The following is a 112,786-nucleotide window of genomic DNA, read 5'->3' as shown; positions in this document are numbered from 1 at the left end:
GGAGCGTATCCTGCCGCCCCCCGATCGACACGGCTGAGGGGCGGGGCGATCATCCCGGCGGGCACGCCCGCCTCGGACGCCGCACCGGCTCGGCAGGGGTCCGGGTTCGGGAGATCGGGCCGGCCGGCGTCCCGAGTCGGGCGCCGGCCGCCGTGGATCGGGATGCCGCCGACGTCCTCCGAGCATCGCTAAGAAGCAGGTTCCGGCACATGCGGGTGGTGGCCCGGTCGGTGGGGTCATCCTCCGGGCCTCCCGATCCGGTGTCAAGGGAGGACGGGACGGGGCCGGCCTCGCCGTCTCGCCGACGTCGGCTGGGGCCAAGGACCGTCTGGCGCCGCTGAATCACGGCGGTTTGTGACGGCTCGGTCCCGACACCGTAACCTGACCCGCTCAATTGAAGGGGACTCGAACCGATGGATCATGGCAAGCTCGCCGCCGCATCGAGATATTGAACCTGCTGCAGGCCCGGGAGCGTGTGCGTGGGGTCTATCCCTGTCCCGAAGGGCGCACGTGCCGCAAGTACTTCCAGGTCAGTGAGTCCCCCCGTCTTGACGCGAAAATGCCGCGGCCCCGTAGTGACGGTCGTTTCACCCCCAGGTGGGCCCCGCTTACGCGATCATTTCCAGTCCTCGAGCCCCAAGGTCTCGCGGATGCCCCGGATCGTCGATGGCACCGGCAATCCGTGGTTTTTCGTCGACGTGGCGATCCGGGGCGATCGGATCGCCATGCCGGGGGGCACGCCCATCGCCGCGGCCCGGGGCGCCGGCTCATCTGGCCGGACGCGGCACGGGCGGCGGATAGGCGTCGAGCCTGGCTCTCAACCTCGTGACGATCTCGGGACGCTGCGAGGCGAGGTTCCTGGTCTCCAGCGGGTCGACGTCATAGTCGTAGAGCTCGAAGTCCGCGGCGTCATCGGGCTCCCCGGCTCGCCTCCACTCCACCAGGCGGTATCGCTCGGTCCGGATCGCTCGGCCAAGCCGGGCCTTGGGGTAGGCGTGATAGGCATGGTCGCGGACCCGGGCGCCGGGGTCCTCCAGCACCGGCACCAGACTCAGGCCGTCGATCGGCTGCGGGCCCTCCGGGGCGGGCAGCCCGGCCAGCTCCGCCAGCGTCGGGAAGAGGTCGACGCTCTCGGCCGGCTGGCGCGTCGACGAGCCCGGCCGGGTCACCCCCGGCGCGGCGATCAGCAGGGGGATCCGGTTGGCCTGCTCGTAGTTCGTGTGCTTGGTCCAGATGCCGAGGTCGCCGAGGTGGAAGCCGTGGTCGCCCCAGAGCACGACGATCGTGCTGTCGGCCAGGCCCAGCTCGTCGAGCGCGTCGAGCACCGTGCCGATCTGGGCGTCGACGAAGCTCGTGCTGGCGTAGTAGCCGTGGATCAGATCCCGCTTCAAGGCGTCCGGATAGGGCCCGCGGTGCCCCTCCGGGACCGGATGATAGGCCTCGATCTCCCCCCCGCGCTTGCCGGCGACCGCCGGGGCATCGCCGGGCAGCTCCTCGAAGCGGGGCATCGGCAGGCGCGCGGGGTCGTGCAGGTCCCAGTATTTTCTCGGCGCCGAGAACGGCAGGTGGGGACGCACGAACCCGGCCGCGATGAAGAACGGGGTCCCGTCCCGCTCGCGACGCTCCTTCGCCGCCCGCAGGCGTCTCGTCGTCTCGGCCGCGACCCGGCCGTCGGCGTAGGCGGTGTCCTGGACGTCCGGCGCCTCGAAGGCCGCCCCGCGCGGCAGCGAGGCGATCCGATCGAGCTGCCGGTTGGTGAACAGCGCCTCCTCCCGGGTGAGCCGCCCGCCGCCGGTGCTCTCGGGGTCGAGGTACTCGATCACTTTGTCGTGGAAGTGCGGGACGTCGAACGACTCGGGGTCCCCCTCGTTGCCGTGGCCGACGTGGAAGACCTTGCCGAGCGATTCGGTCCGATAGCCGCCGTGGCGAGCGAAGTGCTGGGGGAGGGTCACCGCGTCGGGGACGACCCGGCGCAGCGGGCTTCCCAGGCCGTACAGGCCGGTCGAGGTGGAATGGGAGCCGAGCATCAGCGTGAATCGCGACGGCGCACAGACGGCCTGGTTGCAGTAGGCCAGGTCGAAGCGCAGGCCTCGGGCCGCCAGGCGATCGATGTTCGGGGTCCTTGCGGCCTCGTCGCCGTAGCACCCCAGCGCCGGCTTGAGGTCGTCGACCAGGATCAGCAGGACGTTCGGCGGCCCGGTGTCCGCCATCCCGGCCGCGACGCCACGGCCGCCCGGCCACAACAGGCCGGCGAGCCCCAGCAGGGCGAGCGGGCGCAGCAGGGCGGGAGTCATCGATCCACCTTTCCGTCCGACGGTCCTTGAACGGACTTCACTCCCAGGGCGGGGCCGCGGTCGGGCGGCATCGCGGCGTGCCAATCGAGGACGGCGCGGGTCAAGGAGGCGACGACCTCGGGATGCTCATCGGCGAGGTCGTGCGCCTCGCCCGGGTCCGCCTCCAGGTCGTGCAGCCGGGCGCGGCCGCCGTCGTAGTCGCAGAGCAGTTTCCAGCGGCCGAGGCGGACCGCCAGGTCCGGCAGCTCTCCCAGGCCCGCGACGTCCTTGCGATCCGGCGGCCGCCGGAAGAACAGCGGCGCCGAGCGGGAGTCCCGGGACTTGCCGACCAGCGTCTCGCCCATGTCTTCCCCGTCGAAGTCCACGCCCTCGGGGGGGGCGATGCCCGCGATCGAGAGCACCGAGGGGACCAGGTCGATGGCCGAGAGGATCGACGAGTCGTTGACCTCCCCTCGGCTTTCCCTCGGGATCGGCCCCGGCCCCCAGACGATCAGGGGAGAGCGGATGCCCCCCTCGAACAGCGTTCCCTTCGAGCCCCGGAACGGGCCGGCCGAGCCGCAGCCCGGCTCCGGGCCGTTGTCCGAGCAGAGTACGATCAGGGTGTTGTCGCGCAGCTCGGGCGTCGCTCGGATGCGGTCGAACAGCGGGGCCAGCTGCGCGTCCATCGCCTCAAGAACCGCACGGTATTTCGCCCGCCGGGAGCCGTCGCCCCAGGCCTCCACGGGGGGCCAGAGCGGGGTGTGGACGTCGTCGGGCCAGAGGTTGACGTAGAACGGCCGCCCGGCCCGGGTCGCCTCCTCGATGAAGGCGAGGGCGGCATCGACGAATCCCCCCGTGATCTCGGAACGGGGCATCCACGTGACCGGCCCCCCCAGCCGCTCGGCATCGGCCCAGATCCGGCCCGGCTGCTGCTGGCCGGGCTCGAAGGTCAGCGGCAGGAGCTTGGCCCCCATCCCCTCGAAGTTGGTCAGGGATGCCTCGAACCCGTACGCCGAGATCGGCGGCGCGTCGTCTACGTTGCGCTGGCCGCCCATGTGCCATTTCCCGAAGTGGCCGGTCGCGTAGCCGTGCTCCTGGAGGATCCGGGCGAGCATCGGGGCCTCGGGGTCCAGCCAGTCGGCCATGCCCCGCCTCGCGTTGTCCCTGCGATTGTTGAGGAACGAGGTGATCCGATGCCGCTGCGGATACCGGCCCGTCGAGATGGCCACGCGAGACGGTGAGCAGATGGGCGAATTGACATAGAAGTTGGTGAACCGGATGCCTTCCTCGGCAAGCCGGTCGATCTGCGGCGTACGCGCGGTCCGGTTGCCGAAGCAAGACGGGTCCCCCCAGCCCATGTCGTCGATGAAGACCGTGATGACGTTCGGGCGTGAGGACGCATCGAGGAGCTTCGGCGTCCCGAAGATGGCTTGCGGATCGCCCGTCTGTTCGAGCCAGTCGTCGAGGGCCGAGCGAAGGATAGCCAGCCGTTCGGCGTGCTCCGGGGCGTCGATCAGGTTCTCCTGCTCGTAGGGGTCGGTGCGGACCCGGTAGAGTTCCTCGGCGGGTCGTCGCCGGTAGGCGTCCACCTTGTGTCGGGCGTCCTCGTCGGTCTCGGCCGATTCGAGCCATTTCGGCCAGTAGCCGCCGCGCCCGGGCCGGGTCGTCACGTGGCTGGTGAATCGGAATTCGGGGTGCAGATTGCGGATATACTTCCAGCCGTCGGACGTGCTGACCGCTCGGATCGGATAGACGTTGTTGTCGCCGTCGCCGCTGTGCGTGGTGAAGACCTGGTCGCGGTGCGCGTCGGCCTTGCCCTCCAGGACCGGGAGGAAGGAGCGGCCGTCGATCCCGGCGGGCGGCGATCCCCCGGCCGCCTCGATGAGCGTGGGAAGGATGTCGATCCAGGAGACCAGGGCGTCGGTGCGGGCCCCGGCCTCGACCCGGCCCGGCCAGCTGACGATCAGCGGGGTGCGGATGCCGTCGTCGTAGAGGTTCCACTTGCCGAACGGCCACTGGGCGCCGTGGTCGCTGGTGTGCAGGAAGAAGGTGTCCTCGCCGAGGACCTCCCGGGCCAGGTCGAAGACCTGGCCGAGTTCCTCGTCCATCGTGCGGACCGCGGCGACGTAGCGCGCCCGGCTCGCGCGGGTCGCCTCGTTGTCGACGTGGTTCGGGGGCACGATCAACCGGTCCGGATCGATGCCCGAGATGTCGTCGGGCCAGGGGACGTGCGGCCAGTTCGTGCCGACGAACAGGCAGAGCGGCCTCTCGGTGCTGGCCCCGCGATCTCGGAGCCAGTCCAGGGCCTCCGGGATGGCGATGTCCTCGTGATAACCGAAGTGGCGTGCCAGGTCGAACCCCTGCTCGGGCGTCTGTTGATAATGCCCGACCTTGCCGAAGGAGACGACCTCGTAGCCGAGCTCTTGCAGGTAGGCGGGCAGTCGCTTCAGGTCTTCCCCGGGCCGGGAATGGTTCGCCTCGGCCCCGTTCCGTGCCGGGTAGAGCCCCGTCAGCAGGGCCGCTCGGCTGGGGGCGCAGCTCGGCGAGACGACATAAGCGTTCTCGAAGGTCATGCCGGCCTCGGCCAGCCGATCCATGTGGGGCGTGGCGATGTCGGGCGAGCCGTACAGGGAGGAATCGCGCCAGGTGTGGTCGTCGGACAGGAACACGACGATGTCCGGGCGGCCCGGGTTCCGGCCGGCTCGGCCGGGGCGTGCCGCCGGCTCGGCCTGCGGCGCCTCGGCCGCCGGCTCGGCCAGGCCATGCTCCTCATGGATGGCACGTAGCTGCTCGGCGGCGACCTTGGGGACCCGGCGATCGTAGGTCAGCAGGCCGTTGATCTCCCCCTCGACGTCGGTCGTCTGGGTGTAGATCCCGGCGGCGATCCCCCGAGACCTCAACTCGGCGATCAGCCGCATCGATTCCCGGTAGCGGTCGAGCCATTCCTCCTTGTTCTTCGGCAGGCCGCCGTAGCCCCAGTTGCGCGTCGTGGCACTCCAGAGGTGCCCCGGCACCGGGAATCCATGCCCGCCGAACTCGCCCACGACCTTGACGAACTCGTCGAACCGCCCCCCCTCGCCCAGCCCGAACGGGAAGCCGGGATGGGGGTACTGGTGGTGATCGACGACGTGGCCGACCGGGTGGAAGTTCCCGCCGCTGGCGACGTTGATGGGCCGCGTGGGGTCGTACGCGACGACCCACTCGCCGACCTCCGTCGTCCGGTGCTGACCCCATGCCTCGTTGAACGGGACCCACATCACGATCGACGGATGGTGGCCCAGCGCATCGATCATGCCCTTCAGCTCGGCCATGAACTGGCGATGCGCCTCCTCGGGCCAGGTCCCCTCCTCGGGGTCGGGCTCCAGCCGCGTCCACTCCGGATCGTCCGGCCGGCGGGCGCTGACCTGGTCCTGCCAGACCAGCATTCCGAGCCGGTCGCAGTGGGAGTAATATCGCCTCGGCTCGACCTTGATGTGCTTGCGGATCGTGTTGAAGCCGGCGTCCTTGAGGAACCGGATGTCGAATTGCATGGCCTCGTCCGACGGCGGCGTCAGCAGCCCGTCGGGCCACCAGCCCTGATCGAGGGTGCCGAAGTGGAAGACATCCTCGCCGTTGAGCGTCAGTCGCCAGTGGCCATCGGCATCGCGCCGGCGTGAGACTTCCCGGAGGCCGACATACGAGGTGACCCGGTCGTCGCCGAAGGTGACTTCGAGGTCATACAGCGTGGGCGAGTCGGGCGACCACGGCCTCGGGTCGGGGATCTGGAGCACCAGCTGACCCGGCGGGCCTTCGGTCCGGGCGACGACGGCCCCATCGAGCGAGGCCTCGACGCGAGCGACCTCCGGCATCGGCCCATCCGAATGGGCCTCGATCTCGATCTCGACGCGGCCATCCAGCTGCGCCTTGACCCGCAACGCCTCGATGGACCGGGCCGGGACTTCCTCCAGCCAGACCGTCTGCCAGATGCCCGAGACCGGCGTGTACCAGATCCCCTCGGGCTTCAGGCGTTGCTTGCCGTGGAGCTGATAGGCGGTGTCGGTGCCGTCGGTCACGCGCAGAGTGAATCGGTTCTCGCCCTCGACCAGGGCGTCGGTGATGTCGAACGAGAAGGGAAGGTTGCCGCCGGTATGCGAGCCGACCTCCCGGCCGTTCACCCAGAGCGTCGATCGATAGTCGACGGCCTCGAAGTTGATGCGATACCGGCGATCTTCCCTCTTGCGGACCTCGAAGGTCCGGTGATACCAGAGGGCCTCGTCGGGGGTGAGCCGCCGCTCCACGCCCGAGAGCGGCGACTCGATCGCGAAGGGGACCCGGATCCGGCCGTCCCAGGATTCGGGTGCGGCCTCGGCCTCCCTGTCGGTGACCGCGTACTGCCAGGAGCCGTTGAGGTTCCACCAGGAGTCGCGTCGCAGGGCGGGCCGGGGGTACTCGGTCCAGGGGATGGCCCTCGGGTTCTGTTCGAGCTGCTCGCCCCAGGGGGATCGCATGGCGACCCCGGCGGCATCGACCTCGACCTCTCCGGAAAGGATCGCGCCGTTGAAGGCATTCGGGGCCTCGTAACGGCCGACCGGATCGCCGAAGTCGAGCCCCTCATAGAGACCGATCGCCGGCTGGCCCGTCAGGAGGCCGGGCGACTCCCGCTCGGCGACGATCTCGCCGTCGATGGCGATCGACATCGTCTGTTCGGTCAGCCTGGCCGTGATCTCGACCCTGCCCCGGACCGGGCGGTGGTCGGCGACCAGCTCGGTCAGCTCCCCCCGGCGGCGGATCGAGAAGGCGGGGCGCCCCTCGACGAAATGCAGGGCGTAGCCATGCCTCAAACCGCCGTGGGAGAGCACGACACCATGGGGCTTCGGGTCGCGGATCGTGGCGCTCACGGTGAATCCGCGCCCCTCGACCCGGGGCGGGTCCGGATCGGCCTGCGCCTGCCGCGCACCGGGTGCCCCTCCCGGTTTCGACCCGGATTCGGCCTTGGGATAGACGCCGACGCGGTGGGCCCACGCCTCCCAGAGCCCGGCCAGTTCGAGCACCTTCTCCGGCCTCGCATCCGCCAGGTCGTCCACCTCGGTGCGGTCGGCGGCCAGGTCGTACAGCTCCCAGCGGCTCGCGTCGGTGCCGCCGGGCGTCGCCACGCCTCGGCCGACGAGCTTCCAGTCCCCGACTCGGATCGCGGCGTTGCCCTCGTGCTCGAAGAACAGCGGGTCGGTGCGCGCCAGAGGGCGGCCATCGAAGGCCGGTCGGAGCGAGATCCCCTCCAGTGGCGGGATCAAGTGCCCCCGCGACTCGCCCGGGTACTCCGCCTCGGCGACGTCGATCAGTGTCGGCAGGATGTCGATCAGCTGGGCAGGCGACGCGTACCAGTCGTCCCGCGCGGGAATCCCCGAGGGCCAGTGCATGAAGAACGGCGTCGCCGCGCCCCCCTCGTGCAGGAAATGCTTGTAGAGGCGGAACGGGGTGCTCGACGCGTTCGCCCAGGCCTCGCCGTAGCTGTTGTTCGATTCCCGGTTCCGGCGCTCGACATCGTAGAACTCCCCACGCCCGAACATTCCCCCTTCCTGGCAGGCGCCGTTGTCCGACGGGAAGAGGATCAGGGTGTCATCCAGCAGGCCGGATTCCCGGAGATGGTCGGTGAGCTTGCCGATGTTCTGGTCGATGCGGTCGATCATCGCGGCGTAAACCGCCATCTTGAGGTCCATCTCATCCCGCTTCGACTCGTCGAGCGTCTCCCAGGGCGGGATGCCCTCGGTCCTCGGCGAGAGGGGCCAGGAGGGGTCGATCAGCCCGAGGTCGACCTGCCGCTCGTAGCGCCGCTCGCGGAGCTCATCCCAGCCGATCTTGTACCGGCCGCGATATCGGGCGATGTCCTCCTCGAAGGCCTGCAACGGCCAGTGCGGGGCGGTGTACGCCAGGTAGAGGAAGAACGGGTCTTCGCTCCGGTCGCCCCGCCGATGCTCGACGATGAACCGGATCGCGTGATCGGTGAACGCGTCGGTGGTGTAGAACGGCCGGTCGGTGGCGCTCTCCAAGGCCGTGACGCCGTCATTCCCGGACGTCAGCCCGCGAGGCAAGGCGGGGTGGAAATGCCGGGTCGCCCCGCTGATGCAGCCGAAGAAGCGGTCGAAGCCGCGTTGCAGCGGCCAGCACTCCCGCCGGTCGTTCCCGAGGTGCCACTTGCCGGTCATCAGCGTGGCGTAGCCCGCCGGCCGGAGGACCTCGGCGGCCGTGACGCAACGGTCGTTGAGGAAGCCTCGATAGCCGTCGACCCCCAGGTCGTGCTGCGACGAGCCGGGGGGGCTGGTCATGTGGCCGATGCCCGTCTGGTGCGGGTGCAGGCCGGTCATCAACGTCGCCCGCGTCGGGCAGCAGCGGCCGGTGTTGGTGAACTGCGAGAATCGGACCCCGCCCCGTGCCAGCGCATCGAGATTCGGCGTCTCGATCTCGCCGCCGTGATAGCCGAGGTCCGAGAACCCCAGGTCATCGACCATGATCAGCACGATGTTCGGCCGCTCCGCCGCCTGGCCGACGCCGGTCGAACCCGTCAGGCAGAGGAGGATGGCCACCAGGGTTCTCGATACGCGTTTCATCGCTTGTTCCACCCCCCAGGGTCGAGAATCAGGCCGGGCAAGCCGAGGGCGAAGCCGTCGGTCGGCACGCCCCGCGGACCGCGAGCCGATCCCATCGTGCCGGATGGATGGAGTGTACCGGATCGACCGGGCCTTCGCCGCAGTAGCCCTCCGGAATCCAGCCCCGTCCGAAGTTGACAGTTCAGCCGTGGGCAGGGGAGCACATCCCTTGGGCCAAGTGGACAGTGGACTTCCCCACGGATGGCGGGCGCCCGGTTAAGAGCGTAAGCTCGAACCCAGGAGTCCACCGATGCCGACGACACGACGTACATTCACACCCGAGTTTAAGGCCGAGGCCGTCAAGCTCGTCACCGAGCAGGGACGCAGCTTCGTCGAGGTCGCCCGCGACCTCGATATCGGCGGGAGCACACTGCGCGGTTGGCGGCAGGCCCTCGACAAGGACGGCCCCCACGCCTTCCCGGGTCGCGGGAATCCGCCCGCCCTGGAGGAGGAGCTGCGTCGCCTGAGGGCCGAGGTCAAGCGGCTGACGATGGAGCGTGACATCCTGAAAAAAGCGACGGCCTTCTTCGCCAGGGAGTCGTCATGAGATACGACTTCGTCGAACGCCACCGGGGTCGATGGCCGGTCCGGACGATGTGCCGGGTCCCGCGTGTCTCCCCGGTTGGTTACTACGACTGGCGGGGAAGGCCGCAGAGTCGCACGGCGGCCAGGCGCGTTGGGATACCTCTCGCCAAGCGAGTACGAACGAGCCGGATAAACCGTTAACCGGGCGCCCGCCATCCCTGGGGAAGTCCAGTTCGACCTGGAGATGACCAGGGGCGACTGCGAGGAGTACCTCAAGGGGCAGGAGGTCCCGCACGAGGTGCCCAGGAGCGCCTGCGTGTTCTGCCCGTACCGCCCGAACGCCGAGTGCCGCCTCTTGCGGGACACCGACTCGGCGGGCTGGGCCAGGGCCGTCGAGGTGGACGATCGCTGCGAAAGCCCGGAACGGTCGCCAACCGCAGCCTGGAGCAGGCGATCTACCTCCACCGGTCCTGCCTGCCGCTGGTCGAGGTGGATCTCGGCGGCAGGGGCGTGACCGGCGGGGTCGCCCACTCGGCGTGCGAAGGAATGGGCGGGGTTTGATCCGAATCCAGGGAGCCGGAAGGCGGGGCATTGTAGGCGACCCGTCCCTCCTTCGAGGCGATTGAATCGCTGGTCCATCAACGGAGGACGCCCTGGTCCCGAAGGTCCAAGCAGGGGAGACGATCCATGCCCGGATCGGTTAGGATGGACGGGATTCCGGGGGGCGACTCCGCGTCACCGGCACGAGGCCGGCCGTCGTGGGCGAGCGGCTCGCAAGCTCCCCGTCGTCTGTGGCACCGAATGCGGGCAGGGAACGAGGATGTCCCAGAGAGCGAGATTCGAGCCGCTCGGCCCGGAGCGCCAGGGTGACGGGCGACCGGAGGACGGGGATGGTCCCGTCGCCCAGGGCCGGGCGGATGGGGCCGTGCCGGCATCCAGCAGCGACTCGGCCCCGCCTGCGCCGCAGGGCTGGGCCGAGTCGCTGCTGGATGCCGAGGAGCCGATCCTGGCGATGATCGGCGCCGGACGGCCCCCGGCCGAGGTGCTCGACGCCCTCTGCCGCATGATCGAGGCGCTCTGCGCCGGGGCCACCTGCTCGGTCCTGCTGCTCGACGCCGACGGCAAGGCCCTCCGGTGGGCGGCCACGCCGAGCCTCCCTCGGGCGTATCGGGATGCGGTCGAGGCCGTGCCGGTCGGCCCCGGATGCGGCTCCTGCGGCACGGCGGCCCACTCCGGCGAGGTCGTCGTCGCCGAGGACATCGCCGCCGACCCGCTCTGGGAACGCTGCCGGGAGGGGCCGCTGGCGGTCGGCCTGCGGGCCTGCTGGTCGGTCCCCATCCGCTCGTCGGCCGGCGGCGTGCTGGGCACCTTCGGCACGTTCCTGCCCGAGCCCCGCCGACCCGCCGGCCACGAGCTGCGGGCCTGCCGTCGGGCGGCCCACCTGGCGGCCGGCGCCCTCGAGAGGGACCGGTCCGAGGGCATGTATCGCCGGATCGTCGAGGCGGCCAACGAGGGGATCTGGACCCTCGATGCCGACCAGCGGACGACCTTCGTCAACGCCCGCATGGCCCAGATGCTCGGCTACACGGCGGAGGAGATGCTCGGGCGGTCGGCCTGGGACTTCACCTTCGAGGAGGACCGCCCCGAGGGCCTGCGGCGCTGGGGGCGACGCCAGTCGGGCGAGGCGGGGCGGGGGGAGTTCCGGCTGAGGCGCAAGGACGGCACGGAACTCTGGGCCCAGACCTCGACCAGCCCGAGCTTCGACGCCGAAGGCCGCTTCGTCGGGGCGCTGGGGATGTTCGCCGACATCACCGGGCGCAAGGAGGCCGAGGAGGCGGCCCGTCGGCAGGCCCGGCTCACCGGCGTGATCGCCGAGAACGCCACCACGGCCATCTTCCTGATGGATGCCGAGGGCCGCACCACCTTCATGAACCCGGCCGCCGAGGCGATGACCGGCTACACCCTCCGGGAGGCCGAGGGCCGGGGGCTGCACGAGCTGGTCCATCACCACCGACCCGACGGGTCGCCCTTCCCGATGGACCAGTGCCCCATCGGCCGGCATGCCCTGGCTCGGCGGGAGCTGCGGGGCCACGAGGACGTGTTCATCCACAGGGACGGCACCGCCTTCCCCGTCCGCTGCGCCGCCCGGCCGATCGTCGAGGGCGGCTCGCTGGCCGGGATCGTCCTGGAGGTGCAGGACATCACCGAGCAGCGGCGGGCCGAGGAGGCGCTGCGGGCGGGCGAGGAGCGGTTCCGGGGGCTCATGGAGCAGGCCCCCTTCAGCATCCAGGTGTTGTCGCCGGACGGGCGGACCCTGCGGGTGAACCGGGCCTGGGAGGAGTTGTGGGGCCTCACCCTGGACACGCTCGCCGACTACAACATGCTCGGCGACCCCCAGCTCGAATCGAAGGGCATCCTGCCGTACCTCCGCCAGGCCTTCGCGGGCGAGCCGGCCGCGGTGCCGGCCATCGAGTATGACCCGAACGAGACCCTCCCCCGGCGGACTCGCCACGAAGACCCCCGACGTTGGGTCTCGGCCGTCGCCTACCCGCTCAGGGACGCCGCCGGTCGGGTCAGGGAGGTGGTCCTGGTCCATGAGGACATCACCGAGCGGAGGAGGGCCGAGGAGGCGCTGCGGGGGAGCGAGTTTCGATTCCGCCTGCTGGCCGACGCCATGCCGCAGATCGTCTGGGTGACGAGGCCCGACGGCTACCACGAGTACTACAACCGCCGCTGGTACGAGTACATCGGCTGCACCCCGGAGGAGTGCCTGGGGCACGGCTGGAACGCCCCGCTCCACCCCGACGACCGGCAGCGGAGCATCGACCGCTGGGAACTCGCCCTCCGCACCGGCGAGCCCTACGAGATCGAGTACCGCTTCCGGTCGAAGGAGGGCGAGTACCGCTGGTTCCTGGCCAGGGCGATGCCGGTGCGGGACGACGCCGGGCGGATCGAGCGGTGGTTCGGGACGTGTACCGACATCGAGGACATGAAGCGGTCCGAGGAGGCCATTCGGGAGGGAGACCGCCGCAAGGACGAGTTCCTCGCCACGCTGGCCCACGAGCTGCGAAACCCCCTGGCCCCGATCCGGACGGTCCTGCACCTGATGCGGGAGCCGGCCGAGGGCGGCCACGAGGCGGAGCGGGCGATGGCCGAGCGGCAGGTGGCCCACCTGGCGAGGCTGATCGACGACCTGATGGACGTGGCGAGGATCAGCAAGGGCAAGCTGGAGCTGCACACGGAGGTCGTGGACCTGCACACGGTCGTGCGGCAGGCCATCGAGACGGCACGCCCCCAGATCGAAGACCGCCGCCACCGGCTGAAGGCCTCGCTCCCCGAGGGGCCGATCCGGCTGGAGGCCGACCCGACGAGGCTGGAGCAGGTCTTCTGGAACCTGCTGAACAACGCCGCCAAGTACACCGAGCCGGGCGGGCGGATCGACCTCTCGGCGGAGGCCGTGGACGGCCGGGTCGTCGTGCGGGTGCGGGACACGGGCCTCGGCATCGCCCCCGAGATGCTGCCCCACGTGTTCCAGATGTTCGTCCAGGTCGGCGACCACAGGCAGTATGCCCAGGGCGGGCTGGGGATCGGCCTGGGCCTGGTGCGGACGCTGGTCGAGCTGCACGGCGGCTCGATCACGGCGCACAGCGAGGGGCCCGGCACGGGCAGCGAGTTCGTCGTCCGGCTGCCCGTGCCCCTGGCCTCGCCGCCGGAGCCGAGCCCTCCGGGAGGCGATCGGCGTCAGGACTCCGAGGGGGATTTGCCCCGACGCCGCATCCTGATCGTGGACGACAACGCCGATGCGGCCAATGTCCTGGCCAAGCTGCTGGGGTGGGTCTACGGTCAGGAAGTACGGGTCGCCCACGACGGCCCGGCGGGGCTGGAGGCGGCCGAGGCGCTCCGACCCGAGGTCATCCTGCTGGACATCGGGCTGCCGGGCATGGACGGTCATGAGGTGGCACGCCGGCTCCGGGGCCGCCCCGAAACCGGGCGGGCGACGCTGGTGGCCCTGACCGGCTGGGGCCAGGAGTCCGACCGTCGGCGGTCCAGGGAAGCCGGGTTCGACCACCACCTCGTCAAGCCGGTGGACCCCGACGACCTGATCGAACTGCTCCGCAACATCGGCCCCGGCCCCTCCCCGGCCGACGGCCGACCGTCCCCGTGACGGCCCCGATCCTCCTTCGAGCCCGACGGGCGGGGGACGCCGGACGGGCGTGCGTCCGTCGGAGCGACCGGATATAATTCCGTTGTTGAACTATTTGACTCTCGAATGGGCGACGCCTATCATGTCGGCGAGCGGCGAGAAGTGCGGGCCGGACTCCTGCGGGATCATGGCGAACCTCTGGCGGCTGATCCAGGCCGTCGTGGACGACTCGGAGCCGGCGCTGGAGGCGCTGGGCCTGTCGGCCAAGGCGTTCTTCCTGCTGGAGGCGGTCGGGGAGCACCCGTTCCCCGCCGTGCTCGCCCGCCGGATGCACCTGCCGCCGCCGACGGTGACGTACCTCGTCAAGCAGTTGGAGGAGCGGGGCTTCGTGATCCGCCAGCCCGAGCCGGGAGACCTGCGGAAGTTCCGCCTGGTCCAGACGGAGGCGGGGCGGGAGGCGCTGCGGCGGGGCAGGGAGGCGCTGAGCCTTGCCCTGGGCAAGCGGCTGGGGCGGCTGGACAGGGGCGAGGTCATCACCTTCGACCGGATCGTCGGGCGGCTCGTCGGCAACGGCGAGGCCCCCGAAGCCTGAGCTGATGGGAATCCGATCGCCGGGGAGAGGCCGCCACGGTCGTCGTGGGCGGCCCCGGAGATCGTCCGTACCTGACTGGGGGAGCGTCGTGATGGGTCTCCAAGGGAAAGTCGCCGTCGTGACCGGGGGATCGAGGGGCATCGGCCGGGCCATCGCCCTGCGGTTGGCTCAAGACGGGGCCTTGGTCTGCGTCAACTACCGGAGCAACGCCGAGGCGGCCCGAGCCGTCGTCGGGGAGGTCGAGGCGGCCGGCGGCGAGGCGTTCGCCCTCCCGGCCGACGTGGGATCGGTCGAGCAGGTCGGCCGGTTCTTCGAGGCGCTCGACGCCGAGCTGGACGCCCGCCGGGGCGACCGCCGGTTCGACATCCTGGTCAACAACGCCGGGATCGCCGAGATGCTCACGGTCGGCTCGACCGACGAGGAGGCGTTCGACCGGGTCTTCGCCACCAACGTCAAGGGGCCGTTCTTCGCCGTCCAGCACGCCCTCCCCCGCCTTCGGGACGGCGGCCGGGTCATCAACGTCTCGTCGAACCTCTCCCGCAACCCGGTGCCGATGGCGATGGCCTACTGCATGACCAAGGCGGCGATCGACAACTTCACCGTCGGCCTGGCGATCGAACTCGGCCGGCGGGGCATCACGGTCAACACGCTGGCCCCCGGCCTGACGGCCACCGACCTGAACGCCTCGATGCGGGACGACCCGAGGCTCGTCGAGATCTACTCGGCCAGGACGGCGCTGGGTCGGATCGGCGAGGTGAATGACATCGCCAGGGCGGCGGCGTTCCTGGCCTCCGACGACTCGGCCTGGGTGACCGGGCAATACCTCGAGGCCAGCGGCGGGCTCGGCCTGGTGGCACCCGGCCACGACTGAGCGACGAATCCCGACCGCCTCATCTCGATTGCAAGGACTTCATTCAGGACGGAGACCGGACCATGCGCTATCGGCTGCTCGGCAACTCGGGCCTTCGGGTCTCGGAGCTGTGCCTCGGGACGATGACCTTCAGCGAGGACTGGGGCTGGGGCTCGTCGAAGGACGAGAGCCGCACGATCCTCGACGCCTTCTTCGAGGCCGGCGGCAACTTCATCGACACGGCCAACGTCTACACCCAGGGCATGAGCGAGACGCTGCTGGGGGAGTTCCTCCAGGGCCGCCGGGACTCGGCCGTGCTGGCGACGAAGTACACCAACGCCGCCCCCGGCACCGACCCCAACGCCGCCGGCAACCACCGCAAGAACATGATGCGGGCGGTCGAGGCCAGCCTGAAGCGGCTGAAGACCGACTACATCGACCTGTACTGGCTCCACGTCTGGGATCGGATGACGCCGCTGGAGGAGGTGATGCGGGCCTTCGACGACCTCGTGCGGCAGGGCAAGATCCTGTACGCTGGCGTCTCCGACATGGCGGCCTGGGCGGTCGCCAGGGCGAACACGCTGGCCGAGCTGCGGGGCTGGTCCCCCTTCGTCGGCCTCCAGATCGAATACAGCCTGATGGAGCGGACGGTCGAGCGGGAGCTGCTGCCGATGGCCGAGGCGCTGGGGATCGGCGTGACCGCCTGGTCGCCGCTGGCCGGCGGCCTGCTGACCGGCAAGTACGTCGAGGGCCGGGCCGAGGCCGACGCCCGGATGAACAGCGAGATGATGAAGCAATTCGCCCAGGGCCGGGAGCGGCCCGAGGCGATCGCCGCCGAGGTCGTGGCCGTCGCCCGAGAGGTCGGCCGGTCGCCCGCCCAGGTCGCCCTGGCCTGGCTCCGCCAGCGTCCCGTGCCGGTCATCCCGATCATCGGGGCCCGGCGGCCGGAGCAGTTCCGGGACAACCTGGCCTGCCTCGACCTGACGATCGGCCCCGAGCATCTCGCCCGGCTCGACGAGGCCAGCCGGATCAGCCTGGGCTTCCCCCACGACTTCTACGACAACGAGATGGTGAAGTCGCTGGTCTATGGCGGGATGATCGACCGCATCGACGCCTGAGCCGGGCTCCGGGATGGGGGGCCGCCCCGATCGGCGACGTGGGGCGAACCTCCCCCCGGCTCGGGGTGTCACCCCCGTCGGGGCGAGGATCGTGCCCCGGTCGAACGGCGGGGCCTGGCCCGCCGTATCCGCCTGGGAGAGAATCGCTCCCGTGGGGGAGTGTGGCAGGGCGATTGATCCCGGCGAGGAGGCGAGTCATGGGCGAGGCAGGGGGATCGACCGGCGATCGGGTCGCCGTGGCGGAGGACTTCGTGGCCGAGGCCCGGACGGGCCTGGAGACGGCCGTCGCCCTGATCCGGCACGGCGTCGGCCAGCTCGACGACGAGCAGGTCTGGTGGCGGCCTCGTGAGGGGATGAACTCGGCCGGCAACCTGCTGCTGCACCTGGCCGGCAACCTCCGCCAGCGGTTCGGCTCGGTCATCGGCGGCGAGCCCGACGGCCGGGACCGCTTCGGCGAGTTCACCGAGCGGGGGCCGATCCCGAAGGAGGAACTGCTCCGCCGCTTCGAGGAGGCCGCCCGCCGGGCCGACGAGATCCTGGCCGGTCTCACGCCCGAGCGGCTCGCCGAGACCTGTCGCGATCAACTCCTCGCCGGGACGGCCGAGAAGACGGTGCTCGGCGTCGTCCTCCAGACCTTGACCCACCTGCACGGGCACGCCCAGGAGATCCTGCACCTGACCCGGTTGCAACTGGGCGAGGGCTACGCCTTCCGGCAGCCGTCGGGCGTGCCGCCCGAGCTGAGGGGCGGGGCCTGATCGGCCGCTGCGACGACGGGAGCGACGGCGTGATCGCCCCCTCCTGGATTGGATTGGAGTCCCCGATGGGCAAGGTGTATGACGGCATCGACGACCAACTGGCGGGATTCATCGGCCGGCAGCACGTCTTCTTCGTCGGGACCGCCCCGACCGGCCCGCAAGGCCACCTGAACGTCTCGCCCAAGGGGCTGGACACCTTCCGCATCCTCGGTCCGCACACGGTGGCTTACCTCGACCTGACCGGCAGCGGCATCGAGACGGTCGCCCACCTGCGGGACAACGGCCGGATCACGATCATGTTCTGCGCCTTCAAGGGCCGCCCGCTCATCGTGCGGCTCTACGGGCGGGGCCGGGTCGTCGAGCCTGGTGACGGCGAGTGGGATCATCTCATCGCCGGCTTCCCCGACTACCCCGGCGTCCGATCGGTGGTCGTCGTGGACGTGGAGCGGGTCGCCGACTCCTGCGGCTATGCCGTGCCGCTCTACGAGTTCAAGGGCGAGCGGTCCCAGCTGATCGCCTACGCCGAGAACAAGGGGCCGGAGGCGATGGAGGACTACAAGGCCCGCAAGAACCGGGAGAGCATCGACGGGCTGCCCGGACTCCGGGGCGTTCGGGACTGACGCCGATCCTCATGGAGTCGGCGGGGCGTCCGGGAGTCGGTCATCGCCGACCTCCCGGCCGGGAGCCCCCCGCTCCCCCGAGGCACGCCCGTCACGCATCGCCGCCGACGGTCACGGCGGGCGCCCGCCGCCGGGGGGACGTGGCGGCGAAAGCGATCAGGCCCGCCGTCGTCATCGCCAGGCCGACCACGCAGACCCCTCGCCAGCCGGCCAGGCCCCAGCCCCAGGCGCCGCAGTAGGAGCCGATCGCCCCGCCGACGAAGGCGGCGACCATGTAGGCGGTGTTCATCCGGCTGCGGGCCTCGGGCCGCACGGCGAAGATGCGGGACTGATTCGAGATGTGCGCCGACTGCGCCCCCAGGTCCATCAGGACCACGCCCCCCACCAGGCCCCACAGCGACTCGCCCAGGCCCAGGAACACGGCGAAGGCGAGCAGGACGCAGGCCAGCCCCGCCCCGATCGTCGTGCGGGGGCTGCGGCGGTCGGCCAGCCGGCCCGCCAGCGGGGCGGCCAACGCCCCGGCCACGCCCACCAGGCCGAACATCCCGACCACCCCGGCGTCGTAGCCAAAGGGGGGGCCGGTGAGGTGGAAGGCCAGGGTCGTCCAGAAGGCGCTGAAGGCCCCGAAGCCGGCCGCCCCGAACAGGCACGACTGCCGCAGTGCGGGCTCCTCCCGCAGCAGCCCGCCGAGCGACCGCAGCAGGCCGAGGTAGCTCATCGTCGAGTGCTCCGGCCGGGAACGGGGCAGCAGCGCCCGCAGCGCCAGGGCGAGGCCGACCATCAGGGCGGCGGCCAGGGCGTACATCGCCCGCCAGCCGAGGTGCTCTCCCACCACGCCGCTGACCGTCCGGGCGGCGAGGATGCCGATGAGCAGGCCGCTCATCACCGTGCCCACCACCCGGCCCCGCTCCTCCGGGGCGGCCAGGTGGGCGGCGAAGGGGACGAGCAGCTGCGGGGCGATGGTGGTGACGCCCACGGCCAGGCTGGCGGCGGCCAGCCAGGGGTAGCCCGGTGCGGCCGCCACGCCGAGCAGGGCGATCGTGACGGCCCCGAGCGTCGTGAGGATGAACGACCGCCGCTCCAGCCGGTCGCCCAGGGGGACGAACAGGAGCATGCCGGCGGCGTAGCCGACCTGCGAGAGCATGGCGACCGTCCCCATGCGCCGGTCGGGGACGCCGAGGTCGGCGGCCATGTCGGCCAGGAGCGGCTGGGCGTAGTAGAGGTTGGCGACGGACAGGCCGCTGCCGACGGCCAGGGCCCACAGGGTGCGTCGTCCGATCATGAGTGCTTATGTCCAGGAAGGCGTGTTTCCCGATCCGATCGTCCCGGCGTCGTGGCCTCCGCCACCGGGCCGGTCTCCGGGGTTCGTGGGCGGGCTGGCATCGGACTCGCCCGGGCGTGGTGGCGATCCCCGGCGTCGGCCCCGATGCCCGGCCAGGGGGTCTCCCGTGACCAGCCCTGCTCGGCCAGCGTGGGGTAGTCCGTGTAGCCGTGGTCGTCGCCGCCGTAGAACGTCCGCACGTCCCCGGCGGCCAGGGGGGCGTCGAGCCGGAATCGCTCCACGAGGTCCGGATTGGCGATGAACGGCCGGCCGTACACGATGAGGTCGGCCCGACCCGCCTCGATCGCCTCCCGCCCCGAGGCCCAGGTGAAGCCGCCCACCGCCAGCAGCGTGCCGGTGTAGGCCGACCGCAGGAGATCGACCGGGTTGAACGGCGGTGCGGTCCCCCGAGAGTAGCCGCTGTCGTAGCCGACGTGGAGGTAGGCCAGCCCGAGCGGGTCCAACTGCCGGGCGAGGTGGGTATAGGTCTCGGCCGGGTCGTCGTCGAAGGTGTCGTTGACGGTGAAGCCGGGGGCGACCTTGATGCCGACCCGATCGGCCCCCCGCACCTCGCACAGGGCCTCGATCACCTCCAGCGTGAAGCGGGTCCGCCCCTCCAGCGAGCCCCCGTAGGCGTCGGTGCGGCGGTTCGACCCGGTGACCTGGAACTGGTTCGGCAGGTAGCCGGTCGCCGCATGCAGTTCCACCCCGTCGAAGCCGGCGGCGACGGACAGCTCCGCCGCCCGTCGGTATTCCCCGACCACGGCGGGGATCTCCGCCGTCTCCAGCGGGCGGGGCGTCTCGAACGGCGCCTTCCCGGCGAAGGTGTGGATCTCCCCCGAGACGGCGACGGCCGACGGTGCGACCGGCAGCGCATTGCCCGGCAGCAGCGACGAGTGGGAGACCCGCCCGGCGTGCATCAGCTGGACGAAGATGCGGCCCCCGGCGTCGTGAACCGCATCGGTCACCCGTCGCCAGCCCGCCGCCTGCTCCTCGGTGTGCAGGCCGGGCGGGGAGGTGTACCCCCGGCCCATGGGGCTGGGGTGCGTCCCCTCGGTGATGATCAGCCCCGCCGAGGCCCGCTGGGCGTAGTACCGCACCATCCGCTCGCCGGGGACGCAGCCCTCGTCGGCCCGGATGCGGGTCATGGGCGACATGACGATCCGGTTCGGCAGCTCCAGCGGCCCGACCCGCACCGGCGTGAAGAGTCCCGGTTGTCCCCGCATGGCTCGGTCTCCCCGTCCCTTTCGTGAACTCGATCGCTTGCCACGACACCCGGACGACTTCGGCACGTCGTGGGCGTCCCGAGGCGCTCCCGACGTGCCTCCCGCCGATCCGGGCCCATGCCTCCGGCCTGGCGTGGGGGGGCGGAGGGGCGTCCGGCAGCGACCTGGTTCGCCTCGGCGGTCCCCGCTCCACCCCGGCCACGATGTCGTCGAAGGGGGGCAACCCCGCCTCGACGACCCACTCCTCCGCCGTGAGCGGTCAGAAGGCGAAGCACTCGCATCCGAGCCCGAAGGGGCGGTCCTGCCCGCCCCGGCGGGCCGTGTCGAGCAGGCGGTGGAGCAGCCCATGATGGCGGCACGCCTGGGCCGGGGCGACGACGGAGCGGGCCTCCGGGCGGTCGCCCAGGTGATCGCCGCCGTAGGCCCCCACCGGCGACCACTCGGGCAGCACCGGCGGCGGGGGCGGGGCCAGCCCGGCGAACTCCCCGGCCCCGTACACGACCCGGCCGCCGACCACCGTCAGCACCGACTCGATCGCCTTGATCTCCGCCTCCGGCACCGAGAAGTAGTCCGCCGAGAGGACCGCCAGGTCGGCGAGCTGGCCGGGGGCGATGCGACCCTTCGTGCCCTCCTCGCCCGAGAACCAGGCGCTCCCGGCGGTGTACCGGCGGAGGGCCTCGGTGCGGCCCAGCCGGTTGTCCTCGCCGTACAGCGGCGTGCCGCCGACGGTCCGGCCCGCCGTCATCCAGTACAGCGCCACCCACGGGTTGTAGCTGGCCACTCGGGTGGCGTCGGTGCCGGCCCCCACCGGGATGCCCATGCGGAGCATCGTGGCGATCGGTGGCGTCCGCCGGGCGGCATCGGCCCCGTACCGGTCGAGGAAGTACTCGCCCTGGTACGCCATGCGGTGCTGCACGGCGATCCCGCCCCCGAGCGCCCGGACCCGCTCCAGGTTCCGCTCGGTGACCGTCTCGGCGTGGTCGAAGAACCAGCGCAGTCCGTCGAAGGGGATGTCCCGGTCGACGGACTCGAACACGTCGAGGAACCGGCCGATCGACTCGTCGTAGGTGGCGTGCAGGCGGAACGGCCAGCGATTTTCGACCAGCAGGCGGACGACCCTGCCCAGATCCGCTTCCATCGAGGCGTCCAGATCCGGCCTCGGTTCCAGGAAGTCCTCGAAGTCGGCCGCCGAGAAGGCGAGCATCTCGCCCGCCCCGTTCATGCGGTAGAAGTCGTCCCCGTCGCCGGGCTTCGTCATCCCGACCCACTTCGAGAAGTCGTCGAACTCCTCCTTCGGGCGCTGGGTGAACAGGTTGTAGGCGACCCGGACGGTCGTCTCGCCCCGGCGGTGCAGCGCCTCGATGACCTGGTAGTCCTCCGGGTAGTTCTGGTAGCCGCCCCCGGCGTCGATGGCGCTGGTGACGCCCAGGCGGTTCAGCTCCCGCATGAACTGCCGGGTCGAGTTCTCCCTGTGCTCCGGCGGCAGCGCCGGCCCCTTGGCCAGCGTGGCGTAGAGGATCGTGGCGTTGGGGCGGGCGATCAGCATGCCGGTCGGGTTGCCGGCCCTGTCCCGCCGGATCTCGCCGCCGGGCGGGTCGGGCGTGTCTCTGGTATAGCCGACGGCCCGCAAGGCCGCCCGGTTGAGCAGGGCCCGGTCGTAGAGGTGCAGGACGAAGGCCGGGGTGTCGGGGGCGGCGGCGTTGATCTCGTCCAGGGTGGGCATGCGGCGCTCGGCGAACTGGAACTCGGTCCAGCCGCCTACGACCCGGACCCACTGCGGCGGCGGCGTGCGGCGGGCCTGCTCCCGGAGCATCCGCAGGGCGTCGGCGAGGCTCGGCACGCCGTCCCAGCGGAGTTCCAGGTTGAAGTTCAGCCCGCCCCGGATCAGGTGGATGTGCGAGTCGTTCAGGCCGGGGACCGCCGTGCGGCCCCGCAGGTCGAGCACCTGCGTCCGGTCGCCCCGGAGGGCGAGCACGTCCCGATCGTTGCCCACGGCGACGAACGTGCCGCCCCGCACGGCGGCGGCCTCGACGAAGGGGTGCTGATCGTCCAGGGTGGCGATCCGCCCATTGTGGAGGATCGCCTCGGCCGGCTCTCCGGCGAATTCGGATCGGTTCATGGCTCGCTCCTCGGGTTCCGGCGTCACCCGGCGACCCCGCCGAGGGGCCGCCGGAGACCTCACCAGGGATCGCTCACCGGCTGGATGCGGCCTGATAGCTCGTGATCAGGTTGCGATAGGCAGGCAGCCGGTCGCCCAGCAGCCGGGCGAGGCCCTCCATGTCCCGCCGCCAGTCCCGCTGGAGTTCGCCGGCCACGGCGAACCAGCTCGTCATCGACGCCCCGGCCTGCTGCATCCGCATCAGGGCGGCGTCCCGCACGGATTTGTTGAACGTCCCCGAGGCGTCGGCGACGACGAACACCTCGTACCCCTCCCGCAGCGCCGAGAGGGCCGGGAACGCCACGCACACGTCGGTCACCACGCCGGCCATGATCAGTTGCTTGCGGCCGGTCGCCTTCACGGCGGCGACGAACTCCTCGTTGTCCCAGGCGTTGATCTGGCCGGGGCGGGCGATGAACGGGGCGTCGGGGAAGAGTGCCTTCAGCTCGGGCATGATGACGCCGTTCGGCCCCTGCTCGAAGCTGGTGGTGAGGATCGTCGGCAGCTCGAAGAACTTCGCCGTCTCGGCCAGGGCCAGGACGTTGTTGCGGAACTCGTCGGGGCCGTAGTCCTGCACCAGCGAGAGCAGGCCCGACTGGTGGTCGATCAGCAGCACGGCGGCGTCGTCGACCGACAGCCGGGAGGGGATCGAAGGCGAGTTGGACATGGGATTCTCCGTCGGGTTCGAGGGATGCGTGGACTCGGGTTGCGGGGGCTCGGGGGACTCATTCACCGGACACGAGGCGTCGGGTGATCTCGGCGACGTGGCGACCCTGGAAGCGGGCGATCTCCAGCTCGATGGCGCTCGGCTGCCGCTTGCCGTCGGCCCCGGCCAGCGTGGTGGCCCCGTAGGGCGTCCCGCCGCCGATCTCGTCCATCTGCACGAGCTTCTGCTCGGAGTACGGCACGCCGACGATGATCATCCCGTGGTGCAGCAGCGTGGTGTGGAAGCTGGTGATCGTCGTCTCCTGGCCGCCGTGCTGGCTGGCCGTGGAGGCGAAGACGCTGCCCACCTTGCCGACGAGGGCGCCCGAGAGCCAGAGCCTCGTCGTGCGGTCGAGGAAGTTGCGCATCTGGGCGCACATGTTGCCGAAGCGGGTCGGCGTGCCGAAGAGGATGGCGTCGGCCTCGGCCAGCTGGTCCGGCTCCATGACCGGGACGTGGGCGAACGCCGCCCGTGCGGCCTTCGCCCCGCTCTTCTCCAGGGCCTCCTCGGGGACCAGCTCGGGCACCTGATAGAGCGCCACGTCCGCTCCCTCGACCCGCCGGGCGCCCTCGGCGACGGCCTCGGCCATCCGGTAGAGGTGGCCGTACATGCTGTAGAACACGACCTGGATCTTCACGACGAACGCTCCTGCTCTTGAGATACGGGATGATGGCCGCCGGTCTCCGATGACGGCGGACCCGGGATCTTCACTTCCTGAACGGTCCTCACGCCAGGTCGAACAGCAAGACCTCCGACGGCCCGTCGGCCCGGATCGCCAGGCCCGGCTCCTCGCCCATGGCGGCCCCGTCGCCGGCCTCCAGGCCGACGCCATTCAAGTCCACGCCGCCCCGCAGGACTTGCAGCCAGGCATGGCGGCCCGGTGCCAGCTCGTGGGAGACCACCCGGCCCCCGTCCAGCGTGGCGAGGTAGAGCCGGGCGTCCTGGCCGATCGTCAGCGAGCCGTTGCCCCCGTCGGGCGAGGCGACCAGCCGCAGCCGGTTCCGCCGCTCCTCTTCGGGGAAGGCCCGCTGTTCGTAGGACGGCTCCAGCCCCTCCCGCTCCGGCAGCAGCCAGATCTGGTAGAGGTGGACCGGCTCGGCGTCGGAGGGGTTGAACTCGCTGTGCGTGATCCCCGTGCCGGCGGTCATCCGCTGCAACTCGCCGGGGCGGATGACGCTCCCGGTGCCGAGGCTGTCCCGGTGCTCCAGCGCCCCGGAGAGGACGTAAGTGACGATCTCCATGTCGTTGTGCGGGTGCGTGCCGAAGCCCCGCCCCGGCGCCACCCGGTCCTCGTTGATGACCCGCAGGGCACGGAAGCCCATGTGGCGGCGGTCGATGTACCGGGCGAACGAGAAGGTGTGATACGTGTCGAGCCAGCCGTGGTCGAAGTGGCCCCGCTCGCCCGACTTGCGGACCCGGATCATGGATCGCTCCTTGGCTTTTACGCCGATAAATGACGTGTTAACTAACACCGCAAAAAAATTAAAGAAGGTCAGTCGGGCTCGGGGAGCGTCCGGCGGGCCTTCTCCAGCAGCCGGATCAGCTCCCCCAGCTCCGCCGGCGAGAGGTGGCCGACCAGCCGCCGGTGCAGGGCCGCCACGGGCTCGTCCAGCTTCGCCAGCAGGTCGATGCCCTTCGGGGTGATCGCCGCGAAGACGACCCGGCGGTCCTCGGTCGAGCGTTCCCGGCAGACCAGGCCCATGCCCTCCAGCCGGTCGATCAGGCCGGTGATGCCCGGGACGGCGGCGATCAGGCGGTCGGCGACCTCCAGGATCGGCAGCGGCTTGCCCTCTCCCCGGAGGATGCGCAGGACGTTGTACTGCGAGGGGGTCAGGCCGTGCTCCCGGAACAGCCGGGAGAAGCAGATGCCCAGGCGGTCGGCCGTGCGGGCGATGCTCAGCGTCGCCTCCTGCTCCAGCGAGTCGAACGGCCGTTTCTTCTTCAGCTCCTCCTGCAATCGACCCTCCGCCATGGCCTGTCTCCCGCCCGCAACTTGATCGTTATGTCGTTAGTTTACGCGCCAACGAAATGCGAGTCAAGGGGTCCACCGGTGGGGACCGGCTCCAAGTCGATGGTTACCGGCCCAGCCAGCGGGCCTGCTCGGGGTTGTAGCGGTCGCCAACGGCCACGCCGGGCCGGAAGGCGGTATCGAGACGGGCGAGCTCCTCGGCCGTCAGCTCGATGTCGACGGCCGCCACGTTCTCGTCGAGGTGATTCCGCCGCTTCATGCCGGGGATGGGGACGACCTGCTCCCCTCGGGACAGCACCCACGCCAGGGCGACCTGAGACGGCCTCGCCCCGTGGGCCAGGGCGACCTCCTCCAGGGGCCGCAGCAGGGCGAGGTTGCGGGCCAGGTTCCCCCCGGCGAAGCGGGCGTTCGTCGCCCGCCAGTCGCCCTGTGCGAGCCGCTGGGCATCGGTCAGCGTGCCGGTGAGGAAGCCCCGGCCCAGCGGGCTGAAGGGCACGAAGGCGATCCCCAGCTCCCGGCAGGCCGGCATCACCGTCGCCTCCGGCTCCCTCGTCCAGAGCGAGTATTCCGACTGGAGGGCGGCGATCGGGTGGGCGGCGTGCGCCCGCCGCAGCGTGGCCTCGGAGACCTCCGACAGGCCGATCGCCCGGACCTTGCCGGCGGCGACGAGATCGGCCATGGCCCCGACCGACTCCTCGATCGGCACATCCGGGTCGGCCCGGTGCAGGTAGTAGAGGTCGATCACGTCGGCCCGCAGCCGGGCCAGGCTCGCCTCGCAGGCCGATCGGATGCGGCCGGGCCGCCCATCGACCTCGACGACCGACTGACCCTCCGGCCCCGGTCGCCGGACGAAGCCGGTCTTGGTGGCGACGACCGCCTCGTGGCGTCGGCCCTCCAGGGCACGCCCGATCAGGGACTCGTTGTGGCCGTCGTCGCCGTAGGAGTCGGCGGTGTCGATGAGGGTGACGCCCAGGTCGAGGGCGAGGTTCAGCGTGGCGACCGACTCGGCCTCGTCGGCGGGTCCGTAGGAGCCGGACATCCCCCAGCAGCCCAGGCCGATCGCCGAGGCCCCGATCCCGCTGCGGCCCAGTTCTCTTCGCTTCATGCTCGTCTCCATCGTGACGGTCGGCAGTCGGCATGATACCCGACCCCGGCCGGATATCGGATGGACACGGCAGGCCGCATGACGTTCGCCAGGCCGTCGATCTCAGGCCGATGGAACGACTCCGTGGTCGGGCGACTGATGCGGCGGGCTCCACCGGGCAGGTGCGGCGGGTCTGATCCGGGCCTCCGTCATACGAGACACGAGGCCGCCCCGCCCTCCGGGCGTGCGTGGAGGACGACGATGACATCCGTGGTCGCCGTCGTTTCGATCCTCATCCTCTCCCCAACGGCCGGGGCCGACGAGCCCGCCCCCTTCCCGGGGGCCGTCAGCCGGTAAAACGGCCTCGCCCGCCATGACTTCCAGGTGGACGGGGCCGACGTGATCGTCGTCGAGCCCGAGAAACCCCTGCCGGGCAGGCCCTGGGCCTGGCGGGGAGCGTTCCTCGGGGCCCTCCCGAACGCCGACATCGAGTTGCTCAAGGCTCGTCATCGTTGGGCGAGGGTGTGGCGATCTGTGCCATTGTGCCGTCTCGCGCTTCGGAACGATGGTCGCCTCACTCTCTCGATCGTAACCCGCAAAATGGCCCGAGGGTCGAGTCGGGGCCAGTGCGGCAATCGGGGAATCCTGGAGCCTGCCATCTTTGCGCCTCGGTCGGCGTTGTCGTTTTTCCCGAAATTTGGTGCCCAAAACTCCAGGTGACGATTCTGTCGATTGTTCCCTCGCCAATCGCCGACTTGCATGCTTGCGATTGGCGAGCTACCGATCTCTCCTCGCGTGAGCCCCTCAAGGCGATGCTAGGGGATGATTCTGTGGCAGAAAAGGGACGCAGTCATCCACGCCACGTTGCAAGGTGGCACGCCAATTGGGCAATGCGGCTTTTCGGGACTTCTCGACTTGTACGGTATCGTGGACCCCGGGTTTCGGACCACGATCATGGGGATCGATCAGGCCGGCGTCGCTGGTGACGCTTTGGTCGATCAGCCAGGATCCCCGGACTGTCGGATGAACAGGGTGGAGTTCCCAGACTGATGCTTCGCGACGAAGCCCAAGCCTCGGAGACGCCCTCGGATGGCCTCCGCCGCGTCCTCGCCAATGATCTTGGTATGGGTCTCGAGCAGGAGCTTCCGGACCGAACTGAGGTCGGCGTACTCGAAGAGCTCGACCTCGCCGCCCTGGATGTCGACGATGAGCGTCGTCGGCCGGATCCTGGCCACCTCGTCGTTGAAGGAGAGGACCGGCACCTGGATGATCGTCGTGCCCCTCCCATCGGTGTCGAAGATCGAGGAGCGCGAGAAGCGGTCCGAGATGTGGAATTCGCGGTGGCCGGGCTCCGGGCCGAGCATGCAAGACTTCAACTCGGGCTCGACGCCGTTGAGGGCGTAGTTCTCCCGGATGAGCGACTCGAGCGTCGGGTTCGGCTCGTAGGAGAAGACGCGGCCAGGACCGGTCGCCTTCGCGCAGGCGATGGCCACCATGCCGATGCCGCCGCCGAGCTCCATGACGATGTCATCCGGCTCAAGGACCTCGGCCAGCAGGCGGCGCTCGTGCACGGTGTGCCGCCCGTCAAGGAGCTTGCGGATGTTGAACTCCGACATCCGGGGGTCGATCCGCATGGTGATGCCATCGATGGTGACCGTCGATCCATAGGGCGGCAACGGCCCGGGAGGCGGGGCGGGCTGGGGCTCGGGTCGACGGCGACCGAAGGTCTGTCGCAACCTCTCGTACCCCAACGGGCTGACAGAACCGATCACGACCCGGGCGAAGTACCGAGCCCCCGACATCAAGACGCTCATGGGAATACGAACCTCCGGCCTTCCTCAACCATCACTTGATGGCCAGGAACCCCTCGAAGCAAAGGTGCTTGAAGACGGTCATGATATCGCCGAAGCCGGCGCGACGCATCAGATCGATGTTGCCCTGGGTCGAGAACGGCTCGAGAACGCCCTTGAGGCTACGGCTCTTGTGGACGATCTCTCGTTCCTCGAACCCCTGTTCGAGCTTGAAGTCGACGTAGAGGGCGCTCATCATGTCCTGGAAGCGAGCATCCGGGGCCCGGACCTTCTCGAACATGATAAAGGCGCCCCCCCAGTTGAGGCTCGCATAGATCTTGTCGAAGAGCTGCTGGCGGCGAGCTGGGCGGATGAACTGGATCGTGTAGTAGGAGACGATCAGATCCGACGGCTCGAAGTCGACGTCGACCACGTCCGCCTCCCGGATCTCGACCGACCTCAGGCCGGCGCAGGAGGCCCGGGCGGCCTCGACCATCGCCTCCTCGACCTCGAGCCCGATGATCCGGACGTCCTTCGCCGCGTTCCGCTCGGCTAGCCGGCGGGACAGCGCGCCGGTCGAGCAGCCGAGCTCGTAGGCGACGGCGCCGTCGTAGAGGAAGAAATCCGAGAGGGCCGCGGCGATCTCATGGCCCTCGCGATAGCAAGGTACCGATCGTTCGATATGCTGCTCGAAGTGCTGGGCGACGTCACCGCCGAACGTCCAACGCGCGTTCGGGGCGGCGATCGTGTCGCCGACCTTCGGCACCGCGGGAGTCAGGGCGCCCGCCTCCTCTGGCTTCTCGTCGATCATGTGCGTGTCACTCCTCCGGCCTCGTCCCGGCCGGGGAGCATCCCCCCGGCGAGAGGGCCGGCATTGAGGTCCCACTCGTCGAATTGTTCCCCGACCAGCCGTGAGAGCACCTCCCGATCGGCCCGGAACGTCGATCGAAGCTCGTCGTCGATCCGTTGGGGCAGGGAGAAGGCCGGATCACTCGCCCTCGGGGCGAAGCGTGCAAACCTTGATCGTCCGTAAGACTTCACCGCCGACTTGACGCGATCCCGGGCGGCCGGGAACCGGGCGAAGTACCGGAGGATCGCCGGCGCGACTGTCCGTTCGGAGGTGACGTTGGCCCTCGGAAACCCCACGCCTGGGGCCTCCGAGATGCCGAGGAACTGGCAGATTCGCCGGAGCGACGGCAACGGCTCCGAGATGAGCTGCTCGAACCTCAGGATGAGGAACTGCTCGGGCCGGAAGAAGCGGCGGTACTGCTCCAGTTGATGACCATAGAGGCTTGCCGCCACGTAACTCGGGTCCTCCCGGATTGCCCGCTCCGGGCTCCGCCACTCGATCCCGGTCACGAGCCGGTGACGGTAGTGCGATTCGATTCGTTTGATTGGGTGCCGGATCACGTAAATCATCCGAACGTCTGGAAGCAGCTGATGGATGCGTTTTGGGGCCCCCCGGTAGACAGGGTCTCGCGTGTAGGAGTTGGAGGACTCACCGACAGCCCTCGCGTCGCCCGCCGCCGAGAATTGCGCCCGATACCATTCGGGGCCATTCCCCCAGGCGTGCTCCTCGGTGAAGAAGCGTAGCTCCTTCCGGGGATGCATGAACACCTCGGGGTGGTCGCTCAGCAAGCGGAAGAGGCTCTCCGTGCCGCACTTGGTGGCCCCAATGATCAGGAAGTTCGGGAGGCGACCGCCCGGGGATCGGCTCATCTTCTCGGTCTGCATCGCGACGGGCACCGTTGGGGTCTCCAGGGGGTCGTCGTCGGAGGCCTGACAGGGATCAAGGCGGATCGACCAGAGGGGCGAGGGCTGCGGGTTCAGGGGCTCTGGGCCTCGCCGACCTCCCAGCGCCTTGGCTGGAAGAAGGCCGACCGGCTCAGGACACGGCTCGCCTTGACGGTGAACCGGAACGAGTCGACCTGATCATAGGTGTCCAGGGCCTCACGAACGGCAATCTTGGCGCTGTAGCGGCCGGGGGCAATGCAGCAGTACGGGAGGTGGAGCCGCAGTTCTGAGCGGCCGGCCGGGATCGAGATGGACACGGAGTCGAGGTTCGTGCTCATGCTCAACAGCCGGTCCGACTCCCCGACCAGGGCGTTAACCATGACGGCCATGTCGCCCTCGGGGACGGGCCGATGGGCGAAGACGTCGACACAGAGGGTGGCGGGCTCGCCGCAGACCGGCCCGTCGATCGGCTCGCCATCGGGGCCACGGAAGCGGACCGATCGGATGTCCAGGCCGTAGCTCTCCTCGATCGGCCGCTCGGGGAGGTGCAGCACTCCTGCGTCGGAGATGTCGCCGCCGAGGCTCAGTTCCTCCTCATACTGCCTCAGCACCGATTCCGCGTCTCCGGAGGTCACGACCTCCCCCCGCTTCAGGTAGATCGCCGTCTCGCAGACGTTCAGCAGCGAGTAGGCGTTGTGCGAGACCATGATGAAGGACGTGCCCCGCGACCGGAGCTCGACCAGCCGACGTCGGCACTTCATGCGGAACCGGGTGTCGCCGACGGACAGGACCTCGTCGATCAGCAGGATGTCCGGCTCGATGTGGATGGCACAGGCGAAGCCCAGCCGGGCGGCCATCCCCGTACTGTACGTCTGAACCGGCGCGTCGAGCGCGTCGTCGACCTCGGCGAAGGCAATCACGTCCTCGAACCGGTCGTCGATCTCGGCCTTCGACAGGCCGAGGATGGACATGTTGGCGTAGATGTTCTCCCGCCCCGTCAGGATCGGGTTGAAGCCCGCCCCCAGGGCGATCAGCGGGGCGACGCGACCGACGAGCCGCGCGCTGCCGGCGTCGGGCTTGATCACGCCACTGAGAATCCGGAGCAGCGTGCTCTTGCCGGCGCCGTTGGCGCCGACGAGCCCGAGCGCCTCGCCCCGGCGCAGCTCCAGGGAAACGTCCCGCAGCGCCCAGAACTCGCCGCGACGCAGCGAGTGCCGCGCCCGACGCCGGCCGGTCAGCTCGCCGGCCACGTCCGCGACACCGTAGAAAAGCGAGCGTCGCAGGTCGCGGCAGAATCGCTTGTGAAGCCCCTCGGCGGAAATCACGACGTCGGGGTCGGGTCGAGTCGGTTCTGCTCCGACGTCGGGGGGTGGACTCGCCTGGGCGGCCATCGTCATGAGGTCATCCTCTCGATCGCGTGGGGCATGGCCAGTCGGAAGGCGACCCAGGAGCCGAGCAGGACGGCTGGGGTCAGTCCTGCCACGACGGCAAACGCCAAGGGATCGGAGACCGATCCGGTGGTCAGCAACTCCCGCGTGGTCATCAGCAGCGGCGTGACGGGGTTGAGCCGTACGATCGTGCCGAAGGTGCCGGGGCCGGGCATGGCGTAGATCACCGGGGTCAGCAGCAGCCAGGCCCGGGTGATCAGGCCGAACCCCTTCGAGACGTCCTGGTAGAGCAGCCCGATCGGGGCAAGCAGGGTCCCGATCGCCGCCCCGAACGCGACGAGCAACAGCAGCGACGCCGGCACCAGCAGGATCGTCGGTGGGGCAGCGATCCCGTACCACACCATGACCAGGACGACCGGGATGAGCTTCACCAGGAAGTCGAACAGCGCCTCACCCACCTTGGAGAGGATGACCGCCTCCCGGGGGAACTTGATCCGGGAGAGCATCTTCAACGCTCCGGACGCGCCGGTGATCGGGCCGTTGACCGAATCGACGAACGTCTGCCAGAAGACCATGCCGATGAGGACGTAGGCCGGATAGGGGATGTCCGTCTCTCCGAAGTCGACGACCCTGGTGCGGTTGGCAACGGTGCAGCCGATCGCCATCAGGATGGCCGGCAGGAAGGCCCAGGCGATCCCGAAGAACGACTGGCGATACCGGGCGCGGATGTCGCGGATCAGCAGCTGCCATGCCAGACCTCGGGAAGACGCGAGATCCTCGAACATCTCCCTCACCATTGCGCCGGGTCGCCTCAGGCCGCTATCGGCCGTGTAGAGGACAACCCGACGCCGATCGGGGTGAGCGCCAGGTGATTGCATCCGGGTGGTGCTCCTCGGGGAGGGACGTTGGGGGGCTCTCCAGGAGCCCCGGCTCACGAGGCCCGGACAGCGTTCGAAGAGACCGGCTGCGACAGCGTCGGGATCGACTCCCCCTTGAAGTGGCGCCGGGCGTAGCGGTCGGTCATCAGCCGATTGACCTTCCGGTCCGCGCGACGCATCCAGGCCTCCAGCTTGCGGGCGGCCTTGGGATACCTGCCGTGCCGGGTCACCTTCCTGACCATCGGCCGGATGATCGCCGAGAACCGGCGGGCCCCCATCATCGTCATGCGCTTCTCGAAGTAGGCGTCGTAGGTCAGATCCCACTTCGTCCGCAGCCTCTCAAGACTCGCGAGCATCCAGTGGTCGCTCCAGCGGAGGGTGTAGTACGGCACGTCGGACAGTTCCATCGGCGGCACGGTGACATACGTCATCAACGAGTCGGGCTCGAGGTAGACCGTTCCGCCGGCATTCTCGACCGTCAGGCAGAAATCCACGTGCTCCTTGTGGTTGAGCAACTGGCCGTCGAGCGGGCCGTGTTCCTCAAAGAAGGCGGTGCGGACCATCATGCAGTGGAACTCGGCCAGCCGTGTCGGCCCGCGTTCGATCTGGTCGCGCACGTCGGCCAGCTTCCGGCCCTGGAGGAAGATCCGCTCGACGAGGTGACGCCGCACCCCGTCTTCCGCCTGCTCCTCCTCGATGGCCGAGACTCCCCCGGCGCAATGCACTTCGGTATGGAGCGGGAACCCCTGGCAGATCAGGGGACTGACGACCGTGGCCCCGGTTTCCTCGGCACATTGGACCAACGGCCCGAGCCAGCCGGGCGTGACGACCACGTCGTTGTCCATGAACACGACGTATTTGGTCCGGACCTTCTCCAGGCCCAGGTTCCTCGCCCGGTTCGGCGACAGATAGTGCTCGGTGCGGATCAACTCGAAGTCCCGCTCCCTGGCCCGCTTCGCCAGGTAGCGTCGGACAGGTCCCGGCGACCCGCCATCGACGTAGACGATCCGGTGCGGGAGATCCGTGTGCTCCAGGACGCTCTCCAGGGAGTTCCGGGCGTAGCTGAATCGCTCGCGGGGTGCGACAACGATCGTGACGAGCGGCTCTTCCTGCATGGGTGTGACTCCTGGGTCGGGCCTGGGCGGCAGGGCTCAAGCAATAGGCGATTGATCGTGATCCATCATTCGAAGTATTCTGGCTCGACTTGCCATTGTGGCCACCGCAAGCCGGCCCGCTCCCGCCGATCATGCCGGCTCCGAGACCCGGGATGGACGCTGGCCCCGGACGGGGGGGAGGGCTCGCATCCGGTGATAGATCTCGACGAGCCGATCGTTCAGGAGGTGGAGGTTGTAGTGTGCTTCGACGAAGGACCGGCCGGCGTGCCCCATCTCGGGCCAACGTTCCGGGTGGTCGATCAGGTAGGAGAGCCGGTCGGCCAGGGCGTCCGCGTCGCGCTCCGCAACGAGGAAGCCACTGACCCCCTCCTGCACCAGTTCCGGGATTCCGCCGTGGCGCGTGCTGACCACCGGCAGGCCCGTGGCCATCGCTTCCTTCAGCACGTTGATCGGGGCGTCCTGGTTCCCGTCGGTGGCCGTGATGCTCGGGGCGACGAACAGGTGGGACCGCAGCAACTCCTCGACAATCTCTGGAGTCCGCTTGGGCCCGAGCAGGTGCACCGAGCCCCCGACGCCGAGTTCGTCGATCAGCCGCCGCAGGTCGTCCCTCAGTTCCCCATCACCCATGACCCGGAACTCGAGCGGCTTGCCCTCCCGGAGCAGCCGGGCAACCGCCCTAATCGCATATTCCGTGCCCTTCTTCTCGACCAGACGCCCCGTCATGGCGATCCGAACGGGCCCGCCGCCCGCCGGGCGGCGGGCCTCGAAGGGATAGATGTCCGGGTCGAGCCCCGATCGGAGCACCTCGAGCCGCTCCGGATCGCACCCCATCCCGACGAGCCGATCGCGGAAGAAGTCGCAGTTGGTGACGAAGTAATCGCAGTCGCTGAAGACCTCGTCGTAGACACCCGGTCCGTACCGCTGAACGTGGGCGCTGATGTCGTTGCCCCGGAAGGCGACGACCACCCGGGCCCCGGGTGAGCCGAAGCGCCGGAGCTCCATCGCCCGGGGGGCCCGCGTCCCGAACTGGCAATGGATGATATCGTAGGGCTCGCGGTCCATCATCGCCGACAGGTTGCCGATGAACACCTTCGCCGTGCCACGGGCCCCAGCCAGTGCAACGAGCCGGGGCAGGTTCCGGACGAAGCACGCCGGGTTCGACGCGAACCGCCGGGCCGCCAGCCCGAGGGCCTGTCGGGCGATGCCCACACGGCCGACGCCCGGGCGCGGCCTCGCCAGCAGTCGAGAGCGTTCCAGGAGCCCATACTCCTCGACCTGGGGGTGGTGCGCCGACGCGTCGCGGAAGAGCTGATCAATCGCGTAAATATGTACGTCGTGCCCGCGATCGATGAGGCCAGCGATCTGGTTCAGTACGAACGTCTCGGAGATGACCGGGAAGTTGCCGATGACGATGGCGACTCGCATCAGAGGTCGAAGACTCCAGGGATCGGGCGGTGGGCAGCCCTCCCCGGGGGAGGCGCCTGGGAGTCGTCCGGGCCGACGCCTGGCGCCGGGGCAGCTCTCCCAGGTGATCCAACCCAGGTCCCGGGGATCGCGGCATCAATCATCGCTCGCGTATATTTCATGAGCAACGGATTCTGGCGAGACTGATACGTCCTGGCATGGTCCACTCCCGGTGCGGAGTCAGATCTCCTAATATGGGGGTTGTTGGCTTGTCGACGCTAGCATTAAACCAACTCAGTGTATCGCCCCGCAACCTGTTTCCCGGATCCAACATCCCGACCTCGACAGCGGGTCCGAATCCGATGCGGATTTCAGGTTCCTCGTTGACAGGATCGCGCGAAACTGAGTTCATGGGGGCCATCGAACGAGCCACGGAGACGACCGACCATCGCGCGGCCCCGCCGACAGGATGGCCCCCAGCCCGGTCGGATCGCCCCGCGGGGATCGGCGGCCTCCGGGTGACCGGGTCCAGGGATTCGATCGGGAGATCGATGACAATAACGTCGAGACACCCCCCGATTGATGCCCCCTTCATGGCCGGGGGATGGCCCGGTCCCGAGGGCAAGATCGCAGGGGCCGCCCGCACAACGGGCCTGCCGATCGCCGGCGGAGGAGCGACCCGCCCCCCCGAGTTCTCCGATCCTCAAGCCGCACGTCCCACCAGCGAGGGTACGGCAGTGCAGTTGCGGGATCTCTACCGGGACCCAATCGAGGGGTCAGGTCCAGCCGGAGACATCCATGGCCTTGCGCATCGTCCACTTCTCCACGACCCGACTGGCAGGAGGCCCCTGGCGCCTCGTCAAGGCGACTCGTGAGCACTCGCCTCACGATGTCCGCCTCGTCGACCAGACCCGCTGGGGGGTCTACCCCCACGACGTCGTCCATGACGAGCAGCCGGAGCTCGCCCTGGAGCTGGCGGAACAGGCTGACATCATTCACTTCCACAACTACCTGGATTACCAGTCCGAAGCGTTTCGCCCCATCGATTTCGAGGCACTCCGCCGCAAGGGCAAGGCGTTCGTCCGCCAGTTCCGCAGCGACGCCCCGCTGATCGCCCGGAGGATGGGAATCCCCATCGAGCAGCTGATCTGGTCGCCGATTCCGAGCATCGTCATCGCCCAGTATCCCGAGAGGTTCTTCCCTCAGGCCCGGGTCGTCCCGAATGTCGTGCCGATCAATGATCACGACTACCTCCCCGCCGACGAGCCGGTGCAGCACGACCTCCTCTTCACGCCGACCAGGCGGTCGAGTGCCTGGGCCACCCGCTGGGCCACCAAAGGCTTCCCGGAGACGGTGGAGATGATGCAGCGGGTCGCGAGGCGCTCCGGGTGCTCGATGCGTGTCATCAACGGCCGGCCGCTCTCTGAAGTCCTCGCCGCCAAGAATCGCTGCCGGCTCGTCCTCGACGACATGATCACCGGCAGTTACCACGTCTCCGGCATCGAGGCGCTCTCGAAGGCCAAGCCGGTCCTTTGCTTCCTCGACCCCCGCATCGAGACGGTCCTTCGCCAGATCTCGGGGGCGTTCCAGTCCCCGTTCATCAACGCCCGGCTCGAAGAGGCCGAGGCGATCCTCGTCGAGCTGCTCCGCCACCCCGAAGCCCTCCGCGAGTTGGGACAGGAAGGTCGCACGTGGGTCGAGCGATACTGGTCCCCCGCCTCGACCATCGCTCACTACCTGGAGGTCTACGAGTCGCTGTTGCGCGACCCGACCTCGGTCCGTCGCCAGGAATCGCTCCGCATCGACGGCCCCGCCCGACGCTTCCTCGCCTTCGACATGCACGACCAGATCTACCAGGCTCGTGCAGAGCATCACCGCGAGTCGGTCTCACGGTCGTTCCGAGCCGCTCGGGCGATCCGATCCTCCTACCGACACTTCCGAGACATATTGCGTCGCTTGCGTCTCAGGCCGCAACGGAGCCTTGCCCTCGTCTCGACCCTGCCCGATGCAAAGCATTGAGCGGTCGCGGAAACCCGACCCGCTGCCCAGCCCTCGCACCACCGACACCGGACGGACGCCTCTGCTCATCAGGGGCCAAGCCAGCAGCGACAGCCTACTGGTCCGCCACTCTTGAGTTGTGGGGTAGAGTCAACGGAGTTTGATCCGGCCGGCGGCCGTGGTGAACTGCCCCCGGATCACGACCCCTCGGCCGTACCGCTCGTCCTCCCACGCCGATACCTCCTCCTTCGACTCGATCCGCCGGTCCAGGAATCGCCTCGCCAACACCAACAGCTCGATCTCGGCCATGCTCGGCCACGACCCGCGTCGACTCGACGACCTGCAGCTCGACGAGCGTGTCGGCCAGCGGTTTCATCGTCCACGCCTTGCGGCCGTCGGGCGGCTTTGAGCAGACCAGGGCGACCAGGCGGGCCTCGGCCCGTCCGTCGAGCTTCGTCAGCCGGCTGGGCCGGCCCTGCGGCTTGCGGACCAGGGCCGCCTCCAGCCCCTGCTCGACGAATCGGAGGCGGACCCGCTCGACGGCGGCGCTGCTGACCTCCACGGCCTCGGCGATCCGGTCGTCGATCCAGGCTGGTGAGCCGGTGACGGCGTCGGCCTTGAGCAGGATGCGGGAGTGGGCCAGCTTCTTGGCGGCGGCCTTGCCGGCGGCGGTCAGGTCGTGCAGCTCCCGGCGTTCCTCATCGGTCAGGGTAACTCGGTACTTCTTCATGGTGGCCCCCTGAGCTGTTTGCCGCTCCGGGAGAACCGATCCGAGGCCAGGCCGCAACTCAACCGCGGTCGACCACTCGAGGTTCACGATCCAGGACAAAACCGGCCAGATTGAGCCGGGTGAAGATCTGATCGAACGAAGGCCCACCCCGGATGCTCGGGGTGGGCCTTCGTGTGTGAGCCTGGATGCCGGATCGACGCTCGATCGGTGGGCGAAAAACTTCAAAGTCGGGTCGGTCTGTAACCCGACCTCGATGCAGCCCGGACCATCGCCATGATCCCAGCCCGAATCGCCCCAGGTAAAGTCGGCCAGGCGTCAATCATCGCTGCCAAATCGGGGGCATTTGGCATGGCGCGCTGCCCACGCGCCGCCTGCGAGGGAGAGCCGAGACGTAAACACTCTGCTCGATTAGAGTTTACGGAAGACCGGCAGCCGTCTTCGGAACCGAGGGTAGTCGGTTCGAGTCCTACCGGGTGGACTCCCTTCCAGGTCGACTCGGCGTTCGCAAGTCTTCGCGTCGAGCCTGCAGGCCAACGACGACGTGGCATCCAGGAGCACGGGATATCGGTCCACCTCGTCCCGGGGTGTTCCGCTCGCGGTGTTCCCTCATCAACCTGCCGGAGGTTGAATCGGGTGGCCGATCATTCGTGTCCACGACCTCGAAGGGGTCGTACGGAACGATCGTCTCGTGGTGATCGCCGGGTGACGCTGCCGTGGCGGAGGGGAGGAGCGGACGGAGTCGTCCCCGGGAGTTGGCGCATGGCCACAGTGTACAAAATTTCCAGAATCCTCTTGGCCGCGACAGGGCACAGATGTATGGTAAGGGCGATCGGCCCGGCTGCTCGGCGGCGGGCGGCCGGATCCGGGGGCGTCGCGGAGTGCCGGGATCATGGAGGAGTGCCTGGAGGATCGAGTCGGGCTTCGGGTTGATGAGGTCTACCGGGCCGAGTCGCGCAGGGTCTTCGCCACCCTGGTCCGCCTGATCGGCGACTTCGACCTCGCCGAGGAGGCGCTGCACGAGGCCTTCGCCGCGGCCATCGAGCGGTGGCCGAGGGACGGCGTCCCCGGCAACCCCCGGGCGTGGCTCGTCTCGGCCGGGCGATTCAAGGCGATCGACGCGATCCGCCGGCGCGGGCACTTCGCCGAGCTGCAGCCCGAGCTGGCCGGGCGGCTCTCGGAGATCGCCGAGGCGAACGCGGCCCGGGCCGCCGAGGAGGTCGAGGACGACCGGCTCCGGCTCATCTTCACCTGCTGCCACCCGGCGATCGACCGCAAGGTGCAGATCCCGCTCACCCTCCGCGAGGTCTGCGGGCTGACGACCGACGAGATCGCCAGCGCCTTCCTCACCACTCCGGCCACGATGGCCCAGCGACTCGTCCGGGGGAAGGCCAAGATCCGGGACGCCCGCATCCCGTTCGTCATCCCCTCGGCGGAGGAACTCCCCGAGCGGACCGAGTCGGTGCTTGCCGTCATCTACCTCGTCTTCAACGAGGGCTATTCGGCCTCGGCGGGCGACGCCCTGACCCGGGCCGACCTCTCGGGAGAGGCGATCCGGCTGGGACGGCTGGTCGCGGGCCTGCTGCCCGATCCCGAGGCAATCGGCCTGCTTGCGCTGATGCTCCTGCAGGAATCGCGTCGGGAGGCCCGGGCGACCCGGGCGGGTGACATCATCCTGCTCGAAGACCAGGACCGATCCCGCTGGGACGCCCGGCTCATCGCCGAGGGCCGCGCCCTGGTCGCCCGCGCGCTCGCCTCCCAGGCCGCCGGGCCCTATGCGATCCAGGCGGCCATCGCCGCCGTCCATGCCGAGGCCCCGACCCCCGGGGCGACCGACTGGCGGCAGATCGCGGCGCTTTACGACGTGCTGCTGGCGATCCACCCCTCGCCGGTCGTCGCCCTGAACCGGGCGGTCGCCGTGGCCATGCGAGACGGGCCGGACGTCGGCCTCGGGCTGATCGACGCCATCCTGGAGGGCGGCGACCTGGCCTCGTACCACCTGGCGCACGCCGCCCGGGCCGACCTGCTCCGCCGCCTGGGCAGGCGGGCCGAGGCGATCGCCGCCTATCACCGCGCGCTCGACCTTGCCCAGCAAGGCCCGGAACGCCGGTTCCTGCAAAAGCGACTGGCGAGCCTCTGACGGTTGCGAGGCCCCGGCGGCCGGCTGACCGGCCTGCGAAAAAAATCGAGGGGCCGTGTCGATTGGCGACCCTGCCGATCGACCAGGGGGAAACCGAACGGGCGGCGCCCCGATTCCCCGGAGGGTGGCCGCGAAACGTCCTGCGATCGCGAGGGTTTCCCAATGGTGCGACAGAAGGTCACGCCCTGCCTCTGGTTCGACGGCAAGGCGGAGGAGGCCGCGACGTTCTACACGTCGCTCTTCCCCGACTCCTCGATCACGAAGATCACCCCCGGGCCGTCCGGAGAGGCGCTCACCGTCGAGTTCCGGCTCGCCGGCCTCGAGTTCCTCGCCCTGAACGGCGGCCCGCACTTCACCTTCAACGAGGCCGTCTCGCTCTCGATCGACTGCCAATCGCAGGCCGAGGTCGACGAATTCTGGACACGGCTCTCCGAGGGCGGCTCGGAAGGCCGGTGCGGCTGGCTGAAGGACCGCTACGGCCTCTCCTGGCAGGTCGTCCCGGCGGCCCTCCCGAGACTCCTCGGGGACCCGGACCGTGCGAAGGCCGCCCGGGTCATGCAGGCCATGATGGGGATGACCCGGCTGGACATCCAGGCGCTCCAGGACGCCGCGAACGCGCGGTAGGTCGCGCGCCCAAGGGCGGGCTCGAAGGCACGAGACAACGGAGATCGCGATGAAGTACATCCTGCTCATGTATGGAGACGAGGGCCTCTGGACCGATCGGGAGCGGGAGGCCTGCATGGTCGATTCCATGGCCATCTGCGAGCGACTGAAGGCCGAGGGGAAGTACGTCGCCTCCTCGCCGCTCGAATCGGTCTCGACCGCCGCCACGGTCCGGGTCCGCGACGGTCAGGTGCTCGTCGTCGACGGCCCGTTCGCGGAGACGACCGAGCAACTCGGCGGATACTACATCCTGGAACTCGCCAACCTCGACGAGGCGATCGCGATCGCCGGCACCCTCCCCCCCGCGACGAAGGGGACCGTCGAGATCCGCCCCTTGCGCCCGCTGGAAGGCCTGCCGCCGTCCCGAGGTCTCCCCGAAGGGGCCGGCGACCGCCGGGGATCGACGCGGCCTTACATGCTGCTCTGCTATGACGACCCGGAGGCCTGGCGGGCGGCCGGGCCCGAGGCGCACAACGCCGCCATGGCCGAGGCCGCGGGGCTGGCAAGGCACCTGAGCGATGCCGGGCAATACGTGTCGGCGTCGCCGCTCCATCCCACCGAGGTCGCCACCTCCGTCCGGGTTCGATCCGGCAATCGCGTCATCACCGACGGCCCCTTCGCCGAGACGAACGAGGTCCTCGGGGGCTATTACGTCATCCTCGCCGGGTCGCGCGACGACGCCCTGGGCATCGCGGCCCGGCACCCGGGGGCCCGGGTCGGCGCGGTCGAGGTCCGTCCCCTGTTCGACGTGTCCGGGCTCCGGACGGTTTCGACTCAATCCTGAGCCGTTGTCGATTCCCGAGGGCGCCGATCGACCATCGGGGGGAGGCCAAAGCGACGGCAGCCGGGTTGCTGCCGGGCACGCGCCTCACCCCCTCATCCCATCGAAGGAAACCTTGATGTCAACCGCCGCCATCACCCCCTACCTGTTCTTCTCCGGCCGCTGCGAGGAGGCGATCGCGTTCTACCGCGAGGCGCTCGGGGCCGAGGTCGAGATGCTCATGCGGTTCGACGAGAGCCCCGAGCCGCCGCCCCCCGGCATGCTCCAGGACGGCTTCGAGCGTAAGGTCATGCACGCCTCCTTCCGCGTCTTCGGGGCCCCGATCATGGCCTCCGACGGGTGCGACGACGGGTCGGCGTTCGACGGATTCCGGCTCTCGATCACCCTGCCCACCGAGGACGCCGCCCGGAAGGCCTTCGACGCCCTGGCCGACGGCGGCACCGTCCAGATGCCCCTCTCGGCGACCTTCTGGTCCCCCTGCTACGGCATGGTCACCGACCGGTTCAACGTCGGCTGGATGGTCACGGTCGCCTCGCCCGCGAGCTGAGCCGTCCCGGAGCGTCCTCATCCCCCCCCCCGAAACGATCCGTCGAGGAATCGAAGCATGAAGGTCATGGTCATCGTCAAGGCGACCGATCAGTCCGAGGCCGGGGCGCCGCCGAGCCAGGAGCTGCTGGCGGCCATGGGCAAGTACAACGAGGAACTCGCCGAGGCCGGGATCCTGCTCTCGGGCGACGGCCTGAAGCCGAGCGCCCAGGGCGCCCGCGTCCGCTTCAGCGGCGATCGCCGCGAGGTGACCGACGGCCCCTTCGCCGAGACGAAGGAGCTGATCGCCGGCTTCTGGCTCTGGCGGGTGGAGTCGATGGACGAGGCGATCGCCTGGGTCAAACGCTGCCCGAACCCGATGCCGGGCGACTCCGAGATCGAGATCCGCCCCGTCTTCGAGGCCGACGACTTCGCCCCGAGCGACCCGACGGGCGAACTCCGGGCCGCCGAGGCCCGCCTCCAGGCCCGGCTGGATGCGCAATCAACCGTCTGAGGCGAGGCATCCGAACGGGGCCGCGTGGGGTACCGCGGCCCGTCCAGGGAGACATGAATGCGGGCATTCGCCGGAGGATGCCCGCGGCGACCGTCAAGGAGACGTCGATGAGCAGGGTGCGAGTGCTGGTCGGTACGCGCAAAGGGGCGTTCATCCTCACCTCGGATGGCACGCGGGACCGCTGGGAGGTCAGCGGCCCCCACTTCGCGGGCTGGGAGGTGTATCACCTCAAGGGGTCGCCGGCCGACCCGGATCGGCTCTACGCCTCGCAGTCGAGCGGCTGGTTCGGGCAGATCATCCAGCGCTCCGACGACGGCGGCCTGACCTGGGAGCCTCCCGGCGGCGGGCCGACGACCGGCCCCGACGGCATGCCCGTGGGCCAGAGCAACCGATTCGCCTACGACACGTCGGGCCCGAACGGCAAGCCCCTCACCACCCACCAGTGGTACGACGGCACCCAGCACCCCTGGGAGTTCAAGCGCGTCTGGCACCTGGAACCGTGCCCGAGCGGGCCGGACGTCGTCTACGCCGGGGTCGAGGACGCCGCTTTATTCCGCTCCGACGACGGCGGCCTGACCTGGCACGAGCTGTCGGGCCTCCGGGGGCACGAATCGGGGCCGCTCTGGCAGCCGGGGGCCGGCGGGATGGGCGCGCATACGGTCCTGCTCGACCCGAAGGCCCCGGGCCGGATCTTCGTCGCCATCTCGGCCGCGGGGGTCTTCCGGACCGACGACGGCGGCCTGACCTGGGCGCCGAAGAACCGCGGCCTCCGCTCGCAGTACATCCCCGACCCCGACGCCGACGTCGGACATTGCGTCCACCGGATCGCCCTGCACCCCGACCGTCCCCAGGTCCTTTACATGCAAAAACACTGGGACGTGATGCGGAGCGACGACGCCGGCGACTCGTGGCACGAGGTCAGCGGCAACCTGCCCAGCGACTTCGGCTTCCCGATCGACGTCCACGCCCACGAGCCGGAGACCGTCTACGTCGTGCCGCTCACCAGCGACGCCGAGCGTTACCCGCCCGAGGGGAAGCTCCGCGTCTACCGGAGCCGCACCGGCGGCGGCGAGTGGGAACCCCTGACCGAGGGCCTGCCCCAGTCCGATTGCTACGTGAACATCCTCCGAGACGCCATGGCCGTCGATCGGCTCGACCCGTGCGGCGTCTACTTCGGCACGACCGGCGGCCAGGTCTACGTCTCGCCCGACTCGGGAGACCGCTGGCGGCCGATCGTCCGCGACCTGCCCGCCGTGCTCTCGGTGGAGGTCCAGACCTTGCCATGATCCGGGTCGTCCTCCCCTACCACCTGCGACTCCTGGCGAGAGTCGGCGCCGAGGTCGAGCTGGAGGTCGTCGGTCCGGCGACCCTCCGCTCGGTCCTCGATGCGATCGAGGCCCGATACCCGACGCTCCGCGGGACGATCCGCGACCACAGCACCCAGCAACGGCGGGCCTTCCTCCGGTTCTTCGCCTGCGAGCAGGACCTCTCGCTCGCCCCGCCCGAGACCCCCTTGCCCGAGGCCGTCGCATCGGGCAGGGAGCCGTTCCTGATCGTCGGCGCCATCGCCGGCGGATAAGTTAACGCGCCTGGGATCGCGGGACTTCGTAGCGGAGTTCCGCGAATCCTTCCCCGTAGGAGGTGGCCGAGAACAGGCGGAGCGGGGGCGTCGTGATCGCCCTCGGGAACAAGGGGGCCCCGCCGCCCAAGGTCACCGGGGCGACCTGGATGATCAGCTCATCAAGCAATCCGTGGTCGTAGAACCGGCCCGCCAGTTCGCCGCCGCCGACGATCCAGACGTTCTTGCCCCCCGCCGCGTCGACCATCTCGCGGTGCACCGGGCGGACGTCTCCGCGGACGAACCGGATGTCCGCGCCGGGGATCCTGGGGAGCGTGCGGGAGGTGAACACCCAGGTCGGCTGGGTGTAGGGCCAGGGCTTCGGTTGGTCGGAATCCGGGCGGATCTCGTGCCGGAGCAGCCACCCGTAGGTGGTCGATCCCATCGCGATCGCGCCGACGTCCCGGATGAACGCCGGATAGCTGGTTTCCTCGACCGGGCCGAATTGCATGAGCCAGTCGAGGGAATGCGACGGATCCGCGATGAACCCGTCCAGGCTGGAAGCCGTGTAATACTGTGTCTTCATCTCAATCCCTTGTCATCCACCCGGCCTCGTGTGTCCCGGTTCGAGGAGGTCCGACGGGTTGCCGTCCGGGTCCCGGATTCACCGCGACGGTCCCCGAGCGCATCCCCCGAGGCGGCCGAACGGACCTCGCAGGCCGTCCGGCCCCGACCCTCGCCGCCGATCACGCCACCCGCGAATCCCGGGCGGCCGGCCACTTCCGCCGGAATTGCGCCGAGGCCCCCGACCGGATCGACTTCCCGTGACCGAAACAGGCCACCTCGAACTCCAGGGCGGCGAGCCTCGCCAGGCTCCGCCGCCCCTCGTCCACGTCTTCGTAGAGCGGACTCAGGGCCAGCCCGAAGGCGTTCGCCGCGGCATCGGCCGCGAACAGGACGCCGCCCTGCTTCGGCCAGAGGAAGGCCAGTTGCCCGGCCGAGTGGCCCGGGACGTGGATCGCCCGGAGCCCGCAGGGCAGCAACTCGCCGTCCCCGGCCTCGTGCTCGATCGCGGCCGGCTCGACCTCGATCGGCGCCTTCGGGAGCAGGAATCGGCAGACCAGGGCGTTGACCAGCCCCGGAGCCGGCCTGAGCGGCCGGAGGGCCCGGCCCTCCCTCACCATCGCGGCGTCGATCGGGTGCATCGTCGCCGGGGCGCCGGTCAGCCGCTTCAATTCCGCCAGGCTTCCCGCGTGGTCACTATGGCAGTGCGTCACCAGGATGTCGCGGATCTCCTCCGGGTCCCGGCCGATCGCCCGGACGGCATCGAGCAACCCCGCGGCGCGGCCGGCCAGGCCCGTATCAATGACGACCAGCCCGTCTCCCGTATCGAGCAGGAACGCGTTCACGAAGTCGATCGGGACTTCCCAGACACCGGGAATCACTGGCTTCGGGTTCATCGGACTTCCTCTCGTTTTCGGGATCGGCTCAGGAATTCGATCGGGGCGTGTCCGGGGCGTCTCGCTTCCGATCGCCCTGGGAGATCAACGCATCTGCGGAAACCTTACCCGAAGATTTTCGAGAACGCGGCCCGAATCGCCGATCGATCCCGCTCCTCGACCACCGCCGCGATCCGATCGCGCACCGACGGGTCGTCCTTGAAGACCCCGAGCGCCGCGATCGCCTCGGCCGCCTCCGAGTCCGACCCGGACGCGATCAACTCCGCCAGGAAGTCGAGCGCCGCGGGCCGCCTCAGAATCGCAATCGCGAGCAGGACATGCCGCCTCAGGTCAGTCGACAAGGCCCCTCGCCAGCATTCGACGAGCGGGTCGAGCGCCTCGGCCAGCCGCGAACGCCCCAGCGCCAGCGCCGCCGACTCGCAGGCGATCACGTTGCTCGGGTCAAGAAACATGACCACGATCGGCAGATACTCCTCCGCATCGACCGCCAGGAGGCCGCTGAGGCATTCGGAGAAGACGTCGGGATCCTCGTCGCCGATCCGGGCCTTCAGCCGCAGGACCAGGCCCGCCGCCTCGTTGCCGATGGCGGCAAGCGCCGTCGCCGCCGCGATCCGCACGTCCCTCGCCGGATCGACCAGCGCATCAACCAGCATCGGCAGCGACCCCACCCCTTCAATCCGGACCAGGGCCACCAGGGCCGCGGCCCTCAGGGGAGGGGCCGAGTCCTCCGAGCCTCCCCAGACCGGCTCGAACTGTTCGTATCGCGACGCCCTGGCGAAAATCGTCGAATCCGGATGCTCCAGGCGGTCGAGCGCCTGCACGATGGCAATCTTGGCCCGACACAGTTTGTCATCCTTGAGCGGGTTGACCAGGAACCGCTCAAACGCCGCTTCGAGCGCCCCGGCCAGCTCGACCAGCCCGTGCTCCCCGGCCAGCTCCGCGGCCAGGGCGGCCACCAGGTTCGATCGGTCTCCGATCCGCGTCTTCACCTCGGCCTTCTGGTCGTCGCCGAGCGACTGGCCGCGCAGGGCGCGAAGCGCCGCCAGTTTCTCATCCAGGGATCGTCGGGCGGCCATGCGTCGCTCCGTCTCGGCCAGGGGGGAGGCCCCGGGGCGCGTCCCGGAGGCCGTCGGCGGGCATCGTACCAGGCCCGGGCGGATCGATCCGCCCCGAGCCGGCCCGTCACGCCAGTTCGGCGGCCATCTCGGCGAGCCTGGAGGCCGTATTCATGTTCCGGGCCGTGCCGGCGGCGGCGGCGGGGATCTTCAGCCGAGACCGCCCCATCCCCTCGCCGTAATGCACGTAAACCTCCCGGGCCCCCAGGCGAATCTCCTCGTCGGCGCCCATTCCGGTCGATCGCTCGATCGTGTCGGGAGGCGGGGGCTCGTCGAGGAAGATGGCCACCGTCCGACTCGGCAGGGCGTCCGGGAAGGGATTGCCCGCGACGACCTCCGCCATCTCGGCCGCCGTCCGCACGAGCACGCCGACCGGCTTGCCGGCGTAGTCCTCCAGGGCCGCCTCCAGGCGTGCCTTGACCTCGGCCTCCGACTCCTCGCTCGCAAAGACGACGTTGCCGCTGGCGATGTACGTCCGCACGCGGAGCAACCCGGCCCCTTCGCACAACCGCTTCAAATCAGTCATCGGCAGCTTGCCGGTCCCGCCGACATTGACCGCCCGCAACAGGGCAACATAGGCAATCATGACACCCCCGATCCCCCTCGTCGCGAGAGGCTGCCAGCCCCCCCGTCCGGACCCGATGGACCAAGGACACCATCTTCCTCCGCCCGATGCAACCACCACCCCACCGGGGCAGCTCAACGCTCCTTCACACCATGAATCCATCTCTCTGATTCTTCATCGAGATTTTTCTTGTGTACGCAAGTCCACTATGCTAAAGTTCCGGGCATGGTGTCCGACTGCGATCCCCACCTCGCTGAGGAGATCGTTATGTTCTCGTGTTTCTGCCGATCGGGTGTCTCGACGTCGTTCTCGGCCGAGCATCCCGCCGAGGAGTTCCCGAGCCCGACGGCGCCCGATCCGGCCCCTTCCCCTGCCCGGACCGGGATCATCGGGACGGTCGTCTTCCCCACCCCCCGGGGAGGCCCGGCCGAGGCGATCCTCGACCTCCAGGGGAGATGGCGATGCCCCCGCCTTCCGGTCCTCGATCGGGTCCTGAACATCCTCTACGAGCCGGGGCGACTGCCCGGCGGCGGCCTGCCGTACGGCCATGCCGAGCTGATTCGGGTGGCCCGGTGGCTGAACGGGCGCGTGCGACTGCCCCGCGGCTGATCGCGTCACGGGGGCGAGCCCCGGGGGCATCGGGGAATCGCGATCGCTCCATGAAACGAAGTCAGGCGAGTCCGGTCGAGGGGGACGCAGCCTCCCCTCGACCCGGCTCGCCCCGATGCACAACGCTCCGATACGCCTTGCGAGCCCCGGTCGGTCACGCCTCCGGGTCGCCCGACGCATCCGGGAGGCCCGGCGGCGGACCATCCAGCCCACCCCGGCGAGCCCCATCGCCATCGAGAGCACGCTGGCAGGCTCCGGGATCGGCACCACATTCACGGCGTCGCCCGGCAGCTCGAACAGGGCCGGGACCTTGTCGCTGCCGGCCCCCAGCGGGATCGACTGGAACCGGGTCACGAACCCTCGCAGGCCCTCACCGCTGCCGGGCGGCACGCTGAGCGTCTCCAGGAACGACGAGGCCGTCAGGCCGTCGAACCCCGAGCCGGTCAGGGCGAACTCGAACCGGCCCGACTGGCCCGCCGCCAGGCCGCGCTGCGGCCGACCGTTCCCGATGCCGACCTCGATATCGAACCGCCCGAACGGCTCGAGGCCGTACGCGTTGTTCCCGAGCGATGCGTCGAAATGGTCGGGGGCGGCGGTCAGCGTCAGCCCGCTGATCGCGCCCCCCGGGTTGTTGAACACGAACCGCGTCAGATAGCCGCCGATCGACGTGTCGATCGTATTGGTCAACTCGATGATGAGCGAGGCGTTCTGGTCGTCGAGGGCCGAGAACCGGAACGTCCCCTCGAACGAGCCGAGCCCCTCGGTCCGGGAATCGAGGTCCGTCGACAGCACGATCGAATCGGCCCGGGCCATCGGGCAGGCCGCAAGTGCCAGCGCCGCGACCGCGACCGAGCCCCACGTCCTCACATCGCGTCTGGTCACGCTCAACCAATCCATTCAGGGATGCTCCACTGGAAATGTTGCCAACGCATCGTCGAGGCGGATCTTCCACGCTGACCGTCAACGCGATGACGGCCTCCTTGACGCGGCGAGCACCCCGGGGGCGAACCGGGAGCGCGGGGACGTTGCGTTTCCCCCACTACGCCCCCGGGCTCGCCCCGGTGACTCTCATGATTGAATGCGTCCCCGCGTCTGAGGCGTTTCGGCAACGCAACAGGCGTGTCAAGGACCGGCAGGGGGACGATCCCGGTCGAGACGCGACAGGGCGGCCCGGAATCGCGTCCGGGCCGCCCCTCGTGCCGTCTCGACCTTATGCCACGAAGCGGATCAATCCGCGGCGATCAGTCCCCCTGGTCCTCCTCCCGCTTGGAGAAGACCCGGAAGACGTCGCCGATCACGCGGTTGGCCAGGTCGTCCAGCGTCTCGTAGATCACGGCCTCGGCGACCGGCGTCAAGGGGGACATCTCCGGCTCGTAACCGCCGACCGGGTAGGCGGCGGCCGTGGCGATGTAGCCGATGTTGCCGTTGGCATACCCGACGACCAGGGGCACGGCCCGGTCGGCGATCAGGCCCTCGATGGTCGCGCCGAACTCGACCATCGGCTCGCCGGGCATGGTCAGCAGCAGGTAGGGGCCGACCTTCAGGGCCATCATCTCCGAGGGGACCGGCTCGCGCTTGCCGGGCAGATCCACCACCTCCCGCGCCGACCGAATCCGGTAGTACGACGGCCGCTCCTTCAACTGCTCGCGGACGACGCCCCGCGCCAGGGCCCGCACGACCGCCCCCCCCAGGTCGCGACCGGCCCACTGGATGTCGGCCTCGTCGGCGCATCGGTAGGGCAGGCCGGGCAGGTTCGGCCGGATGTCCCCCGCGCACCCCTGGAGGAACATCGCGGTCGTCTCCCCGCCGTAGACGGCCTCGATGTACCGCTTCGCCTCTCCCGGGAAGTCGGCGCTCATGTTCGGGTAGCCGTCGGGGTAGGGGGGGGTGCCGTCGTCTCCCCAGGTGAAGAAGCAGGGGTGGCAGACCCCGAGCATGACCACCGCCATCGGCGTGAGCGACTCGCCGTCGTCGAATCGGAGCACCTTCACCCGTCGATCATTCGGCCCGTCCGGGTTGAGCCGCACCACCGCCTGGCCGTTGATCACCTTGCGGCGGTTGATGCTGAAGGTGATCTCGTCCTCGCCGTAGCCGATCGTCACCGTCCTCAATCCCGCCGCCGCCTCGCTCGCCGCGTCCTTGAGCCTGGCCGTCACCTCCTCGGCCCAGGGCGTCCCAGGCTCGTAACCCGGCCCCGAATGATTGTGCGAGGCGGCCACCAGGATCTGATCCTCCGGCACCTCGGCCGCCTCCGAGACGGCCGCCCGGGTCGCCTCGACCAGGCTCGACCAGGCCCCCAGCAGGTCGAACGTGACGATGGCCGCGCGCGTCTCGCCGTCGTCGAGCACCAGGACCTCGGCCCGGATCGGGTCGCGGATCCCGTCGACGTGCCGGGGGTGGCCGACCACGTCCATCCCCCCTTCGGGCATCTCCGGCGTGATGTCCACCCGGGCGACCCCGGCCTTCAGGTTCGAATCGGCGGGGAAGGCTCCGTCCCCGCCCCGGGCGAAGGCCCCGGGGACCAGCACGGCGAGCCATCCCGCCACGACAAATGAGCGCATCATGGTTGCAAGGACTCCAGAGAGCGTCGGCCGCGAGGCCAGTCGAGGTGCCGGGCGAGGAAGTCGAACGTGGCCTCGCCCTTGATCAGGTGCCCGCCGTTGAAGAAGGTGATCTCCGATCGGTCGCCGATCCCGAGCGTGTCGTACAAGCGCCGGACCTTCGCGAATTCGAACGCCACCCACTCATCGGGCGCGACGCCGTCAGAGTGCCCCCGCTCGACCATGAACGGCCGGGGGGCGATCAACGCCGCCATCTCGGCGTAGTTGAATCCGGAGGCGAGATCCCATTCGTACATGTCATATTCGACCGTGTACAGGTAGCTCAGGGTCCGGTACAGATTCGTGCACTTGACGACCCATTCATTGAAGTCGGCCGAGCAGATGGAGAGGCAATAGCCGTCGATCAGGGCCGGGACCCGCATGGCCGTCTTCCCGCCGTAGGAGAGGCCGTAGAAGGCGATCCGGTCGGGATCGACGTTCGGCAAGGTGTTCAACCATTCCAGCGTCCGCTCGTGCTGGCGGACGACGACCGAGAACAAGGACGCCTTCAAGGGGTGCAGCTTGCGCTGGAGCGTCCGGAATCGATCCTGGCCGATGTACGGATTCTGGGGTGCATAGACGATATACCCCAGATCCGCCAGGGCCGCCCCATACGAGTTGTACGGCGATGCGACCCCCGGGATCACGATCGGGTCCGGCGTCCCTTCCAGGCCGTGCTGGCAGACGACCACCGGCCGCTTCTCCCCCTCGGCCAGGTCCTTCGGCAGGAGCAGGATGCCCGAGGCGACCACGTCGGGCAGGACCGGGATCTCGACGGCGTACCCCTCGAAGTTCTCCTCGTCGAGCACCTTGATCGATCGGGGTTCGAGCGGCTCGGTCGCGGCCGGGATCTGGCCGATCAGCTCCTCGCGGAAGGCTTCGCGCAGGTCGGCCGTCGAGGCCAGCCAGGCGTCCGGAGACGACCGATCCGCCTGCGACCACCGCGCCTCCCGGCGATATTCGGAGGTGCGGAGCAACTCCTGCGTGTGCCCCTGGAGGGCCCGCACCCAGCGCCCCATGCGGGACGTCGGGTCGGGCAGGGGGGCGGTCTGGAGCCATCGCGGCGCGGGGACCTCCCGCCCGTCATCCACCCGCGTCTCTCGGTCGAGCAGGATGCCCAGGAAGGTCCGCCGCGCGAGATCGCCCACGTTAAGCGTTTGCGTGCCCGATACCGGGCCGATGTGGAAGCGTTTCCGGTCAAGATCTCCCGTCAAGCGGATCAATCGGTCAAATTCGTTGACCGTCCCGTCCCTGTCGATCGCCCTGAGCGTCCCCGAGGCGGCCACCGCCCGGCCGTTGACCGGCGGGGGAGGGCCGTCCACCTCCGGGCCTCGGCAGGGTTCGATCATCAGGGCCCGGGGGGCGACCAGGCTGGCGATCTCGGCGTCGCCGAACTCATCAAGCAATCCCCAGACGTCCCGCTCGATCGGTTCCCGCCAGACCTCCTGCCGATCCCCGAAATACCCGGCCACCCAGGCGGCATCGATCCGATCGTCGAGGGCCGAGGCATACAGGGCGATCAAGCCCCCCTCGCCATGCCCCATCACGCCGATCGGCAGGTCCGATTGGCCGTCGCGGGAGAACCAGTCGATCGCGGCCCGGACGGCATCCACCTCGAAGCCGATCGGGTGACGGCCCGTCTCGAACCCCTGCCGCCAGATCCACTCGCGGTGGGTCAGGTTGGTCATCGCCACGTCGGGGTTGCCCGAGAAGGTGGCCGAGCGATCGAGCAGGACCGGCACGACGACCCGGCAGCCCGCCTCGGCCAGCAGGCGGGCCACCTGGGCTTCCGGCGCCAGCCCTTCGACCAGGCCGACGAACGCCTCGGGCGTCACGTCGCAATCGGCCATCGCCACGACGTCCGCGATCGGCTCCCCTTCGGGATCGAGCAGGAGTCCCTCGGCCTGCACCCCGGGGAACACGTCCCATCGGACCGCGAACACGCGGAATCGCTCGGCCCGGGCGACCTCGGCCGGCTGATCGGTGGTGCCGGCCAGGTGCATGGCCACCGCCTCGACCCGCGGGCCGACCGCCCCGACGATCCGCTCCAGCCGCCCTCGGTTCGGATCGACCGACCGGGCATAGGCGTCCGGGCCGGAGCAATCGCGGTCCCAGTGCCCCGCCCGCCGCGCGATGCTGGCCGCCGTCTCGCGGTCGAGGAAGCGATGCAATCCCTCGACCATCGCCCGCGCCGCGTCGTCGGTCGATCCCCGGTCGTCCCAGGCGGTCGTCCCGGGGAGCGATTGGGCGGGGGCGGGCAGGGCCACGAGCAGCAAGGCCCCACCCAGGAGGGCGATCCGAACCATCAGCGCGTCTCCGTCACGAGCAAGGCGAGTGCCGTTTCCACGTCGAAACCAGATCGATACCCCGCCGACTCGCCCGGCACAAGGGGGCCATCCGGGGCGCAGGTCGTCGAGCGTCGGCCCGCCGCCCGGCGGAATCTCCGGAAAAATCCCGCCAATTCGCGCGGACGGCCCCGATCGCCGTTGGGTCTTGCTGTCTCGGAATTTCGGTCGAATTTCCCCCGGGCCGGGCCCCGGCCCGACCCCCTGGCAGCTTGCGTTTCCCTCAGAAATGTCGTAAATAGTAAAATTGTACCGCCTGGAGAATTTGCTACATCTGGGACGGATGGGCGACCAGCGGTCCCCCCGACATGGATGGCCAGGTCATCCATTTTCTTGGAGCAGAGACGATGCATCGGATGTTGAGTCGAGCCTTGGTGCTCTCGGCCGCGGTGACGGGCGTGACCGCGGCGCAGACGGCCGAGGCCTGTCACGGTTGCGGCCAGCCGGCCGCCCCCTGCGTTCAGATGGTCCCGCAGACGGTGACGACCTACTGCAACGTGACCGAGACGGTCTTCGACTGCGTGCCGGTCACGGTCATGAAGACGAAGTACCGCGTCGAGCACGTCCCGGTCGAGGTCCCGGTCAAGCGCTTCGTGATCGAGGAAGTCCCCGTCACGAAGATGGTGACCCGGACCCACAAGGTCACCGAGTACGTCCCGGCGAAGGTCAAGCACCGCAAGCACGGGCACTGCGCCCCGGATTGCTCGGTGCAGATGGTGCCGGTGACCCGCTGCATCCCCGAGCAGATCCCGGTCCAGACCACCGTCAAGCGGAAGGTCCCGATCACCGAGATGCAGACCCGGCTGAAGCCGGTCCGCGTCGCCGAGCAGGTCCCCGTGACGATCACCAAGCGCGTGCCGCGGCAGGTCGTCAAGCAGGTCCCGGTCACCAAGACCGTCATGGTCCCGGTGAGCTACGCCCCGGTGACCTACGCCGCCCCGACCCCGCAGGTCACCCCGACGGCCCAGACGGCCTCGCCGCAGAGCTGACCCGGCCCCGGACGCCGCCGCCGACGATCGCTCGGGCCTAGCCGCCCGGCCGAGGTGCGATGAGCACCCGATGGAAACACACCAGACCCTCGGCCGCCCCCTCGGGGCCGCCGAGGGTCGTTTCCGTCCGGCCGCCCCGGTCCCCGGGCCGAATCCGGCCAGCCTGCCGGGCGAGTGGCCTCGGCCCGCTCCCGCACCGCCGCCGGCCGAGGCCGGACTTGCGGAGTGGCCACGCAGGGGGGAGAATGCGGACATGAGGCGGCATCGGCCGTCGCTGGATTCCGCTTCGGATCCCGATCGAACGCAACGAAGACCGAAGAAAGTGCGAGGAAGCTCGTCATGGCTCAGTGCCAGACCAATCCGGACGGCCGCTGCACGATGGAGCCGCCCTGCCCGCCCGGCGAATGTTACCTGGGGTCCGTCCTGCTGAAGGAGCACGCGGCCGTGGCCGCCTCGGTCGAGGAGCAGCCGAGCATCGCCCGCTACCTGGCCGGCGTGACGCTCCCCTACGCCCGCCCCCCGATCATCGAGGGGGAGGAGTGGGAACGGACCAAGCTCGCCCTGATCAACGCCGTGCTCGACACGCTCGTCCCCGGCGGCCGGCTCGTCGTCGAGTCGAACGAGGAGACGGGCGAGCCGCACCGGGTCTACCTCGGCCGCGGCAAGGCGTACCCGAGGCCCCGGTCGCTCCCCGACGTGCTCCGCGAATTGGCCGATTGCCTCGACGGCGGGAAGTAACCTCCCCCCGCCACCACCCCGCCCGCCGACGCACCGGCGACGGGCGATCGGCAGGGGACCGGTCCGCCCGGCGGTCCCCGCCGCCGGTCGCCCGCCCCGAGACCGGGCGAGGCTCGCCGGCAGCCGCAATCGCGCCTCGGAACGCTCCTCGCCCGCCGGCCCGGCGAGCAGCGGGCGAGGCCTCGCCCCGCGTCCGTTGAGGGGCCGGGGGCGCGCAATCGCCCGTGAGGGGCGCCCCGGAGTGAAACCGAGCCGGGTATCCCTGACAGGGCGATCGACGCTTCGGACATCGAGGGGTGCAACCAGGGGATGATTCTCACCAACGGTTTGACGAAGCATTACGGGTCTTTCCCGGCGCTCTCGAAGGTGTCGATGGAGGTCCGTCGCGGGGAGGTCTACGGTTTGCTCGGGCCGAACGGCTCGGGCAAGACGACGACGATCCGGCTCCTGCTCGGCCTCTTGCGGCCGACGTCGGGGACGGCCAGCGTCGACGGGTTCGACTCCTGGCGGCACAGCCTGGAGGTCCGCCGCCGCATCTCCTACCTGCCCGGGGAGGTCCGCCTGCCGGGCTCGGTCCGGGGGTATCAACTGCTCCGCTACCTGAACGACCTCCGCGGCGGGGGCGGCATGGACCGCGCCGTGGCGCTGGCCGAGCGGGTGATGGGCCTCGACCTGCGGCGCAAGGTCCGGACGTTCTCGACCGGCATGAAGCAGAAGCTCGCCCTGGCGCAGGCCTTCGCCGATCCGGTCGACATCCTGATCCTCGACGAGCCGACCTCGGCCCTCGACCCGTCGGCCCGCAACGACGTGCTCCGCCTGGTGGCCGAGGCCCGAGCACAGGGGCAGACCGTCATCTTCTCCGGCCACGTGCTGACCGAGGTCGAGCAGGTAGCCGACCGGGTGGCGATCATGCGTCGCGGGCGCTTGATGCACGTGGAAGACATGCACGAACGCCGACGGAACCTCCGCCTGCTGCTGGTCCGGTTCCAGGGGACTCCTCCGAGCACCTTCCCCGAGGAGCTGGAACTCTCGGCCCGGGAACGCAACGGCGAGGTCCTGCTGCTCGAACACCGGGGGGCGGCCGGGCCCTTGCTCGGCTGGCTGGCGTCGCAACCGGTGGCCGACCTGGCCATCGGCACCGAGGACCTGCGCGCCCTGTACGACCGATACCACGGCCCGAATCCCGAGCCCGATCCCGAGGACCGCTGATGGCCCTGCTGACGATCGTCCGCAAACTGCTCGGCGAGACCCGAGGGTCCTTGCTCATCTCGACGCTCGGCTTCTTCGGCCTGGCCCTGCTCTGGAACTGGGGGATGTCGGAGTTCCAGTTCCCGAGCGACGCCGACGAGCCGACCCCGTCGGCCTCGGCCGACTCCGAAGGGACGGAGCGGGAGGAGCCCCGGCGCGAGCGTCGTCGGGGCCGCGCCGGCCCGCAGATCTACGTCTTCTTCGGGGTGCCGGCCGAGCAGATGCTCGGCATCGCCCCGGGCGAGACGCCGACGCTGGCCATGCAGGCGGCGATCGCCAACCACCCGCTCGTCTTCCTGGCCTTGCTCGGCTGGGCGATCTCGCGGGCCTCGGCCGCCGTGGCCGGGGAGGTGGAGCGGGGGACGCTCGACCTGACCCTCTCGCGGCCGGTCCGCCGGTCGACGTTCCTGGCCGCGCAGATCCTGGCCACCCTGATCGTCTTCGCCCTGCTCGGCCTGGCGATCACCGCCGGGCACCTGGCGTCGGCCCGCTTCATCTTCCGGCTCAACGGGACGCCCCCGCCGCTCGAGTACCTGCCGATGGTCGGGTCGCTGGTCGCGCTGGGCATGGCGGTCTTCGGGTACACCCTGCCGATCTCGTCGGGGAGCCTGTCGCGGGCCCGGTCCGGGATCATCGGCCTGGCGATCACCCTGGCCGGGATCGCGGGGATGATCTTCGCCCGGCAGTACGAGGAATACGACTGGGTGGCGAACCTCTCGGTCTTCGAGTTCTACGCGCCGGTCGCCAACACGCTCGACCCGACCCGGGAGCAGTGGATGGACCTGGCGACCCTCGGCGGGGTGTTTGCCGTGGGCTCGATCGCCTCGTTTCTCATCTTCTTGAGGCGGGATCTGCCGAGCAACAGCGGCTAAGATGGGTCCCCGGCAACCTCCCTCCCCGAAGGCCCCCCGAGGACCGCAACCATGATTCGACATCTGCTTACCCTTTTGATTGCGCTGCTGTTCGGAATGCCGGGAGCGGTTCGAGGCCAGGAGCAACCGCTGGCCGGGTACTTCTCGGCCGAGGTCGAGCGGATCACGGCCGAGCCGCTGCTCGGGATCGACGACGCGGAGACCTGGAAGGCCCGCCGACCGGAGTTGCAAGCGCGGCTGATGTCGATGCTCGGGCTCGACCCGATGCCCGAGCGGACCGACCTGAAGGTCGAGGTCCGGGGGATCGTCGAGCGTCCCGACTTCGTGGTCGAGCGGATCCTCTACCAGTCGTCGCCGGGCCTCTACGTCACGGCCAACCTGTACCGGCCGAAGGAGGTCACGGGGCCGTTGCCGGCGATCCTCTATGTGTGCGGCCATGCGAACGTGGTCCGGGACGGGGTGATCTACGGCTGCAAGGCCCACTACCAGCACCATGCGGCCTGGTACGCGGCCAACGGCTACGTGTGCTTGCTGGTCGATACGTTGCAACTGGGCGAGATTCCGGGCCTGCATCACGGGACCTATCGCGAGGGGAAGTGGTGGTGGCAAGGCCGCGGGTACACGCCGGCGGGAATTGAGGTCTGGAACGGCATCCGGGGGCTGGACTACCTGCAATCGCGGCCCGAGGTCGACCCGGATCGCCTGGGCGTGACCGGCCGGTCGGGGGGCGGGGCGATCTCCTGGTACATGGGGGCGGTGGACGACCGGCTCTCGGCCGTCATCCCGGTGGCCGGGATCACCGACCTGAAGGACCACCTGCTCAAAGGCGGGCCGACCGGCGCCCATCCGAACGGGGTGATCGAGGGGCATTGCGACTGCATGTACATGGTCAACACCGATGCCTGGGACTTCGACGTCCTGGCCGCGCTGGTGGCCCCCAAGGCGTTGCTGATCGAGAACACCGACGCCGACCCGATCTTCCCCGTCCCGGGCATCCGCCGGATCTACGACACGCTTGAAACCGTCTATGAGTGGTACGACGCCTCGGACCGGCTCGGCCTGGTGATCGGCGAGGGGGGCCACAAGGACACGGTCGAGATTCGCCACCCGTCGTTCGCTTTCATGAACACGTGGCTCAAGGGGGAGCCGACCGACCCGAGCGACATCGAGGAGCCGGATCGGAAGGTCCCGATCGAGGAGCTGAAGGTGCTCGACGTCGACGAGCCGATCCCCGCCGACGCCCTCAATGCCCGGATCGACGAGACGTTCGTGCCGGAGGCGTCGGCCGGCCCCGTGCCCGACTCGGCCGAGGAGTGGGAGTCGCTCAGGTCGGCATGGCTCGATCAACTGCGGTCGGAGGTCTTCGGCGGCTGGCCCTCCGAGGAGGAGGTCACACCGCTGGAGGAGAAGCAGGTTTCCGCGGCCGAGCGGGACGGGGTGATGATCCGACGGATCGCCTTCACCTCGCAAGATGGCGTCCGGCTCGACCTCTGGATGTTGAGCGACGAGAGCGGCCGTGAGCAGCCGAGCCGGGTCAACCTCGTCGTGCTCCCCGACGAACTGGCCCGGCCGATGGTCGCCGCCCTTGGGCCGGTGACGGAAGGGGAAGACGTGCCCGAAGGGTCGATGGAACCTGCCGACTGGCTCTCCCATTACCGGCTCATTGCCGGGGAGGAGGATCCGACCGCCCCGATCTTCCTCGTCTGCCCGAGGGGGACCGGGACGACCGCCTGGCCCGAGGCGAAGGAAACCCACATTCGCCGCCGTTTCGCCCTGATCGGCCAAACGCTCGACGGCATGCGCGTCTGGGACCTCCGCCGGGCAATCGCCGCCGTCGGCGAGCTTCCCGGGCTGGCCGGGGTGCCGGTCCACCTGACCGCCGCACATGCCGAGGCCCCGATCGCCCTCTGGGCGTCGGTCTTCGAGCCAGACGTCGCGCACGTCCGGCTCCGCACCTTACCGGCCTCTTATCGCGAGGGGCCGATCTTCCTGAACCTCGATCGGATCCTGGAGCCGTCGCAGGCGCTTGGCCTGCTCTACCCGAGGCCAGTGACGGTCGACGGGGAAACGGACCCGGCGGCGTACGAATGGGCCTCGGAACTGGCCGAGGCGCTCGGTCACGACGGGGAGTGGCCGAAGGTGGTGGACTGATCCCGGATCGGGCCTTCGGGGCGCGGCCATTCCATCGAAGCATGCGCATTCGTCGCGGTTCGCTCGCTGATCGGCTCCTTCATCCGGCCTGGCGGTCGCGCTCGCCCGGCGAGCGGGGCAGGGCTGGGATGTGGGGGCCTCGTTCGAATCGCAAGGCGTGACGTTCGAGCAGGGAACCCCCTCACCCGGCCTGCGGCCACCCTCTCCCCCAAATGGGGGCGAGGGTTGAATTCGCCCCTTCTCCCCGCACGCGGAGAGAGGGCCGGGGTGAGGGGGTCGCGGGGCCTGGCGAGCCGGCCGACGGCCCCCATCACCCGGCCTGGCGGTGCCCCTCTTCCTCGATCCAATCCGGGGAGAGGGGCAGGGTGCGCGTGCTCTCGCCCCGGGAGGCGAGTGCGAGGCGAGGACGGGGGCCGGGCAGGCACGCGCAGCGGTGCCCCGCTGGGGTGATCAGGCAGCGGAGCGATCGGGCAGGGCCTTTGCTACGGTCTGCGGGACGGGATGTCAAAGAGCGAGCAGCAAGGGGGGTGGCCTTGCCCTGCGTCGTCTCGCCGTGCCAGGGCCGGAGTCCGGGACGGGGGAGCGGGGAGGTTCGGCAGGGATCGGGCGCGCGGACGGCGGACCGATCGGACGGCGATCGGCTCGCGAAGGGGAGGGCCGGAGGAGGGGCCTTGCGGGCGTGGCTTATCGGTCGCCCGGGAGGTCGTCGGGGTGATTGATCGGCCGAGCCGGGCGCCCGATCGATCCGGAAGAGGTACCGGGGAGGCCGGGGTGAGTCTCGGTGCGCTCGCCGGTGCGCTGGTTGGTGCGCTCGGCGGGGGTGGTCGAAGGCTCGGCGGGGGTGTTGCGGATCGCGTTGGCCGCCTGAGGGTTACGGCGATCTTCGGGCGAGGAATCGGGGCCGGGAGGGGGGCCGTTTCGGGATTCGGGGGGCGGGGGGACGTAGGCGGGGGCCTCGGAGCGGCGGGAGGCGGAGGCGTCCATCAGCTTCGCCTCGCGGGCATGGGCCTTGGAACGCTCGGCGCGGAGGCGGTCGAGCGCGTGCAACGATTTGTGGAAGTCGCGGAAGGCCTCGCGGCGGTAGCGTTGGCGGAGCTGGCCGTCCTTCGAGGTGTCGACCATCGAGGCGGTCTCGACGGCGACGGCCTCCGGGGCGTCGATGTCGTCCCAGACGATCGGGCGGAGGGTTTCGAGGCGGGCGATCTGGTCGTCGAGCAGGGAGCGGAGCTGGTCGAGGGCGGAGGGGTTGCCGGGGGTCTCGGTCGCGGGCTGGAAGAGTTTCGGGAACGAGGCGGCGGTCAGGCACCAGACGAGGCCGGCGGGGCTGGTGCGGTCGAGCGGGGGCGAGGGCTCATGGCCAAGTAAATTCATGGCGCTGAGCAGGTCCTGGGCGGTCCAGGGCCTGGGGGAGTCGAGCCGGGCGCGGAGGTGCCGCCAGTGGCGGAGCATCCAGTCGATGCCGAAGGCGGTCTCGTGCAGGTCGGCGATGACGGCCTCGGGTTCGCGTTTGAGGTCCTGGGCGCGGCGGCGGACGGCGTGCTGCTTACGCTCGCGCCAGTCGCTCAGGGCCTGTTGCCGGCCGGGCTTGAGGCGGGATTCCTCGGCCTCGACGCAGCGTAAATAACGGACGTACTCGATGGCGGCGGAGGCGATGAGGGCCTCCTCGGGGGGCGTCTCGGGCATGGACTTGCTCGTCCAGGAGGCGACGATGACTTCCATGCGCTCGCGCTCCTCGGCGTCGAGGGGGCGTTTGGCCGTGAGGCCGTGGGTGGTGGCGTTGGAGGAGGGGTCGGCGGGGAACGGGTGCGGGTTCATGGAAGTCGATTCGCCTCGATGGGGTGGTGCAAGGTGCAAGGGGATGCGGAGCGACCGGGCGCGGGCTCATCCTGAAATCATCGGGGCGAACGGGAGGCTTAAGCACAATTTCCGGGAAAAATAGAAAAACAGGGAGTTATCGGCCACGGATGGGCCAGGGATGGGAGGAGAGGAGGGGGATGGGTCACTCGCTTGACGGCGAGGACGAGCTGGGACGCATTCGGAATGCAATTCAAAAAATATTCTTGTTTGCGTTTGTGACATCGGGAAACGGCGACGGGATGCGCCGGGGGCTCCTGGGATGATCGAAGCTTGACTCGCCGGGCCGTTTCGATGAGTTTGGGGGTGAGGCGGGCGTTCCAGCGGGGGTCTTCCATGGGTGTCGAGGCGAGAAACGCGTGGGATCGGGGTGGGATGCCGGGGATCGCGAAGGCCTTCTCGCGATGGCATCTCGGCATCTTCCTGGGGGCCTGGCTCGGGTTCGCGGCCCTGACACTCCAGATCGTGCGCACGCACCTGGACAACGCCGAGAGGCATCCCGGGGTGGTCGCGGCCACCACGGTGGGGAGCGTGCTGGGGCCGATGTCGGGGGCGATCAGCCGGGGGTTTTCCCAGGGGTGCTGCCTCGAGGTTTCGCTCTCGCTGCTGCCGTACTGTCTGTCGGCGCTGGTGGCCGCGGCGGTGGTCCAGGTCGTCGTACCGGCCAGGGGTGTCGGGCTGCTCGCCCTGCGCCTCGTCGCCTGGATGGTCGGGGTGATCGTGTGGTTCGGGGGTGGGATCGTGTCGCTCGGACACGCACTCTCATGAAGGGGGCATTCCCTCAGACGTCTTGATTTGAAACGTCCGATTTCCGATGAATGATTCCACGGATCTGACACCGGCGGAAGCGTCGTTCTGGAGGAGGAACTCCAAACCGACGTCGAAGCGCAGGCTCGCGAAACTCGCGGAGTGTTACGGGATCGATCTCCGCTCGATCACGGCGCTGTTCAGCGCGAGTATGGACTTCGATCGGCGAGAGGGGATGCCGGCTGACGGGGGAGCGCGGATTCCCGATTCGGAGGTCGCCCACCTCGTCGAGGCGGGGGTCCTGCCGGACGTCGAGGCCCTGGACGCCGAGCGGATCGTCGATTGGTTGCTGGCCGAGAAGGGGCGGTGCCGGCGGGAATTGCTGGCGGATGCGTTCGTGGTGGGGGTCGTCGGGGGGCGGTACGACTACCGGTCGGCGCTCGGTAGTTATGCGAGCTTCTTCGCGTTGGACGAATCCAATCGTGAGGCGATCGTGAGCGGCGGGATGGCAGGGTTGCCGGGGGTCGGCACGATCGACCTGCGCCATTTGGTGAGGCTCGGCCACCGGCGGCTCTGGAAGCCTTACGTTTACCACGACCGGGCCGATTACGCGGCGTTCGACCTGTCGCGATTCCGCCTGAATGCGGGCGCGATCCCCGAACCGTCGGAGTCGGAACGGGCGAACTTCCGCGCACTCCTGGACGCGATCCGGGGCCTCCCGGGCCATGCCAGGCTGACCGACCTGCAGAAGTGCGCGACGGGTTGGGTGAAGGGGGACAAATACGACCGGCAGCACGTCCTCGAAATCCTGGGGTATTGTGATATCCTCGGGGGCCGTGGGCATGAGCCGATGCGAGGGCGGTTCGTCGATCAGATGAACCGCCCGCTCCCGGCCCGCGGTTCCGCCAGGGAGTGGCGCTTCCCTGCCTGTTTCTGGGACGGAGAATCGGGGGTGAATGAGGAGGCGGTTGCCTTCTGGTTCCCGGGGTACGAGGTCTGATGCGAGGGTGCCATCCGCGGAGGCGGGTCCGAGGGCCGGTCGACGGCGATGGCGTGCAGGGCCGGGAGGAGCCCCGGGGGCACGAGGGACGATCGACCGGCGATCGTCCGGGTCGTGGCTCGCGCGCAATCGCGTGCGTATCTGTCGATTCTTGAGGGGTGTCCGTTCATGACGCTTGAACACACGATGGCGCGGCTCGAGGCGCTCGGCAACGATCGGATGCGCGCGCAGAACCGGAAGAACGGCGCGGGGGAGAATCAGTTCGGGGTGCGGCTGGGCGACATCAGGAAGGTGGCGAAGGAGATCAAGGCCGACCACGGGTTGGCGATGGAGCTTTGGGAGACGGGGAACATCGAGGCCCGGCTGCTGGCCATCTTGCTGATGAGGCCGAAGGACCTGCCGGCCGAGGAGGTGGATCGGCTGGTGCGGTCGGTCGACTTTGCCCAGGTGGCGGACTGGCTGACCGCGTATGTCGTGAAGAAGCACCCGGACAGGGAGCAGCTCCGCCGGGCGTGGATGGCCGATGGGGACCCCTGGGCGGCGAGGGCGGGGTGGAGCCTGACCTCGGAGCGGATCGGCAAGGAGCGGGACGGGCTGGATCTGCCGGGGCTGCTGGATCGGATCGATGCCGAGATGGCGGACGCCGCGCCGGAGGTGCAGTGGACGATGAATTTCTGCCTGGCGGGGATCGGCATTCATGTGCCGGAACTGCGCGAGCGGGCCGTCGCGGTCGGCGAGCGGCTGGGGATCTATCGGGATTATCCGGTGCCGAAGGGGTGCACGTCGCCGTTCGCGCCGATCTGGATCGAGGAGATGGTGAGTCGGGCGGAGCGGGGGGAGTGAGGGGTTCTGACGGTGGGCTGGCGGGGAGGGCTTGAGCCGTGTCGAAGGTGTTGCACCGGTGCATGACGAAGGCGACGACCGCCGAGGGGGAGGGCGTGCGCCGGTCCCTGAACTGGGCGGTGTCGCGTCGCGGGATCCTGGAGGTGCGTGAGGATGCGCTCGCGTGCGGCGACTGGGTGATCCCCTATCAGGAGATCGAGGAGGCGGTCCTCTACAGCGTCAGCCAGGCGTTCATTCCCGGATATGTGCTGATGGTGCGGACGCGGGGCGTCATTTATCAGTTCGGCCTGAACTGGGGGCGGTACTGGGGGCGGGAGCTGCCGTTCCCGGTCCGCAGGGAGAAGGGGAAGCTGGGGTATTCTTGGCAGAGTGTCGCGGTGCGCGTCGCCTTCTTCGGACTGCTGGGATACTGGCTGTGGAGCCGGATACGCGGCGAGTGAAATCTCCATATCTGAATAGCAAAATTCAATAGATTTTCATTAAAATTAAATGAAGTCATGGTCATTTTTCGATAATTTCTATGTTGCGTAAGGAGTGGCCCCCTCACCCGGCCTGGCGGCCACCCTCTCCCCCGAGGACGGGGGCGAGGGTCGGAGTGTGCGGGCGGTTCGGCAGGCCGCGTGAGAGGGCCTCTCCTGCGCGAGGGGGGGGACCTGTCAGGGGGCGAGGCCGAGGGCGCGTTCGAGGTCGGAGGAGACGGCGTCGAAGGATTGCTCGCCGTTGATGAGGAGGAAGCGGTCGGGGGAGGTGCGGCGGTAGTGGTCGACGACGGGGCCGGTGCGCTCGTCGTAGACGGACTGGCGGACGCGGAGGACGTCGGGGGTGTCGTCGGAGCGGCGGACGAGGGAGGCGCCGTCGTGGTCGCAGACGCCGTCGGCCTTCGGGGGGTTGTTGACCAGGTGGTAGGTGGCGCCGCAGGTCGGGCAGACGCGGCGGCCGGACATGCGGTTGAGGGCCTCGTCGGCGGAGACGGCGATCTCGACGAAGCGGTCGATGGTGAAGCCGACGGCCTCTTGGAGGCGGTCGAGCAGGGGGACCTGGCCGAGGGTCCGGGGGAAGCCGTCGAACAGGAGGCGGTCGTGGCGGAGGGTCGAGAGGTCGCGGGCGAGGACCTCGTAGGCGAGGTCGTCGGGCACGAGCTGGCCGGCCTTCAGGAGCGATTCGACCTGCTGGCCGAGGGAGTCCCCCTTGCGGACGGCGTCGCGGAGCAGGGCCCCGGTGCGGACCATGGCGAAGCCGTGGGCCTCGCCGAGACGCTCGGCGACGCTGCTCTTGCCGCTGCCGGGACGGCCAAAGGCGACAACGTGGAGGGGGAACTCGGTGGCCATCGGACCTCAAGGGGGAAAGGAAGCCAGGAAACAGTCGCGCCCGGGCCGCGGGAGGCGTCCCGCGGCCCGGGTCAAAACGATATTCTAACCGAGAAGCGGGGCCGGAGTCGCCGGATGTTGCAATCGGGCCACCCGAGGCGGGTTGAAATCGGCAGGGGGAAGGCGATCGGCCGGGCGGTCTCGGGGGGTCTCAGCGGGCGGGTGCGGGTGCGGGTGCGGGTGCGGTCGTCGGCGGCGAAGGATCGGGGCGGGTCAGGGTGGGAGCCGATCCCAGGAGCAGGCGGGCGAGCGGGGCCACCGGCAGTTCGGGGCGGACCAGGCGTTTCGGGCTGCCGAGGTCGGCGAGGATGCCCTCGGCGGCGAGGTAGCCGCTGCGGACGGCCCCTTCCATGGTGGCGGGCCAGGCGGTGTCGGTCCAGTCGCCGGCGAGGAAGAGGCCGTCGACGGGGGTGCGCTGGGGGGGGCGGAGGGACTCGATGCCGGGCCGGACGGAGAAGGTCGCGCCGTGCTCGGTGACGGCCCACCAGCGGGTGAGGGTCGCCTCGCGGGCGGCGGGCCAGATGGAGGCGAGGTCGGCGAGCACGGCGTCTCGGATGGCGACTTTGTCCAGGGGGAGCAGGTCGTAGGCGGCGCTGATGACCAGTTGCAGGTACTGGCCGCCGTCTTCGGATGCTCGTCCCTGGATGGCCGAATGGTTGAACACCCACTGGATCAGGCGGCCGACGGTGACGACGTGCTCAAGCTCGGGGGGACAGACGGGGCGGTCGAACCAGAAGTGGACCCCGGTGATGGGGGAGGACTCCATCCGGGAGACGCCGTCGAGGCCGGGGATTCTGGCCGAGGATTCGTCGGGGATCAACCCCCGGACCCGGTCGTACGGGACGGCCAGGACGACGAAATCGGCGGGGAGGTGCTCGCCCGATCGGAGCGTGACGCCCGAGGCGACGCCGTCGTCGTCGAAGGTGAGGGAGCGGACGCCGGTCTTGAGGCGGATCGAGACCCCTTCGGCGTCGAGCCATTGCTGGAGGCGCAGGCCGTACAGCTCGCCGAGGGGGACGGTCGGGATCTCCATCTGGAAGCCGGTCCGGTTGCGGAGGAAGCCGTCGAGGAAGACCTTGCGGGCGTGGCCGACGTCCATCCGGTCGAGCCGCTCGTTGAGGGCCGAGACGAGGACGGTGCCCCAGAAGCGCTCGATGGTGCGGTCGGTCTGGCCGTGGCGGCGGAGCCAGGATTCGAACGACTCGCCGGGGCGGTCGCGGCGGGCGAGGCGGAGGCAGGCCATGCCGAAGCCGACGCGGAGCTTCTCGGGGAAGGTGAGGTAGCGGGCGCGGAGGAAGCTCTCGGTCAGGTGCAGGGGGGCGGGGAGGAGCCCGGCTCGGAGGGGGGAGGTGCGGCCCTCTTCGTCGAGGAAGACGACCTCGGGCACGCGGCGGAAGAGGTCGGCCGTGCCGACCCGCTTGCAGAAATCGGCGAGGTTGGTGCAGCAGGCCATGCTGACGTGCTGGCAATTGTCGACCTGTTCGGTCGTGGAGGGATCGACGAACGAGCTGGCGCGGCCGCCGAGGCGGGGGCGGCTTTCGAGCAGGGTGATGTCCAGGCCGCGGCGGACGAGGGCCGAGGCGGCGGCGAGCCCGGCCAGCCCGCCGCCGACGATGACGACGCGGGGGGGATGGGGACGCCAGTCGGGGCCGGTGGCCGGGGAGTCGGGGTCCTGGGTCTCGATCACGGGATCAGGCCCTCCGGCCGGGGGACGGGGCGGGCGAGGCGTCCGGTGAGTGCGCCGACGGTGATGGCCGCCTTGCGCCAGGGGGGCAGGGCGACGCGGGCGGCGAGCACGTCGTAGTCGCGGCGGGCGATCTCGTCGAGCAAAGCGCGGTAGATGTTGACGATCGCGGCCAGCACCGGGCGGCCGACCGGGGCGACGAGGCGGATGAGGGGGCTGGCCTCGCCGTAAAAGTCGTAGGCGCGGCGGCCTTCGAAGGCGAGGAGCCGGCGGAGGCGGTCGCTGGGGACGGGGCTCTTGAACTCGTCGGGCGAGACGCCGAAGCGGTCGAGGTCTTCCATCGGCAGGTAGACGCGGCCCAGCTCGGCGTCCTCGCGGACGTCGCGGAGGATGTTGGTCAGTTGCAGGGCGATGCCGCAGGCCTCGGCCAGCCTCTCGGCGCGGCCGCCTTCGGAACGGTATCCCCAGATATGAATGCAGCAGAGGCCGACGGCCGAGGCGACCCGGTAGCAATAGCCGTGCAAATCTTGAAAGGTGGAGAAGGGGCGGGGCTCCAGGTCCATCTCGACGCCGTCGATGACCGCGTGGAGGAATTTCGGCGGGATGCCGTGGCGGTGGACGGCGTCGGCCAGGGCCGGGAGGCCGGGCCAGGCGATCGGGTCGCCGTCGAGGGCGCGGTCGAGGGAGGACCGCCAGGAGAGGAGGCTGGAGCGCTTGGCGTCGATCGTGCCGGGCTCGTCGGCCAGGTCGTCGGTGTGGCGGAGGAAGGCGTAGAGGGCGCACATCGAGCGCCGGAGGCGGGGCGGGAGCAACAGGAAACTATAATAGAAATTCTTCGCCTCGCGCCGGGAGAGGTCGCCGCAGAATCGGTAGCTCGCGTCGAGTGCGTCGGTCATGGGCGGGCCTCGGATCGGTCTGCGGGGGGACGAGCACCGGAGACGGCGTCGGCCCGATGGGCCGGGATCCGGTGCGGCGGCGCGGTGGTGCGGGGTTTCCCGGGGCGGAGCGATCGGGCGAGCAGGGCGCGGAGCAAGAGGCCGAGCTTGGCCCCCTTGCCGACGGTCGGGCGGCGGCGGAAGACGTCGAAGCCCTGGGCCTCGATGCGGTCGAGGATGGCCAGGCCGCTCCGGGTGAACAGGTCGATGTCGACCGCCAGGCGGCCGGGCAGGGCGTCGGCCAGGGGGGCGCCGAGGCGGAACAATTCGCGGGTCCGCCCGACCTCGAAGGCGAGCAAGCGGGCAAACGCCGGGGTGAAGCGGCGGGCGAAGAGGTCGTCGTCGGGGTAGCCGAAGCGCTCGCGGTCCTCAAGGGGGAGGTAGACGCGGCCGATGTCGAGGTCCCGGGAGACGTCTTGCCAGAAGTTGGCCAGTTGCAGGGCGGTGCAGGTGGCGTCGGACAGTCGGACATGCTCGGGCGTGTGGACGCGGCCGAGGTAGAGGATCAGGTGGCCGACGGGGTTGGCGGAGCGGGAGCAGTAGTCGAGCAGTTGCTCATAAGAATCATAATCAGTGATGATCTGGTCTTGCTCGAAGGCGGAGATGAGGGCCTCGAAGGGGTCGAGCGGGATGGCATATTGCCGGACCACGTCGCGGAGGGCGATCATGACGGGATGGCGAGGGGTGCCGGCGTCCATCTGCCGGAGTTCGTCGCGCCACCAGGAGAGCAGTTCGGTGGACCGGGCGCGGTCGCCGACCTCGTCGCCCAGGTCGTCGGACCAGCGGCAGAAGGCGTAGATGGCCTGGAAGGCGGGGACGAGGTGCGGGGGGGTGAGCCAGGTGACGACGCTGAAGTTCTCGTAGTGCGACTTCGTGAGCGCGGCGCAGTAGGCCAGGGCCTCGTCTCGCGAGACGCGGGCGGGGGCATCGGGCCCGAACCGGCGGAGATCGTCGGCGAATGACGGCATCGGCACGCTCGGAATCGACGAGGGGGGTGGTCGGGGAGCACTTCATCTTAGCGGAGAGGCGGGCGGGGGACCAGTTCTCACGGGCGGAAGGGAGCGGGGAGGGGGATTGCGCGCGGAGACGCGGAGTCGCGAGAGAGGAGGGGAGGAGAGAGGAGTGATTGTCCCATGCTCGTTGAATTCTCTGCTTCGCGACTCGGCGGCTCTGCGCGAGGTCCCCTCCGATGGCTCGATCGGGACGAGGCGGCATCAGAATGGGGAGGTGCGTCTTCGAAGACTCGACGGCACCCGACGGGAGGGGGGGGAGCGTAGGGGAGGGGAGGCCGCTGGCGGGTGGCCGAGCGGGGGAGGGCGTGGTAGTGTCCCGGCTGGCGGGAGTTGAGATGATTGGCGGGGCGGGCGGGCCGTGAATCAACGGGGAGTCGGGGCATGGAAACCGTGCGCGTGGCCGCGGTGCAGATGGATGTGAAGCTGGGGGATCGGGAGGGGAATCTCGGGGCGATCCTCGATCGGATCGACCGCGCGGCGGAGGCCGGGGCGCGGCTGGTCGTGTTCCCGGAATGTGCGCTGAGCGGCTATGTGTTCGAGTCGCGCGCCGAGGCGATGACGGCCGCCGAGGCGATCGACGGGCCGAGCCTGGGGGCGATGGCCGCGCGGTGTGCCGAGCGGGGCGTCTTCGCCGTGGTCGGGATGCTGGAGCGGGACGGCGACCGGCTGTTCAATGCGTGTGCGCTGGTCGGGCCGGAGGGGGTGGTGGCGTCGTACCGGAAGATCCACCTGCCGCATTTGGGGGTCGATCGCTTCGTCGACCCGGGGGATCGGCCGTTTGGGGTGGTCGAGGCGGCGGGGCTCCGGCTGGGCATGCACATCTGTTACGACGGCTCATTCCCGGAATCGGGGCGGGTGATGACCCTGCTCGGGGCCGACGTGCTCGTCTTGCCGACCAACTGGCCGACGCGGGCCGAGCCAACCGCCGAGCATTTCCCGATCGTCCGGGCGATGGAGAACGCCGTGTTCGTGATGGCCGTCAACCGGGTCGGCAGCGAGCGGGGGTTCCCGTTCATCGGCCGCAGCGCGATCGTCGACCCGAACGGCCAGGTGCTCGCCCGAGGGGACGGGCAGTGCGAGCAGATCCTGATGGCCGAGATCGACCAGGCCCAGGCGCGGACGAAGCGCATTGTCCGCGTGCCGGGCCTCCATGAGATCGACCGGATCGCCGATCGGAGGCCGGAGTACTACGGGGCGATTGCGGCACGGGCCGATCAAAAACACGAAGTAATATCTTCTCGGGATTGAACACGAGGGGAAAGGGAGGGGCATCGTGAGGACGCCACCGGGTTCTGTTGCGTGCTTCATCGTCGCGGCCGTGCTGGGGGCGGTCGGGCAGTTCCTGTACAAAGGGGGGGCGGATCGGGCGACGGGGGGGGTGGTGTCGTATGTGGTGAATGCGCGGATCTGGGGCGGGGTGGCGTGCTATGTGGCGGTGATGGTGCTGTTCGTCGCGGCGTTCAAGCGGGGAGGGGCGTTGAGCGTGTTGTACCCGATTTATGCCTCGACCTTCATCTGGGCGGCGGTGATCGCGTGGTGGGCCGATGGCACGCCGATCCGGCCGATTCACATGCTGGGGATGGTGTGTCTGGTCGTCGGCATGGCCTTGATGGGGCGGTGAGCGCGATGGATGAGCGGGCGAAGGCGAGAACGAATCAGGTCGGGGAGCGGCGGCCGATCGGGGCGCGGGAGTGGTCGGCCTCGCGGCGGATGGCGCACGGGCTGGCGCGGGGGGGAGTGTCGCCGAACGCGATCTCGGTGGCGGGGATGATCTGCGGGGTGGCGGCGGGGATGGCCCTGGGGGCGACCCCCTGGCTGGGGCCGCCGTCGGCCCGGGCGGCCTGGCTGGGGGCCGCGGCGTTGATCCAGCTCCGCCTGCTGGCCAACCTGTTCGACGGGATGGTCGCGATCGAGACGGGGACGGCGTCGCCGAAGGGCGAGCTCTATAACGAGGTGCCCGATCGGGTCTCGGACACGGCGATCCTGGTCGGGGCCGGGTACGCGGCGGGGGGCGTGGCGGCCTTGGGGTATCTGGCCGCGCTGGCCGCGATGGCGACGGCGTACATCCGAGTGATGGGCCGGGGGCTGGGGACGCGGCAGGAATTCTGCGGGCCGATGGCGAAGCAGCAGCGGATGTTCGTGATGACCCTCGTCGGCCTGTACCTGGGCCTGGCCCCGGCGTCGTGGCAGCCGGTTTGGGGGGCCGGTGGTCGGTGGGGGCTGGCCGCGGCGGCGCTGGGGGTCATCGCCGTGGGAGCATTCTTCACGGCGGTCCGGCGGCTGAATCGGATTAGCCGGGTGCTGACGGTGAAGGAGGCGAGGCCGTGACGCAGGAATCACGCGATCGGCTGTTCGGATATGAGCACGCCTTCGACGACCCGGTGACGCTGGCGGTGACGATCGGCCTGGCGGTCGCGTTGCTGGTGACGCCGTTGATTTTGCTGGGGCTGGATCGGCTGGGGAAGATCGGCCCGGGGATGCGGCCGGAATTGTGGCGGCGGTATTTCTCGTGGTTGATCCTGGTGCCGTTGATCCTGGTCCCGATCCTGATGGGGGCCTTCTGGGCGGTGATGGGGATCGGGATTTTGGGCCTCTTGTGCGGCCGGGAGTACAGCAGGGCGACGGGATTGTTCCGCGAGCATTTGATCAATGCGGTGATCGTGGTGGGGATTTTCCTGATCTATTTTGCGGTGCTCGACAACTGGTATCGGTTGTTCGTGGCCTTGACGCCGCTGTCGATCAGCCTGATGGCGGCGGTGGCGATCACCGCGGACCGGCCGCAGGGGTATATTCAGCGGGTGGCGCTGGGGGTGCTGGGCTTCACCCTGTTCGGGACGGGGCTGGGGCATCTCGCGTTCTTGACGAACGACCCGGGGTATCGGCCGGTCCTGATTTTGGTCTTTCTGGCGGTCGAGGCGAATGACGTGTTCGCCTTCCTGTCGGGCAAGGCGATCGGCGGGCCGAAGCTGGCGCCGAACACCAGCCCGAACAAGACGGCCGGGGGGAGCCTGGGGGCGCTCGTGCTGACGACGTTGCTGGTGGTGGGCATCGGCACGCCGATCTTCCGGGGGACGGCGATCGGCGGATGGCCGCAGTTGGCGATCCTGGGAATGCTCATCAGCGTGGTGGGGCAGTTGGGGGACCTGATGCTGTCGTCGATCAAGCGGGATCTGGGGCTTAAGGACATGGGCACGACGATCCCGGGGCACGGGGGCCTGCTCGATCGGTTCGACAGCCTGATCCTGGTGGCGCCGGTGGTGTTCCACTACCTCAATTATTTCGTCGGGGTCGGGACGGGAGAGCCGCAGAACATCTTCACGGGGGGGTGAGCCGTGAATTCGTGGAGCTACAAGCCGGCGCGCGACCTGAACCTGAAGACGCGCCGGCGCTGGGCGAGCCTCGATCGCGAGAGCGGCCTGGTCTCGACGGTCATGCACCAAATCTGGTGGCTGTTCGTCCGGACCTATCTGGCCGTCTGGCACCGGCTGGAGATCACGGGCCGGGAGCACCTGCCGGCCGATGCGCCGCTGGTGCTGGTGGCGAACCACACGAGCCATCTGGACACGCTGGCCATGGCCGCGGCGATTCCCTGGCGATTGCGGGGACGCCTGCTGCCGATCGCCGCGGGGGACGTCTTCTTCACGACGCCGGTGACGAGCGCCTTCTCGGCGTTCATGCTCAACGCCTTGCCGATGTGGCGGAAGAATTGCGGGTCGCACGCCCTGAAACAGTTGCGGGAGCGCTTGGTGGGCGACCCCTGCGTGTTCATCCTCTTCCCGGAGGGGGGGCGGAGCCGGGACGGGGCCTTGATGGCGTTCAAGCCGGGGCTGGGGATGATCGTGGCCGGGGCGGACGTGCCGGTGGTGCCCTGCTGGTTGTCGGGCTGTTTCGACGCGTTCCCGCCGGGCAGGAAGCTGCCGAGGCGTTGCAGGATCCGGGTCGAGATCGGCCCGCCCTTGAATTTCGCCGGGGTGTCGAATGACCGCGGCGGGTGGCAGCAGATCACGGCCGAGACGGAGGCGGCGGTGCGGCGATTGGGGCCGGGGGCGGAAGCGGTATCGGAATCGAAATCGGAAGCGGCCGATTGAGATCGACGGGGGCCGCATTCGTTCCAGTTCGGGCGGCCGCGGTATGGGCCAGGACGAGGAGGACGACGATGGGAAGGATCGAGGCTCGGGGGCTGACCGATGGCCTGCAAGGGTGACCAGGATCATCCGGCCCAGGATGACGCGAGCTGACAGGAGGCTTCGAGCATTGGTCGCGTCAGGTCGTCCAGTCCTCGGTCCGGAGTTCGGCGATCTTGCCGAAGTCGGCGACGTTCCTGGTCAGGAGGACCAGATTCCGCGAGACGGCGATGGCGGCGATCCGGAGGTCCATCGTCCCGACTCGGAGGCGACGAGCTGAGAGGTCGCCGAAGGTTTCCGCCGCGGCTTCGTCGAACGAGAGGACCGGTGCAGCGGCGAACCCGCGGATCACCCTGGAGAGCATTCCATAGCCCCGAACGACGTCCTCGGGGCTCCTGGCCCTTGAGGATGTAGGAGTGACAGCCCAGTGCCTGCTCGTGGAAGCTGATGACCGAAAACGCCAGGTCTGTCAGGTCGTGGCGAGCGATCCGGGACACCAGGGCGGTGAATTGCGCCCCGGACTCGCGCTGAAGGAAGCTGATATGGTCCGTATCGAGCAGGTACGTCACGGACGATCACCTTGCACTCCGGGGCGATCCGCCTCGCGGAACGCGCGGCCGTACGCGAGGACTTCGTCGAAGGCGGGCTCATCCTTGAGCGAGCCGACGACCTGATCCAGCCAGTTCGGGGAGGATGCGGGCATCCTGCGACGCAGCTCCTCGATGGCGGCCTCGACGGCGGAGAGGCGTTCTTCGATGGGTGTCTCGGTGGGCATGGCCGGATCTCTCACGTCGTACCGTGATCATGGTCGGGCCGAGAGGGGCTGAATTGGTAGGCCCTTGCGCCTTCCCGGCGACCACGATGGACACCGGGAAGGGATCCCGCGACCGGCCATTCGGGGGACGGTCGCGGGGTGATGGGTCAAGGCTGCCGGGGATCAGACGTAGTCGGTGATGCCCGGCTTGGGGATGACGATGTCGGGGCGGGGGCCCCATTCGAGGTTGGTGGGGAAGGTGTCGAGGGGGGAGTTGAGGGCCTCGTCCCAGGTCAGCTCCTTGCCGGTGTAGGCGGAGTCGCGCCCCATGATGGCCATGAGGGTGCTGTGGGCGACGCGCTCGAGCTCGTTGATCGGCTGCCCCTCGGCGATGGACTTGAGCAGGTTGATGTGCTCGTTGACGTAGGGGTTGACCTCCCCCCGGGAGCGGAGGCGCTGGCCGGCGAGGTTGTAGTTGCCGGGCATGAGGTGGGCGGTGCCCTTGTGGCCGACGATGTACTCGGAGACGTCCTTGGCGCAGCCGTCGATCTGGCGGCACATGCTCATGACGTGTCGGCCGTCCTCGAAGGCGTAGTCGACGGCGAAGTGGTCGTACGACTGGCCGAAGCCCTCGGCGGTGTTGACCTGCTGGCCGCCCATGCCGACGCAGGAGGAGGGGACCATGTCGCCGAAGGCCCAGCGGGCGACGTCGAGGTTGTGGACGTGCTGCTCGACGATGTGGTCGCCGCAGAGCCAGAGGAAGTGGTACCAGTTGTGGAGCTGGTAGGCCATGTCGTCCATGCCCGGCTGGCGGGGACGGACCCAGATGTTCCCCTGGTTCCAGAAGACGCGGGCGGTGATGACGTCGCCGATGGCCTCTCCGGAGCGGATCTTCTCCATCGACTCGATGTAGCCGGTCTGGTGGCGGCGCTGGGTGCCGGCGACGATGGCGAGGCCCTTCTTCTTGGCCTCCTCGGCGGCGGCGAGGACCTTGCGGATGCCGGTGCCATCGACGGCGACCGGCTTCTCGGTGAAGATGTTCTTGCCGGCCTTGACGGCGGCCTCGATGTGCAGGGGGCGGAAGCCGGGGGGGGTGGCGAGGATGATCAGGTCGCAGGCGTCGATGACGTCCTTGTAGGCGTCGAAGCCGGAGAAGACGCGGTCGGGGCTGACGTCGAACTTCTCGCCGACTTTTGAGTTCTTCGAGAGGCGGTCGGCGGCGAGATTCGCCTGCCCTTCGAAGACGTCACCGAGGGCGTGGATGGTGACGTTGTGGTCCTGGCCGGCGGCCTCGCAGATGTTCTCCGCCGCGCCCGTGCCGCGTCCGCCGCAGCCGATGACGCCGACGCGGATCGAGTCGGTCCCCGCGGCGAAGGCGTTGGGGACGGAGGCGAGCGAGGCGGTGCCGACCGCGGCGACGGCCGAGTTCCGGAGGAAGACGCGGCGAGAGGGCTTGGGTCCGGTCATGGCTCGAAGCTCCCGAGACGGGGGGACGGAGGTTCCGAAGAAGGAGGACGTACGGTTCTACCGACTGGGATCGGGGCCGCGCGGCGTGGGCGACACCGCGGAGGGTGTCGAGCAGGTGAGGTTCACCCGCGTGCCGGCGGGGCCGATCGGGCAGGGGCCCCCCTCACCCGGCCTTCGGCCACCCTCTCCCCCGGTGGGGGCGAGGGTTGAATTGGCCCCCTCTCCCCGCTCGCGGGGAGAGGGCCGAGGTGAGGGGTCCGGGTTCGAATCGCGAGGCCCAGCGAACCGGCCGATCGCCCCCTCACCCGGCCTTCGGCCACCCTCTCCCCCGGTGGGGGCGAGGGTTGAGAGGGCTCTGGCACCCACTTCCCCGAGGGCGGGGGAGTGGGTTGGGAGCGAGGGTCTGGTCGGGGCAGGGATCGCGCCGGGAGTCCTCGGGGGAGGACGCGCGGGGGCCTCCGCATCCCGGGAGGGGTTCACGGGGCGTCGTCGGGCCTGGGGCCCTTGCCCTTGATGATCGGCGACTTGAAGCCGACCAGCTCGGGCTGCTCCTCGAAGGCGCGGACGACCCGGAAGCCGACGAAGGTGGCGTCGGTGTGCCACCAGATGCTCTGGGGGCGCTGGGGGTCCTGGACGCTCCAATCGGGATTGGAGACGTGACGCGAGGCGCTGCGGCAGTCGTAGGCGTCGAAGTCCCACGAGCCTCCCCGAGCGATGTAGGGGTACTCGAACGCGTCCGGCACGACCACCGGTCGGACGGTCGGAGTGTCTTGCGACCTCTGACTATAGATGTCTTCGACGTAGTGGTCCAGCACCCACTCGGCGACGTTGCCGTGCATGTCGTAGAGGCCCCAGGGGTTCGGCTTGAGCTGGCCGACGGGCTGGGGGCCCTCGCAGTTCTCGAAGAACCAGTCGTATTCCTCGAGGTCGGCCGGGTCGTCGCCGAAGTGGTAGGCGGTGGTGGTGCCGGCGCGGGCGGCGTATTCCCACTCGGCCTCGGTGGGCAGGCGGTAGGTGTGGCCGGTCTTGGCCGAGAGCCACCGGCAGTATTCCATGGCCGAGTGCAGGGTGATGCAGATGACCGGCTGGCCTTCGCGGCCGAGGCCGAAGGTCTCGTCGGCGTAGGGGGGGGTGGGGCGGGTAACGGCGTCGGCCTGCTGCTCCCCCTCGGGCTGGGCGTCGCGCTCGACGCCCTCGCGTTCCTTGCGGCGGAGGTCGAAGCTGAAGGCGAACTCGTCGTACTCGTCCCAGGTGACCTCGTGCTTGCCCATCCAGAAGGGGGCGACGGTGACCGGGTGCTGGGGGCCTTCGTGCTCGGAGCGGTCGGCCTCGTCGTCGGGGCTGCCCATCTGGAAGGTGCCGCCGGGGATCGGGACCATCTCGAAGGTGATGTCGGTGCCGGCGATCGTCTCGGTGTAGGGCTTCATCTCCTCCGGGGTCTTGGCGTCTTGCCCCTGGGAGGGGGCGGCGGGGAGGGCCAGCAGGGCGCAGGCGACGGCGAGAATGCCAGTCCTGCCGTGCGACAGGGGGATGATCATCGTAGGATGGACTCCTCAAGGCGGACGGGAAACGGCCGGAGGCGGCGCGAACTCAACCCATCCGGAACACACGGGACGGGGCTCGGTGCGATCGAATCGGGATCGACGTCGATGGCAACCGGGCCGCGGGGAGGTCGGCGGATGAGCGTGGGACTGCTCGCGGTGCTCCTGCTCGTGGGGGCAGGCCCGACGGTCGGCGAGGACCGGGCGGGCGGGGGACTCAAACGCTTTGAGTTCCAGGAGACCCACATGGGGAGCGCGTTCAGGCTTCTAATCTACTGCAACGACGAGGAACTCGCCAGCGGCGCGGCACGCGCCGCGTTTGCGCGGATTGCCTTGCTTGACGCGACCCTGAGCGATTACAAGCCCGACAGCGAGCTGATGCGCCTGAGCGACCGGGCCGGGGGGGATCCGGTGCCGGTCAGCCCGGAATTGTTCGAGGTGCTGGCGCGGTCTCGGGAGCTGTCGGGGCGGACCGACGGGGCCTTCGACGTGACGATCAACCCGGTCGTGAAGCTCTGGAGGCGGGCCCGGCGGAACCGGGAGCTGCCGAGCCGATCGCAACTGGACGAGGCATTGAGCCGGGTCGGCTGGCGGGATCTGGAACTCGACGCCCAGGCGAGGACGGTCCGCCTGGCCCGGCCGGGCATGCGGCTCGACGTCGGCGGAATCGCCAAGGGGTACGCGAGCGACGCCGCGCTGGCCGAGCTGCGGGGGGCGGGCATCACCCGGGCGCTGGTGGCCGGGGCGGGGGACATCGTGGTCGGGGACCCGCCCCCGGGTCGGCCGGGCTGGCGGGTCGGGATCGCCTCGGCCGACGCCGAGGCGGGGGAGCGGCGGATGCTCTGCCTGCGCAATCAGGCGGTCTCGACCTCGGGGGACGCCGAGCGGTTCGTCGAGATCGAGGGGGTGCGTTACTCTCACATCGTTGATCCGAGGACCGGGCTGGGGCTGACCGGCCGCAGCAGTGTCACGGTCGTGGCACCGGACGGGACGACCTCCGACAGCCTGGCGACGGCCATCTCGGTGCTGGGGCCGGACCGGGGGCTGGCCCTGGCCGAGGATACCGAGGGGGCCGAGGCGTTGATCGTCGCCATCGAGCCCGGGCAGAATCAGTATGAGATTCGCCGGACGCCGGGGTTCGATCGGTGGCTGACAGGGCCCGCCGAGGGGGACGAGCCGGTTCCGAGCCTCGGGCCGCCGGAGTCTTGAATCGCGGCACCGTCGTTCTACAATGGCGGGACATTCGCATCAGGAAGGTCGATATGCGCCAACGCATTCGCAGAAACGGATTGTTTATGCTTCCGAGAACGTTGCCCGCGCTTCTGGCGGTGAGCTGGCTGTTGCTCGGCCCGTCGGCCGCCCCCGGGAGCCCTCCCGCCCGGCAGGAGGTGGAGCGCGTCGTGCTGAACGACGGCTACCAGATCGTGGGCAAGGTGCTGGCCGAGAAGCCCGACGCGATCTTCCTCGACGTCGGCTACGACGTGATCAAGGTCCCCCGCGACCAGATCCTGCGGCGGGGTGCCCCCGAAGCCACGGCGCCTGAGTCGGTGAATGTCGCGGGCAATGCGACCTCGCCGAGCGACGGATTCTTCGAGATCCGGACCCTGCGGCCCCGGCCGGTGAATGAGCTGGTCAATGAGTACGGCGAGGCGGTCATCTCGATCGAGACCCCCTCGGGGATCGGCTCGGGGTTCATCATCAATCCGGACGGCTTTGCCGTGACCAATCACCACGTGATCGAGGGTGAGACGCGCATCTCGGCGATCCTCTACCAGCGCACGTCGAGCGGATGGCGGCGGCGGAAGATCGACGACGTGCGGATCGTCGCGGTCAATCCGTTCCTCGACCTGGCCCTCTTGAAGCTGCCGGCGCAGGACGGCTTGAAACTCGAACACGTCGTGCTGGGTACGCTCGATGACCTCGACGCCGGGGATGGAACATTCGCCGTGGGGAACCCCCTGGGCCTGGAGCGGAGCGTCTCGCAGGGGATCCTCAGCACCTTGAACCGGAATTTCGAAGGGCTGGTCTACCTGCAGACCGACGCGGCGATCAACCCCGGGAATTCCGGAGGCCCCCTGTTCAATCTCCGGGGCGAGGTGATCGGGGTGACGAACATGAAGGCCTCTCGCGGAGACAACCTTGGATTCGCCATCCCGATCAATTACGTCAAGGACTTCCTGCGGAGCCGAGACGCCTTCGCCTACGACAAGGACAATCCCAACAGCGGCTACCGCTATCTGGACCCGCCCCGCCGTCGCCGCCCCGAACCCCCGGCCGCCGCTCAGCAGCAGCAGGAAGGGACCTCGGGGGTCGGTGCCGGCGCATCGGCTCGCGATTCGGGCGAGTGAGGCGGGTTTCGACCAACCGGCGCTTGGCATTGGAATTGCCGGGAGCTATGGTCACTGGGGCCGACCCGGTTTCCGGGTCGGCCGTCTGGCGTGAGAAGGGGCGGAGCTTGACGACTCGTCTTCCGAGCAACTCAGGCTTGTCGCGTTCCCCTGGGCCCCCGACTGACTTCGCGATTCCATGATCGGCTCGCGTGGGGGCCTGCCTCGGTTCGAATTTTTCAACGATTGAAGAAGGAGAAAAGCTCAATGCGATTCCCGACTCGGGTGCTCGCCGGCTCGGCATTGCTCGGCGTCCTGACAGCGGCGGTTCCGGTGGCGGCGCAAGTCCCCGACGAGAACGCGCTGCCCAGTTCGACCCTCGCCATCGTCAAGGCCAAGAGCGCCAGCGACCTGCGCGAGGCCCTCGGCCGCAGCCAGATCGGCCAGTTGCTGGCGGATCCGGCCATGGAGCCGCTGAAGGAGGACGTGCGGGCCAAGCTGGGCGACCTGGACAACGAGCTGCAGCAACGGCTCGGTGTGGGCCTGGAGGAGCTGCTCGAGACGCCCCAGGGGCCGGCCTGGCTGGCGGTCACCCGCCGCGACGATGTGCTGCCGATCGCCGTCTTGCTGGTCGCCGACGCCGGCCAGAACGCCGAGCGGATGAACGAGATCATGACCCGTGGCACGGATCAGCTCGTCCAGGAGGCCAACGGCGAGTCTCGGACCGAGGAATTCCAGGGCAAGACCCTGACCATCATCCAGCCGCCGGCCGAGGACAGCCCGCCCCTGGTCTGGACCAACGAGGGGAGCGTCTACTTCATCGGCGTCGGGGTCGAAGGGGTCAAGGACCTGCTGGCCAACGCCGACGGCCGGGAAGATTCGCTCGCCTCGAACGCCAACTACCAGGCCATCGGCACGAAGCTCGGCACCGAGAGCCAGGTCTGCTGGTACATCGACATCCAGCAGGCGTTGCAACTGGTGATCCAGGCGGCCGCCGAGCAGGGCGGCGAGGCCGGCCAGGCCGAGGCCCTCTTGCGGACGCTCGGCGTCGACCAGCTCAAGGCCGTCGGCGGGACGGTTGACCTGGCGACCGGCGACTACGACTCGATCTCGAAGACCTTCGTCTACGCCCCCGGCCCGCGCGCCGGCATCCTGCGACTGTTCCAGATGCCGCCGATCGAAGGGACCCCGGAGGCGTGGGTGCCGGCCGACGTCAGCAGCTACCAGACGATCAGCTGGGACCTGGGCGCCGCCTACACGGCGCTGGGCGACCTGGTGAACATGTTCCTGCCCGGGGCGATCGAGAACGTCGAGCGCGGCCTGCAAGGCCCCGGCGGCGAGACGATCCGCTTCCAGCAAGACATCTTCGCTCCGCTCGGCGATCGGATCACCATCCTCTCCGACTTCGAGGGCGAGGGGGCGGAGCTGGACGCGGAGAGCCAGCGGGCGCTGGTCGCCGTCGAGCTGGACGACGAGCAGACCTTCCAGAACACGCTGAACAAGATCTTCGCCATCACCGGCGCCAACCCGAAGACGCGAGACTTCCAGGGCACGACGATCTACGACGTCGAGCTGCCGGAACTGCCGGCCGCCCCGGGCGCCCCCCAGATGCAGCTCTCCGGCAACGTGAGCTTCGCCATCGCCAAGGGCTACCTCTTCGCCACCGGCCGCGCCCCGCTGCTCGAGCAGATCCTCCGAGGGGGCGGCAGCGGCCTGGCCGACGACGCCCAGTTCCAGAGCGTCGCCTCGAAGTTCCCGGCCCAGGTGTCGACCTTCGCCTACAACCGGCCCGAGGAACAGGCCCGCGCCGTCTACAACACCGTCACGAGCGGCCAGTTCCAGGAGGCGCTCGACCTGGCCGGCAACGCCGGCGGCGCGGACGTGCCCGACCTGTCGGAACTGATCGACGTCGAGAAGATCCCGGAGTTCTCCGTCTTCGCCAAGTACCTCACCCAGGGGGGGAGCTACAGCGTGATGGAGGATGACGGCCTGATGATCATCCAGTTCTCGCTCCCGAAGGGGAACTGAACCCGATCCGGGTGATTGAATTGCCCGCCCCGGGTCGCACCGAGGTCGGGCATGAATTGAAGATCGAGATCTCGCCGCCCCGCTCCGGAACCGACCGGAGCGGGGCGGTGTCGTTTCGCATGCAAGGATTAGGGGGCGGAGAGGCTCCCTGTCCGTGTAAAGACCTGTCCGTGTAAAGAAGGGATTGAAGAACTGAAGATCGGGGGGCGGAGCCCCCTCCAACATTCATCAAGAAAGGCTCCGTCCACCGATCCGGACGATCGATCGACCGACGGCGGCGGATCGGCGGCTCCCCCCGGCGGGGGAGCCGGGGGTCGGCCGCCGTCACTTTGCGCAGCTTCGGCTCAAGCCGCGCAACCGGATCGACCGATCGAGAGGGTGATCCGATCGCGCGGTGGCACCAATGGCCTGCCCGCGTGGGGGGAATGGCCAAAGGTCGGGAGGAGTCCGATGCGGGATCGCAATGGTAGCGGGTCAATCCGACGATGGCTCGGGTCCGGCGGCTCGGCCGCCGACCGGCGGCGGGCCCGTCGTCCTCGTCTCGAAGGGCTGGAGGCGAGGCAGTTGCTGGTCGCCTCGCTCAACCCGATTCCGGGCCTCGCGGTCGCGGCCGACCTGGGCCGGGTGGTCGCCCTGGAGGCGGGGACCGGCGAGGCGCAGCAATTCACGGCCTCGTCGAGCAACCCGAACATCGGCGTGTCGGTCGTCAACGGGTCGTTCCTGTCGATCGACGTGTCGCACGCCTCCAGCGGGGCGGGCGACCCGGCCTTCTCCGGGACCTTGACGTTCCAGCTCTTCGACGAGCTGACCCCGGTGACCGTCCGTCGGATCCTGGCGCTGGTGAACCAGGGGTTCTACACCTCGCCGACGACCAACCCGAACTCCGATTTCACGAACCTGCCGAGCAAGAATTTCCACCGGGTCGCCCAGGGCTTCCCCGGCAATGAGTTCATCGTGCAGGGCGGGTCGGCCAATGGGAACGGGACGGGCGAAATCGACCAGCCCGGCTTCCCCTTCGCCGACGAGTTCCGCGCCCCCCTCGTCTTCAACGGCCAGGGCCAGCTGGCGATGGCCAACGCGGGGGACGACACGAACAACTCGCAGTTCTTCGTCACGACCGGCTCGCCGCGGTTCCTCGACTTCAATCACACGATCTTCGGCCAGCTGGTCGAGGGGGCCGACGTCCTCGAACAGATGACGCAGGTCTCTCGGACCGCGAACGATACGCCCGTCTCGCCCATCCTGATCACCGGCACGCACGTCAGCCGGTCGAACCCGAACGGCACGGTCCTGATCGACACCGGCGCGGCCGCGGCGGGCGAGTCGGCGACGATCACGGTCACGGCGTCGACCCCCTCGGACGGCTCGACCGACACCGAGACGTTCCAGGTGAGCGTCGTCGCCAACACCGAGGATGAGCGGCCGTTCCTGAGGCCGGTCACCGACCAGATCACCGCGCCGAACGCCCCGATCCAGTTCCAGCTGAACGCCGTCAGCACGAATCCGGGCGATGAGTTGACGTATCGCGTTGCGGGCGGAACGGTGACGCAGGGGCAGGCGCCCTTGACCTACCAGCTCTTCACGCCCGTGCAAAATGCGGCGGCCAGCGTCGATGCGAACGGCCTGGTCACCATCACGCCCAATGCCGGGTTCGAGGGGGTCATCGACCTGATCGTCGGCGTCCGGGATCAGGTCAACCGCAGCGGCAGCCCCAGCATCCCGATCGACGCCGTCAGCAATTTCGACACCCAGCGGATCACGCTGACGGTGACGACCAACACCCAGCCGACCGCCACGCCCGTCTCGGCGCAGACGACGCGGAACCAGGCGGTGACGATCCAGCTCGCCGGGCAGTCGGGCAACCCGGAATCGCAGCAGACGCTGACCTACGAGCTGACCGGGCCCCCGGTGCACGGCCTGATCTCGCAGTTCAACGCCCAGACGGGCACCCTCGTCTACACGCCTTTCTCCAACTTCCAGGGGAACGACTCGTTCGGGTTCCGGGTCCGGGACGTCGGCGCCCCGACGCCGAACCTGACGAGCGAGCCGGCCGACGTGTCGATCGTGGTGCAGGGGGGCACCGCCCAGCCCGTCCCCCCGACGGCGCAGTCGCAACTGCTGACGGTCCCGGTCAACGACCCGGTCCCGGTGCAGCTGGTCGGCTATCCGGGGACCGAGGATTCGGGCCAGACCCTGACCTACATCCTCGACACCTCGGAAACCCTGGGGACGGTCTCGAACTTCGACGCCGCGACCGGCACATTGATCTACACGCCGCCGACCGGATTCGTCGGGACCGACACCCTGAGCTTCAGCGTCCGGCAGACGGGCGAGCCGGGCTCGGGCCTGGAGAGCGCCGACGCCACCGTGACCTTCACGGTCGTCGGGGCGGCCCCGACCGGGTCGGTCCGGCAGATCGGCAGCGTCCTGATCGTCACCCCGCCGCCGGGCCGGCTGGTCAATCCGGATCCGAACACGATCGACGTCAGCGTGATCGGCGGCCGGGTTTCGGTGTCGATCAACGGGGTCATCGACACGATCCGGCCTCCGGTCAGCGAGCTGGAACGGGTGGTCGTCTACGGCACGAAGGCCAGCGACACCATCACGATCGCCCCGGACGTTCCCCTGCTGGCGACCCTCGACGGCGGCCTCGGCGGACGCAACCGGCTCCAGGCCGGCGACCTGCCGACCCGATTGCACGGCTGGTTCGGCCAGAACACGCTGCGGGGGGGGGCGGCCCGCGACGCCCTGATCGGCCGGATGGGGCGGGTCCGGTTCCTGCCGAGCCCGGGAGACGACCTGGTCTTCGCCGGCGACCCGAACTTCTATCCCCAGGTCGACAAGCACGCCAGGAACGAGGGGATCCCGCCGACCGGCCAGTTCTTCCGGTTCGTCCGCGATCGCCTGGTTCCGGTGCCGACGCCGGCCCCTCAGTCGCAGGGCAGGATCGTCCTGCACCCGAGGCGATCGAACGTGACCGTCCCCGAGTTCAACCTGCCCGGCTCGGCCGGGGGCGGCGGCGATCAGGCCGCGGCGCAATCGCCGGCGATCCTCGCCGCCCAGCGACGCCTGGCCGAACGGATCGCCCGGCAGCAGGGCGGCGGCGATCAGGCGACTTGATCGAAGCCTGTTGATCCATTAGGATCGGTTCCAGGCACTGAACGGCGGCCGAGGCCCCCCGTGACTCCGGTCCGGGGGCGCCCCGGCCGCCTTCGGTCGTCTCGCCCGGCGTGCCTGGCGCGACGACCGCCCATGCCGCTCGTTTGTGTCGGATGGCCCCTCACGTCGATCGTGGTCGGGCCGGGGTGTCGCCGCCGCCGACCACGGATCCCTCGATCGACACCGTGACCTGCAACGACAGCGGCGACTCGCGTCGCCGGGCACCGTCGCCGGGCCCGATCGGGGGGTCGTCTCGCCTCGGGCCTCCTCGCATTCTCGGGCATGCATCGAGATTTTCGCGCCCCGGCACGTCGCGATGTCTTAGGGTGTCATCAGGCGAGATGCGGCAACCTTGACCCGATTGACCACCCCCGCTAGCATTGATTGCATGCATGCGATTCTCCCCATTCGGATCTTCCGGAGGGAGGGGGGAATTGGCCTCGTCGAGAATCGCGGTTTCGCTAGGATGAGCGGTCGAGGTGGGGTTGGGACACTCCGCCCGGGCTTCGACGGCGAGGTGAGGGGGCCGGGAGGCGAGCGGGCCGGGCGGGGGCCGCCGGCGATGACTCCGGATCGAGACGGGGGAGGGAACGGTGAGCGATGAGGTCCAGCGGAAGGCGAGGCGGTCATATCGCCCGGGGGTCGAGGGGCTGGAGGCGTTGCGGCTGCTGAGCGGCCTGATGGCCTCGCCCCCGGCGGTCCCGGCCGAGCATGGCGCGTTGTCCGTCGCCGTGCCCGAGTCGCCCCCGGTGTTCGAGCCGACCGTCGATTCGGACGCCTGGGACGCGGCGATCGACCAGGCCTTCGCCCCGGAGCTGCTCGAGGCGTCGCCGGCCGAGGCGGTCGAGACGATCGGCCGGTCGGATGCCGAGGCGATCCGGGGCGGGCTCTCGCAGCTCGACCGCTACCTGGCCCGGACCTGGATGCGGGCCGGGCTGCCCCCCCAGAAGCACGACGACTGCACGCAGGCGGTGTACGTCAGCCTGCTGAAGCAACTGGGCCGGCCGGGCTTCGATCAGCTGATGATCGCCGTCGGGGTGCTCGGGATCCGGGAGGTCTTCAGCCGGGAGCGGGACGAGGGGACCACCTTCTTCCGCGCCATCGACGCGACCAAGAAACGGGCCCAACGCGAGCGCAAGCTCCGGTCGCTCGACGACAGCCCGGATGATCCCTCGGCGCCGTTCCGGGAGCGGGACTGGGTCGAGGACCTGGGAGAGGCGATCGATCGGAGCCTCAACCCGAGGGAAGCGGACCTGATCCGGGCGACCCTCCAGGGGGAGACCCCGGCCGAGATCGCCGAGCGATGGGGGGTGGCCCCCAAGACGGTCAGCAACGAGAAGTCGCGGGCCTTCCAGAAGCTGCGGTCGTTCCTCAGCGCCCTGGAACCGGTCGCCTGAGCCGTCTCGACCGGCCCGAACCGGGCCGTCGCCCTCCCGAATCGACCGCCGCAAGGGCCCTGGATCGTCCGAATCCGGGGGCGACCGACGCGATTTTTTACAACCCGGTCCCGCCGGTTTTGGGTCGATTGTTCAAGGCGAGGGGCGGGACTTCAGCGATTTCCGGAAGGGGGCAGGGCGGTTGTCCGGGCCGTGCCGGTCGTGCCGATCGAGGGCGGCCCCGGGCGGGCCGATCGACCGTGTCCGGGCCGGGTCGGTATGATAGATTGAATTGTGACGGGCGTTCGCGAACGAGGAATCGCCCGGATCTGATCGGAGAGCCGATCATCGCCGCCTGGCCCGGGAGGGTCGCTGACCATCCTCGGCATGTGGCGTGCATCGGGCTGCGATGGCAACAGCGAAGCGTTTCCCCACTCGGTGATTGACTTCATCAAAGACGTGCAGCCACGGATCGGTGCGCGGACGGATCACGGAAGGCCCCCGGTCTGTGGTCACCGCTTGCGATCCTCGACCCCGATCGTCCCGATTCGGCACGACTCCACGGCGAGCAGGACCAGCGGGAGCACACCATCGGCCAGGGCCTGCCCGAGATCGTCCCCGCGACCGACCCGAAGCGGGAGGATCGTGGCCGATGCTCGCCCTGCTCCGAGGTCCCCTGGCGGGACTCTTCATCCTGGCGTTGGCGTTCCTGCCCGCCTCCCCGATGGCCGCGGACTCGCCGGGACCGGCCGAGGTCATGGTCACGTCCGAAGCCGCGGTTTCGATCGCCCGGCAATCGACGGCACCGGCCGAGGCGGCGCCTTCGGCCTCGCCGGGGACTCCCGACGAGGCCCTGACTCAGGCCCTGGGGCGCGAGCGCGTCCGGGACTGGTCGGGCGCGATGACGCTCTACGAGCAGGCGCTGGAACGCTGGCCGAGCCGGACCGACTTCCGGCACCGCCTGCGGCTCTGCCAGACCCACTACCGGCTCGGCCGCCGGTATGAGGACCAGAGCTTCCGGAACGTCCTGCTCCGGCTCCCCCGGTCGGACGTGATGGCCCTGTACCAGGAATTGCTGGAGCGGATCGAGACGGGGTACGTCGATCCGGTCCGGTTCGACCCGCTCCTGAGGCACGGGTACGACAACCTGGAAGTGGCGCTGCGCGACCCGGTGTTCCTGGAATCGCATCGGGTCGACGCGTCGGAGCGGGCCGAGCGGGTCCGGTGGCTCCGGGACGCCTATCGGTCGCAGCGGGCGAAGCTCTCGGTGCAATCGCGATCGGAGGCCCGGGCGCAGGTCGAGTCCGCCTGCGACCTCGGCAGCCGGGCGTTGGGCCTGCCCGAGGCGGCCGTGGCCCTGGAATTCGTCTATGGGGCCTGCGACGCGCTCGACGACTACACGGGCTGCCTGACCCCCGACAAGCTGTCGGACCTCTACGCCGAGATCGACGGGAACTTCGTCGGGATCGGCGTCGAGCTGAAGCACTCGGAGCGGGGGCTGTTGCTGGTCAACGTCATCCGGGGCGGCCCGGCCTGGGAGGCCGGGCTCAGGCCGGGCGAGCAGATCGTGAAGGTCGACGACCGGCCGCTCGACGGCCTGAGCCTCGACTCGGCGGCGGGGTTGCTGCAAGGGGTCGAGAACTCGGGGGTCGAGGTCGAGGTGCTGGGCGGCGACGGCCGGATTCGGGCGGTCGACCTGGTCCGTCGGCCGGTGGAGGTCTGGAGCGTCGAGTCGACGGCCTTGCTCCAGGGGGGGGTCGGCTTCATCCGCCTGATCAGCTTCCAGAAGACGACGCTGGCGGAGATGGATCGGGCCGTGGCCGATCTGCAGGCGAAGGGGATGCGTCACCTGGTCCTCGACCTGCGGGGCAACCCCGGCGGCCTCTTGAACGTGGCGGTCGAGCTGGCCGATCGGTTCCTCGATCGCGGCCGGATCGTCGCCACGAGGGGCAGGGCACCGGGCCAGACGTTTGACTACGTCGCCTCGCAGGCGACCCCCTGGCGGATGCCGGTCACGTTGCTGGTCGACGGCGACAGCGCCAGTGCGAGCGAGATTTTGGCCGGGGCATTGAAGGAGCACCGCCGGGCGGTGGTCATCGGCGAGCGGACCTTCGGCAAGGGGTCGGTGCAGAGCATCTATCCCCTGCGGTCGGCCGACGCGGCGCTGAAGCTGACGACGGCCAAGTTCTACTCGCCGAACGACCGGCCGTACAGCGAGCACGGCGTGTCTCCCGACGTCGAGGTCGCCTCGGTGGCCCGCCCGGCGTCGGACGGGGGGGCCGGGGCGATCGAGCCGATCCCGTTCGGCGATCCGGAGCGTGATCCGGCGCTCCGAATTGCCATTCGCAGGGTCCTGGCCGAAGACCTGGCCGGCAACGCCCGCTAGAATGATCGGACGGTGATCGTGTCCGGGGTCTTACGGCCCGGCTCAGGGAGGGACGCTCGACCATGTCCGTGTCCGATGCTTCGACCGGCGTGCAACTGCAACCGAGGCTGGCCTGGACGGTCGTCACCGACGCCCCCTTGAAGGGCCTGGGCCTGATGCGGGAGGCCGGTCGGATCATCACCTGGGACGAGGCGGACGGCCTGGTGATGTCGGACCTGAACGGCGACCGGATCTGGGCCGTCCGGGCGCCGGGGCCGATCCAGGGGGGGGCGGTCAGCGATGACGGCTCGCTCGTGGCCCTGCTGGGCGAGTCGCGCCGGCTCTGGCTGTTCGGGCCGGAGCTGGAGCTGATCGCCGACCGCGAGGCGGTGGCCGACCCGCTGGCGATCGCGGTCGATCCGCACGGCCGGTTCGTCGCGGTCTCCTCCCGGATGGACCAGACCCACCTCTACACCCGATTCGGGCGCAAGGCCGGCGAATTCGAGACGATGCAGCCGCTGGCCCACGCGGTGTTCGTCCCCGGGCGGCCGACGCTGCTGGGGGCGGCCGGGCACGGCTCGCTGTTCGGGATCGACCTGCACCCGGCCGGACGGGGGAAGCTGTTCGCCGAGGTCGCCTGGAGGGAGTCGCTCCTCTCGAACGTCGGCCGCCTGGCCGTGACCGGGGACGGCGGGACAATCATCGCCAGTTGCTACATCCACGGCATCCAGCGCTTCGATGCCCAGGGGAGGAGCGAGGGGGCCTATCACCTGGGCGGCACGGCCGTGAATGCCGTCCCCGACTTCATCGGCCGGACGATGGCCGCCGCGACCCAGGAAGGGGAGCTGTTCCTCCTGAATCGGGCCGGGAACGTGCGGTGGAAGACGGCCTTGCCGCGCCCCGCCGTGGCGCTCGAGATCGACGCCCTGGGCCGCTGGCTCGTCTACGGGCAGGCGACCGGCGAGGTCTCCCGGATCGACCTGGACGAGTCGGCCCGGGCCGGCCCGGCGGGGCAGGGCCCGGCGTCCCGATCGGCCGTGCGGGCGGCCCCGGCAACCGCCCCGGCTCCGGCACGATCGGCCGTGCGGGCGGCCCCGGCCGCGGCCAGCCCGATGCGGACGCCGGCCTGGTCGGTCACGGTCACGGAGACGGAGGATCGGGCCGAGACGGCCGTGCTGGCCGTGCTCGACGACCCTCCCCGGATCGCCTTGATGACGAGCAGCGACCGGCTGGAGCTGTTCACGACGGCGGGCAGGAGCCTGGGCAAGACCCCGCCGATCGGCGGGAACGGCCGGCTGCTGCGGACGGCCCCGGGCTGGATCGCCGCCGCGACCGACCGGGAACTCCTGCTGTTCGATGCGCGCCGGAACGCCGGCAGGCGCCTGGAAGACCTGAACCTGGTGCAGTTGACCCACCTGCAGATTCGCCCCGACGACTTCGGCTTGGTCGCCGTGCAGGAGCGGGACCGGATCGGCCGGGCCACCACGGCGGGCCGTTGGATCTGGCGCAAGGAACTGCCCTCGGCCGTCGAGGAGCTGGCGATCGGGCCGGATGGCCTGACGGCCGTGACGACCGACGACGGCCGCCTGCTCCTGTTCGACCCGGCCGGGAACCCGGTGACGGGGCCCCAGGCGACCTACGAGGAGCCGCTCGGACTGGCCCCGGCCCCCTCGGGGGCCCCCTCGGACCTGGCCCTGCTGAGCCTGGCCCGCCATCGCCAGATCCTGCGAGGCCACGACGAGCGGGGATGGGTGCTCTGGGAATCGCCCGTGCCGTGGGAGTCGTGGCAGCTCGAGACGGTCGGGCCCGCGATCGTCGTCTCGGCCCCCGACGGGCGGGCGATCGCCTACGACGGGACCGGCCGGGCGCTGGGCCAGGGCCGGGACGCGGTCGCCCCCGGGATCTTCGCGATCGGCCCCGGGGGGGAAGTGCTCCGGGTCGCCCGGCGGGGCCCGCACCTGATTTGCGACGACCTGTCCGGCCGGGTCCGATGGCGCGCCTTGACCAACGCGGGCCGGGCGCCCTTGGCGGCCGGTCGCTCGGGGATCGCCACCCTGATCGGGCGCGACCTGACCTGGTTCCCCCAGGCCGCCCAGAATCCCGAAGCTCGCTCGTCGTGAGCAAGCCCCGCAGTCATGTGGGCCTGGAGCATCATCCGATCGGTCGCGGCCGGGGCGTTCTGGTTTTCCGAGAAAGATGGTTGGCGCCTGCGAGGATCAGGGATATAGTGACCCAAACCCTCCTTTTTTCCAGGTGCGTGCAATCATAAACGAGTTCCAAACCTTTACCACCAGACCCCCGTCGTCGGGGTGCTGACGTGTTCTTTGTGGAGTCTTGGCGAGCGGAAATCACCCGGTTCTCATCCCCCTTGAGGCAGTGGGCCAGGATGGCCTGGAGGTCATGATGGCGTTATGTAGCAGCCCCTCCGTGGATATACATCGAGCCCCCACGCCGCTGAGTCTCCTCGCCGAGGGCGAAGAAGAGGCCCGCAAATTCAAGTGGATCATGAGCGAGAAGGCCGGCCGCGACCTGGGCGACTGGGCCATCCGCTGCTGGGTCCGCGAGCACTGGAACGGCTTCCTCCGCGAGCGATGGCTCGAACATCTCCAGGGCCGTGCCTTCTGGATCGAGCTGGACCGCGAGGACTACGGCCTGCTCCAGCGCGAGTTCCGCGATTCCTGCCCCCTGTTCGACGAGATCTTCCGCCGGATCAAGCGGGGCGACGAGAACCTCGAGATCCTCAACTGGGCGATCGACGAGGGCATCGCCACCGACGACGTGATCGACATCCTCGAGGCCATCGACATCAACAGCCGGCGGATCGAGTGCAAGTTCGCGATCCGGCTCTCCCAGGCCCATTGAGCCGATCGGGCCGGGGGTGACGGCCGGGGCTCTCGGGGTCGATCGTTCTTGCCGTTCGGGTCGGCATGACGCCGATGTGCCCGGGCCGGCTCCGTCCGGGAGGCCGACCCGAGCGACGGTGCAGGATCACGCGCCAGCGCCCGCTTCAGCGAGCCGGACGAGGGTCCGGACGAAGCAGCCGGTGCCGCCGGCGTCGCGGGTGGAGGAGTCGGAGTCGGCCCAGGCGGGGCCGGCGATGTCGAGGTGGGCCCAGGGGCGGCCGCCGACGAACTCCTCCAGGAACTTCCCGGCGATGCTGGCCCCTCCCCACTTCGAGCCGACGTTCTTCAGGTCGGCCACGGGGCTCTTGAGCGACTCGCGGAAGTCGGCGTCCATCGGCAAGGGCCAGACGCGCTCGCCGACCGCCTCGGCGGCCGACCGGACCGAGTCGGCCGTCGCCTGGTCATTGCTGAACAGGCCGGCGACCTTCGGGCCGAGGGCGACCATGCACGAGCCGGTCAGGGTGGCCAGGTCGATGATCCGGGCCGGCTCCTGCTCGGCGGCGTAGCTCAGGGCGTCGGCGAGGATCAGGCGGCCCTCGGCGTCGGTGTTCATCACCTCGACGGTCTTGCCGTTGCGCATCGTCAGCACGTCGCCGAGCTTCATGGCCCGGCCGCCGGTCATGTTCTCGGCCAGGGGGAGGAAGGCCCGGACGTTGACCGGCAATTCGAGCCGGGCGATGGCCGTCATCGCGGCGGTGACGATGGCCGCGCCGCTCATGTCGGCCTTCATGTCCTCCATCGAGGCCGACGGCTTCAGCGACAGGCCGCCCGAGTCGAACGTGATCCCCTTGCCGACCAGGGCCAGGGCCGGGGCCTGCGGGTCGGCCGCCCCGAGCCATTCGAGGGCCACGAAGGCCGGCGGCTCGTCCGACCCGGCCGACACGCCGAGCAGGCCGCCGAAACGCTCGCGGCGGATCCGGGCCTCGTCCCAGATCGTCACCGTCAGGTCGGCCTGCCCGGCCTCGGTCCGGATCCGGTCGGCGAGCAGCGACGGATTCTTCCGAGCCGGGGGGAGGTTGACCAGCTCCCGGGCCAGGTTGATGGCCCGGCCGAGGATCTGGGCGCGCTCGAGGGACTGCTCGATCGGCCCGGGTTCCGGCGACGAGCCGGGCGGCACGCACAGCCGGAGTTCCTCGAACGCGAAGCGCGACGGCTCCGACTTCGCCAGGCCGGGGCCGCTGGTGCCGACCATCACGCCCTGCACGATCGCCGAGGCGACCTCGGGGGCCTTCGGCCCGACCTCGGGCAGGACCAGGCCGACCGAATCCCGCGATCGGCCGCCGAGCCGCTTGCCGACGAGCACGCCGAAATCGAAGGCTTCCGCCGCGCCGAAGCGGTCGGAGGGGCCGAGCCCGACGACCAGCGTCGAGCCGCTCGAAGGCCCCAGCAGGTCGTGCAGGGCGGACGCCTCGCCGAAGCCCCCCGAGAGGTCCCGGGAGGCGATCAGGCGGCGGACGAGCTCGGCACCGGGGGTCTCGGAAAGCCAGGAGGGCGGTTCGGGCTGGTCCTCGAACATGCCGACCACCAGCCAGCCGGCCTCACGCGGGGCGGGGGCTTCGGAGTCGATCCGAATCTTCATCGAGACGCATTCCTTCCGGGACCACACGCGTTTCTTGGAAAAAAAGGGGCTCTCAATCTTCCCCGCCCCCGTCTCGTGCGCCAAGCCGGCTTGCCGAACGCTTCGAATCCGGCTAGACTCCGCCGCGCATGTCCCGACCCGACGGATGGGGGCCGCTCCCACCGTTCGGGCTTCGGCTCGCCCCGGGCCCATCGATCCCTCCCCGACGCGCCACCCCCCACCCCGCCCGGTGACCCTGATCCGATCGATCAGACCCGCCCCCTGGGGTGCCCTCGACGACGGCGAAGCGCTCGCTCGCCGGTCGAGGCCGGCCCCGGGAGGGACCGGGAGGACGCGGAGGTCGACCGATGCTGACCCGACCGAATTGCTCGACGAGGCGGGCCTTCTGCCTGGCCCTGACCCTGCTCAGCCTGACCGCGGTCGGCTGCGTCGAACGGCGCTACACGATCCGGACCGACCCGCCGGGGGCGTTGGTGTTCGTCAACGGCGAGGAGTCGGGGATCAGCCCCGTCTCGGTGAGCTACGAATACTACGGCGACCGCCGCGTGACGATCCAGGCCGAGGGGTACGAGACGATCCACACGAGCCTGCCGATCAACGCCCCGTGGTGGAATAACGCCTTCACCGGGTTCTTCACCGAGAACCTGGTCCCGTTCACCCTGCGAGACGAGCGCGAGTTCCGGTTCACGATGGCCCCGGCCGTCTCTCCCGAGACGGGCGACCTCGTCGGCCGAGGCCAGCAACTGCGCGAGCAAGCCCAGGCGCCTCCCCCCGAACGCCCCGGGGGGTTCTTCCGCTTCTTCGCGCTCTGATTCCGGTGTGCTGCTCCGGATCGCGCGCAGGGCGACGCGACGGGGTGCCGAGGCTCCGTCGCCGTCGCCTTCGCCTGTCGCTGACCGGAAATCGCCTCCTCTCCCCGCAAGCATTCGCGAGGAGAGAAGGGGCCTCCGTCTTCAATCGACGTTACACGCGGATGCGGCTCGGATCGAGGACGGGGAACGGCTCGAAGCGGCCGTTGAGGATCGCCCCGGCATCGGCGCCGAACCAGTCGGAGAGGACCGCAGCGTATACGGATCGGAAATCGACGGTGAAGCGGGGATCCCCCTCGTCGTCGAGGCGGGACAGGTCGGGCCGGTCGCCGAGCAGGCCGGGCCGGAGGCCGCCGCCGAGCAGGAGCATCGAGCCGGCGGTGCCGTGGTCGGTCCCCCCCGACCGGTTCTCGGCCACCCGGCGCCCGAATTCCGAGAAGGTCATGACGAGCGTCCGGTCGAGGTGCCCCCGGGCGGCCAGGTCGTCTCGGAAGGCGGCCAGCCCCTGGCTCAGCTCCTGGAGCAAGGCGGCGTGGCGTCGGTCCTGCCGGGCGTGGGTGTCGAAGCCGCCGAGCGAGACGTAATAGACCCGCGTCGGCACCTCGGCCGCGATCATCTGGGCGACGAGCTTCATCGACTGCGAGAAGGCGAAGGGGGCGTAGCTCGCCTCGGTCGGGTCGTCCCGGACGGCCTCGCGAATCCGACGCGAGGCGGCCAGGGTGGCGTTGGCCGAACGCTGGACGTAATCGAGGTCGGCCAGGCCGGTCGGCTCGACCTCCTGGATCTGCTCGAAGCCGAGGCCGAGCGGCCCCTCGTCGGGCCAGTCGAAGATGGCGGGGTTGGCCATCGTCACGGCCCGGGGCCTGGGGTGGGCGAACGTCTGCGCCGGCCGATCGCCCAGTTGCAGGCCGACCATGGGCGAATCGACGCCTCGGCATTCGTTGTCGAAATAGCGGCCGAGCCATCCCTCGGTCCAGGAGGCGTCGGGGGGAGAGGCGGTTTCCCAGATCTCGGTCGACCGGAAGTGGGAGCGGTCGGGGTTCGGGTATCCGACCCCCTGGACGAGGGCAAGGTTTCCGTTGTCGAGCAACCGGCGCAGCTCGACCAGCTCGGGATGCAGGCCGAGCTCGTCGTCGACGCGGAGCACGTCGGCCGACGGGATCGCCAGGTTCGGCCGGGCCCGGTAGTACGCGTCGTCTCGATACGGGACGACGGTGTTCAAGGCGTCGTTGCCCCCGGCGAGCTGGACCACGACCAGGACGCGGTTGTCGCCCAGGCCGGGGATCGGCGGCACGCCTCGGCCCGGGTCGCCGTCGAAGGCCAGGCCCGTCTTCTGGAGGAAGGTCGGGACGGTGCCCGAGAACGCGGCTAGGCCCGCCGCCCGGCGGAGGAAGGACCGACGGCCCATCTGCATCAACATGATGATGTGTTCCTGTGTCGTCGAAGGATGCTCGGGAATTGGAATCGATTCGAAAGCCGATCAGGCCATCTGAGATTCGGGAGAGGCCAGGATGAGCCGGACCGCGATCGCCGGTCGATCCGCAACCGGCGCGGCCTGGCAAGCCCGGATCAGGGCCGCTCGGGTCGTCGGGCGGACGCGGGTGACGATCAGGCGGCCGAGCAGGGCATCGACCAGCGCGTCGGGACAGGCAGGGGGGCCATCGGGGAACAGGGCCTCGGCATGGAACTTCGTCTTGATGCCGTCCCTGGCCCGTTCGGCGCCGCGATCGGCCATGGCCTGTTCCATGCGTTCCATCCGCTCCCGCATCTGCGAGGGGTCGCGCGGGACGAGAAGGAAGCGGTCGAAGCCGATCGGCTCCAGGCCCTCGGGGATGCGGCTCTCCAGCAGGGCGTCGGCCATCTGGTAGCGCACGGCGAGGGAGCCGGAGCCGATCCAGGCCCGGCCGCCGGGCCATCCCTTGACGTTCGGCGGATCGAAGAGCGCCTGGCCCATGGCGGCGGTCAACTCGGCGAGGCTCGGGGTGGGCTCGACCTCCAGGCGGAGCTGTCGGCAGGCCCCGACGAGCAGGCGGACGGGACTCTTGATCAGGGTCCCCAGGGACGCGTCGTCGAAGAACTCCGGGGCGGTGAACAGAGCGTTCAGGACCGGCCGCAGCTCATATCCTGAGGCGCGGAAGGTGTCGGCCAGGCGATTCCGCAGGGTCCCTTCGGGATCGGCCGCGCCGAAGAAGTCGATGAGCCGGGACGCGAGGTGGAGGCCCGTCTCCTCGCGAGCCACGACCAGGTCGAGCACCTCATCAAGGCCGAATCGGCCCGACTCGCCGAAGATGGTCTTCGGGCCGGCATCGTGGCGATCGGCAAGGAAGGTCGCGTGCAGTCCGTCTCGGGAGAAGTTGCGCGGGTTGTCCGGCGCGGTGGGGCGGTCGGGCCTCGCGACGCCGGGGGGGGCGTCGAGGGTCCAGCCGGTGAGCGCCCGGGCCGTCTCCTGAATGTCGCGCTCGGTGTAGTGGCCGATGCCGAGCGTGAACAGCTCGAACAGCTCGCGGGCGTAATTCTCGTTCGGCTGCCGGGCGTCGCTGTCTTCCAGGTCGAGATACATCATCATGGCGGCATCTCGGGTGATGTCGCCGAGCAAGGCACGGAAGTTCCCCAGCGCATGACGCCGGAGCGTGGCGTTCTGCTCGTACATGGCCTGCGAGATGCCGACCTTGTCGTTGGCGCTGGTGAAGTGCCCGTGCCAGAAGAGGGTCATGACCTCCCGCAAGGGGGCGTCCGAGGCGATCATCCGGCCGAGCCACCAGGAGCGGAGGTCGTTGATCTCCGAGGCGTAGCGGCGGCGGGTGCTGCGGTGGTTCTCGGCCGCCTCCTCGCTCGGGGTGTCGGCGAATCGGCGTTCGGTATTGACCCAGGGGGTGCGGACCCAGCCGGGAGGATCGGGAGGGGCGGCCCCCTCGGCCGCGTCGAGGAGCGAGGCGACCGCCTGATCGACCGGCGTGCCGATGAGGCGATTGATCTCCTCGGGAGTCCCGCCGAACCCGGCCCGGCTGAGCAGGTGGGCGGCCGACGCGGCGTCGAGGCAACGCCCTTCGGTCTCCGTGGGCGTTTGAAGTCGTTTCATGATGAATCCCTCGCAAAGGCGTTTTTGGATAAACAACAATCAGAACTGGTCGGCGGAGAGGACCTCGCCGCCGGCCCGGGTGGAGAGGGCCCGCCAGGTGGCCAGGGAGATCGTCTCCTTGATGAACCGGACGCTGCCGTCGGCCATCAGCACGCTGACCCCGCCGGGGTGGTTGCTCCGGGCCGCCGTCCAGCCGCGGCCGTGGGCGCTGACGTCGGGAATCGGGCTGTTCGGGGCCAGGTAGGCGTCGAAGGCGGCCGGCACCTGGCGGCCCGAGATCCAGGAGTAGCCGCGATCGCCCCGCCATCGGGTCGCGGTCGCGGTCAGGGGGGCGAGGTCGGGGTTGACGACCGCCAGGCCATCCATGACCAGGCCGGGATTCCCGCCGTTCGTCCGCAGGATGGCCCCCAGGTTGGCGGCCTGCCGGCCCAGCTCGGCCGGCATCGGCCCTTCCGTGTCGAACCCGGTGCCGAGCAGGCACTGCGAGGCGAGCATCGTGTTCGAGAGCCCGTCTCGGATGTCGGACAGGCGGACGGTCGAGCCGTTCCAGAAGAGGCCGTCGGTCCGGTGGTTGATGTCGTAAAAGGTCCCCGTGCCGGAGCCGATGTTGACCACGTAGTTCGTGCCCGCCATCCGGCCGCCGAAGTACCGGTCGAAGATCGCTTCGTGGCCGTCGCTCGGGCAGAGGAAGCCGCGGACGACCGTCTGCGAGGCGGTCTCCTGCGACGGGTTCAGGCTGATCCAGGGGCCGGACCCGACATAGAGCGGCTGCTCGAAATTGATCAAGTTCTTCAGATTCGCTTGCTCCATGAAGGGCAGGATGCGGGCCTGGACCGAGTAGCCGAACGCGGTCGATTCGCCGAAGCCGGGCAAGGCGCCGACGCCCGACTCGTAGTTGTGCAGGGCCAGGCCCATCTGCTTCAGGTTGTTCTGGCTGCTCATCCGGTTGGCCGCCTCGCGGGCACTCTGCACCGCCGGCAGCAACAGGGCGATCAGGATGCCGATGATGGCGATGACCACCAGCAGCTCGATGAGCGTGAAGCCCCGGGATCGGTTCATGAGGTGCATGGATTCTCCTGTGTCGAAATCGCGATTCCTTCAATCCGCGTCGCCCGGACCTCGGCGCGCACGGCGATCGGCACCCGGGCCCGCGGGCGCACCGGGTACGAGACCTCGGAGGCGGTCGGCCCCGGGGGCACAAGGCCCCCGGTCATCCGTCCCGCGTCTCGGGGACGTCGGGCCGACTTTTTGAGAATGGATTCTCGTTCTCAAAATGCAGTCGGGCTGCCCGCCTGTCAAGAGGCTGGCGGCTCGTCGCCGGGCATTTCGGGCGGGCCGGTTGCCTTCTGTACAGAATGGCAGTAAAATGCGTCCGTACACATAGGGGCCCCGGGCGCGACGGGACGGGGACGAGCCCGGCCGGCTCCTCTTGGGACGGAGGGAGCGACGATGGAGCTTGCGATCGCGGAACCGGAGCAGGGGATGCTCGGCCGATCGGCGCCGATGCCGGGCGTCAGGCGCGTGCGGCGACGGGGCCCCTTGCTGCGGCCGGCCCGGGGAGGGGTGCGCGACTCGGGGCTTTACGGCGTCGACCTGACGGCCGGCTGCGCCATGGGCTGCGCCTTCTGCTTCGTCAAGGGGACGATGCGTGACCCCGGGCCGGGCCGCCTGCTGTTCGACCCGGGCGTGGTCGAGGCGATCGGCCCGGCGATCGATGCGCTCGACGTGCCGCCGAGGCGGGTGGTGTTGAGCCCGAGCAGCGATCCCCTGCCGCCGATCCGGGAGATCCGCGCCGCGACGCTCCGGATCATCGAGCAGTTGCTTGAGCGAGGAATCGAGGTCGTTTTAATGACCCGAGGGCGCGTGACGCGAGACGTAGCGCGGCTGCTCGGGTCGGCCCCGGAGCGGGTGCGGGTGGCGGTCGGCGTGGCCACGCTGGGCCGATCCCTCAGCAGGGCCTTGGAGCCGATGGCCCCCCTGGGGCCTCGGCGATTGAAGGGGATCGAATGCCTGATCGAGGCCGGGGTCTCGGTCGAGGCGCGGATCGAGCCCTTGATCCCCGGCCTGACGGACACGAGGGAGAACCTCCGGCCGTTGCTCCGGGAACTGGGGAGGATCGGCGTCCGCGAGGCGATGGCGCACTACGCCTTCCTGCAACCGGCGGTGATCCCGGCACTCCGGGAGGCCCTGGTGCCGCTCGGCCACGCCGAGCGTCTGGTGGACCTCTACGAAGGGGGCCCGGTGTTCTCGATCGGCGAGGCGGGGGCGACCAAGCACCTGCCGCTCGATGCGCGTCGCGAAGGGCTGGCTCGGGTGATCGCCTGGGGGGCCGAGGCGGGCCTGATCGTCAGCACCGGGTCGGCCCAGAATCCGGACCTGCCGAAGCTCGGCGCGACGCCCCCGGCGCCCGAGGCCCCCCCGTCGAAACCGCGATCGGCCCCGGGCAAGGGGGCCGCCCGAGCACCGGCCCCGGTTTGACTCTTGGATGATCAGCCGAGTCGGGCCAGGTCGTCCCAGAAGCCGGGGTAGGTCTTGGCCACGCAACCGGGGTCGAGGATCGTCACCCCGTCGGCCTTCAGGCCGACGAGGGCGAAGGACATGGCCATCCGGTGGTCGTCGTAGGTGTGGATGCGGGCGGGGGTGATGGTCGACGGCGGGAAGATCATCAGGCCGTCGGGGTGCTCGTCCACCTCGGCCCCGAGCTTGCGCAGTTCGGCGGCCAAAGCGGCGATGCGGTCGGTTTCCTTGTGCCGGATGTGGGCGATGTTGCGGATCCGGGTCGGCCCGTCGGCGAAGAGGGCGACGGCGGCGAGGGTCATCACCGTGTCGCTGATGGCGTTCATGTCCACGTCGATCCCGACGAGCGGCCCGTTGCCGGTGACGGTGATCGACGACTTCGACCGCTCGACCGTGCAGCCCATGTGCTCCAAGAGGTCGACGAAGCCGACGTCCCCCTGGATGCTCTCGGTCCCCAAGCCTTCCACGGTGATCGACCCGCCGGTGATCGCCGCCGCGGCGAAGAAGTAGCTGGCGGCCGAGGCGTCGGGCTCGATCGCGTAGGTCCGGGCCGAGTAGGGGGCCGGCTCGACGTTGAACCGCTTGAAGTCGCGGTTGCTGATCCGGCGGCCGAAGGCGGCCATCACCTCCATCGTCATCGCGATGTACGGCTTCGAGACGAGCGTGCCCATCACCTCCACCGTCGTCGGCCCCTTGGCGCAGGGCAGGGCCATCAGCAGGCCGCTGAGGAACTGGCTCGACACGTCGCCCCGGACCTCGGCATAGCCGCCATCCAGCCCATCAGCCTGGACGATGACAGGCGGGCAACCGTTGTCGAACTCGCTCCTGGCATCGGCCCCGAGGCGGTTGAGCGCCAGCAGCAAATCGGCCACCGGACGCTCGCGCATCCGAGGGACCCCGTCGAGCCGGTACGTCCCCCGGGTGACGCAGACCATCGCCGTCAGGAACCGCAAGGTCGTCCCCGAATTCCCAACGAACAAATCGGCCGATTCGGCCGGCAGGTGCCGCCCCCGACCTTCGATGACGATCGTGGCCGAGGCGGGATCATGCTCGACGCTCAGGCCCAGGCGCCGAAGGCTCTCGATCATCACCCGCGTGTCGTCGCTGTCGAGGGCGCCGGTCAGCGTACTCCGGCCTCGGGCCAGGCCGGCGACCACCAGCGCCCGGTTCGTCAGGCTTTTCGATCCCGGCACCCGGACGGATGCCCGGGGGGGCTGGGACAGGGGGGTGACGGTGACTTCGGCGGGAAAGTCCGGCATGGGAGGGGGCTCGGGCGGTCGGGGCTCTTGCGAACGGGTCGTGACGGTGCCGGCCGGCTGCCGGCATCCTCCCCATCATACCTCAGACCCGCACCCACTGCGGCGCCTGCTCCGGCGACCGGCCGAGGTCCTGGGGAGGGATGGTAGAATTTCCTTGGGTGCGAGTCTGTCTACACAATGCCAAGACCTATCACGCAGGTGGAAGTTGATCGCCGATCTTCCAAACCTCAGCCCCGACAGGAACCTCACCCTTGCGCATCTGGCGAGGGAGTATGAAAGCGAATTCCCGCTGCGGGTCGAATGGATTACACGTCTCGATGCCGGCGATAGATGTCTGGAAGCTCAAGCCTTCTGGGGTTCGAAACTCGATCGTATCAGCGATCTTCAGTTCGAAGTCGCAGTCGGCGAGAGGGCGGTCGCTGATGACAACAACCCCACGCTCTCGAAGGTCGAACAACTCCTGGACGTGAAATAGGAAACTCATCACGTTCTCGGCACGGTCCGGTACAAGCCCTGAACGGCTATCGAAGATCAGCGACCTTCTCAATGTCCTGACGCAATAATTCCGCCCGAAGTTGGTCCTCCTCAACGACAGCAAGCTCTTGGATTCCAAGACGTGAGAGGTTCCTTTTGTTCAACAGATACCGGGTCGTGGCGATGCCAATGGTCGAGCCGGGGCATTGGATGATGACAGCGACGACGGCATCAAGAGCCTTCCACCCGTACAATTCAACGGCGAGGATGGTTTTATCCAGGATGGTTTTCAGCGGCGGTGCCAGGCTGCCCGCTCTCGGTAGATCAGCCAAGAAGTGCGAGTGGTGCTGCATCGACAGCCAGTAGAAGAGGGTCTCATCCGAGGGTCCATCTTCTTGCTGCCACCCAATAAAGTAGCGTCGATTTGATGGGGAAAGACCGACTTGGATTTCGTAAAGCTCGTCGACCCCCTGTGGAACATGCGCCTCGATGTCTAGGACACGCTGGCCCAACCACTCCGACCAAATGTCGATCGACCGTCCTATGATTTGCTCGGTATGGATCATGGCTGTTCCGGCTGAATCACCAAACTCCGATCAACCCGAAGCATCGGACTGGCAACGGCAATCCATCACTTGCTCATCACGCAACGGCTTTGTTCCAAGGCCGTTGCGTCATCAGCGGTGAATCCGTGGATTCTCACAAAGACCTTCCCTTGACACACGTCAACCCTCTCCCGATGGTGGGCTCCCCCTCGTCGAAGAGGTGGAAGGCGTCATCGACGCAAGGCGATCGCGGACCTCGTCCGGCGTCAGGCAGGAGATCAAGAACCGCTTTTGACGGCTCGTCGGGCCGGACAGAAGGACAACCGCGGACGGTTTGCAACCAAGCACCTCGGCCAGCAAGGTCGCCAGGGCAGCATTCGCCTTCCCCTTATCCGGAGGGGCGGAGACGGCGAGGCGGAGGGCGCCGTTGCGCTCGCCGAGGACGGCGGGACGCTTCGCGCCGGGCTGGGCGACGACGGGGATGACGGTGCCATCGGCGTGGGGCGTCAGGGCGATCACGGCGCGTCGAGCCCCTCGAACAGGGCCGAGCCGACGCGGACGAGGGTGGCCCCTTCCTCGATGCCGGCCTCGAAGTCGCCGGACATGCCCATCGAAAGCTCGGGGAGGTCGAGGCCGGTGCGCGAGCGCATCTGGTCGCGCAGCTCGCGGAGCAGGGCGAAGGTGGGCCGGGCTTCCTCGTTGGTCGTGTCGTAGCCGGCCATCGTCATCAGGCCGACGATCGGCACGCGGGCGCACGAGGCGATGGCCTCGGCCTCGGCCAGCATCGCCTCGGGGGCCCAGCCGTGCTTGGCCTCCTCGGCCGAGCAATTGGCCTGGAGTAGGACGGCGGGGGGAGACTCCAGGTCGTCGATCAGGCGGAGCAGCCTGAGCGAGTCGACGCTGTGGATCAGGTGGACCATCGCCGCGGTCCGCTTCGCCTTGTTCGTCTGCAGGTGGCCGATCAGGTGCCAGCGGACGGGCCGATCGGCCAGCGCCTCGACCTTCTTCCAGAGCTCCTGCGGGAAGTTCTCGCCCAGGTCGAGCTGCCCGCAGGCGATGAGCGGCAGGATCCGCTCGGGCGGGTTCTTCTTCGTCACCGCGACCAGCCGGACGGCGTCGGGGGCGCGGCCCGATCGGCGGGCGGCCTCGGCGATCCGACCGCGAATGCGGTCCAGGTTCTCTCGAATGCGGTCCTCCATCATGCTCCCAGTGTACCGAGGGGATGTCGCCCGACAAAGCGGTCAATCCGATCGGGCCGCCCCGCCGGAATCGGCCGCCGAATCCAGTGGCAGGACTGCTCGCGAAGCGTGCACTCCAGGACGCGCGACAGCAACACACCCGACCGGCGGAGGGATCGAGGGCTGCCCCCGGTCGAATTTTTTCCCGATCGCAAGTGGTTGAGCCGCCGAGCTTAGCGCATCACGGAGCGGGGAAGCCCAATGCGACGGCGGGGCACGCGCGCCGCTTTGGCACTCGGCTTGCTTTCTCTGTTCCGGCATCAAAGGCACGAGCCAACGCGAGACGCATCGGGCTCGGAAGACCTTCTCATTGACAAGAAATCACCCCACCCCTTGGCGACGGCCGGCTTCGACCGGTCAACCGCCAAAGGGCGAGCGGGTTGCCTCGCACGACCCCCCCGCTCGCCCTGTCTTACACCGATGCTCCCCCGGACGCGGGAAAATGCCCGGGGAGCGTCACCAATCTGAGCTGGTCGGGGTCTCCCTCCTTGAGCTATGGGAGAGGTGGTTCGAGGAGGCGAACCCCGGCCGGCTTATTCAAAACGGCCCGATTGATCGGACTTCGGTCCTTTCGATCGGGCCGTTTTTGATTTCGTGGGATGATCCGGAATGGCTCGAAAGAGTTGCCGTTGTCGAGTCAGTTGTGCGGACCGATCTCCTTACGGCGTCGAGGGATCGGTCCGCACAGCGGACCCTACGAAAGAACACGGTTCCAGGTGAATCGGGATGATTCGCCCACGCCTCGACCGCCCCGCCCAATTCCCGGCCGGATTAACCGGAGGCCAGGTCGATCAGCCGGACGCCGTCCTTGAGCGATTCGACCGTCACCGCTTCGGTGGCGGGAAAGAGGCAGTAGGCCGGGTACGGGCCGGTGCCGTCGATGATGAGCTGGCGGTGATTGGCCACCCGGAAGCTGTCGTCGCAGGGCTGGTGCCCGGTGATGAAGCAGTCGGCGTCGACCAGCTCGGCGAAGCGGTCGGCCGTCTCGGGGCGGTCGTCGCGTCCCCAGGTCATCGCGTACACGGCCCCGCCGCGCTGCAACGATGAGGGGGTCCAGACGCCCGTGTGCAAGGGGTCGAGGTCGAGGTCGTCGAGCATCTTGCCGTCGGGCAGGGTGTGGCAGAGCATCACCCGGTTCGGGCATCGGACGGCCAGCGGGAGGGAGCGGAAGAGGTCGTGATACGCCTCGATGATGGTGTCGGCCATCGATCCGTAGGCGGTCTCGACCCCGGCCCGGAACAGGGCATTGAGCGCCACGCCGTTCTTGGCGATCGGCCGGTTGGTCAGCTCCGAGAGTTCGTGATTGCCGAGGATCAGGTGCACGCGATCGGGGAACTGGCACTTCAACGCCGCGACCAGGTCGACCAGTTGATGCGACCGGTCCCCCCCCTCGTCCGGGTAGAAGCTGTCGCCGTGGACGAGTTCTTGCAGGACCAGATGACGCCTCGGATGCGTCTTCAGGTCCGCGACGGCCAGGACCTTGCGGAAGGCGACCAGGTTGCCGTGCAGGTCGCCGACGACCATCACGTCATCGACCGATTCGGACGGGATCGCCACCACGCTGCCGACCCTGCCGGGAGTGGCCCGCGAGAGCATCGCCGCGCGGCGAATCAAGGGGAGGACGCGTTGCGGGTCGGGCATCAGATCGACTCGGTCGTGCCGGTGGGAGGTGAGGGTTCGGTGCGACGGGGAAGGTCCGTCGAGGGCCTGGCCCGTCTCGGCCGGAGGTCGCGCCTGTCCTGTGATCGAGGTTCTGCGGGCTGGCTGGCGTCAGCTGGTCCCAGGTATTGGGGCCACGTCGTGTCCCGCTGGGGTCGACACGATTCCAGGCGCCCCACGCCGGGTGAGGGGGCTGCGACTCGAACGCCACGCCCCGAGTCCTTGCCGAGGACCCCTCACCCCGGCCCTCTCCCCGCGAGCGGGGAGAGGGAGGCAGATTTAACCCTCGCCCCTGCGTTGCGGGGGAGAGGGTGGCCGGGGAGGCCGGGTGAGGGGGGCAGTGGAGCGATCGAAACGCGACGAACAGGCGAAACGGTCTAGCTATTATACTCCAGCGCCTCTTCCCAGTGCTCGTAGAGGGCCTTGATCGACTCGGCCAGGTCGTCGTAACGCTCCTGGGCCCTGCGGGCGCGGTCGGCGTCCTTCCAGGTCTCGGAGAGGCCGAGCGCGTGTTCGAGTTCGCCCATCTCGGCCTCGACCTCGGCGATCTCGCGCTCGATGTCGGCGGCCTTGCGGTAGGGGTACTTTTTCTTTTTCTTCCCCTTGGCAGGGGCATTGGCGGACTGAGTAGCCGGAGAGGAGCCCCCTCCTTTCGGTGAGCCGTTGCGGTCGTCGGCCGCACGCTGTTTGGCGGCGAGGGCCTCGGCCTCCTGGTCGAGCATTCGGCGGTAGACCTCGTAATCCCCCTCGACCACCCGGGCTCGACCGCCATCGACCACGATGAGCCGGTCGGCCACCTGATTGAGGAAATAGCGGTCGTGGCTGACGACGAGGACGGTCCCCTCGAACTCCCGGATCGTCCGCTCGAGCGCGTCGCACGACCAGATGTCGAGGTGGTTGGTCGGCTCGTCCATCACCAGCAGATTGGCCCCCGTGGCGGCCAGGCGGGCCAGGGCGGCCTTCCCTTTCTCGCCCCCGGAGAGCTTGCCGACCGTCTGCAAGGCCAGGTCGCCCGAGAGGCCGAACTTGCCGAGCAGGTCGCGGACGTCCTGCATCACCCACGAGGGGTCATCATCGGGCCAGACGGCGCGGAGGACGGGCGTGTCGGCCGGCAGGGATTCGAGCCCCTGGTCGTAGTAGCCGACCGTCACCTTGTGGCCGAGCTTCACCTCCCCCTCGTCCGGCTTGACCCGGCCGATGAGCGTCTTGATGAGCGTCGACTTGCCCGCGCCGTTCGGCCCCATGATGCCGATGCACTGGCCGCGCTGGACCTGGAGGTTCAATCGGCCGAACAGGGGCTTGTCGTACGACTTGCCGAGGTCCTTGGCCTCGATGACCACGTCTCCGGAACGCACCACCTCGTCGAAGCCCATCGGCGGGCCGGAGATGTTCCGCATCAGCTCGATGTCCTCGGACATGACCCGCTCGAGCTTCTTCGCCTTGTCCTTGGCCTGGGTGGCCCGGGTGCCGGCGGAGAACTTGTCGATGAACTTCTGGAGGTGGGCCGCCTGTTCGGCCTGCTTCTCGGCGCGACGTTCGAGGATCTTGGCCCGCTCCTCGCGGAGCTTCCAGTACTGCGAGTAATTGCCGGGGTAGGCGTCGACCCTCCCCTGGAACAGTTCCCAGATCTTGGTGACGGTCGCGTCGAGGAAGTAGCGGTCGTGACTGACGATGACCATGCCGGTCGGCTGCCTCGACAGATACGCTTCGAGCCACGAGACGGTGGCCACGTCGAGGTGGTTCGTCGGCTCGTCGAGGAGCATCAAATCCGGGCTCTCCAGCAAGAGCCGGGCGAGCATCAGGCGCGACTGTTGCCCGCCGGAGAAGGTGCCGGCGGGGCGGTGGAACTCCTCCGTCTTGAAGCCGAGGCCGGTGATGATCTCCTCGACCCGGTGCTCGATGGCGTAGGCGTCCTGGTGTTCGAGCTGGTCTTGCAGATCGGCGAAGCGCCGGGAGGCGCGCTCGCGGTCGGCGTCGTCGTCGGCCTCGGCCAGCTCCCGGGCGGCTTCTTCGAGTTCGTCCTGCAATTCGAGCAGGGAGGCGAGCCCGGAGCGGGCGACCTCGAAAAGCGTTTTGCTCGGATCGAAGTCGGGCTGCTGGCGGAGCAGGCTGACGCGGACCCCCTGTCGGAGGTGGAGGCGGCCCATGTCGGGCTGGTCGAGGCCCGCGAGCAGGCGCATGAGGGTCGTCTTGCCCGCGCCGTTCGGCCCGACCAGGCCGATCCGTTCGCCGGCCCGGATTTCGAACGCGAGGTCGGTAAAGAGCGGGTCGCCGGTGTACTGGCGGCCCAGGCCGGAGGCGGAAGCGAGGATCATGGAAGGTCCGGGGGGGCAGGAGCGTTTGGGTTCGGTTCGGCAGCAGGCTTGGGGACGATCGCGGCGGCCCAGGTGGCGTCTTCGGGGCCGAGGGGAGGCTCAGGTCGGCCGTCGTAGATGTAGTAATGGTATCCGGCCGCGTCATAAATGCGATGCAGGATTCGCTGGAGGTCGAGCCGGGCGTCGGGATCGGGGGGCCGCACGGGGACCGGGATCTCCGGCAACGACGCCCGCAAGCCGATGGGCCAGAACTCGGCGATCGGCCTCCGCTCGGCCCGGCTGACCATCACCGCATAGGCACTCGGCGGGCGGTCCTCGGGGGGCATGGGCTTGCCGCCTCGGAGCAGGTCGATCTCGACCAGGTGGACATTGCCCGCGAGCAGTTGCGCCCGCTTCGCCAGGTATTGTTCCCGGTCCCTGCCCGGTCGCTTGTTCGACGGGCTGAGCAGCTCGATCACCGTGACGAGCGCCCGGCTGCGTCGGTCGCGGATCTCGACGAACGCCAATCGCTCGACATCCACCTCCGGCAAGGCGAGCGTGAGCGGTGCCTCGATCACCCCAACCCCTTTTCGAAGGCCCCCGGCCCCTGGACCGTTCCCCAAGCCGACCGAAATGTCCGCCCGCCCTGCGAATCGCCGAGGCTCGCCGGGCAGATCGTGGACGTAAATGTGCTCATCGATCTTCACGATGTAATCCGGGACGAGCTGCGCCCCCAGTTCCTCGGCCACCGCGGGCAGGAACCGCTCGTGGAAGTCGTGCCAGGCGTCCTCCTGCTCCAGGAACGGGTTCATGCCGGGGAAGGGGGAGGGCATTGCCGCCTCCGAAGCCGCCCGGGGAGGGCGGGGGCCGTCGGACATCGCGAGGAAGACTCAGGTCTGCGATTCTAGCAGATCGACGCGATCCGGACGACGGCGGTTGCGGGCACCCCACGCGTCGGGGATCACTCCGTCTCCAGCTCGGCGAGCCGGGTTTGGAGTTCGAGGCGATAGAGGTTGAACTCGAGGATTGTCATCGTGGAGATGCTGGAGGCGGCTCCCCGAGACAGGGCCTCGAAGGTCGAGAGCAGCGCCCGGGTGTGGGCAAGCTCGCTGCGAAGCACCGCGATCCGCTCCTCGTCGGACTCGGCCAGGTTGAGGCGAGCCTCGACGTGACGGCGGGACCACTCCAGGAACGGGCCGGTCCGCTCCTTCAACCATGAGGCTCCCGCCCCGCGGGGCGGTTCGAGGAACCGCTGGAGTTCCGTCTGAAGGACTCGACTCGCCAACTCGAAACGCAATCGAGCCAGTTCCCTGGGATCCGGAGGCGCCCCGACGTCTTCGAGAGGAGGCATGTGTTCCCTTCGTCCTCGACCAAGCACGTTGTAGAGTTGCTCGGCACCTGAGGCGTCCGGATCTTCGGTGATGCCTTCTTCCTGCTGAGCGGGTTTCGCGGGGTCGGCCCCAGGGACCTCATCGGGGAATCGCGGATCCGGCGGGGCCGAGGGCCGCGACGGCTCCCGCTCCTGGCCCCGGGCGACGTCGAGGACCGCGACCGCCGACGCAGTGAGGACGACCCCCGCGAGGAATGTCACGAACGGGAGCCATCGGGGCGTTTGCGGTTCGCGAGGCATCGTGGCACTCCTCGGCTTCCACATGGGGAAAAAAGGCCGTCAGGTCGCATCATCGCCCAGCGTCCGCTTGGTCCGCAACATGTGATGATAATGCTGGGCGAAGCGGTGCGACTCATCCCGGACGTATTGCAGGAGGCGGAGCGCGAACGACCGGCGGGAGAGGACGATCGGGTCGGGCCGGCCGGGGACGTAGATTTCTTCCTCCTGCTTGGCGAGGGAGATGAGCGTGGGGACCTCGACACCCAGCGCCTTGAAGGCGTCGAGCGCGGCATTGAGCTGCCCCTTGCCGCCGTCGATCAGGAAAATATCGGGGAAAGGTTCGTCCCGTTCCTGCAACCCCTGGATGCGGCGGGAGACGACCTCACGGATCGAGGCGTAGTCATCGACCCCCTTGACGCTCTTGATCTTGTAGCGGCGGTAGCCGGGCTTGAAGGGCAGGCCGTCGATGAAGGTGACGAGCGAGCCGACCGTCTCGGTGCCGCCGAGGTGGGCGATGTCGACGCCGTGGATCGTCCGGGGGGTGCTCGGCAGGTTCAGGACCTTCTGCAATCCGCGGAGCCCCTTCTTCGGATCCTGATAGAAGACCTCGGGCTGGGCGTGGTCTTCGAGGTTGCCGCGGAGGTTGAGGTTCTGCAGGGCCTTCAGCTCATCGCGCAGTCGGGCGGCCTTCTCGAACTGGAGGGCTTTACTCGCCTCCTTCATCTCGTCTTCCATCTCGCGGAGGACGACGTCCTTCTTCCCTTCGAGGAAGAGGCGGAGACGGCGGATGTCCTTCTTATACGTCTCCTTGTCGATCCGGAGGTTGCACGGGGCGGTGCACTGGTTGATCGAGTGCAGGAGACAGGGGCGGAACCATCGCCAGCGGGGGTCGTCTTCATCGATGTCGAGCGAGCAGGTGCGGAACTTGAAGATGCGTTGCAAGACCTGGATGGCCCCCCGGAGCCCCTTGGCGCGGGGGAAGGGGCCGTAGAGCTTCACGCCGCGGTCGCGGGGCTCCCGGGTGAAGTTGACGCGGGGGAAGTCCTCGCCGGTGGTAATCTGAAGATACGGGAAGCTCTTGTCGTCCTTCAGGTCGGCGTTGTGCCTCGGCTGGATGTCCTTGATGAGCCGGGCTTCCATCAAAAGGGCGTCGACCTCGCTGTCGGCGTCGAGGTGGTCGAGATCCACCACCTCGCCGATCCAGTCGCGGATCCGGGGGTCGGCCTCGGCCCCCTTGACGAAGTACGAGCCGACCCGGCTGCGCAGGTTCTTGGCCTTGCCGATGTAGACGACGCGTCCCTGCGCGTCCTTCATCAAATAGACGCCGGGCGTCTTCGGCAGGGCGCGGATCCTGGCGCGGAGCGGCGTCGGGGCCTCCCGGGCGTTGGCCGCCTCGGGGGTTGACGCATTCGGGTCGGTCGTCGGCGAGGGGTCGGGCATGGCAGGGTCGCTCCGCGACGGCCCCCCTTCGCGTTCCTGAACTGGGGCGGCGACGAGAGGGCAGGGGGGTGATTCTCTTTATTCTTCGGCGCGAGGCAACTGCCGGAGCGCCAGCCAGAGGCCGAACCCGGCCCAGGCGACCCCGATCGCCCGGGTCTGGTTCGGATGCCGGGCGCACCAATCGACCACCTCGCGGTAGACCGGCGGCCCCCCCTCGCCAGAGTTCGGCGTGGCGTCGGGGTTCGAGCAGGGCCACCACCCCGTCGCCGATCACCATCGTCGCCCACATCTGGGCCAGTCGTCGAGCAAGCATCGGCGGGCATCCTCCTTCGATTTGCGTCTCTTGGGGGAAGCCACCCGCACCCGCCCGCCGGCCGTCACGTCCGGCCCCGTGGGATCAGGCCGTCTCCTCCGGCACCTTCGAGGCGATGTAGCGGTGGATGTCCTCGGCCATCCGTTCCAGCCGCTGCGCCGTCTCGGCCTTGGCGGCGTCGAGGCCGGCGCCGTCGGTCAGGTGCGAGGTCTCCGTCCGGGCGAACAGGTAGAACTTAATCTTCGGCTCGGTCCCGGACGGTCGGGCGGCAAATCGGGTGCCGGGGGCGTCGAGCGTGAAGATCAGGAGGTCGCCCGACGGCTCGGGCAGGGGGGTGGGCGGGGCGCTCGACCCGGGCCTGCGCGACTCGTGACGCCCGTAGTCGTCCACCTGAGTCACCGCCAGGCCGCCGATCTGCTGCGGCGGGTCCTCGCGGAGCGCGGCCATGAGGGACCGGATCTTTTCGAGTCCCGTGCGGCCTTCGTAGACCTTGTTGATCAGGGCCTCGCCGTAGTGCCCGTGCTTGCGGTACAGCTCGTCCAGGTAGTCGAGCACCGTCCGGCCGCGATCCTTCAGGCTCGCGACCAGCTCGGCGAAGAGCAGGGCGGCCACGGCGGCGTCCTTGTCGCGGACGTGCGTGCCGCGGAGGTAGCCGTGCGACTCCTCGAAGCCGAACAGGAAGTTGCCCGGCCCGGCGCGGTCGATCCGCTGGCCGATCCATTTGAAGCCGACGAGCAGGTCGTCTTCCATTCCGATCCCGGCCGACTCGGCGATCGAGCGGGTCATCGGCGTGCTGACGAGCGTGGTCACCATGTAGTGATCGGGCCGGAGGCCCCCGGCCTTCTGGCACTGCTCGACGACGAAGGCCGCCAGCAAGGCGCCGATCTGGTTGCCGGTCAGGGTCGTCCACGCCCCGGCCGACGACGGGCCGACCGGCAAGGCCACGCCGATCCGGTCGGCGTCCGGGTCGCTGGCGATGACCAGGTCGGCCCCGGTGCGTCGGGCCTCCTCGATCGCCGGTTCGAGCGTCCGGGGGACCTCGGGATTGGCCACGTGCCCAGGGACGTTCGAGAAGTCGGGATCGGGTTGGCGCTGCGATTCCAGGACGTTGACCTTCGCGAACCCGGCCGCCCGGAGCGCCTCGCCGCAGGCCGACTCGCCGACGCCGTGCATCGGCGTGTAAACGATCGAGGCGTTCCTCGCGTCGGAGACCGACTGGGCGACCACGGCGGCGATGAAGGCCCGATCGACCTCCTCGCCGACGAGCCGAATCGTCCCTTCCTGAATCCCTTGCTCCATCGCGACTTCCGGGATCTCACGCTCGGAGACGGCCTCGACGCAGGCGATGATCCCCGAGTCGTCGGGGGGGATCACCTGGCCCCCGGTGCCCGCGTAGCACTTGAAGCCGTTGTCCGAGGGCGGGTTGTGCGAGGCGGTGATCATGATCCCGCCGTCGCAGCCGAGATGCCGGACGGCGAAGGAGAGCAGGGGTGTCGATCGCGGCTCGGGGAAGAGGTAGACCGTGAACCCGGCCCCGGCCAGCACCCGGGCGCAGCACTCGGCGAACTCCTTCGAGTTCCGCCGCGCGTCCCGGGCGATCACGCACGACCGCTCCGCGTCGGACCCCTTGCGCGAGGTGACGTAATCGGCCAGCCCGCGGGCACTCTCGGCGATCGTCCGCTCGTTCAGGACATTGGTGCCGATCGGGTACATCCGGCCCCGGCGCCCGCCGGTCCCAAATTCGAGGACGGCGAAGAAGGCGTTGTCGAGTTCCTGCCAGCGTCCCTGCTCGATGTCGGCCCGGAGCCGGTCGCGGTGGGGGGCGAACGGCGACTCGGTCAGCCAGCGGCGGATGTTCCTCGCCGCCGACTCGGAGAGATTGCCCTCGGCCGTCGCCCGGGCGACGCGAGCCACGGAGTCGTCGTTAGCCGTCGTAGACATAAGACCCTTTCCCTCGATGCGAAGCGAACCCGTTGCAAACACCTTCGTGCTCAATCATCACGCCGGCCCGATGGTCTCGACCCAAGGGCAAAGGGCGCGAGTCTTGGGGCAGCCGCCCGCCCACAGGCTATCCGCGCGGCTCGATCCCCTTCAAGACCGCGGCGGGGGTCGGCCCGGGCCCGGGGCAGAGGCCCGGCACAACCCGCACGACCCGCAACGCTTCGCAAGTCGTCTGGCGTAACTCCAATCTTTAGCAAAACTTGCGTTTGGAGATCCTGCCCCTGCGCTTGTAAAAAGGCGGCGACGGACCGTGAAAACGGCGAGTGCGCCCCGCGGGCGGCCGGGGCCCGGGGCCAGGATTCTCAACAATCGCATCCCCCGGCGGTTTCTTGAGTTGCGAAACGGGCACCATGATCCTAGCCCGTCCCGAAAGATTTCTGGCACACCCCTTGCGATTGCTCTTGACATCGGGCAACGGCGACTTTCAGCCGCCAATGCCGCTCAAGACGGACGGACGAATCGCCAATAAGATTCCTATTCCATGCCGTGTCCCTATGGCAGGGAACAACGGCTCGAACAAGACAGGGAGGTCTTGATGGCTCGCCCCACGACGCGACGATCGCCTCGGTTGGAGACCCTGGAAGCCCGCAAGCTCCTCTCTGCCGACGTCACCGGCGAACAGCAGCTGATGCTGGAGCTGATCAACGAGGCGCTCGTCAATCCCGAGTCGGCCGCCGAGCGCGTGGAGCAGGGGCTCACCCGGGGGGCCATCACCGCCATCACCCGAGACGGCGACTCGGTCGAGGCCGTCATCTCCGACATCGCCTCGTCCGACTCCCGGCCGCCGGTCGCCTGGGACGCCTCGCTGGCCGACGCCGCCAAGCAGCACACCGACTACCAGATCCGTCTCGGCGGCCAGACTCACGACGGCCCCAGGGGGCTCGAGACCGCCACCGACCGCGTGATCGCCACCGGATACGGCCGGCCCGACGACGTCGCCGAGAACATCATCTACGGCGTCGACTCCTCCGAGCACGCCATGAGGGCCTTCTTGGCCGATTACGGCCCCGGCAACGCCCACAACCCGCACCGCGAGAACATCCTGCAGACGAACTCCGGCAAGGAGAGCCACCAGGACGTCGGCGTGGCCATCGTCCCGGTCGAGGTCGCGGTCGATCGCTCCACCCCGTTCGGCTCGCCCGCGTCCTCGACCGAGACGAAGCTGGTCGTCACCCAGGTGTTCGCCCGCAAGGATGAGGCCGCCCCGAAGATCCTCGGCGTGGTCTTCGACGACGCGAACAAGGACGAGTTCTACGACCTCGGCGAGGGGGTCTCCAACGCCCAGGTCACCATCACCAACACCGGCACCGGCCAGTCGTCCGACGTCACGACCTGGTCCTCGGGAGGCTACCAGGCCGAGGTCGCCCCCGGCCTGCATCAGGTCGAGGTCCGCGTCAACAACCGCGTGGTCGGCCGCCGCGAGGTGGTCGTCGGCCGCGAGAACACCAAGGTCGATTTCCGGGTCAACGACGCCCCCCGGACCGCGTTGCAGGTGCCCGCGACCAGCTCCCCTCGGCCGTCCTCGACCGCCGGCGTCCGCTCCTCCAGGGCGTCCGTGACGTTCACCCCGGCGTCGATCCCGGCCCCGATCTCGACTCCGGCCCCCGTCTCGACCCCGACCCCGACACCCACGCCGGCACCGGCACCGGTACCGGTGGCAAGCCCCAGCACGCCCGCGAGCCCGACCCCGACGCGGTCGCGGATTCGGACCCCCGAGCAAGCTCCCGCCGCGCCCCCGACCGCCTCGCCCGCGACCCTCGACCCGACGACCGTCCCCTCGAACGTGATCTCCGCCTCCCGCGTCGAGGCCCGGCCGGTCGCCGTCCGAGAGGCCCGATCGGTGGCCACTCCCGCCCGGTCGGCCGCCGCCTCGACGCCCACCCCGGAATCGACCGAGACCTCCTCGGCGCTCTCGCTGCTCAAGTCGAGCCTCAGCAGCATCCGCTCCTGGCGAATCGCCGAAGGCTCCTCGATGGCCGACCTGGCCTCGGCCTCGTCCAGCCGCTAAACAATCAACGGGACGCGTCCCGCGTCCGCCCAAATCTCGGTGAGCAGCGGCCCCGGCCCCGGACATGGACGTTCGAGACCGGGGCCGCTCCACGTCCTGATTCCTCATCCCTCCGGCGGGGACATCATGCCGAGGTCACACCAGCCCGAAGCGAGCATAAGGTCCATTATCAGACACAACCGCGGCGAGTGCTCGGGACGGAGGGCCGCCCGGGTGGGCGCACGTCCGTCCCGAGGAAGAGGCGAGCGTCGCGAGCCTCGGCGGAGGCTCAGGCTCGGCGGAGGCTCAGGATCGCAGGATGTCGTGCGAGAGCCGATCAACGCGGCCCTGCTCGTCGACCCAGCTCAGGTCTTCGAACCGTCGCGGGGCCTTCGAGAGGTCCTCGTCGATCAGGGCCAGTTCGAGCAGCGAGGACAGCGAGCTCGACGAGGACGAGACCTCCTCGATCCGGACGGCGTCGGCGACGACCAGGCCGTCGGCCAGGTTGCTCAGCCGGACCTGCAAGACGCCCGAGGAGACCGTCACCTCGCCAAGCCGGTCCCAGCTCGCCCCCAGGGCGGTGACGTCGCCGGGCTCGCGTCGCTGGTCGACCCGGACGGTCTCA

90 protein-coding genes and 1 pseudogene are annotated in these 112,786 nt (G+C 69.4%); 41 read left to right on the top strand and 50 right to left on the bottom strand.

Annotated features, from left to right (window positions below; translation table 11 throughout):
• Positions 1 to 767: 767 nt before the first annotated feature.
• The 3 genes and pseudogenes from AB1L88_RS20845 to AB1L88_RS20835 all read right to left on the bottom strand — a co-directional run.
• Positions 768 to 2,210, bottom strand: a complete 1,443-nt coding sequence (locus AB1L88_RS20845) for a sulfatase (protein WP_367098626.1) — start codon at positions 2,208 to 2,210, stop codon at positions 768 to 770.
• Positions 2,211 to 2,290: 80 nt separating this feature from the next.
• Positions 2,291 to 3,700: a sulfatase-like hydrolase/transferase gene (locus AB1L88_RS20840; RefSeq protein WP_367098625.1), complete on the bottom strand. Its 1,410-nt coding sequence runs from the start codon at positions 3,698 to 3,700 to the stop codon at positions 2,291 to 2,293.
• Positions 3,701 to 3,988: 288 nt separating this feature from the next.
• A pseudogene (locus tag AB1L88_RS20835) lies at positions 3,989 to 8,857 on the bottom strand (sulfatase-like hydrolase/transferase); the annotation flags it as partial.
• 289 nt (positions 8,858 to 9,146) lie between these two features.
• Here AB1L88_RS20835 and AB1L88_RS20830 point away from each other — a divergent pair.
• The 7 genes from AB1L88_RS20830 to AB1L88_RS20800 all read left to right on the top strand — a co-directional run bounded on the left by AB1L88_RS20830 (position 9,147) and on the right by AB1L88_RS20800 (position 17,500).
• The gene (locus AB1L88_RS20830; RefSeq protein WP_367098623.1) at positions 9,147 to 9,443 is read left to right on the top strand and encodes a transposase; all 297 of its coding nucleotides are present in this window, start codon (positions 9,147 to 9,149) and stop codon (positions 9,441 to 9,443) included.
• A gap of 798 nt (positions 9,444 to 10,241) precedes the next feature.
• Positions 10,242 to 13,586 carry a PAS domain S-box protein gene (locus AB1L88_RS20825; RefSeq protein ID WP_367098622.1) on the top strand — a complete coding sequence of 1,115 codons (3,345 nt, stop codon included), beginning with the start codon at positions 10,242 to 10,244 and terminating at the stop codon, positions 13,584 to 13,586.
• Between the two features lie 85 nt (positions 13,587 to 13,671).
• Complete coding sequence (locus AB1L88_RS20820) at positions 13,672 to 14,157, top strand: MarR family transcriptional regulator (protein WP_367098621.1); 486 nt, start codon at positions 13,672 to 13,674, stop codon at positions 14,155 to 14,157.
• A gap of 91 nt (positions 14,158 to 14,248) precedes the next feature.
• A complete protein-coding gene (locus AB1L88_RS20815; RefSeq protein ID WP_367098620.1) occupies positions 14,249 to 15,028 on the top strand; it encodes an SDR family oxidoreductase in 780 nt (259 codons plus the stop codon).
• Positions 15,029 to 15,090: 62 nt separating this feature from the next.
• Positions 15,091 to 16,125: an aldo/keto reductase gene (locus AB1L88_RS20810; RefSeq protein ID WP_367098619.1), complete on the top strand. Its 1,035-nt coding sequence runs from the start codon at positions 15,091 to 15,093 to the stop codon at positions 16,123 to 16,125.
• Between the two features lie 197 nt (positions 16,126 to 16,322).
• Positions 16,323 to 16,880 carry a DinB family protein gene (locus AB1L88_RS20805; RefSeq protein WP_367098618.1) on the top strand — a complete coding sequence of 186 codons (558 nt, stop codon included), beginning with the start codon at positions 16,323 to 16,325 and terminating at the stop codon, positions 16,878 to 16,880.
• A gap of 65 nt (positions 16,881 to 16,945) precedes the next feature.
• Positions 16,946 to 17,500: a pyridoxamine 5'-phosphate oxidase family protein gene (locus AB1L88_RS20800; protein ID WP_367098617.1), complete on the top strand. Its 555-nt coding sequence runs from the start codon at positions 16,946 to 16,948 to the stop codon at positions 17,498 to 17,500.
• Positions 17,501 to 17,591: 91 nt separating this feature from the next.
• On the opposite strand, the gene AB1L88_RS20795 is transcribed toward AB1L88_RS20800, so the two are convergent.
• The 15 genes from AB1L88_RS20795 to AB1L88_RS20725 all read right to left on the bottom strand — a co-directional run bounded on the left by AB1L88_RS20795 (position 17,592) and on the right by AB1L88_RS20725 (position 34,294).
• The gene (locus AB1L88_RS20795; protein WP_367098616.1) at positions 17,592 to 18,782 is read right to left on the bottom strand and encodes an MFS transporter; all 1,191 of its coding nucleotides are present in this window, start codon (positions 18,780 to 18,782) and stop codon (positions 17,592 to 17,594) included.
• A complete protein-coding gene (locus AB1L88_RS20790; protein WP_367098615.1) occupies positions 18,779 to 20,047 on the bottom strand; it encodes an alkene reductase in 1,269 nt (422 codons plus the stop codon). Before AB1L88_RS20790 ends, AB1L88_RS20795 begins: the two co-directional genes overlap by 4 nt.
• 259 nt (positions 20,048 to 20,306) lie before the next feature.
• Positions 20,307 to 22,166, bottom strand: coding sequence for an amidohydrolase (locus tag AB1L88_RS20785; protein ID WP_367098614.1), 1,860 nt, complete (start codon positions 22,164 to 22,166; stop codon positions 20,307 to 20,309).
• A gap of 73 nt (positions 22,167 to 22,239) precedes the next feature.
• On the bottom strand, positions 22,240 to 22,872 hold the full coding sequence (gene ycaC / locus AB1L88_RS20780; protein ID WP_367098613.1) for an isochorismate family cysteine hydrolase YcaC: 633 nt from the start codon (positions 22,870 to 22,872) through the stop codon (positions 22,240 to 22,242).
• 58 nt (positions 22,873 to 22,930) lie between these two features.
• Positions 22,931 to 23,548, bottom strand: a complete 618-nt coding sequence (gene wrbA, locus AB1L88_RS20775; RefSeq protein ID WP_367098612.1) for an NAD(P)H:quinone oxidoreductase — start codon at positions 23,546 to 23,548, stop codon at positions 22,931 to 22,933.
• Positions 23,549 to 23,636: 88 nt separating this feature from the next.
• Positions 23,637 to 24,335, bottom strand: coding sequence for a pirin family protein (locus AB1L88_RS20770; protein ID WP_367098611.1), 699 nt, complete (start codon positions 24,333 to 24,335; stop codon positions 23,637 to 23,639).
• Positions 24,336 to 24,403: 68 nt separating this feature from the next.
• Entirely contained in the window at positions 24,404 to 24,883 is a 480-nt protein-coding gene (locus AB1L88_RS20765; protein WP_367098610.1) for a MarR family transcriptional regulator, read from the bottom strand.
• A gap of 103 nt (positions 24,884 to 24,986) precedes the next feature.
• Complete coding sequence (locus tag AB1L88_RS20760; RefSeq protein WP_367098609.1) at positions 24,987 to 25,985, bottom strand: aldo/keto reductase; 999 nt, start codon at positions 25,983 to 25,985, stop codon at positions 24,987 to 24,989.
• Positions 25,986 to 26,962: 977 nt separating this feature from the next.
• Positions 26,963 to 27,778 carry an FkbM family methyltransferase gene (locus AB1L88_RS20755; protein ID WP_367098608.1) on the bottom strand — a complete coding sequence of 272 codons (816 nt, stop codon included), beginning with the start codon at positions 27,776 to 27,778 and terminating at the stop codon, positions 26,963 to 26,965.
• 31 nt (positions 27,779 to 27,809) lie between these two features.
• A complete protein-coding gene (locus AB1L88_RS20750; protein ID WP_367098607.1) occupies positions 27,810 to 28,565 on the bottom strand; it encodes a methyltransferase domain-containing protein in 756 nt (251 codons plus the stop codon).
• Complete coding sequence (locus AB1L88_RS20745) at positions 28,562 to 29,500, bottom strand: sulfotransferase (protein ID WP_367098606.1); 939 nt, start codon at positions 29,498 to 29,500, stop codon at positions 28,562 to 28,564. Before AB1L88_RS20745 ends, AB1L88_RS20750 begins: the two co-directional genes overlap by 4 nt.
• An 80-nt stretch (positions 29,501 to 29,580) precedes the next feature.
• Positions 29,581 to 30,885 carry an ABC transporter ATP-binding protein gene (locus AB1L88_RS20740; protein WP_367098605.1) on the bottom strand — a complete coding sequence of 435 codons (1,305 nt, stop codon included), beginning with the start codon at positions 30,883 to 30,885 and terminating at the stop codon, positions 29,581 to 29,583.
• Positions 30,882 to 31,754: an ABC transporter permease gene (locus AB1L88_RS20735; protein WP_367098604.1), complete on the bottom strand. Its 873-nt coding sequence runs from the start codon at positions 31,752 to 31,754 to the stop codon at positions 30,882 to 30,884. The genes AB1L88_RS20740 and AB1L88_RS20735 overlap by 4 nt, the downstream gene beginning before the upstream one ends.
• A 53-nt stretch (positions 31,755 to 31,807) precedes the next feature.
• Positions 31,808 to 32,869, bottom strand: coding sequence for a glycosyltransferase (locus AB1L88_RS20730; RefSeq protein WP_367098603.1), 1,062 nt, complete (start codon positions 32,867 to 32,869; stop codon positions 31,808 to 31,810).
• A gap of 129 nt (positions 32,870 to 32,998) precedes the next feature.
• Positions 32,999 to 34,294: a glycosyltransferase gene (locus tag AB1L88_RS20725; RefSeq protein ID WP_367098602.1), complete on the bottom strand. Its 1,296-nt coding sequence runs from the start codon at positions 34,292 to 34,294 to the stop codon at positions 32,999 to 33,001.
• A gap of 777 nt (positions 34,295 to 35,071) precedes the next feature.
• Here AB1L88_RS20725 and AB1L88_RS20720 point away from each other — a divergent pair.
• A complete protein-coding gene (locus tag AB1L88_RS20720; RefSeq protein ID WP_367098601.1) occupies positions 35,072 to 36,292 on the top strand; it encodes a glycosyltransferase family 1 protein in 1,221 nt (406 codons plus the stop codon).
• Between the two features lie 94 nt (positions 36,293 to 36,386).
• Here AB1L88_RS20720 and AB1L88_RS20715 read toward each other — a convergent pair whose 3' ends face one another.
• A complete protein-coding gene (locus AB1L88_RS20715) occupies positions 36,387 to 37,001 on the bottom strand; it encodes a helix-turn-helix domain-containing protein (protein WP_367098600.1) in 615 nt (204 codons plus the stop codon).
• Between the two features lie 889 nt (positions 37,002 to 37,890).
• On the opposite strand from AB1L88_RS20715, the gene AB1L88_RS20710 reads away from it, so the two are divergent.
• The 7 genes from AB1L88_RS20710 to AB1L88_RS20680 all read left to right on the top strand — a co-directional run bounded on the left by AB1L88_RS20710 (position 37,891) and on the right by AB1L88_RS20680 (position 43,200).
• Positions 37,891 to 39,138 (top strand): RNA polymerase sigma factor, encoded by a 1,248-nt coding sequence (locus AB1L88_RS20710; RefSeq protein WP_367098599.1) that lies wholly within the window; start codon positions 37,891 to 37,893, stop codon positions 39,136 to 39,138.
• Between the two features lie 162 nt (positions 39,139 to 39,300).
• A complete protein-coding gene (locus AB1L88_RS20705) occupies positions 39,301 to 39,762 on the top strand; it encodes a VOC family protein (protein WP_367098598.1) in 462 nt (153 codons plus the stop codon).
• A gap of 49 nt (positions 39,763 to 39,811) precedes the next feature.
• The gene (locus AB1L88_RS20700; protein WP_367098597.1) at positions 39,812 to 40,585 is read left to right on the top strand and encodes a YciI family protein; all 774 of its coding nucleotides are present in this window, start codon (positions 39,812 to 39,814) and stop codon (positions 40,583 to 40,585) included.
• A gap of 115 nt (positions 40,586 to 40,700) precedes the next feature.
• On the top strand, positions 40,701 to 41,129 hold the full coding sequence (locus AB1L88_RS20695; RefSeq protein WP_367098596.1) for a VOC family protein: 429 nt from the start codon (positions 40,701 to 40,703) through the stop codon (positions 41,127 to 41,129).
• A 57-nt stretch (positions 41,130 to 41,186) separates the two neighbouring features.
• Positions 41,187 to 41,621 (top strand): YciI family protein, encoded by a 435-nt coding sequence (locus AB1L88_RS20690; RefSeq protein WP_367098595.1) that lies wholly within the window; start codon positions 41,187 to 41,189, stop codon positions 41,619 to 41,621.
• Positions 41,622 to 41,728: 107 nt separating this feature from the next.
• Positions 41,729 to 42,907 carry an exo-alpha-sialidase gene (locus AB1L88_RS20685; RefSeq protein WP_367098594.1) on the top strand — a complete coding sequence of 393 codons (1,179 nt, stop codon included), beginning with the start codon at positions 41,729 to 41,731 and terminating at the stop codon, positions 42,905 to 42,907.
• Positions 42,904 to 43,200: a MoaD/ThiS family protein gene (locus AB1L88_RS20680; protein WP_367098593.1), complete on the top strand. Its 297-nt coding sequence runs from the start codon at positions 42,904 to 42,906 to the stop codon at positions 43,198 to 43,200. Before AB1L88_RS20685 ends, AB1L88_RS20680 begins: the two co-directional genes overlap by 4 nt.
• Position 43,201: 1 nt before the next feature.
• Here the strand turns inward: AB1L88_RS20680 and AB1L88_RS20675 are convergent, their stop codons facing one another.
• The 7 genes from AB1L88_RS20675 to AB1L88_RS20645 form a co-directional block, all read right to left on the bottom strand.
• The gene (locus AB1L88_RS20675; protein WP_367098592.1) at positions 43,202 to 43,765 is read right to left on the bottom strand and encodes a dihydrofolate reductase family protein; all 564 of its coding nucleotides are present in this window, start codon (positions 43,763 to 43,765) and stop codon (positions 43,202 to 43,204) included.
• A gap of 160 nt (positions 43,766 to 43,925) precedes the next feature.
• Positions 43,926 to 44,639, bottom strand: a complete 714-nt coding sequence (locus AB1L88_RS20670; protein WP_367098591.1) for an MBL fold metallo-hydrolase — start codon at positions 44,637 to 44,639, stop codon at positions 43,926 to 43,928.
• 104 nt (positions 44,640 to 44,743) lie between these two features.
• On the bottom strand, positions 44,744 to 45,715 hold the full coding sequence (locus tag AB1L88_RS20665) for a HEAT repeat domain-containing protein (RefSeq protein WP_367098590.1): 972 nt from the start codon (positions 45,713 to 45,715) through the stop codon (positions 44,744 to 44,746).
• Between the two features lie 106 nt (positions 45,716 to 45,821).
• Entirely contained in the window at positions 45,822 to 46,340 is a 519-nt protein-coding gene (locus tag AB1L88_RS20660) for a DUF1697 domain-containing protein (RefSeq protein WP_367098589.1), read from the bottom strand.
• Positions 46,341 to 46,493: 153 nt separating this feature from the next.
• Positions 46,494 to 47,825 carry a PEP-CTERM sorting domain-containing protein gene (locus AB1L88_RS20655; protein ID WP_367098588.1) on the bottom strand — a complete coding sequence of 444 codons (1,332 nt, stop codon included), beginning with the start codon at positions 47,823 to 47,825 and terminating at the stop codon, positions 46,494 to 46,496.
• A 344-nt stretch (positions 47,826 to 48,169) separates the two neighbouring features.
• Entirely contained in the window at positions 48,170 to 49,492 is a 1,323-nt protein-coding gene (locus AB1L88_RS20650; protein ID WP_367098587.1) for a hypothetical protein, read from the bottom strand.
• Positions 49,489 to 51,834, bottom strand: a complete 2,346-nt coding sequence (locus AB1L88_RS20645) for a hypothetical protein (RefSeq protein WP_367098586.1) — start codon at positions 51,832 to 51,834, stop codon at positions 49,489 to 49,491. The genes AB1L88_RS20650 and AB1L88_RS20645 overlap by 4 nt, the downstream gene beginning before the upstream one ends.
• Before the next feature lie 386 nt (positions 51,835 to 52,220).
• On the opposite strand from AB1L88_RS20645, the gene AB1L88_RS20640 reads away from it, so the two are divergent.
• The 5 genes from AB1L88_RS20640 to AB1L88_RS20620 all read left to right on the top strand — a co-directional run bounded on the left by AB1L88_RS20640 (position 52,221) and on the right by AB1L88_RS20620 (position 57,871).
• Positions 52,221 to 52,862 carry a hypothetical protein gene (locus tag AB1L88_RS20640; protein WP_367098585.1) on the top strand — a complete coding sequence of 214 codons (642 nt, stop codon included), beginning with the start codon at positions 52,221 to 52,223 and terminating at the stop codon, positions 52,860 to 52,862.
• A 339-nt stretch (positions 52,863 to 53,201) separates the two neighbouring features.
• A complete protein-coding gene (locus AB1L88_RS20635; protein ID WP_367098584.1) occupies positions 53,202 to 53,600 on the top strand; it encodes a hypothetical protein in 399 nt (132 codons plus the stop codon).
• Positions 53,601 to 53,909: 309 nt separating this feature from the next.
• Entirely contained in the window at positions 53,910 to 54,809 is a 900-nt protein-coding gene (locus AB1L88_RS20630) for an ABC transporter ATP-binding protein (RefSeq protein ID WP_367098583.1), read from the top strand.
• Positions 54,809 to 55,720 (top strand): ABC transporter permease subunit, encoded by a 912-nt coding sequence (locus AB1L88_RS20625; protein WP_367098582.1) that lies wholly within the window; start codon positions 54,809 to 54,811, stop codon positions 55,718 to 55,720. The genes AB1L88_RS20630 and AB1L88_RS20625 overlap by 1 nt, the downstream gene beginning before the upstream one ends.
• 51 nt (positions 55,721 to 55,771) lie before the next feature.
• Positions 55,772 to 57,871 carry a CocE/NonD family hydrolase gene (locus tag AB1L88_RS20620; RefSeq protein ID WP_367098581.1) on the top strand — a complete coding sequence of 700 codons (2,100 nt, stop codon included), beginning with the start codon at positions 55,772 to 55,774 and terminating at the stop codon, positions 57,869 to 57,871.
• A gap of 684 nt (positions 57,872 to 58,555) precedes the next feature.
• On the opposite strand, the gene AB1L88_RS20615 is transcribed toward AB1L88_RS20620, so the two are convergent.
• Positions 58,556 to 59,686, bottom strand: a complete 1,131-nt coding sequence (locus tag AB1L88_RS20615; protein WP_367098580.1) for a hypothetical protein — start codon at positions 59,684 to 59,686, stop codon at positions 58,556 to 58,558.
• Between the two features lie 414 nt (positions 59,687 to 60,100).
• Between AB1L88_RS20615 and AB1L88_RS20610 the strand changes: the two genes are divergently transcribed.
• From AB1L88_RS20610 to AB1L88_RS20595, 4 genes are all read left to right on the top strand, one after another.
• Positions 60,101 to 60,493: a hypothetical protein gene (locus AB1L88_RS20610; protein WP_367098579.1), complete on the top strand. Its 393-nt coding sequence runs from the start codon at positions 60,101 to 60,103 to the stop codon at positions 60,491 to 60,493.
• Positions 60,494 to 60,707: 214 nt separating this feature from the next.
• The gene (locus tag AB1L88_RS20605; protein ID WP_367098578.1) at positions 60,708 to 61,472 is read left to right on the top strand and encodes a hypothetical protein; all 765 of its coding nucleotides are present in this window, start codon (positions 60,708 to 60,710) and stop codon (positions 61,470 to 61,472) included.
• A gap of 168 nt (positions 61,473 to 61,640) precedes the next feature.
• The gene (locus tag AB1L88_RS20600; protein WP_367098577.1) at positions 61,641 to 62,315 is read left to right on the top strand and encodes a DNA alkylation repair protein; all 675 of its coding nucleotides are present in this window, start codon (positions 61,641 to 61,643) and stop codon (positions 62,313 to 62,315) included.
• Between the two features lie 62 nt (positions 62,316 to 62,377).
• Complete coding sequence (locus AB1L88_RS20595) at positions 62,378 to 62,755, top strand: hypothetical protein (protein ID WP_367098576.1); 378 nt, start codon at positions 62,378 to 62,380, stop codon at positions 62,753 to 62,755.
• Positions 62,756 to 62,971: 216 nt separating this feature from the next.
• Here AB1L88_RS20595 and AB1L88_RS20590 read toward each other — a convergent pair whose 3' ends face one another.
• The 4 genes from AB1L88_RS20590 to hpnC all read right to left on the bottom strand — a co-directional run bounded on the left by AB1L88_RS20590 (position 62,972) and on the right by hpnC (position 67,269).
• Positions 62,972 to 63,643 (bottom strand): nucleoside monophosphate kinase, encoded by a 672-nt coding sequence (locus tag AB1L88_RS20590; protein ID WP_367098575.1) that lies wholly within the window; start codon positions 63,641 to 63,643, stop codon positions 62,972 to 62,974.
• 190 nt (positions 63,644 to 63,833) lie between these two features.
• The gene (hpnE, locus tag AB1L88_RS20585; RefSeq protein ID WP_367098574.1) at positions 63,834 to 65,369 is read right to left on the bottom strand and encodes a hydroxysqualene dehydroxylase HpnE; all 1,536 of its coding nucleotides are present in this window, start codon (positions 65,367 to 65,369) and stop codon (positions 63,834 to 63,836) included.
• On the bottom strand, positions 65,366 to 66,262 hold the full coding sequence (locus AB1L88_RS20580) for a phytoene/squalene synthase family protein (RefSeq protein ID WP_367098573.1): 897 nt from the start codon (positions 66,260 to 66,262) through the stop codon (positions 65,366 to 65,368). Before AB1L88_RS20580 ends, hpnE begins: the two co-directional genes overlap by 4 nt.
• Entirely contained in the window at positions 66,259 to 67,269 is a 1,011-nt protein-coding gene (gene hpnC / locus AB1L88_RS20575; RefSeq protein WP_367098572.1) for a squalene synthase HpnC, read from the bottom strand. Before hpnC ends, AB1L88_RS20580 begins: the two co-directional genes overlap by 4 nt.
• Before the next feature lie 426 nt (positions 67,270 to 67,695).
• On the opposite strand from hpnC, the gene AB1L88_RS20570 reads away from it, so the two are divergent.
• From AB1L88_RS20570 to AB1L88_RS20550, 5 genes are read left to right on the top strand one after another with little or no spacing between them, the layout of a single operon-like run.
• Positions 67,696 to 68,562, top strand: a complete 867-nt coding sequence (locus AB1L88_RS20570) for a carbon-nitrogen hydrolase family protein (RefSeq protein WP_367098571.1) — start codon at positions 67,696 to 67,698, stop codon at positions 68,560 to 68,562.
• A gap of 25 nt (positions 68,563 to 68,587) precedes the next feature.
• Positions 68,588 to 68,935: a hypothetical protein gene (locus tag AB1L88_RS20565; RefSeq protein WP_367098570.1), complete on the top strand. Its 348-nt coding sequence runs from the start codon at positions 68,588 to 68,590 to the stop codon at positions 68,933 to 68,935.
• A gap of 5 nt (positions 68,936 to 68,940) precedes the next feature.
• On the top strand, positions 68,941 to 69,642 hold the full coding sequence (locus AB1L88_RS20560; RefSeq protein ID WP_367098624.1) for a CDP-alcohol phosphatidyltransferase family protein: 702 nt from the start codon (positions 68,941 to 68,943) through the stop codon (positions 69,640 to 69,642).
• Entirely contained in the window at positions 69,639 to 70,643 is a 1,005-nt protein-coding gene (locus AB1L88_RS20555; protein ID WP_367098569.1) for a phosphatidate cytidylyltransferase, read from the top strand. The genes AB1L88_RS20560 and AB1L88_RS20555 overlap by 4 nt, the downstream gene beginning before the upstream one ends.
• Positions 70,644 to 70,646: 3 nt before the next feature.
• Positions 70,647 to 71,402, top strand: a complete 756-nt coding sequence (locus tag AB1L88_RS20550) for a lysophospholipid acyltransferase family protein (protein WP_367098568.1) — start codon at positions 70,647 to 70,649, stop codon at positions 71,400 to 71,402.
• 175 nt (positions 71,403 to 71,577) lie between these two features.
• Here the strand turns inward: AB1L88_RS20550 and AB1L88_RS20545 are convergent, their stop codons facing one another.
• The 4 genes from AB1L88_RS20545 to AB1L88_RS20530 all read right to left on the bottom strand — a co-directional run bounded on the left by AB1L88_RS20545 (position 71,578) and on the right by AB1L88_RS20530 (position 75,197).
• Positions 71,578 to 71,802 (bottom strand): hypothetical protein, encoded by a 225-nt coding sequence (locus AB1L88_RS20545; RefSeq protein WP_367098567.1) that lies wholly within the window; start codon positions 71,800 to 71,802, stop codon positions 71,578 to 71,580.
• 201 nt (positions 71,803 to 72,003) lie between these two features.
• A complete protein-coding gene (locus AB1L88_RS20540; protein WP_367098566.1) occupies positions 72,004 to 72,213 on the bottom strand; it encodes a hypothetical protein in 210 nt (69 codons plus the stop codon).
• Positions 72,214 to 72,375: 162 nt separating this feature from the next.
• A complete protein-coding gene (locus AB1L88_RS20535) occupies positions 72,376 to 73,659 on the bottom strand; it encodes a Gfo/Idh/MocA family oxidoreductase (RefSeq protein ID WP_367098565.1) in 1,284 nt (427 codons plus the stop codon).
• A gap of 476 nt (positions 73,660 to 74,135) precedes the next feature.
• A complete protein-coding gene (locus AB1L88_RS20530; protein ID WP_367098564.1) occupies positions 74,136 to 75,197 on the bottom strand; it encodes a formylglycine-generating enzyme family protein in 1,062 nt (353 codons plus the stop codon).
• Between the two features lie 141 nt (positions 75,198 to 75,338).
• Here AB1L88_RS20530 and AB1L88_RS20525 point away from each other — a divergent pair, with 141 nt between their 5' ends.
• From AB1L88_RS20525 to AB1L88_RS20490, 8 genes are all read left to right on the top strand, one after another.
• Positions 75,339 to 76,409, top strand: coding sequence for an FAD:protein FMN transferase (locus AB1L88_RS20525; protein WP_367098563.1), 1,071 nt, complete (start codon positions 75,339 to 75,341; stop codon positions 76,407 to 76,409).
• Between the two features lie 86 nt (positions 76,410 to 76,495).
• On the top strand, positions 76,496 to 77,548 hold the full coding sequence (locus tag AB1L88_RS20520) for a trypsin-like peptidase domain-containing protein (RefSeq protein WP_367098562.1): 1,053 nt from the start codon (positions 76,496 to 76,498) through the stop codon (positions 77,546 to 77,548).
• Between the two features lie 246 nt (positions 77,549 to 77,794).
• Positions 77,795 to 79,555 (top strand): hypothetical protein, encoded by a 1,761-nt coding sequence (locus AB1L88_RS20515; protein WP_367098561.1) that lies wholly within the window; start codon positions 77,795 to 77,797, stop codon positions 79,553 to 79,555.
• Positions 79,556 to 80,005: 450 nt separating this feature from the next.
• Positions 80,006 to 82,675: a peptidylprolyl isomerase gene (locus AB1L88_RS20510; RefSeq protein ID WP_367098560.1), complete on the top strand. Its 2,670-nt coding sequence runs from the start codon at positions 80,006 to 80,008 to the stop codon at positions 82,673 to 82,675.
• A 632-nt stretch (positions 82,676 to 83,307) separates the two neighbouring features.
• On the top strand, positions 83,308 to 84,111 hold the full coding sequence (locus AB1L88_RS20505) for a sigma-70 family RNA polymerase sigma factor (protein WP_367098559.1): 804 nt from the start codon (positions 83,308 to 83,310) through the stop codon (positions 84,109 to 84,111).
• 631 nt (positions 84,112 to 84,742) lie between these two features.
• The gene (locus AB1L88_RS20500; RefSeq protein WP_367098558.1) at positions 84,743 to 86,476 is read left to right on the top strand and encodes a S41 family peptidase; all 1,734 of its coding nucleotides are present in this window, start codon (positions 84,743 to 84,745) and stop codon (positions 86,474 to 86,476) included.
• A gap of 62 nt (positions 86,477 to 86,538) precedes the next feature.
• Positions 86,539 to 88,575 carry a hypothetical protein gene (locus AB1L88_RS20495; RefSeq protein WP_367098557.1) on the top strand — a complete coding sequence of 679 codons (2,037 nt, stop codon included), beginning with the start codon at positions 86,539 to 86,541 and terminating at the stop codon, positions 88,573 to 88,575.
• Positions 88,576 to 88,882: 307 nt separating this feature from the next.
• Positions 88,883 to 89,317 carry a hypothetical protein gene (locus AB1L88_RS20490; RefSeq protein WP_367098556.1) on the top strand — a complete coding sequence of 145 codons (435 nt, stop codon included), beginning with the start codon at positions 88,883 to 88,885 and terminating at the stop codon, positions 89,315 to 89,317.
• Positions 89,318 to 89,443: 126 nt separating this feature from the next.
• Here the strand turns inward: AB1L88_RS20490 and AB1L88_RS20485 are convergent, their stop codons facing one another.
• Positions 89,444 to 90,937 (bottom strand): leucyl aminopeptidase, encoded by a 1,494-nt coding sequence (locus AB1L88_RS20485; protein ID WP_367098555.1) that lies wholly within the window; start codon positions 90,935 to 90,937, stop codon positions 89,444 to 89,446.
• Between the two features lie 347 nt (positions 90,938 to 91,284).
• Here AB1L88_RS20485 and AB1L88_RS20480 point away from each other — a divergent pair, with 347 nt between their 5' ends.
• A complete protein-coding gene (locus tag AB1L88_RS20480) occupies positions 91,285 to 91,749 on the top strand; it encodes a PEGA domain-containing protein (RefSeq protein WP_367098554.1) in 465 nt (154 codons plus the stop codon).
• A 151-nt stretch (positions 91,750 to 91,900) separates the two neighbouring features.
• Here AB1L88_RS20480 and AB1L88_RS20475 read toward each other — a convergent pair whose 3' ends face one another.
• From AB1L88_RS20475 to AB1L88_RS20465, 3 genes are read right to left on the bottom strand one after another with little or no spacing between them, the layout of a single operon-like run.
• The gene (locus AB1L88_RS20475; RefSeq protein ID WP_367098553.1) at positions 91,901 to 93,166 is read right to left on the bottom strand and encodes a DUF1501 domain-containing protein; all 1,266 of its coding nucleotides are present in this window, start codon (positions 93,164 to 93,166) and stop codon (positions 91,901 to 91,903) included.
• Positions 93,167 to 93,226: 60 nt separating this feature from the next.
• Entirely contained in the window at positions 93,227 to 94,825 is a 1,599-nt protein-coding gene (locus AB1L88_RS20470) for a DUF1800 domain-containing protein (RefSeq protein ID WP_367098552.1), read from the bottom strand.
• 39 nt (positions 94,826 to 94,864) lie between these two features.
• Positions 94,865 to 95,884, bottom strand: coding sequence for a DUF1559 domain-containing protein (locus AB1L88_RS20465; protein ID WP_367098551.1), 1,020 nt, complete (start codon positions 95,882 to 95,884; stop codon positions 94,865 to 94,867).
• Positions 95,885 to 96,274: 390 nt separating this feature from the next.
• Here AB1L88_RS20465 and AB1L88_RS20460 point away from each other — a divergent pair, with 390 nt between their 5' ends.
• Complete coding sequence (locus AB1L88_RS20460) at positions 96,275 to 97,303, top strand: radical SAM protein (protein WP_367098550.1); 1,029 nt, start codon at positions 96,275 to 96,277, stop codon at positions 97,301 to 97,303.
• 11 nt (positions 97,304 to 97,314) lie between these two features.
• Here the strand turns inward: AB1L88_RS20460 and aroA are convergent, their stop codons facing one another.
• Positions 97,315 to 98,601, bottom strand: coding sequence for a 3-phosphoshikimate 1-carboxyvinyltransferase (aroA, locus tag AB1L88_RS20455; protein ID WP_367098549.1), 1,287 nt, complete (start codon positions 98,599 to 98,601; stop codon positions 97,315 to 97,317).
• 205 nt (positions 98,602 to 98,806) lie between these two features.
• Between aroA and AB1L88_RS20450 the strand changes: the two genes are divergently transcribed.
• A complete protein-coding gene (locus AB1L88_RS20450) occupies positions 98,807 to 99,076 on the top strand; it encodes a hypothetical protein (RefSeq protein WP_367098548.1) in 270 nt (89 codons plus the stop codon).
• 46 nt (positions 99,077 to 99,122) lie between these two features.
• Here the strand turns inward: AB1L88_RS20450 and AB1L88_RS20445 are convergent, their stop codons facing one another.
• The 9 genes from AB1L88_RS20445 to AB1L88_RS20405 form a co-directional block, all read right to left on the bottom strand.
• Positions 99,123 to 99,641 (bottom strand): hypothetical protein, encoded by a 519-nt coding sequence (locus tag AB1L88_RS20445; protein ID WP_367098547.1) that lies wholly within the window; start codon positions 99,639 to 99,641, stop codon positions 99,123 to 99,125.
• A 159-nt stretch (positions 99,642 to 99,800) separates the two neighbouring features.
• Positions 99,801 to 100,139, bottom strand: coding sequence for a DUF167 domain-containing protein (locus tag AB1L88_RS20440; RefSeq protein ID WP_367098546.1), 339 nt, complete (start codon positions 100,137 to 100,139; stop codon positions 99,801 to 99,803).
• On the bottom strand, positions 100,136 to 100,822 hold the full coding sequence (locus AB1L88_RS20435; RefSeq protein WP_367098545.1) for a YggS family pyridoxal phosphate-dependent enzyme: 687 nt from the start codon (positions 100,820 to 100,822) through the stop codon (positions 100,136 to 100,138). The genes AB1L88_RS20440 and AB1L88_RS20435 overlap by 4 nt, the downstream gene beginning before the upstream one ends.
• An 807-nt stretch (positions 100,823 to 101,629) precedes the next feature.
• Entirely contained in the window at positions 101,630 to 102,499 is an 870-nt protein-coding gene (locus tag AB1L88_RS20430; protein ID WP_367098544.1) for a metallophosphoesterase, read from the bottom strand.
• 395 nt (positions 102,500 to 102,894) lie between these two features.
• Positions 102,895 to 104,832 carry an ABC-F family ATP-binding cassette domain-containing protein gene (locus AB1L88_RS20425; protein WP_367098543.1) on the bottom strand — a complete coding sequence of 646 codons (1,938 nt, stop codon included), beginning with the start codon at positions 104,830 to 104,832 and terminating at the stop codon, positions 102,895 to 102,897.
• A complete protein-coding gene (locus AB1L88_RS20420; RefSeq protein WP_367098542.1) occupies positions 104,829 to 105,644 on the bottom strand; it encodes a DUF4058 family protein in 816 nt (271 codons plus the stop codon). Before AB1L88_RS20420 ends, AB1L88_RS20425 begins: the two co-directional genes overlap by 4 nt.
• A gap of 128 nt (positions 105,645 to 105,772) precedes the next feature.
• Positions 105,773 to 106,441 (bottom strand): hypothetical protein, encoded by a 669-nt coding sequence (locus AB1L88_RS20415; protein WP_367098541.1) that lies wholly within the window; start codon positions 106,439 to 106,441, stop codon positions 105,773 to 105,775.
• A 39-nt stretch (positions 106,442 to 106,480) separates the two neighbouring features.
• The gene (locus tag AB1L88_RS20410) at positions 106,481 to 107,860 is read right to left on the bottom strand and encodes an excinuclease ABC subunit UvrC (RefSeq protein ID WP_367098540.1); all 1,380 of its coding nucleotides are present in this window, start codon (positions 107,858 to 107,860) and stop codon (positions 106,481 to 106,483) included.
• Between the two features lie 397 nt (positions 107,861 to 108,257).
• Positions 108,258 to 110,114, bottom strand: coding sequence for a phospho-sugar mutase (locus AB1L88_RS20405; RefSeq protein ID WP_367098539.1), 1,857 nt, complete (start codon positions 110,112 to 110,114; stop codon positions 108,258 to 108,260).
• Positions 110,115 to 110,709: 595 nt separating this feature from the next.
• Between AB1L88_RS20405 and AB1L88_RS20400 the strand changes: the two genes are divergently transcribed.
• On the top strand, positions 110,710 to 112,182 hold the full coding sequence (locus AB1L88_RS20400) for a CAP domain-containing protein (protein WP_367098538.1): 1,473 nt from the start codon (positions 110,710 to 110,712) through the stop codon (positions 112,180 to 112,182).
• Between the two features lie 285 nt (positions 112,183 to 112,467).
• Here the strand turns inward: AB1L88_RS20400 and AB1L88_RS20395 are convergent.
• Positions 112,468 to 112,786, bottom strand: a 319-nt coding sequence (locus tag AB1L88_RS20395) for a hypothetical protein (protein WP_367098537.1), incomplete at its 5' end; no start/stop codon positions are given.

The organism is Tautonia sp. JC769 (assembly GCF_040717455.1).
In the GTDB taxonomy this organism is placed as follows: domain Bacteria; phylum Planctomycetota; class Planctomycetia; order Isosphaerales; family Isosphaeraceae; genus Tautonia.
Note: the sequence above shows the minus strand (reverse complement) of the source record. Positions and strands in the feature narration are given on the sequence as shown.

What these genes read in the sequence shown, in the direction of transcription:
- AB1L88_RS20520 (WP_367098562.1), top strand. Translation starts at nt 76,496, where the DNA reads ATGCTTCCGAGAACGTTGCCCGCGCTTCTGGCGGTGAGCTGGCTGTTG.
- AB1L88_RS20750 (WP_367098607.1), bottom strand. Translation starts at nt 28,565, where the DNA reads ATGATCGACGAGAAGCCAGAGGAGGCGGGCGCCCTGACTCCCGCGGTG.
- AB1L88_RS20405 (WP_367098539.1), bottom strand. Translation starts at nt 110,114, where the DNA reads ATGTCTACGACGGCTAACGACGACTCCGTGGCTCGCGTCGCCCGGGCG.
- AB1L88_RS20465 (WP_367098551.1), bottom strand. Translation starts at nt 95,884, where the DNA reads ATGAACCGATCCCGGGGCTTCACGCTCATCGAGCTGCTGGTGGTCATC.
- AB1L88_RS20695 (WP_367098596.1), top strand. Translation starts at nt 40,701, where the DNA reads ATGTCAACCGCCGCCATCACCCCCTACCTGTTCTTCTCCGGCCGCTGC.
- AB1L88_RS20700 (WP_367098597.1), top strand. Translation starts at nt 39,812, where the DNA reads ATGAAGTACATCCTGCTCATGTATGGAGACGAGGGCCTCTGGACCGAT.
- AB1L88_RS20670 (WP_367098591.1), bottom strand. Translation starts at nt 44,639, where the DNA reads ATGAACCCGAAGCCAGTGATTCCCGGTGTCTGGGAAGTCCCGATCGAC.
- AB1L88_RS20475 (WP_367098553.1), bottom strand. Translation starts at nt 93,166, where the DNA reads ATGTTGATGCAGATGGGCCGTCGGTCCTTCCTCCGCCGGGCGGCGGGC.
- AB1L88_RS20740 (WP_367098605.1), bottom strand. Translation starts at nt 30,885, where the DNA reads ATGACGATGGCCGCCCAGGCGAGTCCACCCCCCGACGTCGGAGCAGAA.
- AB1L88_RS20625 (WP_367098582.1), top strand. Translation starts at nt 54,809, where the DNA reads ATGGCCCTGCTGACGATCGTCCGCAAACTGCTCGGCGAGACCCGAGGG.
- AB1L88_RS20525 (WP_367098563.1), top strand. Translation starts at nt 75,339, where the DNA reads ATGAGCGTGGGACTGCTCGCGGTGCTCCTGCTCGTGGGGGCAGGCCCG.
- AB1L88_RS20570 (WP_367098571.1), top strand. Translation starts at nt 67,696, where the DNA reads ATGGAAACCGTGCGCGTGGCCGCGGTGCAGATGGATGTGAAGCTGGGG.
- AB1L88_RS20735 (WP_367098604.1), bottom strand. Translation starts at nt 31,754, where the DNA reads ATGCAATCACCTGGCGCTCACCCCGATCGGCGTCGGGTTGTCCTCTAC.
- AB1L88_RS20595 (WP_367098576.1), top strand. Translation starts at nt 62,378, where the DNA reads ATGACGAAGGCGACGACCGCCGAGGGGGAGGGCGTGCGCCGGTCCCTG.
- AB1L88_RS20540 (WP_367098566.1), bottom strand. Translation starts at nt 72,213, where the DNA reads ATGCCCACCGAGACACCCATCGAAGAACGCCTCTCCGCCGTCGAGGCC.
- AB1L88_RS20710 (WP_367098599.1), top strand. Translation starts at nt 37,891, where the DNA reads ATGGAGGAGTGCCTGGAGGATCGAGTCGGGCTTCGGGTTGATGAGGTC.
- AB1L88_RS20755 (WP_367098608.1), bottom strand. Translation starts at nt 27,778, where the DNA reads ATGAGCGTCTTGATGTCGGGGGCTCGGTACTTCGCCCGGGTCGTGATC.
- AB1L88_RS20760 (WP_367098609.1), bottom strand. Translation starts at nt 25,985, where the DNA reads ATGAAGCGAAGAGAACTGGGCCGCAGCGGGATCGGGGCCTCGGCGATC.
- AB1L88_RS20435 (WP_367098545.1), bottom strand. Translation starts at nt 100,822, where the DNA reads ATGATGGAGGACCGCATTCGAGAGAACCTGGACCGCATTCGCGGTCGG.
- AB1L88_RS20560 (WP_367098624.1), top strand. Translation starts at nt 68,941, where the DNA reads ATGGATGAGCGGGCGAAGGCGAGAACGAATCAGGTCGGGGAGCGGCGG.
- AB1L88_RS20400 (WP_367098538.1), top strand. Translation starts at nt 110,710, where the DNA reads ATGGCTCGCCCCACGACGCGACGATCGCCTCGGTTGGAGACCCTGGAA.
- AB1L88_RS20810 (WP_367098619.1), top strand. Translation starts at nt 15,091, where the DNA reads ATGCGCTATCGGCTGCTCGGCAACTCGGGCCTTCGGGTCTCGGAGCTG.
- AB1L88_RS20605 (WP_367098578.1), top strand. Translation starts at nt 60,708, where the DNA reads ATGCCGGCTGACGGGGGAGCGCGGATTCCCGATTCGGAGGTCGCCCAC.
- AB1L88_RS20640 (WP_367098585.1), top strand. Translation starts at nt 52,221, where the DNA reads ATGCATCGGATGTTGAGTCGAGCCTTGGTGCTCTCGGCCGCGGTGACG.
- AB1L88_RS20765 (WP_367098610.1), bottom strand. Translation starts at nt 24,883, where the DNA reads ATGGCGGAGGGTCGATTGCAGGAGGAGCTGAAGAAGAAACGGCCGTTC.
- AB1L88_RS20515 (WP_367098561.1), top strand. Translation starts at nt 77,795, where the DNA reads ATGCGATTCCCGACTCGGGTGCTCGCCGGCTCGGCATTGCTCGGCGTC.
- AB1L88_RS20645 (WP_367098586.1), bottom strand. Translation starts at nt 51,834, where the DNA reads ATGGTTCGGATCGCCCTCCTGGGTGGGGCCTTGCTGCTCGTGGCCCTG.
- AB1L88_RS20420 (WP_367098542.1), bottom strand. Translation starts at nt 105,644, where the DNA reads ATGCCCTCCCCCTTCCCCGGCATGAACCCGTTCCTGGAGCAGGAGGAC.
- aroA (WP_367098549.1), bottom strand. Translation starts at nt 98,601, where the DNA reads ATGCCGGACTTTCCCGCCGAAGTCACCGTCACCCCCCTGTCCCAGCCC.
- AB1L88_RS20650 (WP_367098587.1), bottom strand. Translation starts at nt 49,492, where the DNA reads ATGATGCGCTCATTTGTCGTGGCGGGATGGCTCGCCGTGCTGGTCCCC.
- AB1L88_RS20785 (WP_367098614.1), bottom strand. Translation starts at nt 22,166, where the DNA reads ATGAACCGATCCGAATTCGCCGGAGAGCCGGCCGAGGCGATCCTCCAC.
- AB1L88_RS20480 (WP_367098554.1), top strand. Translation starts at nt 91,285, where the DNA reads ATGCTGACCCGACCGAATTGCTCGACGAGGCGGGCCTTCTGCCTGGCC.
- AB1L88_RS20500 (WP_367098558.1), top strand. Translation starts at nt 84,743, where the DNA reads ATGCTCGCCCTGCTCCGAGGTCCCCTGGCGGGACTCTTCATCCTGGCG.
- AB1L88_RS20705 (WP_367098598.1), top strand. Translation starts at nt 39,301, where the DNA reads ATGGTGCGACAGAAGGTCACGCCCTGCCTCTGGTTCGACGGCAAGGCG.
- AB1L88_RS20425 (WP_367098543.1), bottom strand. Translation starts at nt 104,832, where the DNA reads ATGATCCTCGCTTCCGCCTCCGGCCTGGGCCGCCAGTACACCGGCGAC.
- AB1L88_RS20690 (WP_367098595.1), top strand. Translation starts at nt 41,187, where the DNA reads ATGAAGGTCATGGTCATCGTCAAGGCGACCGATCAGTCCGAGGCCGGG.
- AB1L88_RS20510 (WP_367098560.1), top strand. Translation starts at nt 80,006, where the DNA reads ATGCGGGATCGCAATGGTAGCGGGTCAATCCGACGATGGCTCGGGTCC.
- AB1L88_RS20615 (WP_367098580.1), bottom strand. Translation starts at nt 59,686, where the DNA reads ATGAACCCGCACCCGTTCCCCGCCGACCCCTCCTCCAACGCCACCACC.
- AB1L88_RS20495 (WP_367098557.1), top strand. Translation starts at nt 86,539, where the DNA reads ATGTCCGTGTCCGATGCTTCGACCGGCGTGCAACTGCAACCGAGGCTG.
- AB1L88_RS20665 (WP_367098590.1), bottom strand. Translation starts at nt 45,715, where the DNA reads ATGGCCGCCCGACGATCCCTGGATGAGAAACTGGCGGCGCTTCGCGCC.
- AB1L88_RS20460 (WP_367098550.1), top strand. Translation starts at nt 96,275, where the DNA reads ATGGAGCTTGCGATCGCGGAACCGGAGCAGGGGATGCTCGGCCGATCG.
- AB1L88_RS20410 (WP_367098540.1), bottom strand. Translation starts at nt 107,860, where the DNA reads ATGCCCGACCCCTCGCCGACGACCGACCCGAATGCGTCAACCCCCGAG.
- AB1L88_RS20805 (WP_367098618.1), top strand. Translation starts at nt 16,323, where the DNA reads ATGGGCGAGGCAGGGGGATCGACCGGCGATCGGGTCGCCGTGGCGGAG.
- AB1L88_RS20830 (WP_367098623.1), top strand. Translation starts at nt 9,147, where the DNA reads ATGCCGACGACACGACGTACATTCACACCCGAGTTTAAGGCCGAGGCC.
- AB1L88_RS20680 (WP_367098593.1), top strand. Translation starts at nt 42,904, where the DNA reads ATGATCCGGGTCGTCCTCCCCTACCACCTGCGACTCCTGGCGAGAGTC.
- AB1L88_RS20675 (WP_367098592.1), bottom strand. Translation starts at nt 43,765, where the DNA reads ATGAAGACACAGTATTACACGGCTTCCAGCCTGGACGGGTTCATCGCG.
- AB1L88_RS20600 (WP_367098577.1), top strand. Translation starts at nt 61,641, where the DNA reads ATGACGCTTGAACACACGATGGCGCGGCTCGAGGCGCTCGGCAACGAT.
- AB1L88_RS20485 (WP_367098555.1), bottom strand. Translation starts at nt 90,937, where the DNA reads ATGAAGATTCGGATCGACTCCGAAGCCCCCGCCCCGCGTGAGGCCGGC.
- AB1L88_RS20635 (WP_367098584.1), top strand. Translation starts at nt 53,202, where the DNA reads ATGGCTCAGTGCCAGACCAATCCGGACGGCCGCTGCACGATGGAGCCG.
- AB1L88_RS20715 (WP_367098600.1), bottom strand. Translation starts at nt 37,001, where the DNA reads ATGAAGAAGTACCGAGTTACCCTGACCGATGAGGAACGCCGGGAGCTG.
- hpnC (WP_367098572.1), bottom strand. Translation starts at nt 67,269, where the DNA reads ATGCCGTCATTCGCCGACGATCTCCGCCGGTTCGGGCCCGATGCCCCC.
- AB1L88_RS20445 (WP_367098547.1), bottom strand. Translation starts at nt 99,641, where the DNA reads ATGATCCATACCGAGCAAATCATAGGACGGTCGATCGACATTTGGTCG.
- AB1L88_RS20800 (WP_367098617.1), top strand. Translation starts at nt 16,946, where the DNA reads ATGGGCAAGGTGTATGACGGCATCGACGACCAACTGGCGGGATTCATC.
- AB1L88_RS20815 (WP_367098620.1), top strand. Translation starts at nt 14,249, where the DNA reads ATGGGTCTCCAAGGGAAAGTCGCCGTCGTGACCGGGGGATCGAGGGGC.
- AB1L88_RS20655 (WP_367098588.1), bottom strand. Translation starts at nt 47,825, where the DNA reads ATGGATTGGTTGAGCGTGACCAGACGCGATGTGAGGACGTGGGGCTCG.
- AB1L88_RS20730 (WP_367098603.1), bottom strand. Translation starts at nt 32,869, where the DNA reads ATGCAGGAAGAGCCGCTCGTCACGATCGTTGTCGCACCCCGCGAGCGA.
- AB1L88_RS20720 (WP_367098601.1), top strand. Translation starts at nt 35,072, where the DNA reads ATGGCCTTGCGCATCGTCCACTTCTCCACGACCCGACTGGCAGGAGGC.
- AB1L88_RS20660 (WP_367098589.1), bottom strand. Translation starts at nt 46,340, where the DNA reads ATGATTGCCTATGTTGCCCTGTTGCGGGCGGTCAATGTCGGCGGGACC.
- AB1L88_RS20845 (WP_367098626.1), bottom strand. Translation starts at nt 2,210, where the DNA reads ATGGCGGACACCGGGCCGCCGAACGTCCTGCTGATCCTGGTCGACGAC.
- AB1L88_RS20535 (WP_367098565.1), bottom strand. Translation starts at nt 73,659, where the DNA reads ATGACCGGACCCAAGCCCTCTCGCCGCGTCTTCCTCCGGAACTCGGCC.
- AB1L88_RS20580 (WP_367098573.1), bottom strand. Translation starts at nt 66,262, where the DNA reads ATGACCGACGCACTCGACGCGAGCTACCGATTCTGCGGCGACCTCTCC.
- AB1L88_RS20545 (WP_367098567.1), bottom strand. Translation starts at nt 71,802, where the DNA reads ATGCTCTCCAGGGTGATCCGCGGGTTCGCCGCTGCACCGGTCCTCTCG.
- AB1L88_RS20590 (WP_367098575.1), bottom strand. Translation starts at nt 63,643, where the DNA reads ATGGCCACCGAGTTCCCCCTCCACGTTGTCGCCTTTGGCCGTCCCGGC.
- AB1L88_RS20630 (WP_367098583.1), top strand. Translation starts at nt 53,910, where the DNA reads ATGATTCTCACCAACGGTTTGACGAAGCATTACGGGTCTTTCCCGGCG.
- AB1L88_RS20430 (WP_367098544.1), bottom strand. Translation starts at nt 102,499, where the DNA reads ATGCCCGACCCGCAACGCGTCCTCCCCTTGATTCGCCGCGCGGCGATG.
- AB1L88_RS20415 (WP_367098541.1), bottom strand. Translation starts at nt 106,441, where the DNA reads ATGCCTCGCGAACCGCAAACGCCCCGATGGCTCCCGTTCGTGACATTC.
- AB1L88_RS20770 (WP_367098611.1), bottom strand. Translation starts at nt 24,335, where the DNA reads ATGATCCGGGTCCGCAAGTCGGGCGAGCGGGGCCACTTCGACCACGGC.
- AB1L88_RS20795 (WP_367098616.1), bottom strand. Translation starts at nt 18,782, where the DNA reads ATGATCGGACGACGCACCCTGTGGGCCCTGGCCGTCGGCAGCGGCCTG.
- AB1L88_RS20725 (WP_367098602.1), bottom strand. Translation starts at nt 34,294, where the DNA reads ATGCGAGTCGCCATCGTCATCGGCAACTTCCCGGTCATCTCCGAGACG.
- AB1L88_RS20825 (WP_367098622.1), top strand. Translation starts at nt 10,242, where the DNA reads ATGTCCCAGAGAGCGAGATTCGAGCCGCTCGGCCCGGAGCGCCAGGGT.
- AB1L88_RS20790 (WP_367098615.1), bottom strand. Translation starts at nt 20,047, where the DNA reads ATGCGGGGACAACCGGGACTCTTCACGCCGGTGCGGGTCGGGCCGCTG.
- AB1L88_RS20620 (WP_367098581.1), top strand. Translation starts at nt 55,772, where the DNA reads ATGATTCGACATCTGCTTACCCTTTTGATTGCGCTGCTGTTCGGAATG.
- AB1L88_RS20530 (WP_367098564.1), bottom strand. Translation starts at nt 75,197, where the DNA reads ATGATCATCCCCCTGTCGCACGGCAGGACTGGCATTCTCGCCGTCGCC.
- AB1L88_RS20470 (WP_367098552.1), bottom strand. Translation starts at nt 94,825, where the DNA reads ATGAAACGACTTCAAACGCCCACGGAGACCGAAGGGCGTTGCCTCGAC.
- AB1L88_RS20610 (WP_367098579.1), top strand. Translation starts at nt 60,101, where the DNA reads ATGCCGGGGATCGCGAAGGCCTTCTCGCGATGGCATCTCGGCATCTTC.
- AB1L88_RS20685 (WP_367098594.1), top strand. Translation starts at nt 41,729, where the DNA reads ATGAGCAGGGTGCGAGTGCTGGTCGGTACGCGCAAAGGGGCGTTCATC.
- ycaC (WP_367098613.1), bottom strand. Translation starts at nt 22,872, where the DNA reads ATGTCCAACTCGCCTTCGATCCCCTCCCGGCTGTCGGTCGACGACGCC.